This window comes from Nocardia lijiangensis NBRC 108240 (assembly GCF_001613045.1).
In the GTDB taxonomy this organism is placed as follows: Bacteria; Actinomycetota; Actinomycetes; order Mycobacteriales; family Mycobacteriaceae; genus Nocardia; species Nocardia lijiangensis.
Window position 1 is genome coordinate 1 of the sequence record NZ_BDBP01000033.1, and the last position, 95313, is coordinate 95313.

Sequence of the window (95313 nt, forward strand, 5' to 3'; positions counted from 1 at the left end):
GCGAGGTCCGCGGACGGCTTGCCGTCGGCCTCATCCCCACGGTCGCCGCGGTCGATGTGCCCGGCGCGCTGCGGGTTTTCCGCGCGCGCTACCCGCACGTGCGCATCGGCCTGCGGGTGGGCGCGAGCGAGGATCTCGTCGAGCAGGTCGAGCGGGGAGCCATCGACGTGGCGTTCCTCGGGCTGCCGACCACCGCGCGACCCCGCGGGGTCGCCGCCCACGAACTCGCCCGTGACCGGCTCGTCGCCGTGGTCGCGCCGGACCATCCGCTCGCCGGGGAATCGACGGTCGACCTGCGCAGGCTCGCGTCCGAGGTCTTCGTCGACCTGCCGGCCGGAACCGCAGGACGCGTCCAATCCGACCAAGCCTTCACGGCCGCCGGTCTCGACCGCGACGTCGCGTTCGAAGTGACCACCGCGGACTACATCACGCGACTCGTCGGCCAGAACCTCTGCGTGGCCATGCTCCCCGCCGCCTACGCCCCGCAGCTCACCGGCGTGGTCACCATCGAGGTCGACGACGCGCCCGCCCGTGTCGAGTACGTCGTCTGGAACCGCTGCGGCCGCACGCCGGCGGCGGCCGCGTTCCTCTCCATCCTCGATATCCCGATCCCGGGCACGCCCGCCGACGGTCCGGCGGGCGCGGCTCACTGACGCGCGATCACTTCCCCGGTCCGGCCGGACCGGCGGTTCTGCGGCGCCTCGGGCGCTCGGAGCGGTCGCCAAGGGCAGGAACGGCGATCACCCGATCCAGCGCGCGCAGGTCGGCGTCGAGCTTCCTGAACAGCCAGTACGCGGCGACGAAGGCGAGGCCCGCGCCCGCGCACAAGCCGAGCACCGAATCGCGTACGAGCGCAAGCTCGTCCGATTCGAGGGCGCTGAATCCCGCAAGCACCCCGATCACCGGCACCGACGCGGAGACCGCGAGATAGACCGTGGTTCTTCGACGCAGCCAGTGCAGATCGGCCGAGTCGCGCTCCGTGGCGCGGCCGTGGCGCAGATAGATGGGATAGACGCAGCGAACGACATAGAAGGTGGAGAGGAAGAACGTGTAGGCGACGGAGATGGTGCCCGCCACCAGCACGGTCATCGCCGCGTGGATCTGTAGCCGCAACGGCAGGTCGGTGAGCCAGCGCAGCAACAGCACGCCCGTCACGGTGGCGATGAGCGCGCCGAGAAGGGTGTTCAGCGCACACAGATCGCCCCACAGCAGTGTTCGCGATCGCATCCGCGCGAGCGTCGACTCGTCATAGCGCCTGCCCTCGCGCAAGCCGCGCAAGACCGCAAGCAAGTCACGCGATATGTACACGTAGATGACGACGGCCAACGGCAAGACAGCGAGGATGCACGCGATCACGCCCCTGTCGATCTGCGAGTTGATGGCGTCGGGCACGCGCTCTCTGATCAGGTTCTGGGCGTGTGTGGCCAGGTAGCCCGTAGCCAGGCCGATTCCGACCAGCGAGGACAACCACAGGATCGGGGTCGGCCACCGCGAGAGGCGCGCCCGCCAGCTGTCCGGCGGCGGATAGACGAGGTCGCGGGCCCGCGCCTCGAGGCACAGGTCGAGCTGCTGGGCCAATTCCGAACCGCACGAATAGCGGTCCGCGCGGTCGGGCGACAGGCACTTCAGCAGCACTTGACGCAGGGCCGCGGGGCAGTCCGGCGGTAGATCGGACAGGAACTTCGAGTCGATCGGCCTGCGCCGCAGTTCGAGCATGCGGGCCAGCGACGTCTCCGACTCGCCCGCGGATGTTTCGTCCTCGAAGGGACGCCGTCCGGTCAGCAGTTCCCACAGCATGACGGCCAGCGCGAAGATGTCGCTTCGGGTGTCGAGGTCAGCGGCGGTCGCGGGCAGCTCCGGGTGACAGGCCTCGAGCTGTTCGGGCGACATGTACGACAGCGATCCGCCGAAGTACGCCAGCGGACTCGCGCCCTTGACGCGTGTGCTGAAGCTGACGTTGAAATCGGCCAGCTTCGGGATGCCTTCGGCACTGAGCAGGACGTTCGCGGGTTTGATGTCGCGATGCAGCACCCCGCGCTCGGACGCGTGCTGCAACGCGTCCGCGAGCCGGCGGCCCAGCCAGGCGACGGTCTCCGGCCAGGTCAGCGCGGCGGTCCGTTCGCGAACAGCCGAATCGGCGGGCCGCACCTCGCCCTTGTCGGCAAGCACGTCGTCGACCGCGTCGAGCAGCAGCTGCCCGGTGTGCTGTCCCTCGGGCGTCGAGCGCCGCAAGCGCAGCACGTCGAGCAGCGTTCCGCCCGGTAGATACTGCATGTAGAGCAGCTTCAGCTCGCCGTCGGCGATGAGTCGCTGGTCGAAGATGCGCACGATGTATTCGTGGTCCAGTTGGGCGAGGGTCTGCGGCTCGATGCCGTGGTTGTGGGAGATCTTGACCGCGACAAGTCGCTGCATGGATTGTTGCCGGGCGAGGTACACCTGGGCGAAGGCGCCCGCGCCGATCCGCATCAGCAGGTCGAAATCATCGATACGGTCGCCGACATCGATGGCGTCGAGCAGCACTTGCGCACCTGGACGAGCGATCATCGTGCTGCGATAGTCGCTGCTGAGCTCGGGATCCTCGGCCGCGCCGGTGACCTCGGCGAGGGCGGCGGGAGCGTCGGCGGTGTGCACACCGCGGCGCACGGCGTGAAGTTCCTCGTAGACGAGTTCGGCCGGGAGCGGACCCTCGCGCAGCTCGGTGAATTCCGCGCGGTAGTCGATCAGTCGCTTGGGAAAGTGATGACGCAGCCAGCGGTATTCGAGGTCGATCTTGATCAGTTCGATCAGCACGGTGCGCCGCGCCCACGGTTCCCGCGGCAGGTACGCCGACAGGTCGGGCGGGGACCCGGATGCCCAGGCCTCGGAAAACCGCGCCACGGCGGTGGCCAGCGCGGTGCGGGTACGTTCGGCTGAATCGACCAGGTCGATCGGCTCGTACATCGCCTAGCTCGGGATCAGCCTCGGGCGATCACACGGCGGGCTGCGCGCGATGTGGCCGTACTTCTCGGTCGCCCCACAGTAGCTCCTTTCGCCATCCTCCCCGCTCAAGGGTATCGCTCCACAATCAGCGAATGTGTGGCAAATTCCGGCTCGCCCGTGGCGGACATGCGCGAGCGGCGCTATCGCACGGATGACGCCGCGGATTCGGTGCGGGGAGCGAGCCGATGTTCGAGTTCGGCGCCTTCGATGTCGAGGTCGGGAACGTAGCGGGCGAACCATCGCGGGTGGTACCACATGCGGTTGCCGACGAGCGCCATGATGGCGGGCACCAAGGTCAGCCGGACGACGAAGGCGTCGAGCAGAACGCCGACGGCAAGGGTGAACGCCAGCGGTTTGACGATCGGGTTGTCGACGGTGGTGAAGGCGACGAAGACGGCGAACATGATCAGCGCGGCGGCGGTCACGACGCGCGCGGAGTGGGCGACGCCGTTCTGCACCGAGGTGACCGCGTCCGCGGTGCGGGTGTGTTCCTCCTTGATCCGGGAGACGACGAAGATCTGGTAGTCGCTGGACAGACCGAAGATGATGGCGAGGGTGATGATCGGCAGGAAGCTCAGCGTCTGCGCCTTGGTGACGTCGAAAAGTTCGGCGCCCCAGCCCCATTGGAACACCGCGACCTGTGCGCCGAGGGCGGCGAAGACCGAAAGGATGAATCCGGCGATCGAGGACAGCGGGACCAGGATCGTGCGGAACGCGATCGTCAGCAACACCAGCGCCAGGCCGACGACGACCGCGAGGAAGATCGGCAGCGCCTCGGCGAGCCGGTCCGAGGTGTCGATATTGGCGGCCGTGGTGCCGCCGACCAGATACGTTGCCCCGGTGCCGCTTTCGAGGCGGTCGCGGTCGGCGCGCAGCCGGTTCACCAGGTCGGCCGTCGCGGGGTCGTCCGGCCCGGTCCGGGGGAAGACCTGGATCAGCAGCAGTCCGTCCCCGGTGCCCGCGGGCTGCACCGCGGCGACGCCGGGTTCCTGCTGGAGCCTGCCCATGAGGGTTTGCGCCGCGTCCGGGCCGGTGGCCCGCGACAGGTCGGTCACCACGAGCAGCGGTCCGTTGAAGCCGGGTCCGAACGACTTGTCGACCAGCTCGTAGGCCTTGTGGGCAGTGCTGGAGTCCGGCTGCGTTGCGCCACTGGGCAATCCGAGTTCCATGCGCGTGACCGGGAGCGCCAGCATCGCGAGCAGCGCGACGCCCAGGATCAGCAGCGGGATACGGAATCTCGTGACGAATCGTCCCCACGTGTGCCCGAACGTGCGCTCGGGCTCGTAGGCGGCGATGCGCGCCACCTCCTCCGGCCGCCCCGGGTGCAGCGGTGGCGAGATGAACCGGGCGACAGTGTCACCGGCGAAGGCCAGCAGGGCGGGCAGCAGCGTCAGCGCGACGAGCATGGCCACCAGCACCGCGCCCGCCGCGGTCAGGCCCATGACGGTGAGGAACGGGATGTTCGCCACCGCGAGTCCGCACAGCGCGATGATCACGGTGATCGCCGCGAACACCACCGAACTGCCCGCGGTGCCGACCGCGAGTGGAATGGATTCCGCCGCGGCCATTCCCAGCACGATGTGGTGCCGGTGCCGCGACAGGACGAACAGCGCGTAGTCGATGCCGCAGGACAGGCCGAGCATCAAAGCCAGCGACGTCGCCGCCGACGGCACGTCGACGTAGGCGGCGACCCCGAGGATTCCGGTGAGCCCGATACCGACGCCCACCAACGCGGTGACGATGGGCAGGCCCGCCGCGACCGCGGCACCGAAGGTGATCAGCAAGATGATCAATGCCGCGACAACGCCGAGAAGCTCCGGCGTATGCGGGATTTCGGCCGTGAAGCCGGGATAGACCGCGCCGGAGAACTCCACGTCGAGTCCCGCCTCCCGCGCGGGGTCCGCGACGTGGGTCACCCCGTCGAGGGTCTCCTCACCGACCTCCCCCGCGGACACCGAGAACTGCACTCTGCCCAGCGCGACGCGCTGATCCGGCGACACCGCCTTGGCCTGGAACGGGTCGACGACCGCCGCGACCTGCGGCAGCCCACGCAACCCGGCCATCACCTGCTCGATCTGACCGGCGACCTGCTGGTCGGTCACCTTGGCCATCCCGGGCGTCGCGAAGACCACCTGCATCTGCGCGCCACTGAAGGCGGGTATGCGCTGCTGCAGCAACGACACGGCTTCCTGCGATTCGGTACCCGGGACCGTGAAATTGTCGGTCGTCTTGCCACCGGTTCCGGCGGCGAAGCCGACCGCGCCGGCCAGCAGCACGATCCAGATCGCCAGCACCCACCAGCGGCGACGGACTACGACCTGCCCGAGCGCGAACAGATACCGAGACATGCGGATCCTCTCACCGAGTCACCAATCGACGGAGCGGCACGGCGCCATCCGCACGATAACACGGTAAGTGATGATTTCGTCAAAAACGTAGTAATGGTCAGCAATCATTCGTGCGGCGCGGTCGGCCCGCGCGCTCAGCCTCGATCGCCGGGCGCGAACCGCGGCACGGCCGCACACAGCGCGGACAGGTTCGTTCCGCAGCGCTGCACGGTTCCGTCGGGCCGGACCAGGGCCGCGGACGCGTGACCGCGGCGAAGCCAGCGGTGCAGGGCCGTCCCCGGCGCCGCGGGAAGCACGACTCCGCCGCGTTGCGCGATCCGCGTCCGCTCCGCCTCAGGCGGGTCGAGTGCGGTGATGATCGCGAACCGTCCCGCAACGATGTCGTCGACCGGCCGCCCGTCGGACAGTCGATCGTTCGGGGTCAGCCGACCGGCCAGACCGCGGCGCAGCAACGGTGCGATGACCAGGTCGGAGCGGCGCAGCGGCGGGGATTCACCGCTGGTGAGCATGCGGGCGAAGCCGGGCACCCGAGCCAACCGCGGTGCGATCAGACCGCGCAGGTGGTTGCCGAACTCGCCGCCCTGGGTCATGGTCGCGCCGGTGAGCTTGGCCAGCCGGATCATGGCCCGCGCGTGCGGTTTTCGCTCGGTCTCGTAGGTGTCGAGCACGCTGCCGGCGAGCTCGCCGCGCAGTACCCCGGCCAGCTTCCAGGTGAGATTCGCGGCGTCGCGCAGGCCCGCGCCCATGCCTTGGCCGATGAACGGCGGCGTCAGGTGGGCGGCATCGCCGAGCAGGAATACCGGCCCCTTGCGCCAGCGGTCGGCGAGCTGGGCGCGGAAGGTGTATTCGGCGACCCGCACCAGCTCGAGGCGCTCGAACGCGGCCGTGTCGAGCCACGGTGCGATCAGCGGTCGCAGCTGCGGCAGGTCGCGGAAGTCCGCGGCGGTTTCGCCGGGGAGAAGCCGGAATTCCCACCGGTAGCGGGTTTTTCCGATACGCATGTAGGTGGCGGCGCGCTTCGGGTCGCAGACCTGGTGGACGCCCTCCCAGTGCCCGAGGTCGGCGGTCGTGGCGATATCCACGACCAGCCAGCGCTGCGCGAATCGCAGATCCTGCATCCGCGCGCCGATCTCGTCGCGGACGAGACTGTTGGCTCCATCGCAGCCCAGCAGGTACCCGGCGCGCACGGACTCGTCTCGCCCGGTCGCCCGGTCGGCGAAATCCACCCGGACGCAATCACTCTCGATGGTCACGGCGGTGACTTCCGCGCCGCCACGCAGTGTCACCGACGGGTAGCGGCTCAGGTTGGCGCGCAGAATCGCTTCCAGTTCCGGCTGGTCGAACAGGTTCGCCTCAGGGTGCCCGTTGCGATCACCGTCCGGATCGCGATCGAATTGCGCAAGCACCCGCCGATCGGGATCGATCAGCCGCAAACCCAGTGCCGGGCGGGAGATCGCGTCGAACTCGTCGCCGACGCCGAGCCGCTCGACGATCCGGCGGATTTCGCCGTCGAGGTGGACCGCGCGCGGCTGCGGATAGACGCCCTCCCACCGTTCCAGAATCAGGGACTCGATCCCGTATTGCGCCAGCAAGGTGGCCGCGGTGAGTCCGGCCGGGCCCGCTCCGACGAGCACGACCGGAATCGTGCGCATGGTCACGGAAGAACTCCGGACAGGGTCACCACGTAGCCGGCGGCGGCGAGGGCGGTCACGGCCGCGGGCGCGATGTCGGGGATGCCGTCGCCGTTGCGGAGATGGGTGACCACGGCGCCGCACATCAGCAGCGTCAGCCCCGTTCCTGCCGCAATGCCGATCGGCGGGAGCACGAAACCGAGCAGCACGCCACCGGCCGCGACGATTTCGAGTGCACCGATACCCCGGTAGGCGGTGGTCGTATAGCCGAGATGCTCGGCGCGTTGACGCATCGGGGCGAGCGCCAGCAGCTTGGCCGCTCCGAAGGACAGGAACTCCGCCGCCAGCAGACCTGCCAGCACGTTCGACACGATTGTCATTGCAACTCCATAACTTTCCAGGCGATCGCGTAGCGACCGAGAATGGTTTCGACCTCCCGTTTGTCGGAGGAGGGGTCGAGTTCGACCGTCGCGACGATCGCGCCGTCCTCGACCGCGGCCGTGATGGCGCGTACTCCGGCGGTCTCGGCGAGCGCCTCGAGCAGTTCGCGGCGGGTGGCGTCGGCGCGCAGGCCGAGCTTGTAGGGCTTGCCGACGTCGGTGACCGGGAGCGCGTCGAGGACGGTGACCGTCTTGGGTGCGGCGGCGCGCTCGTGCACCCGGTCGGCGGCCCACTCCACCAGCTCCGATTCGGTGACGTCCGTGCCTGCCGTGAGCACGACATAGGCGACGGGCACCTCACCGGCGTGCACGTCCGGGCGCCCGACCGCACCGGCGGCGCCGACCCGCGGGTGCGTCAGCAGGGCGTCTTCGATGGTCGCTGGGTCGATGTTGTGGCCGCCGCGGATGATGAGATCCTTGGCGCGGCCGTGCAGGTGGAGGAAGCCGTCCTCGTCGATGTGGGCGAGATCGCCGGTGTCCAGCCAGCCCCCGACCAGTGTGCCCAGCCCGTCGAGTGTATGGCCGCGGTCGTCGCGACCGGTCACGTAACCGGCGAAAACCGTTGGGCCGCTGATGATCAGCACGCCGATCTGCCCGGCGGGCAGCTTCTCCCACTTCCCGTCCCCGTTACTGCGGACGACCTCGACATGCTGGTACGGCATGCGTTGCCCTACCGCGCCGGGTCGAGGCCGCTCCGGGAAGCTGCGAGCAGTCGCACAGGTCGCTTCGGTGAGGCCGTAGCCCTCCACCAGGGTCACGCCGGTGTGCGCCTGGAAGTTCTCGCACACCGCGCGCGGCAACGGCGACGCGCCGACCAGCGCGTAGCGCAGGCTGGAGATGTCGGCGTCGATCGGGCACTGCGCGAGCACGGCGTACACGGTCGGCACGGCGCTCATCGCGGCGATCTCGTAGTGCGCCACGATGTTCCAGAACTGCGCGTACAGGGCGAAGTCCCGATAGCCGAGCGGTCCCGCCCACACCACCGATTGACCGCGGAACATCGGCGCGAGCAGGGTGACGACGAGGGCGTTGACGTGGAACAGCGGTAGCGCGGCGAAGACGACCGCGTCCTGATCGAGCAGCGAGTTGGCGGCGATCATCCACGCGTTGGCGACCTCGCCGGAGTGCCGGTGCGCGGCCAGCTTCGGCACACCGGTGGTGCCTCCGGTGTGGAACAGCGCGGCCAGATCCGAGGCAGCGGGCGGCACTCCGCGGAATCGCGACGAATCCTGTTCGCGTGCAAGGGTATCGAGGTAGCCGATCCGAACCCCGTCGATCGCGGGCAGCGCCTGCGGCAGCTCCGTGGCGGCGGTCGGGCGCAGCGCCAGCACCGCGTCCACCAGTCCGGCAGCGGCCAGCTCACCCGTCGACGCCCAGGTGTCGGCGGCGAGTTCGGGACCGGCGGAGATCACCACCCTGGCACCGGAGCGGCGCAGCAGTTCGGCGATGTGCGCACGCGAGAGTCCGCCGTTGATCGGCGCGGCGATGCCCGCCAGCTGCGCGGCGAGGGTGGCGGGGATCAGCTCGGCGCAATTGGGCGCGATGAGCGCGACGGCGTCGCCGCGGCGCACGCCGAGTTCGCGCAGGAGGTTCGCGTACCGGTGGACATCGGCGAGTAATTCGGCGTAGGAGCGCTGCAACGGTTCTCGCCAGCGCGCAGCCTCGGGCAGCACCGTGAGCGCGTTGCGTTCCGGCCACCGCGTCGCGGCCCGGACGAGCAGGGCGTAGGTCGATTCGGGCAGGCCGCGCGCGTCCAGGGGCACGGATTCGATAGCCGCCAAGTCCTCGGGACCGGCGTAGCGGGGCCAGAGCAGGTCTTCGGCCTCGAGCGTCGTCTCGGTCACCGGGCGTACCTCACCACGGTGCGCTGGCGGCCCAAGTCGATGGCGCCGTCGTCGGTGCCGATCGCGGCCTCGACCACGTCGCTGTCCTTCAGGTACTTCGGATTCTTGGCCTGACCCTGGAAGAACATCTTCCACTTGACCGCGGGCGGCAGGAGGTTGGCGACGAACTGCACCGGCTTGGGCGGCGCGCTCAGCGCCGTGCCGATCGGCGTCCCGGTCAGCAGCAGATCCCCGGCGTCCATCCGCTGGAAACGCGTCAGCGTGCGCAGGGTCTCGACCGGACGATAGATCATGTCGGCGACCGTCATGTCCTGCCGCACTACGCCGTTGACCCACAGTCGCAGCCGCAGATCGGTGAACCGCTTCAGCTCGTCGGCGTCCAGCAGCACCAGCGCCGGTCCGACCGGGGTGAACGTCGGATACGACTTCGCCTCGTAGAACTGGGTTTTCGGCAACTGGACATCGCGGGCGGAGATGTCGTTCGTGACCACGAGTCCCGCGATGTAGCCGGAGAGGTTGTCCGCGGTGATCTCCGAGCCGACCGGCATTTCGCGGTCGAAGACGAGCCCGATCTCCACTTCGTAGTCGAGCAAGCGCACATGGGCGGGCCGGACGACATTGTCGTGGGGGCCGCTGATCGAACCGGAGCTCTTGCGGAAGAACGTCAGCGGCACGGTCTCCGGATCCATGCCCGAGTCCTTCACGTGCGAGGCGAAGTTGGTCATCTGCGCGACCACCCGGCACGGCGCGGTCACCGGCGAGATCAACGAAAGACTCTCCACCGCAACGACCTCCGTGCCGGTTGCGGCCGCGGCGATCGCGTCACGGTCGGCGAGCAGCTCCCCCGTGGTCGTCGCGGCGGTATCGATGCGGGCCGCGCCGGTGGGCGTCTGCACCCACCAGGCGTCGGCGGTGCGAAGAACGGAAAGGGTCATGAATTGGCTACTTTCAACAGGCCGCGCAGGCGGCGGAGATCGAATTCGTTGTCCTCGCGCAGCGAATCGACGATCGCGCGCACTTCCCGAAGCGATTCGGCTCCGGGAGTGATGCCGAGGAAGTCCTTGGTGGCGGGCGGACCCCACTGCGCAAGACCCGTGGCGCTCATCGGGGCCCAGCCCGGCTCGACCGAGCCGTCGAACATGTCGCCGTCGCTGAAATGCTCGACCATGAAACCGTCCGGATCGCGCCAGTAGTCGAAGATCTGACTGCCCTGGATATGGCGGCCGATCCCCCACGACCGCCGGTAGCCGCGCTCGCGCAGGTATTCGCCGCCCGCGGCGAGCGCGTCCAGATCGGCGACCTGATACGCCGAGTGCAGATACCGGTTGGACGGCCCCAGCGTCAGCGCGAGCGTGTGGTGATCGGCCGGAGTCACGCCACGGTCGCAGCGGATGAAGCTCATCACCGGCCCGCGCCCGCGCTGGCCCGGGTAATAGAGGAAGTCGCTGACGATCATGCCCAGGTTCCGCAGATACCAGTCCAGCGTTTCCCGGTACCTGGTGGTCTGCACGACGACGTGCCCGAGCCGCTGCACCCGCGCGGGCACCCGCGGCGGTCGCTGCGTGCCGTTCACGCGCACCACCTCGTGTCCGAGGTTGAGCACATGCGGTTGCTGCGGCTGTAGTGCAGGCAGTTCGTGGGTCTCGGCGACCACCCGCACCCGCAGCCCGCTCGGATCGATCAGATCGACGCCGAGCCCGCCGATCGACTCCGGCAGCGGCGCTACCCGCGCATCCGTGGCGGCCGCCAACCGCAGCAGGTCGGCGGAATCGGCGGCCAGGAAGGCCGGGCCGGCGAACCGTGACCGCGCACCGCGGCGGATGAGCACACACGGCGAGCCGGGATCGGATCCGCGCAAGTGCACCTCGTCGGCCGTGCGGTGCGCCGTGGTGAAACCGAAAGCGTGCGCGAAGGCTTCGGCACGCTCCAGATCGGGCTTGGCGAACTCCAGCCACGCCAGATCGAGCACCTTCACCACCGGATTGCGCGCCCGGCCCGGATGCTCGCCCGCCAACGCGCCGCGCTCGCTGTGCAGACCGCTGTGCACATCGTGATGGCCGCTCATCGACCACTCCTTCCAATTACTGACGATATCGTCACTCACGAACAAGTAGTCAGTCAAGAGGTTCTGACAAATTCGTCAATACTGACCGGGGCGCTACGATGGCGTGCGAAGAACTCAGGGAGAGGTGATCAGCGATGACCGCGCAGACCGGCTCGGAACCCAACCGCCTGGAGCGCCGCAAGGCACGAACCCGCGCGGCGCTCGTGTGCGCGGCGCAGTCATTGCTGGCGGAGGGACGGCTGAACGTGCCGATCCTCGAGATCACCCAGGCGGCCGACGTCGGCATGGGGTCGTTCTACAACCACTTCCAGAGCAGGGAAGAGCTGTACCGAGCCGCCGTCGAGGAAGCGCTCGACCAGCACGGCGCGCTGCTCGACGTGCTGTGCGAGGACGTGGACGACCCGGCCCAGGTGTTCGCGCAGAGCTTCCGCCTCACCGGCCGCCTGCACCGGCGCAATCCCACCCTCAGCAAGGTCCTGCTCAACGACGGACTCAACCTCGCGAGCTCCAGCAAGGGACTCGCACCGCGGGCTCGTCGCGACATCGAAGCGGCCGTCCACGCGGGCCGCTTCCACATCAGCGACCCGGAACTGGCCATGACCATCGTGACAGGCGCCGCCCTGTGCCTCGGCCAACTGCTCCACGATCGCCCCGAACGCGACGACGCCGAGGCCGCCGACCAGGTGACCGAGGACCTGCTCCGGATGTTCGGCCTGTCCGCCGAGGAAGCCCGCGAGATCTGCGCACGCCCGCTCCCGTTGCTCGACGCGCCACCCAGGGACGGCACCGCCGCCTGAGCCGTCGGCTACCGCGCGGCGTCGCGGCAGGCGACTCAGCAGCATCTCAGCCCACGGTGGCAGACTGTCAAGAGAGGGCAGATTCGAATCGGCAGAATGCGAATGGAATGGATTCACCGAACACCGTGCGTGACGACGACCTGGCTCACTTTCGCACCGAATTCGCCCGCTTCATGATGTCCTACCAGTTCGTCACCTCCGAGCTGATGACCAAGATCAACATCTTGAAGGACGAATTCACCTACATCCACAAGTACAGCCCGATCGAGCATGTTCGCTCGCGGCTGAAGTCCCCGGAAAGCATCCTGCACAAGCTGCAGCGCAAGAACATCCCGGTCACGCTGCACGACATCAGGAAGAACATCGTCGACATCGCCGGGGTGCGCATCACCTGCAGCTTCATCCAGGACACCTATCGGATCGCGGACATGCTCACCAGCCAGTCCGACGTCACCGTCACCGAGGTGCGCGACTACATCGCCAACCCGAAGCCCAACGGCTACAAGAGCCTGCACATTCTGCTCGAGCTGCCGGTGTTCATGAGCGACCGCGTCGAACACGTGCCCGCCGAACTGCAGATCCGCACCATCGCCATGGACTTCTGGGCCAGCCTCGAGCACAAGATCTACTACAAGTACGGCGGCGACATCCCGGCCGAATTGCTCGCCGAGCTGACCGACGCCGCGGACGCCGCGAACCGCCTCGACATGCGGATGGAACATCTCCACGAGCGGGTCGCAGAATCACGCCTCAGCGCCCCCGCCGAGGAAGGCGTGATCCCGCTGCCCACACCGCTCGAACTGATCGAGTCCCTCGCCAGGCAGCACCACATGAGCAGCTAGCGCGCTGCCCTGGTAACTGCCGTGGTGGAGCGCGAGGGTGGCCGCGGGCCGACTCACCGGATCGGAGCCGCTCAGCTCGACTTCTGCCCGTCGAGGGTCTCGCGCAGGATGTCCGCGCGCCCGGCGTGCTGCCGTCAGTCGCAGACCGCGCCGATCGACGCCGAGCCGACCAGCTTCGTGTACTTCGCCAGCACACCGCGGGTATAGCGGGGCGGCAGCGGCTTCCAGCCCTCGCGGCGGCGGGCGAGTTCGTCCGCGTCGACCTGCAGGTCGAGGGTGCCCGACGCCACGTCGAGGCGGATGGGATCGCCGTCGCGCACGAACGCGATCGGGCCGCCGTCGACGGCTTCCGGTGCGACATGTCCGACGCACAGACCCGTAGTGCCGCCCGAGAACCGTCCGTCGGTCAGCAGCAGCACATCCTTGCCGAGGCCCGCGCCCTTGATGGCGGCGGTGATGGCCAGCATCTCGCGCATCCCCGGACCGCCCTTCGGGCCCTCGTACCGGATGACCACCACGTCACCCGCCGTGATCGTGCCGTCCTCCAGGGCGTCCATCGCGGCTCGCTCGCGGTCGAAAACCCGTGCGGTGCCGGTGAATACGTCGGAATCGAAGCCCGCCGACTTGACCACGGCGCCCTCGGGCGCGAGGGTACCGGTGAGGATGGTGATGCCGCCGGTGGGATGGATCGGCGAGGCCATCGCCCTGATCACCTTGCCGTCGGGATCCGGCGGGATGATCTCGGCCAGGTTCTCCGCCACCGTCCGTCCGGTCACCGTCAGGCAGTCGCCGTTCAGCAGCCCGGCGTCGAGCAACGCCTTCATCATCACCGGCACGCCGCCGATCCGGTCCACGTCGGTCATCACGTGCTTGCCGAAGGGTTTGACGTCCGCCAGGTGCGGCACCCGGCGACCGATGCGGGCGAAATCGTCCAGCGTCAAGTCGACGTTCGCCTCGTGCGCGATGGCCAGCAGGTGCAGCACGGCATTGGTGGAGCCGCCGAAGGCCATGACGACCGCGATCGCGTTCTCGAAGGCGGGCTTGGTGAGGATGTCGGAGGCGGTGATCCCCCGCCGGATCAGCTCGACGACCGCCTCGCCGCTGCGCCGGGCGTAACCGTCGCGGCGGCGGTCGGTCGCGGGCGGCGCGGCGCTGCCGGGCAGCGACATCCCCAGCGCCTCGGCCGCACTGGCCATGGTGTTGGCCGTGTACATGCCGCCGCAGGCGCCCTCGCCTGGGCAGATGGCCCGCTCGATGGCGTCGACGTCGTCGCGGCTCATCAGCCCGCGCGCGCAGGCGCCGACCGCCTCGAACGCGTCGATGATCGTCACCTCGCGCTCGCTGCCGTCGGAGAGTTTCGCGATTCCCGGCAGGATCGAACCCGCGTACAGGAACACACTCGCCAGGTTCAGCCGGGCCGCCGCCATCAGCATCCCTGGCAGCGATTTGTCGCACCCGGCCAGCAGCACCGAGCCGTCGAGCCGCTCGGCCTGCATCACGGTCTCGACGCTGTCGGCGATCACCTCGCGCGACACCAGGGAGAAGTGCATTCCCTCGTGTCCCATCGAGATGCCGTCGGACACCGAGATGGTGCCGAACTGCATGGGGAAGCCGCCGCCTGAGAAGACGCCGTCCTTGCACCCCCTGGCGAGCCGGTCGAGCGACAGATTGCACGGCGTGATCTCGTTCCACGAGGAGGCCACCCCGATCTGGGGCTTCTCCCAGTCGTCATCACCCATGCCGACCGCACGCAGCATCCCGCGCGCGGCGGCCCTCTCCAGGCCGTCGGTGACGTCACGGCTGCGCGGCTTGAGATCGGAGACCTTCGGATTCTCGGGCACGGTTCCCCATCATTCCCGTTCCGGGCCGATTCCGGCGGTGACCACGCCGAATCGTCTTTCGACTCCATGGCTGCGGTAGGCAGGGTCGCAGACTCACAGAGACAGGTGCACAGGCGGCCGACAACGAACACCCCGCCTCCCTCGGCATGCCACGCCGCTTGCCCAGAGCCAGACGGAGAGTTCCCGCTCGGCAGCGGCTGCAGCCAAGGTTGCGCCTCGGATGCTCAGCCCGTCGAAGGCAGGGACCCGCAGCCGAGATCTCGTTGTGCGGTTAGCACCGGTAGCACTCCGCTCGAACTCGACCAAAGCACTCATCTCCGGGGGACTTCTGTGGTAAATATCTTCCAGTACAGGGGATTCGGGGCTCCCCTCTGGCAAATACACTGCCGTAAAGGGTTATCGATGATGATTCCTCTGCCGCCTGACGCAGCCTCGCCCACCGGTGTATCGCATGTCCACACCGCGGCGTGGTTACAGCGAATCCAGCAGATCATTCACAACGGTATTGCGAAACGGTCTTGTGTAGCTGTCGCGCTATGGGCGCCGCCGCTCCAAGCGCCGTACCCGCGCAGCCGATGGTGAGCCGAGGATCGGCGAGGAAGGTACGCAGGCCCCCGTTCGACGCCGCGGACGCAACCTGTTCGGACACGCTCGTACCGAGCGTATTTCGTGCGCACCAAGGAGAATCATGGTCGACATAGTCGCTGTTCACGGCATACAACAGCATCGCTCGTCCCGCACCGCCATGCACGACGCATGGCTGCCCGCGATCGTCGAAGGACTACGCGATGTCCGAAGTGTCCACGCCGATTCCCTGACCCTCGAATGCGCCTTCTACGGCCACGAGTACAACGACGGGAAATCCGTGGGTGAATCGAATTACGCCGCAATAGATCTGGAGCCCGGCTTCGAAGAAGAACTTGTCGTGGCGATCGCAGCCGGACTCCCCGAAGTGAGCACCGCGGGAAAGAAACTCTACCTTCCGGCCGCCCTTCAGAAGGCGCTGGTAGCGGTACAGGAAAGCAGATTGTTCGAGGGTGTCGATTCGGCGCTGATCTCATTCGTCAAGCAAGTCAATCGCTATCTTCACGATGCCGAGTTCCACGCTCGGGTGCAGGAGGAGTTCTCGCGGGCGATGGCCCGATCGCCCCGGCTGGTCATCGGGCATTCGCTGGGCAGCGTGGTCGCCTACGATTGGTTGCAACGCAATCGAATCGAGAATCCGCCCGCCTTGATCACCGTGGGGTCACCCCTGGGTTTCGAAGCGATTCGCCGGCGACGCCACCAGCCGCAGGACCGCTCGCGATGGCCGGGCGAAGTCCGCGCATGGACGAATATCGCCGCGGGCCATGATGCCGTCGCCATGGTCAAGAAACTTTCGCCGCTCTACCATCCCGATATCGTCGATCGACCCTGCACCAACGAACGGCGCACCGCCCACGCGGCGGTCAGCTACCTGAAGAATGTCAACACCGCCCGCGCGATCGACGAGATGCTGGGATGAGTACACGCCAGCTTTTCTGTCTCTCGGGCGTACGCACCTACGCCGAAGCGGAGGATCTCGACGGGGTCACCGACGAAATCCGCACCATGCGAAAGGCATTGACCAAGATCGGTCTGACGGAGGTGGCTCCGTTCACCGCGGAAGAACGCAGCCACAGCGACCTCAAACGTGAACTACGGGAGTGGGCGTCGCAGGGAGCCGCCGGTGCGGATCACGACGAATACCTGCTGATCTATTGCACCGGCCACGGTGTGATCGAGGACCGGACCCGTTTTCGTCTGGTCGAGTCCGATGACCTGTTCTCGCCGGAGGAACTGCTCATCGCGGTGGCCGGGCGACAAACCCTGCGCCAAGTCGTGCTCATTCTCGATACCTGCAATGCCGGACAAGGTGTCGACGATGCGCTGAGGAGTGCGCGTGAACCGCTGACCAACTCATCGGGAAAGGAATTCTGGGCGATAGCGTCGAGCCGACGTCTCGAGACCGCCGCTCAGCGAACCTTCGCCGTGGCTTTCGCGGCTGCCCTGCAACGAAACTCGCGGCCCACCTGGTCGGTCCAATATTTCGAACCGGCCGACCTGGTGAAGGAGATCGGCAGCGCCCTCGGACGTCAACGGGTATGGGTCGTTGCGGCTCATTCCTCGACCGGATGCCGCGTGCTGCCGAACCCCTGTCACCAATCCTCGTCATTGCCAGTCGAACTGCCCATTTCCGACGACTGGGCGGCCGCGGCGCGCGGGGTCTCGGCCGCGGACGAGCCCGGCTACTTCTTCACCGGACGTGCACGGGAACTGCGTATCTTGCGTGAGCACATCACCGGCGAGAACACCGAGGCATCGGTCGTCGTGACCGGTGCCGTCGGTTCGGGAAAGAGCGCGCTGCTCGGAAACCTCGTCCTGACCGCCGTGGGGTCGGCGGCACTCACCACCGAAGCGCGCTTGCGTTGGCCCGCGCTGCCCACCCGGCTCATCGTCGGCAGGGGAACCCGGAATTCTGTTGTCCGGCAACTGGCCAGACAGCTCGATCTGCCGGGCACTTCGTTTGCGGAAGTCGAATCGGCCCTGCGCGACCTCGCGGAACCGACAGCCGTCGTCCTCGATCACCTGGTCGAGGACGACGGCGAATCCTGGGACGACATCTTCGCACTCGCGACCTTGCCGGGCGTTCGCCTGGCAGCCGGCTTGCCGCCGCAGTCGACACTCCTCGGACATGCGCACCGGGTGATCGATCTCGACGAGTCGGAGGCCGACATCGATGCGGATGTTCGCGACTACCTTGCCCACCGGCTCCGTCTCGTACACCGAGACGAATCCGAATCGACGTTGCGCAGCCTGGTTGCGAACGCCGAGAGGCGGGGGCCCGGTTTCGCCGTCGCCGTCGCGGGTTGTGACGCCTATGCCGAGGCCATGGCGGGGCCATCTCGCCCGTCGGCCGAACGCATCGCGAAGCGGGCGGCTACGGACGCCGCGCGCAAGATCTGCCGGAAGATCTTGTATCCCGAGCTCGCGGAAAACGCGGGCGTGGTGGTCGATGCACTCGGCGCGCTGTGCTCTTTCGACGAGTCGATCGCCGTTCCGGCCCGCGAATGGGCGGCCGTGGCATCGAAGTCGTCCGGCTCGCCGATCACCGTCGACGCCGTGACCGTTGCCGCCACGCGGCTCGGTCGCTACGTGAAATGCGAGAAGGGGACCGACGGTACGGACCGCTGGCGTACCACATTCCATCCGTACCGCTCGACGGATCGGCAGCGCCGATCGGCGGATATGAAACCAGCCGAGCATTTCCTCGCGCTGCTCCCGCAGCTCACCGACCCGTCCCGAGTCGAATGGGACGCCGTCGACCCGTCCGTACTGCGGCTCGTCGCTTGGGGTCTGGCACTGCAAACCGGTAGCGGCCGGCTGCTCGACGATCCGAGCTTCTTGCTCGACGCGCCCGCCGGTTTGGTGTCGGCCGCTGTGCGTCAGCTGACCGACAGCGGGGATCGCACCCGCCGGTCGCTGCTGGCTCGCGCAGTTCCGGTGGAGGGCAGCCCCGCCGATCGCGCGTTGCTGCTCGAAATCGCGGCCCACCGCTTCGGTCTGGCCGCGGTCGCGACCGCAGTGCGAACCCGGCATCGGCCCGCACACGACCTGGGTTGGGTCCACCCCGCCCGGGCGCGCACCGGTCGATTCGCCCGGTTGACCACCGACGCCACCGGCGCGATCGCGATCACCCTCGATGACAACGACATCCTCGAATTCTGGAACTCGGCGAACGGCCGTTCCCTGCGCTCACAGGTCCGGGTGCCCGGTGTGCCGTGCGCTCTCAGCACATCGCGGCTCGCCGACAGCACGATCGCACTCGTCTCCACGTGGGAGGGCGACGTGTGGTCCGTTCCGTGCGACTCCGAGGAGGAGCCGGTGCGCAGGCCCGATCTCGTCCCGCGCACCTCGGCCGCACCGCAACCGGGTGAATTGCACGTTGCTCTGCACCAGAGCGGGCAGGTTCTCGTCGGATCGGGCAGCCAGGTGTGGAACAGCGACATCGCCGGGGGCCTGCACGTCCGGCGTGCTGCCACACTCGAGTCCGACCTGCACTCGATTCTGGTGGCCGGATCGGCGGACGATCCCTTCGCGTGGTTGGTGACGAGTACCGGCCGCGTCCGAAGGTTGCGGCTGGGCCCGCTGGCGGAGTTCCAAGTCGCCCATTTCCCGGTGTCTTCCCCACCGCTGTTCGCCGCGACCTCGCCGGCGGGCGACGTCGCATTGATCGTCGATGTCGGTGGCGAATTGCACCTGCGCGGAGTCGATGACGACAGCGAGCGCCTCCGTGGGCAACGCGCGCCGAATATCCGCGCCGCCGCGACCGATTCCCACGTGGCCGTGGTGGGAGGAGGGCCGACCGGGGGTCGCGGGTGGCTGCAGGTTCATCGCCTCTACGGATCTCAGCGGGTGCTCGACGTGCCGCTCGATGAACCTCCCATCGGGCTGGCGGTGCTGGCGTCGGGCGACATCCTGGTGGCTCGGCCGTCCGGATTGCTGACCTTGGCGTTGCACTGGGGGGACGTCGACCCACCTGCCGACAAGAACGTCGGCATCGAAGGATCCGCGAGGTGAAACCGTGACCGCATCCAAACCCGAACTCTCGACCGAGTTCCGGATCACGCGCGACAGGCTCGTGGCCGGTCTGGTCCTCGTTCGCGCGATTGTCGCCCGAGAGGTACCGGCCGACCTGGCGTGGCCCGCCGTCGCCGACTTCGCCACCGTCGTCCGGCGTGTGCTCGACGACGCCTGCGCCGACCCGGATTCCGCGGGCGAGCCACTGGCCTGGAGTCGCATGGCCGCGGACGCGGTGGAAGTCGAACGCATTTCGGATGTGCCCGGAGTCGACGCGTTGTCCGATGACGTGCTGCTCGATCTGTGGGACCTCGCCGATCGGATGCAGACGACGGCCACGGCGGGTGCGGTGCCGCTGCGCGGCGACGGCCCGGAAATCCTCGCCGAGCAGCCCGATGGCCGGTGCGTCCTGCTGGCAATGCACACCGAAGCCGATGAAGCCTGGGTGCAGCGGCTGCCGGAGTCCTCGGACCAAGCGGTGAAGGCCGCTCTGCGTGCCACATTGGGCGATTTTCCTTCGGTCTGGCCCGCCGCTTGGCCTGCCGAATCGGACCGGCCGCGAGCTGTGTGCTGGCCGCCGGATGTGCCCTTCGCCGCCCCGGCCATCACGCTCCCGGTCGCGCTGTGGCACCTCGGCACGATGACGGGGCTCGGCAGCCCGCAACTGCTCAGCGCGGGCGAGATCATCGCCGAATCGTGCCACCCCCTGGTCGGTCATGCGCTGGTCACTCGCAAGCGAGCCGCCAAGGCGTTGGGAAGGTCGCTGCTCGCTCCGACCGAAACCGGATGGCGCGTGTTCCATCCCGACGGCACGGAGGACGCACCGAACGGCCCCCTCACCCTCGCCTCCGCAGCGGCGGCGGTCTGGGGTGCGGACTGGGCGCGCTGGATTCGCGAACGCCACGCCCACGAGTTCGCCGCCGCCGGTTGGCGGGTGATCGACTGGCGCGTGACGCCCGGTCATCCGCCGATCGCCGATCTCGACACCACCCAGAGCCTCAGGCTCGCACGGCATTTCAACGAAAGCCAGGGACCGACCGTCGCAGTCCTCGGCGGCACACCGGGAAGCGGCAAGAGCACCGCGGTACGCAGGCTTGCGACGCTCTTGTCGACACGGAAGCGCCATCCTCGGGTGGTGCAGGTGATCGAGCACGTCGAAAACCACGAACTTCCCGACCAGTTCGAAGCCGCCACGATCGGCGCGCATGCACTCGGCATGCTCGAGAACCTGACCGACACCCCTGTGCTCGTCTTCGAAAACCTCCAACCGATCGGCGCGGACAACGCCGACGAGGTGTTCGAACACGTTGTCCGAGAGCTGAAAGTCTCCGTTCTCGCCGTCCTGCAGGACAGCGAGGATTCCCAGATCGACTGGCAGACAAAAGGATTGTTCACGGTCACGTCGGTCGTCGGCCAGGCGGCTCGCCGCCAGTTCGTGGACGACCTCGCGAGATCCGATGCCTCCCTCGACGCGGAGGCGGCTCGTGCGCTGCTCGGCCGTAGCGACGATCTACGCCGGATCACGCAGGTGATGTCGCGACAGCAACCCGACGCCCAAGTGGCGGCGCGCTTCGCCGAGCTCGCGAACAGTGAGCGCGAGCCACTCGTGCGTGCGGCCGCGATGAGCCTGATGCGCTGCGACACCCCTGCCGAGCAGCTCGGAGCACTGGGCGCCGACGATCGCGCCGACGATCGCGCCCTCTTCGGCATCGTCGTGGATCCAGAGAAGTCCACGATCCGCTTGGCGGGAACCGATGACAGTCTGCAACTGATCGATCTGTATCGCGAGAGCACACAACCGAATTCGGCATCACCGGCCGGTTCCCCGGTCAAGCGCCGCAATGAGACCATCACAGAACTGCTCGCACCGGTGCTCGCCACCGCGTTGCGCGACAACAGCGGCGAGGCGGCGAGCCTGCTCATCGGCTCCCGGCTGTATCACCGCGCGGTGTGCGAGGAACTGCTGCAGCGGGCCGAGGACGATGAGCTCGTCCCCGGATGGTGTTCCGCCGCGCCATTGATGAGCGTGGTGCGCACGCTCGGACTCGTCGACGTGCTACCCGAGCAGATGACGCGAACAATGGCGCAGAAGTTGGTGGATCGCCTCGATGCGAGGTCGGCGGTATGGCATCCGACGCGGCTGCTCGCGTTGGTACGCGCCGTACAGGACACCGCTTTCGTCATTTCCGACCAGGCCGCCGACGAGTTCGCCATATCGCTGGTCACTATTGTCGACCGAATCATCGCCGATCAGGTCGGCTACCCCGAGGAGCGGTTCGCGCTGCTGCTCGAGCTGGAACGCATCGATAGCGAAGCGGTGAAAACACTGCTCGCCGAACGGTTTCTGGACGTACTCGGCGGGCTCCGCGTCGACCAAGTCACCAGCTATCGTCTCGTGCGGAAAGTGCAGCACATGCAACGCCGCCTGATCTGGAAATCGCCGCAAGACATGCAGGACTTCCCGGTCAGCCAGGAATACGCGGTGCGGGAACTGCTGGATCACCATCCACACGAGCAGGACGGCGTCGGAGTGCTCATCGAATCGATGAGCTTGCACCACGAGTTCGAAGACACTGCATTGGAACTCCTCTTTCAGACGTATGAGGTGCCACTGACCGCGGCGATGCGGTTCGCTACCGCGGCGGGCCTGGCGGAGGTGCTCAACAGTGCCTATATGCCCAAACCGGCATTCTGCTCGTGGTTACTGAGCAATTGGCCGGATTTCCTCGGCCGGGCCCGCGCTCTGATGCGCCGGTCCGAACCGATGGAAGCCGCGACCCTGCTGCGGACGATAGCGAGATCACAATCCCTCACCGCCGCACGCATTTTGTGCGGATTCGGCGACGAGGTCGATGCCACGCTCGTGCGAACCTTCGCGACTCGGATCAAGAGCAACGGGGATGCTCTCAGCGCCGGCTTGCTGCTCTCCGCGACACACTCGGTCGGGGGCATGTTCCATTCCTGGCGAAGCTCTTTCGCCACCGATCTCGCCGAGGAGATCGGCGTGGACGCGGTCAAGAAAATGCTCGGCGATCCACGCATGTCGGCCTGTTATCAACTGGTCAAAGCACTCTGGGAAGTCGAGGCCAGCTATCGCGACAAAGTGCTGGATCTGGTACTCGAGCAAGTCGTTCTTGCGGTCCGGCGCGGTCGCAAGCATTGGGGCGCGGAGATCGCCCTGCTGCTGGCCGCCGACGCGGAACTCGGTGAGCGGGCATTCCGCAAGCTTCGCGAGGAGATTCCACCGGAACTCATCGTGCAGCACATGTTCCGCGCAAGCACGGCGCACGGCAGGGTGATGTTTCACCGGCTCGGACGTGCCCTGTACCCCGAAGCCGCGACGATGTACCGCGATCAGTGGGAGTTGCACGCCTTCGTGGAAGGGCTGAGCAAGTCGGCCCCTACTGCGGCGCTGGCGGTCTGCGCCGAGGTCGCGAAGACACTCGCGGACGCTGACGTACCGGACGCGGGCGCAACGATCTTCGACGCCAGCGGTGGTGCGGAGGTCTGGGCGCGACGTCTCGCACACGGACGGAAAGCCGATCGATTCGCTCAGGGATTGAGCAACCTGATCGCGCTCGACCTCGCGGGCGCGCGCCAAGTGGTCGAGGGGCTCCGCGCGACACCCAGTCGTCTTCGGATCGGTGACCGCCGGATCGATGCCCTCGCGGCCTTGGTGCGTACTGCGATATTGCACGACTCGGTCACCGCGTCCTACGTTGTCCGGTCGATCCACGAGACGAACCCGGAACTCAGCACCGCGGTGTTCGGCGAGCTCGCCGAGGACAGCCACTTGATGTACGTACTCGACGGCGATCTGGTGAATCTGCAGGACCCGGTCCACCAGGCCACCGCGGCATACAACTTCGCGCAGGCCGGCTTGTCTCGCGGCACGAGGCAGGCCAAGTGGATCACCGCAACCTACCGGTCGCGTGTGCAGACCATCAGGATGTTCGCCAGTCCACGACGAGCGGATGCGCTCGTGTGCATGCTGGAGATCTGGGACCCTCGCTGGGGTTCGGCAGGAATCGATCAAATGAATATCGGTCTGATCGGGCGTCGAGTGCGGCACGGGCGGGTCACCGATCTGGGACCGACCGTGGGCTTGATCCGCACACTGTGCGCGCTCGATCGCACGGCCGCGGCGAACCAGCTGCTCGACGACCTGCTCACCAGCGATGTCGCCGACATCGCGGAGACCGCCACGCTGACGACCATGTGTCAGCTGACCGACATCCTGCAACGTCTGAGGCCCGAAGCGGTCCCACGAACCTTGCGCATTCTGCGTGACACCGTCGACCGAACGGTCCAGCGGTCCGTGCTGCTCGATGAACGCCGGTTCTGGCAGCACGTCGGGCGGGCGTTGTGGACGCTACGGCACACCCCGGGCGGCCGAGTATCCCGCGACCCGATCAGCGAGCCGAGGATTCGCCCGAATATCGCGCACAGCACTGTTCTCGCCTGGGTAGCCACGGAGATCGACCAAACCGGTTGGGGCGATGGCGTACGCGAGCGGGCCGACGGCACTTTGCGGCATCGGGGTTTCTCCCACCCGGTCGATCAAGCCCACGTGCTGTTGGCGACAGCACATGGCTGGGCGCCCGAACTGCGGTCCGCTGTTTCCGGCGCTGGCTTGGAACGGCTGCCCTTCTGGCTTTTGCGGCTGCTCTACCTGCAGGCAAACGACGATCCGGGAGTCCGTCGGCTGCTCACCGCCTGCGAGCAGCCGATCCGCGCCGCGGTTTTCCGTGACACGGCACGACCGGACTGGGATGCCAGCAGAATTCGGCTGGCCCTCAGCGCTTCCCGGCATTGGGGTTCCGCGTCGTCCGACGACGCGACACCACCATGAGGACCTAGGCCCTGTCTCGAAGTCCCATCCGGCGCCTCCGCGGCCCAGATCGCCGCCTGGCCGCGTTGTCGTCGTCACCGATACAACCCCGGTATCGGCTCCTCCTCCGCCTTGCCAGGCGACGATCTGAGCCACGGATGCATCCGGCCGGACTTCGAGACAGGGCCTAGGTCCTTTCAGCGGTCGTAGGAGGCGACCCCGACCGGCCCCACGCCGACACACAGTGCGAGACCCGTTGTGTAGGAACTTATTCGGAGCGACGATCCGCCGCCGACGACGCGGACGTACACGGTGTGCGTTCCGGCTTCCACCGGGACGACGACCGGTCGGCCGCGTTCCAGTCCGACCGTGATGTGGCCGTCTCGGTCGCTGACGTAGTTCAGTTGCGCGGTCCAGTTGTTGTCGAGCGTGGGGCCGTCGAGCGGGAGTTCGACCGGGGTGAGGCCCGCGATCCGGTAGTCACAGCCGGGGTCGGGGCCGGGGCGGATGTGCCGGTTCCACCAGACGACGGCGTCCACGATCTCGCCGGCGTCGGTGATCATGCGCAGCCGGGGCGTCGAGTCGGCGAACGCGGCGGGCGGGGCGACCGGTGCGAGCACCCGATCGGCGAGATTCTGCGGATAGGCATAGGGGGCAAGGACTTCCCATGGCACTTCCTGCTCCAGCAGCGGTGCGTCCTGATCGCCGAGCGCGGAGGTGACGTTGCCGAGATAGGTCCGGGTCGGGCTCACCGCCCACGCCCGCGTGAAGGTCCACGACGACCACAGGCTGCTCGCGACGAAGGCCACGGTGAGCCCGGCCAGCACCGGCGCGACGAACCGTCGCCGCCCAACCGCCGCCGGGAAGCCGAGCGGGTCGGGTTCCCGCGGCCGCGCGCGAAGCACCAGCGCTCCCGCGGCGGCCATCACCACCGCGACGTCGGCCAGGTACCGCAGGGATTGCATGATCTCGGTGGCGGTGTGCGGGCCGCTGCGGATCAACGCCAGCGGCAGCTGGGCCACCACCACGTAGACCGCGACCGCCACCAAGACCGCCCCCACCCGGCGTCGCATCCACACGGCGAGCACCGCCAGCACGCCGAGCACGACCCACGCCGCGGCCACCGCCCAGCCCGGCGGCGCCGCCCACGGGGTGGCGGGCAACCACCGCTCCCACACCCACGGCCCGCCCGACAGCGCGGGCACCACACCCAACGACGTGGCGTGGTGCAGCAACTCCCCCACATCGCGTCCGCCGCCATGCACGGCCGCGACGTCCACGACACTGAGATAGACGCCGAGCCAGGCCACCAGAACCACGCCGGAACCGATCCACAGCGGCGCGCCGCGCCGGGCGACCACTCCCACGACGCCGCGGTGACCGTCCACGTGATGAGTCGCGGCGGCGGCCGCGAACGCCACGAACGGAACCACCACCGATTTCTCGAAGAACAGCAGCGCCACGATCAGGACGACGATCCCGGACACCGCGTACCGGCGACGCCCCGTGCGCACCAACAGCACCGCGTCACCGACCACCCAGGCCAGCGCGAACTGCAACGGCACCGCGTTCAGCGCCGCCGACCACCACGCGAACGCGGGCAGCGTCAACGGGCACACCAGGTACAGCACCAGGGGCACCAGGATCGCGCGGCGCCTGCCCGCCAGGATGATCAGCATCCGCAGCACCGCGAGGGAGGCCGCGAGCTGCAGGACGAGTAGCGAGAGCACCGGGCCCGCCCACTCCAGCGGCGCCGCCCTTGTCACGATCCACGCCGTACCGAACGCCAAGGGCATGAAATGCCCGTCGTGGTCGTAGAGCAGCAGATCGGCCGACAGCAGCGGGTAGCGGCCCGCGCGCCCGACCAGAACGAGGTCGTCCCAGTAGAAGTAGCCGCGAGCGGCGATCCAGCCGCGCAACACCAGCTGCGCCACGACGAGGCAACAGGCCGCGAGGATCACGGCGCGCGGCGTGGCGGCGGTCAGCACCGCACGCGCCCGGTGCATCCGCGCGTCGATCCCCCGCGGCGGGACACTCCGCTGCGGTGCCGATCCAGCCGCCCTCGCACGTTCGATCGTGCGGACGCCGTCGGTCATCGCCTGCGCTCCTGTCCGCGATCATGCTTGCACGGGCACGGTCCGGAATCGTCCATCGAGGTAGTCGATTCCCCCGCCCAGTCTGCCCGAAACCCGACCGCCCGCGCGGTGCTGCCACCGTCGGGCCGTCACACCGGAGGTGAAACCCGCCCGGTACCGGGCGCTCACTTCGACACGGTCCGGCAATCTTGGAGCGTCGGCGTGCACGATCGGAAGTTTCCGCCACATAATTGTTTGTCCGCCCGGACGTTTTTCCGACGAACTCGTGCCTACCTGAAAGACACCGACACCGGTGCTCACACCCGACACGGAGTACGCCATGTTTCCTCGATGGACGAACACTGCCGCTTGCGCGACGGCTACAGTCGCCGCCCTTCTGTCATCCGGCGCCGCCTCCACCACCGCGCAGGCGGCGCCGTCCCACTGCCCCGGTATCCACGTCGTAGCGATTCCGGGCACCTGGGAGACCTCGAAATCCGAACCCGGCAAGGGGATGTTGGCGGCCGTCGCCGACAACCTGCCCGGCAATGTCGTGACCGACTACGTCGCCTACACCGCGACCGCGTTCCCCTGGGAGGGCGAGGTGTACGGCCGATCCAAGCGCGAAGCCGTCGACGCCGCCCGCTGGCTCATCGCGGACACGGCCCAGCAGTGCGGATCGACGCGATTCGCACTGCTCGGGTACAGCCAAGGTGCGGATGCCGCGGGCGATCTCGCCGCGGAGATCGGCACCGGGCTCGGCGTGGTATCACCCGACCGGGTCGAACTCGTCGGGCTGATCGCCGACCCCCGCCGCTCCCCCACCGACACCCTCATCGGCCCCCCGGTGCCCGGCGCCGGAGCAGGCGGCCCGCGCCTGGGCGGATTCGGCTGGCTCAGCCCGCACACCTACACCTTCTGCGCCCCCGGCGACCTGTACTGCGCCACACCGGACGGTGACTTCGCCGCCCGGATCGCCGGATTCTTCGCCCAGATCTCCAACCCGGACCCTGCCCTGTTCGGCAACTACCAGCAGCAGGCGGGCGAACTCATCGATGACGCCCTCGCCGCGGGAGGCCTCGGGCTCATGCACGATCAGCTGAACAACTCGGCCTACGAAGAACGCAAACGGCAGATCGACGAGTTCCTCGCCTCCGGCGCCCACCAGAGCTATCCGTCCTACGCGATCGCCGCGGGCGGCGCCACCCCGCTCACCTGGCTGCGCCAGCGTCTGGTCGGACTCGCCCTGAGCCGCTAGACCTGTCGGCCTCCGGGACGCCGGGCGGAGCATCGGCTCCGCCCGGCGTTCGCGTTCCTAGGGGCGAGTGCGCCTGCCCGCGCTAGGCTCGAGTCGTCACGGGCACGATCATTCGATGCGACCGGCGCAGGGATGAGGCCATCATGTGTCGACTTTTCGGAATGACCGCCGCACCGCAGCGGGTCAGGGCGAGCTTCTGGCTTCTCGACGCGGCCGACAGCCTGGATCACCAGAGCGAGAAGAATCCGGACGGCACCGGGCTCGGCACCTTCGACACCGCGGGGCGAGCGCTGGTCGAGAAGCAGCCGCTGGCCGCGTACGAGGACCGGCAGTTCGCCGTGGAAGCCAAGCACCGCGAGTCGGTGACCTTCCTCGCGCACGTCCGGCACGCGTCCACCGGCGCACGCACCGCGAACAACACCCACCCGTTCACCGAGCAGGGGCGAATCTTCGCGCACAACGGCGTCATCGAGGACCTCACCCGGCTCGACGAGGAACTCGGCCGGTACCGCGAGCTGGTCGGCGGCGACACCGATTCGGAACGGTTCTTCGCGCTGATCACCAAACACATCGACGCCCACCGCGGGGATGTCACCGCCGGAATCACCGACGCCGCGCACTGGATCGCCGACCGGTTGCCGATCTTCGCGATCAACATGCTGCTGACCACCGCCACCGAATTGTGGGCGCTGCGCTACCCCGCCACGCACGACCTCTACGTGCTGGAACGCGAACCCGGCGAACACCTGGCGCATCGAGGCACCGCGGGAACCGTGCACGTCCGGTCGGCCGATCCGGCCCGCACACCGACCGTGGTCGTGGCCAGCGAGCCGATGGACGACGATCCCGGCTGGCAGCTCATGCCCTCCGGCGAACTCCTCCACATCGACAAGGACCTGCGCGTCCACCGCACGACGATCCTCGACAAGCCCCCGGCGCATCCGCTCTCGCTGTCCGACCTCAGCGCCGAGGCCGCCGCATCCCAGCTCCACCGCTGACCAGCTCGCGTTCGGCGGCAGCAGCGAGCGACTACACCGTCGCCATGAGGTCGGCGGGGTCGGTGTTGGCGCCGCAGAGGACGAAGGCGACGCGTTCGCCGGGGCGCGGGCGATAGCTGTCCGCGCGGACTGCCGCGAGGCCGGTGGCCGCGCCGTGTTCGACGGCGATGCGGTGGCGGTCCCAGAGCAAGCGGCGGGTGGCGATGATGGTGGGATCGTCGACGATGACGGCATGCACGTCGGCGGCGCGGGCCCACGCCAACGCCGCGGCGCAGACCCGGAGCGCGCCGAGGGAATCAGCTGCGACGGAATCGATCTCGACGTCGAGCACGGTACCCGCGGCGAGCGCGGCGTGCAGAGCTCTGCTGCCTTCGGGCTCGGCCCCGACCACGCGGACGCCGCGGCTGTCGGCGGCGGCGGTGATGCCGGAGAACATGCCGCCCGCGCCCACCGCGACCACCACGGTGTCCAGATCGGGGACGGCGGCGGCGAGTTCGAGCAGGATCGTGCCCGCGCCCGCGGAGGTGAGCAAGTCGTCGTGGGTATAGGCGTCGAGGGCGCCGGTCCACGCCATGAAGGTCCGTGCCGCCCGCTGCGCGTCGGCCTGGGTGGCGCCGCCCACCCGGACCTCCGCGCCGTAGCCGCGCAGCCTGGCCGCCTTCGCCGCGGGCGCAGTCACCGCCAGGAACGCGGTGATCGGAACGCGGCGCACGGCGGCCCGAGTCGCAGCGACCGCCACCGCAGCCCGCTGCGAATGGCCGACGCGGGTCGGCGATTTGGCGACCACCCTGCGGCCGTACCTGGACGGCAACTCCCGCCACTCCGATGCGGCCATCCTGCACGGCGCCGCGCTTCAGGCGGGCCGCCGCCTCGGCGATCGGACGTGCGAAGCCCGCGCTCTCACCGATCTCGGCTGGACCGCGTGGCGCCGCGGGGATTACGACGAGGCCGAAGCGCTGTCCCGGCGGGCCGTCGGGCTATGCCGGGCGACCGGCATCGCCTACGAGGAGGCCCGCGCCTACAACACCCTGGGCAACGTCGCCTCACGTCGCCGCGACTTCGAGTCGGCCAGAGAGCTTTTCGGCCGCGCTCTCGAACTCACCCACGCGGTGGGCAACCGGGTCGGCGAGGCGCACGTGCTCGGCAACCTCGGCGTCATCCTCGATCGGTGCGGCATGCCCGCGGCGGCCGCCGACCACCTGAGCCGAGCCCTCACCCTGCACCGCGAGCTGGGCAACCGGCGCGGTGAAGCCTTGGTGCTCGATCACATCGGGTTGGTCTACCGCCGCGACGGCCGGATCGGCCCGGCCTTCGACCATCACAGGCAGGCCGCGGAACTGTACGAAGAGCTCGGCGACCACCATGATCGCGCGGCCGCGATCAACGGCCTCGGCGAAACCGCCAGGGCGGCAGGCGATCCGCAGCGGGCGCTCGCCGACCACACCGCCGCGCTGCGGCTGGCCGAGAACCACGGCAACCGGTCCGAGCAAGCACGGGCCGAGGAGGGCCTGGCGCGGACCCACCACGATCTCGGCGACACCGATCTCGCCCGCCACCATGCTCGGCGGGCCTTGGCCGGGTGGCGGGCGCTACAGGTTCCCGACGCCGAGGACGTTCGCGAATTCCTCGACGGCTTGGGCTGATTGACGGACGGTTGACCGAACCTGCGGAGGTCAACGCGGGCGCCTGTTCCACTGGCTGACATACGTGGTCTGCCTGAGGGAGAGGACGAGGCGTCATGTCCATCGACGTCGGGAAAGCAGCGGCGGCGAGCCGGAGTGGCGGTGCGGTGGCGCTCGCAGCGCTGTCGGCGGGCGGGTTTCTCGCGGCCGCGATCTGGGTGTCGAGCCGCTTGGACGTGAGTCCGGAACTGCATCGCCTCGCGCTGTTCGTCCACCTGGCGGCGCTGGTCGTCGGGCTGGGCGCGGTGCTGGTCGGCGATTATTCGGCCCTGCTGTGGCTGACCCGGCGGGTGACGACCGCGCAGATGCTGCGCGACATCGGCCGATTGCATCTGCCGATCTGGGTCGGCCTCGCGGGTCTGGTGGGCAGCGGGATGCTGCTCGAACCCGAATTCGAGATACTCGCCACGCGCGTGAAGCTGGCTCTGGTCGCGATTCTGCTGGCCAACGGGATCCAAGCGATGGCGCTCGAACGGCGAATGGTCGCGGCGGGCCGCGAACTCGGCTTCGCACTCGTTCTGCGCGGTGTGCTGACCGCCCTGGTCTCCCAGGGATGTTGGTGGTCGGCGATGTGGATCGGCTTCACGGCGACCCAGTCCTGAACAATTGACCGGTTTTGATTGTCCTGGCGGACAGCGTATTACGGTCAACGCACGGCACTGCTGCACTGAACCCGGGCGCAACCGGCGACACGTGGTCGACATGGCCGGGCGGCCCCGCATGACGCAGGAAAGGCAGTACCCGATGCGAAAATCTCGACTCGTGCTCAGCGTTGTCACCGCCTGTCTCACGGCTCTCGGTGCGGTGGGTTGTGGCGCGGACACGAACTCCCCCGGCCGAGAAGCCAACCTTCTCAGCCTCAACACGACCGAGCCGGAGAACCCGCTGGTTCCCGGCGACACCACCGACGCCGGTGGATCGAAGATCCTTCGGACGATGTTCAAGGGTCTGGTCGACTACGATCCGCGCACCGCGGCGCCGCGCAATGCCGTCGCCGAATCCATCGAGACCACCGACTCCCGGGTCTTCACCGTCGAACTGAAGCACGGCTGGACCTTCCACGACGGAACACCGGTCACCGCGCACAGCTTCGTCGATGCATGGAACTACACGGCCTACGCGCCGAATCAGCAGCAGGGCGCCGGATTCCTCTCCGTGATCGAAGGTTTCGACGCGGTCGATGCGCCGGACCCGGCAGGCACACCCGCCGCGAATTCGGGCAGCCCCGCGACGCGCACGATGAGCGGTCTGCGCGTGGTCGACGATCACGCGTTCACCATCACGCTCGCCGCGCCGCTGCCGAGCTTCGTCAATCGCCTCGGCTACCTCGCCTTCGCGCCGCTGCCCAGGAAGTTCTTCACCGACCGTGCCGGATACCTGGCCCATCCGATCGGCAACGGCCCCTTCGAGTTCGTCGGCCACACACCGGGTTCGAGCCTGACCATCCAGCGCAACGACGAGTACTCCGGCCCGAACAAGCCGTCCATCGAGCGCGCGGAATTCCGTTTCAACGCCAAGCTCGAGACGGCCTACGCCGATGTGGTTGCCAATCGGCTGGATTTCCTCGAGGTGCTGCCCGGCGACGCGCTGGTGGGCGGTCGCTACAAGCAGGATCTGTCGGGCCGCCACTTCACCCGCACCGGAACGGGACTGCAAACGATCACGTTCCCGCTCTACGACCCGCGTTTCGCCGATCCTCGTGTCCGCCAGGCGATTTCGATGTCGATCGATCGGCAGCACGTCATCGACACGGTATTCACCGGCGACCGCACCCCGGCCGAAGGACTCGTGCCGCCCACTGTGCGCGGCGGCACCACCGGCCAGTGCGGCAACCTATGCCAGCACCGGCCCCAGCAGGCGCGAGAGTTGTTCGACAGCACGGGATTCCAGGGTCCGATCGAGATCACGTCCAATGTCGATTCGGCCAACGAGAAGTGGCTCACCGCGGTGTGCTCGTCGATCACCGCCGCCCTGGGACGCGAATGCCGGTTCCGGCCGGTGCCGACGCTCGGCGAGTTCCGGCGGCAGATCAACGCCCAGCAGATGCAGACGATCTACCGCACCGGCTGGGTCGCCGACTACCCCTCGATCGAGAACTTCCTGAATCCGCTCTACCGGACCGGCGGGTCGTCCAACACCGGTCGCTACAGCAACCAGCAGGTCGACGCGCTGCTCGCCCGCGCCGACGCCACCGCGAACGAGCAGGACTCCTGGAACCTCTACCAGGAGGCCGAACGCCTCGTGCTCCAGGACATGCCCGCCATCCCGCTCGTGATCCCCGGCGTGCAGACCGGCTGGTCGGAGCGCCTGCGGAACGTGACAGTCACGCCCTTCCGTGATCTGGACCTGGAAACCGTGACGATCGCCTAGCGGTTCGGCCCGCCACCACGTCGTGCCTCGATGGTCTCCCCATCGGGGCACGACGCGCGTGGCTACACCGCGATTTGACCCTGACGTTGCGTGAGGCTCGACGATGACGTCATGACCGACACTTACCCCGCCTTCGATATCAGTCCCGTCCCCGTCCCCACCCCGGACGCCGCGCCGCCGGAGCTCTTCCGCGGCATTTACGGTATGCCAATGTTCGTCACGGTGCCGACGACGGATCTGGCCGCGTCGGTGGACTTCTGGACCAGAGGACTCGGGTTCTTCGATCTGTTCTCGGTTCCCGGCCGTATCACCCACCTGCGGCGCTGGGTGTTCCAGGACGTCTTGCTCGTGCCGGGCGAGCACCCCGCCGAGGCTCCTGCACTGAGCGTGAGCTTCTCCTGTGTGCTGAGCCAGCTGGACGAGATCGCGGCCGCGTGTTCGGCGTTGCGGCCCGGCTGCACGACCGGACCGCGGTCGATGCCGTGGAACTCGGTGGAGCTGGAGATCCGCACCCCGGAGCACACCAGGGTGATCATGACGGCGGCCCGTCCGTACGATCCGGACAGCCCGGAGGCCGAGCACCTGCGGTCCATTGGAATCGAGGGGCCCGAAGCGTGACCGCACTGTGGTCGGCGCGGCCCGGCGCGGCGTGACTGCCAGACTGGTCGATGTGACGCACCGCCCCTCCGACGCCGCCGACGGACTCACCGTCGGCGCCGTCGCGTCGCTGGCGGGCGTCACGATCCGGGCGCTGCACCACTGGGATTCGATCGGGCTCGTCCGGCCGTCCGAGCGCACCGACGCCGGCTACCGGCGCTACACGGCCGCGGACCTGGCCCGTATCCATCGGGTGCTCGTCTACCGCGAGCTCGGGGTGCCGCTCGGCGATATCGCGGCGGTGCTGGACGCGCCGACCTCCGAGGCGACGGCCTCGCTGCGCACACAGCGCGACCAGTTGCGCGAGCGCATCGCCCAGCTGCGGCGGATGAGCGACGCGCTGGACCGCCTGATCGAAGCCAGGGAGTCCGGCATTCTGCTGTCGGATTCCGAACAGGTGGCGATCTTCGGCAGTGATTGGCAGCCGTCCTGGGTCGAACAAGCGCGCGACCGGTGGGGCGATACTCCGCAGTGGGCGCAGTACGCCGAACGCGCCGCGGGCCGGACCGCCGAGCACTGGCGACAGATCGCCGACAGCGTCGCGGTCCTCGACGCGGAACTCGCCGCGGCGCACCGCGCCGGGGTGACTCCCGGCAGCGACCGCGCCAACTCGCTGGCCGAACGGCACCGGGCCTCGATCGGCGCCTATTTCGACTGCTCCCACTCGATGCACGTCTGCGTGGGCCGCACCTACATCACCGATCCGGGATTCGCCGCCTTCTACGACGGCATCGCAACCGGCCTGAGCACCTGGCTGCGCGCGATCATCGACGCCAACGCGCGCGCCAACGGCGTCGATCCCGACTCGGCGCAGTGGGTGTGACACCGTCCTCTCGCGCCGTCGGGACGTGTCGGTGGGCGGCGCTACGGTGGCGGCGTGAACCGGACGGATCGGTTGTACGCGATAGTCGAGGAATTGCGGGCGATCTCGCCGCGGCTGCGCAGCGCGCGCGAGTTGGCCGAGCGGTACGAGGTGAGCGTCCGGACGATCGAACGCGATATCGGCGCGCTGCAGCAGGCCGGTATCCCGATCTACGCCGATGTCGGCAGGCGCGGTGGGTATGCGCTGGACAAGAGCATGTCCTTGCCGCCGCTGAATTTCACGCCCGCGGAGACCGTGGCACTGGCGGTCGCGCTGGCCCGCCATCGCGGTGGCCCGTTCGAGCGGGCGGGTCACAGCGCGCTGCGCAAGATCGTGGCGGTGCTTCCGGAACGCAACGCGGTCGCCGCCCGTGATCTCGCCGGACGCATCCGATTGCTGGATTCCCGTGAGGCCCAGCACGATCACGAGATCCCGGCGGTGATCGAACGGGCCATCGAGGTCGGCCGGGTGGTGCGGATCGGCTATCTCGACCGCTCCGGCGCGCGCACCGAACGCGACGTCGAGCCGTTCGCGCTCGTGAGCGGGACCAACGGCTGGTACTTGGCGGCCTGGTGCCGGCTGCGCGGCAATGCGCGCTGCTTCCGGCTGGACCGGATCGCGTCGGCGGCGGCGACCGAACAGCCCGCACCGCACCGCCCGTTCGACGGTTCGGCCTGGGACATCCCGGCCGCCGGACTCCGGGACGTCGCGCTCTGAACCGATTCGAAAACACCGACAGGGGGTTGTCGCCACGGCGGGAGATCGTGATCCGGCAAGACAACGACCCGAGATTCGGAGACGATCGAATGAGCACTCCCCCGTACAACACGGTGACCTGGTTCCAGGTCGGCAGCGACAAGCCCGAGCAGATCAAGAAGTTCTACGGCGAGTTGTTCGGCTGGTCCTTCAACCCCTACCCGAGCGACGACAGCTACGAGCTGATCCACTACCCCGGCAGCGACGCGCCGAGCGGCGGGGTCGCGCACACCCCCGACAGCACGGCCAACCACGCCACCTTCGTGGTGATGGTCCAGGACGTCGCCGCCACCGTGGCGGCGGCCGAGGCCTTGGGCGCCAAGGTGCTGACCGCGCCCGTCAGCAGTCCGGACGGCCTGGTGTCGGCCGATCTGCTCGACACCTCCGGCCAGCATTTCGGCGTCTTCAGCCCGGCGCCCGCGGCGTGATCGGACGGTGAACCCGGCTCCCGGCGCATCGGCGACGATGTGCCGGGAGACGCAGTGTACTAGCCGAGTTCGGCCAGCTTGGGGACGACCGGCGCGAAACCATCGATCCATGTGGCCGGGGACCCGGTGGTGGGTATGACGATGACGGACTGCACGCCGAGCTTCGCGTAATCGGCCATCGCGCGGACGAATTCGTCGCGGGTGTCCGGGGCCGGTCGCGGGTTGCTGGCGATGATCGTCTTGCGGATCGCGTCGTAGTCGCGGCCGAGATCGTCGCAGTGCCTGCGCAGGACGTCGAGTTTGTGTTCGACATCCTGGGGTGAGGAACCGAACAGGTTGCACGCGTCGCCGTATTGCGCGACCAACCGCAGCGTCTTGCGTTCTCCGCCACCGCCGATGAGCACCTTGGGCCGGTTGATCGGCTGCGGCGAACACAGCGTCTCGGCCAGCTGGTAGTACTTGCCCTCGAACGGTCCGTTGTTCTGCGGATCCCACATCTGTCCGCAGATGCGCAGGGCCTCTTCGAGTCGTTCGAATCGTTCGGCGACCGAAGGGAATTCCACGCCGAGCCCGCGGTGCTCGCGGTCGAACCATGCGGCGCCGATCCCGAGCACGGCCCGCCCGCCCGACAGGACGTCGAGCGTGGTGACGATCTTCGCGAGCAGACCCGGATGCCGGTACGTCACGCCCGTGACGAGCAAGCCGAGGTCGATCGTCGAAGTGTGCGCGGCCAGGAAGCCGAGCGTGGTGTAGCCCTCCAGCATGTTCGCTTCCGCGGGAAGGCCGGTCGGCTCGATCTGGAAGTAGTGATCCATGAAGGACAACCAGGTCGCGCCCGACGCTTCGGCCGCGGCGCCCACCCTGGCCAATTCACCGGCGATGGCGGTGGTTCCACCGTCGATGTCGAAGATCGGGATGTGAAAGCCGAGCTCCATAGTGTGCTCTCCTCGTGTGTCGGCAAGCCTGAGTTCACGCTACGACTTGGAGTGCACTCCAAGGCAAGTCGAGTGCCACGCCTCGGCAACCTCGTCGGCGACCCGTTCACCGGAGAGCACCGCGCCTTCGAGGTAGCCGGTCCACCGCGGCGCGGTCTCCGTGCCCGCCCAGTGGATCGGGCCGGTCGGCCGCGCCGCGCCGGTGAGCGCGCCGAGCGTGCCGGGCCGCGGAATCGCGGAATATCCGCCGCCGACATGGGGATCCAGGTGCCAGGACTTCTCGTGCCAGCTGAGCGGATGCATCGCCGCTCGCCCGAGCTGTCCCGCCACCGCGGCCAGCACGGTGTCGCGCCGCTCGGCGACGCCGAGCCGATCCAGCGCTTCGGCGGCCCGGCCGGGGATCAGCACGCCCAGATGGCCGGGGCCGCCGGGCGGCGAGATGTCGAAGGCCGCGGGCACCGGTCCATCCAGGGCGATGATCTCGCCACTGAGCCCGCGCTCGCGCCAGAACGGTGTGTCGTAGACGGCGATCGCCTTGTAGATCGTGCCCATCCGGAGGTTGTCCTGGACGAACCGATGCTCGGGCGGCAGCGGCGGATAGTGCCGTATCGCGGCCGCGACGGGCGGAGGCACGGCGACGATCACGCGTGCCGCGCGCACCGGACCGGCCGGCGTGGCGACGGTGACGCCGTCGGCCGACCGGAGGATCGCGGTGGCGGGACGGGCCAGGTGCACAGCGGAACCCAGCTCGGCGGCCAGCTTTTCGGCCAGCGCGCCCGCGCCGCCGGAGAGCAGCGATTCCTGCGCACCGCCCGACGTGCCGAGCATGACCCGCAGTCCGCCCGCCGAGCGAATCCCCTCGGCGAGCGCGGCGACGGAGACTCGGTCGAGGTCGCAGGCCAATGCTTCGGGCAGGATCGCCTCGACCAGACGACGGGCGCGGCCCCTGAGGATCCGCGCCAGCCAGTCCGCCACCGTCACCTCGTCCCATCGGCGGCTCGCGCCCGTGCGCGCCAGCAGTTCCAGCCGCAGCAGCGCCGCGCCTGCCGCCACGGCGGTGAGCGGGCCGATCCGCAGCCGTCGCCCGCCTTCGAGGACGAGGGCTTTGCCCGCGCTGGGGGTCGGGAACAAGGTCATGCCGAATTCTCTTGCGAGAGCGGTCATCCGGGCATGGTCGTGGCCGACCCACTGGCCGCCGAGATCCACCGGCGTGCCCGCGGCCGAACGCTCGGTCTGCGCCCGGCCGCCGACCCGGTCGGCCGCTTCCAGGACGAGCACGTCGATGCCGCGTGCTCGCAGGGCGCGCGCCGCGGTCAGTCCCGCGAATCCGGCGCCGATGACCGCGACGGTCGTCTGTTCCATCGCCAACTCCTTTATGAAACACCTGTTGTAAAACAAGTGTTGCATAAATGCTAGGCTGTGGCCATGCCGCGCACCGTCGATCGCACCGCCCGACTGACAGCCATCGGCGACGCCGTCGTCACCCTCGCCATCGACGCCGGATTCGCGGCGGTGACCATCCGCTCGGTAGCCGAACGCATCGGCGCCTCGACCTCGGTGGTGACCCACTACGTCGGCGGCCGGGACGAGATGCTGCGCGTCGCGGTGCGGCGCGAGGTCGAAGCGCGCCGCAGGCACGCCGAGGACGCCATGGCGGGCCACCGCGGCGCCGCTTCCCTGCGCGCCCTGGTCGAATGGGCGGTGCTCACCGCGGACGAAGCGGCCCATCGGTTCTGGCTCGCACTGGTCGTCGGCGCCCCGGTCGAGCCGGTGCTGCGCGCGGAGCTGAACGCGTTCAACGACTGGTGGGACGCCCAGCTCCGAAAGAGGTTGAAGGAGGCCGGAATCACGGAGATCGAGCACGCGGCGGATCTGCTCGACGTCGTCGTCGACGGCCTCGTCGTCGGCGCCTTCGACGCGGGCGCGCCGTGGCCGCCCGCCCGCCGTCGGCAGGTTCTCGACACGACGTGGCGCGCTCTCGGCCTCACCGCGTAGCGGGTACCCACCCCGGGCGCGCGACGTCGAAACAGATTGTGAACAAAGGAATTTCAGATAGTCGCGTGCGCCGACGACGGTAACGAACGCCCCGTCGCCGACGACGTGCTGGTACAGGGCTCCGTCGGTGGGACAAAGGGGTATGGCGATGCCGGATCCGCGTTACGAGCATGCGAAGACATTGCGGCGAGAGGGGCGCACCGCGGAGGCGAGTTCGGTGCTGACGGCACTGCTGGCGGAACGCCCCGGCGATATCGGCGCGCTGTATGCCTTGGCGGTCTGTCAGATCGACACGGGGCAGCGGGGTCACGCGCGCGAGAATCTGCTGCGCATCGCGGGCGCGCACCCGGATCACTATGGCGCGCACTACCAACTGGGCCGCCTGCTACAGGACGAAGGAGACCTGCGCGCCGCGGCCGTCCACTACCGGCAGGTGCTCGCGGTGACCGAATACGCGGACGCGGCGGCGCGATTGGCGCAGTGCGAGCGGGCCGCCGCGGTGCCGCCGGTGAAGAAGATGATCGAGCAGACCTATGTCGCCGATCGCGGCGCTCTCGTGCAGAGCCTGCGACTCAGAGCACGGCACGTCCTTCCACTCGGCTCGATCGCCACCGTGCTGCTGGCGTTCGTCGCGGCCCGGCTCCTCAACACCTCGGGCGTGGGACTCCAGCTGGCCTATCCGTTGGTGCTGATCGTTCTGGCGTTGCTCCTGAACGTGGCGCTGTCGCCGATCACGATCTACATCCGGACCCGCATGTACACCGCCCAGTTGTACGACTACGGGATGGACGTGAGCGAGGGCGTGTTCCGGCGGTCCAAGCAGTTCGTGTGGTACTACCAGATCACCGAGCCGCCGACGTATGTGCGCAAACCGGCCGACTACCTCACCCACACCGCGTCGCTGATCGTCAACTACAACAACACCGCTGCCACCACGGCGCGAGTTCGGTTGCGCGGCTTCGGATCTCCTCGGCAGGTCGACCAGGTCCGGTCCTATCTGCAGTCCCGCATCCCGTCCGAGCGGCTGCCGATCCGCGGGCCCTGGACCTGACCGGCGTCAGACACCCGGCATCGGGCCGAGTTCGGCAGGACCGCCCGCGCCGCCGTCGGCCCACCCCGTGGTCCCGCCCTCGTGGTTCGCGGACGCCACGGCTCCGGGATCGTGGTGGCCCACGGCGGAGGTCAGCGGGCTTCCGAAGTCCATGCCCAGCGGCTGGCCGTGCCCGACAACGGAATTCGTGGACGAACCGGCGTGCTGGTCCTGCGTGGACGTGCCGGAGGAGGTGGACGGATCGCGGCCGTCGGATGGGTGGGGAGTTTCCTTGAAGTTGAACGTCTTCACCGGATTGCCCTGGGTATCAACCGGCTGCCCACCCGTGTGCAGATCCAACGGTTTCACCCTGGCGTCCGCGGCGCCCGCGTCGTGATCCGGCGCTGCGGACGCGTCGTTGGCCACCGCCTGCCGGTGCGGCGAGATCACCCGGAAATCGGCCGCGGTGACCGGTGTGCCGCCGTCGGCCGGGTAGACGGCGGTGTGCCCGGACTGAGTCGGCGCCGCGGGGCCGACATTCGGGGCGTGGTGAGGCACCGGTTGCGGAGCAGGCGCGGGCGCAGGCGGCGGAACGGTCTCGTGGTGGCCCGGGTGGTCGGCTTTCTGAAAATTCCAGAGGCTGAGGTGATCCTGACCGGGCAGCGGATAGTCGTGCCGCAACTCCGTGACCGGATGCTTTCCCCCGTCGTGGTGATCGGCCCCGAAATCCATCCCCGGCGGCGGCGGCCCGGCGGGAGCGTCGTGGAAGTCCATCCCCGGCGGGATGTGCGAGGGCGGCTGCGGCTGGGGATTCACGAGAACTCCTTCGATCGCGTCGTGCGGCATGCCGTGCCCACCGGGGTGGGCGGGAAGGGACGGGGCGGAGGCGTGGTCGTCGGCCGCGCCATGCGGAAGCGCGGTCGCGTAGTAATGCAGCGGACGCGCGTCGTCGCGCAGATCCGAATGGCCACCGCGTCGCTGCCCGCCCCCTGCGGTGGCAAGGTGTCGACCCGCCACGACGGCCGGACAGCGTCCGACAGTGTCGGGTCGCCGTGGGCGGAGAAATCTCCGCGCTCGCCGTGCACACGGACCTCGTGTGCGGCGAATTGCAGAAAGTGCACCTGAAAGTCTGGCGCCATGCGGGAACTCGACGCGAACTCGAACTCGATCGCATCGTCGAACACTCCCCCCGGCGCGTCGACCGAACTGGCCTCCACACTGTCGCGAACGGTCAACCGGCCGTGTCCGGGGATTTCGAGACTCTGCCACACGCCCATGGGAATCCTCTGTCCAGCAGGGGGTTTCACAGTGAATCGGCTTGGGCGCAGGCGCCGTTACCGTGCTGGACAGCGATATGGGCGCGCCACGAGGACCCCTCGACGAGAGGGGTCCTCGCGCGTTCCTGAGGAACTGTTCGATCGCGCTGCTGGTTCCAGTCAGAGCGGCGCGCGAGCGGCGGTCAGGAATTCCTGCCTGCTGATCCTGCCGTCGCCGTCGATGTCGACTTCGTCGAACCGGGACATGAGGATGTCGATGTCCTGGCCGCGGCTCTCGTAATGCTGGATGAATTCCTCGCGGTCGATGTAGCCGTCGCCGTCGATGTCCATCGCGTCGAACTTCCGGTGAATGTCCTGAATATCCATTCGGTTCTCTCCCAGCTTCTAGGCGGGGCGGCGACTGCCACCCCGAGAGGACAGGTATCGAGCCGTGTTGGAGAAACTGACGCGTCAAGGATAGTTGGGTGCGACACCGAGTGTGCGGAATTCGCATGAGCGCGAAAATCTACTCGCTCTCGTCTTTGTTTGCGGACCCAGCAATCGCGGACAACCGCCACAGCTCGACGGCGAGCAGGAACGCCTGCACGCTCCCCTCGACTTCATCGAGGACGACGCCGTCGGGCCAGGACACCCGGCAGTGGTACCAGCAGCACCAGGTGCGGTCGCCGCGCCGCGGCTCGGGAGAGAGCAGATCGTGGCAGACGCGCCTGGCGAGCTCGGCCAAGGCCGCCGACGTCTGGGCGGGCGTGCCCACGTTGCCGACACGCCACCACAGCTCCTGCGTCCGGCCGGGTCGCGAGATCTCTACGAGGTAGATCAGTTCTGTGTCCTGATCACTCATACACAGGCACTCTGCCAGAAACCAACCGGTCTACCCGTAAATCGCGGCGAAACGCGGGCCGTGTTGATCTCCGGCTCGCTCGGAGAATCCGGCTACTTTTCAGTGCGGCGCCGGACACCGAGGTTCGGCACGAGTGATCGGACCCTGAACGGAAGCGATGAGCACACCTACTGTTCCCGGTACCCCCGGTTCACCACCTGGGTACTCATGGCGTTGGGTTTGGCCCGAATCCCGGGCCGTCGCATGGTTGTCGGCGTCCTTGGCCGCGCTCGTCGGCGCGGCGGCGTTCTTGGTCGCGGCCGTGCTGGTCGACAGCGAATTCGCGATGCGCAGCGGCGGGCTTCTCGTGCTGCTGGCCGGAGCCACCGGAGCCACCTACTTCCTCACCACGATCGAGGACCGCCCCGCGATCGTCCAGGGCGACGGGGCGTCCACCTTCGTGCTGCGCTACCTCCCGACGCGCCTGGCGCCGGTGCTCGCCGCGCTCACGGCGCTGGGGGTCGCGGCGCTGTGGCTCGGCATCCTCGAACGAGCGCTGGAACCGATGGTCTTCGGGGCCGTGTTCCTCGTCTCGGCCCTCGTCCTGGTGGCCCTGACACTCCGGTACCGGCGGACCGCGCGGCTCTGCCTCTCCCCGCACACCATCCGCGTCGCCACCCGCAACTTCGATTGGGAATTCCCCTGGGACGCAGTGAATTTCGCGGCCGGTTTCGACGCGAAGGGCACCGAGACCATCGCGATCCGCTGCCCGCGCGCGGCGGTGACCACCCGGCCGACACCGGGAAAGACCCCGAGGCACCTACGGCCTCCGGAAGACAGCCCGGACGGCCCGTGGAAGATCGCGCCGATCATGTGGGGCGTCAGCCCGAACTCACTGTTCTCCGCCCTGAACCATCTCCGGACCTACCCCGAACACCGCGCGGAACTGACGCACGCCGAACTCACCGCCATGCTCACCCCGCCACCGTGGCGAGCCCGGCGGGCGTTCGACCTCGATCCGCTGTGAGGTAAGACCGCCCGCCCCGGCCACGTACGGGAACGAGCGCTGTGCTGGCATGGACGAATGCCAGCGTCGCAACGAGAACCGCTTTCTTCGGACGATCGAACCGCCGCGCCGAGCCTGACCACCGAGTGGTCGCGAGCGCTGGGCCTGCGGGTGCCAGTAGTCAACGCCCCGATGGGTGGCGTGGCGGGCGGACGCCTGGCCGCGGCGGTCACCGTGGCGGGCGGGCTGGGGATGATCGGCATGGGCAGCGCCGGATCGGCGGCGGCCCTGCGCGGGGAACTCCGGCACACGACGCCGCAAGCGGGGAGGTTCGGCATCGGCCTCGTCGACTGGGTCGTCGCCGCCGAACCGGAACTGCTCGACGTGGCGATCGCGGCGGCTCCCACCCTGATCTCGGTGAGTTTCGGGACCGATGCGTCCTGGGTCGGTCGCGTGCGCGACAGCGGAATCCGCACGGCCACCCAGGTATACAACGCGACCGACGCGCGCCGCGCCGAAGACGCAGGCATCGACGTGCTGGTCGCGCGGGGCGCCGAGGGCGGCGGGCACGGCGCGGTGGAGATGGCGACGCTGCCGCTGCTGGACGCGGTGCTCGACGCCGTCTCGGTGCCGGTGCTGGCCGCGGGCGGCATCGGATCTCCCGCGAGTCTGGCCGCCGTTCTCGCCGCGGGCGCGAGCGGCGTGTGGCTGGGCACGCACCTGGCCGCCTGCTCGGAGTCGTCGCTGTCGGAGGCGGGCCGCCGCGCGCTGATCGCGGCCGACGGCACGGACACGATCGTCACGACGGCGTTCGACGTGGCGATGGGACTCCCCTGGCCCGCCCGGTTCCCAGCGCGGGTGTTGCGCAACGACTTCACCGCGCGGTGGGCGGGTCGGGAAGACGCGCTGCGCACGGACGAGCAGGCGCGCGCCGCCCTGACGGCCGCGGTCGACGCCGACGATCCGCGGACCGCGCCGATCGACGCGGGTCAAGGCGTGGGCATGCTCACCGCGGTCCGCTCGGCGGCCCAGGTGATCGATGACCTCTGCTCCGGCGCGGCGCACCTGCTCGCCCGCACACCGTGAGGCCGCGCCGCCCGCACGCCGCGGAATCAAGCGCTTGATTCAATCATGTGATTGAGGCAGACTCCAGCCGAGAAAGGAGCTGCCGATGTCCGCCGATGCCGACGAAGGCCTGCGCGCCCCCTACGAGATCGAGTTCCCGTTCGAGCGAACGGTGGGACCGGTCGTCGGAACGTTCCTTGCCGGTCTGCGCGAGCGGCGGCTGTTCGGCGCGCGCACCGAGCGCGGCACGGTGGTGTGCCCGCCGCCCGAGTTCGATCCGGTGACCGGCCGGGAGCTGAGCGAGCTCGTCGAGCTGGCGCCGGTGGGCGCCGTCGAATCCTGGACCTGGGTGCGGCACCGCCACGGCGATCCGGTCGACGGCGACTTCGCCTGGGCGTTGATCGCCATCGATGGCACGGAAGGCACGTTCTTCCATGCCCTCGACGCAGGCGGCGATCCGGCGCGGATCCGGCGGGGCCTGCGGGTGCGGGCGCGGTGGGCGGACGAACGCCGCGGCGTGCTGTCCGACCTGCGCTGTTTCGAGCCGGAGGACGACGATGAATAGCCCACTGCCGGAACCGGTTTCGCTGATGCCGACCCCGCTGCGGATGGAGTACACCTTCGTCGCCGGTGTCGGCCGTTCGCGATTCCTGCGTGGCCTGGCCGAACGCAAGCTGCTGGCCGCCACCTGCCCGTCGTGCCGTCACGTGTACCTGCCCGCGCCGGAATTCTGCGCGCGCTGCCTCGTCGAGCTCGACGAACCCACCGAACTCGACGGGCGCGGTGTCGTCTCCACCTTCTGCGTCGTCAGCTTCCCCTTCCCCGGCCAGGAGATCGACCCGCCGTACGTGGTGGCCTACATCCAGCCGCACGGCGCCGACACCCGGCTGATGCACCTGATCCGCGAGGTCGAGATCGGTGATGTGCACATCGGCATGGAAGTCGAACCGGTCTGGCGGGCCGGCGCTGATCTGGAGCCGTCCTGGATGAGCATCCGCCATTACCGCCCCGTCGCGCCCGGCCAGGAGGTCCCCCATGCGTGAGGTCGCCGTCGTCGGCTCCGCCCAATCCGCGTGCCTCGCCGCGAACCGGCGCGACGACATGGCGGGCATCCTGCTTCCGGTGATCCGCGAAGCGCTCGCCGCAATCCCGCTCGACCGCGACCGTGTCGATTTCGTGTGCTCCGGCAGTCACGACTTCCACGAGGGACGCACTTTCGCCTACATCGACTCCCTCGACGCCGTCGGCGCCTGGCCGCCGATCGCGGAGTCCCACGTGGAGATGGACGCGGCGTGGGCGTTCTACGAGGCGTGGGCGTGGCTCCAGCTCGGGCACGGCGACATCGCCCTGGTGTACGGGATCGGCCGCGGCTCTTTGCCGCGCGACCTCGACCAGGTCGTACCCACCCAGCTGGACCCGTACTACCTCACGCCCCTGCGACCGCACCGCGACGCGATCGCGGGCGTCCAGGCGTGTGCGCTGCTCCAGTCCGAGCTGACGACGGAACGTGAGATGGCGGGGATCGTCGCGCGCAGCCTGGCGGATGCCGCGGCCAACCCGCACGCCCAGGTCTCCGGCGACTACGAGATCGACGAACTGCTCGCCGCGCCGTATGTGGCCGCGCCCTTGCGAGCTCACGACGTGTCACCGGTCGGCGACGCGGCGGCCGTCGTCGTGCTCGCCGCCGGTGACGTGGCCAGGTCGCTGTGCGAACGTCCGGCCTGGGTGCGCGGCATCGACCACCGGATGGACGGGCACTATCCGGGGTCGCGCGATCTGACCAGGGCACCGTCGGCGGGCCTCGCGGCCGTCCGCGCGGCCGCGACCGCGGGCTTCGACGCGAGCGCGGTCGAGATCGCCGAGTTGCACGTCGAATACTCCGCGCAGGAACCCCTGCTGGTCCGCGAGCTCGGCCTCGGCGCGGGGACGGCGATCAATCCGTCGGGCGGACCGCTGGCGGGCAGGCCGACCACCGCGACCGGCCTCATCCGAATCGCCGAGGCGGCCGCGGGCATTCGCTCGGGACGGGCCACGCGCGCCCTCGCGCACGCTACGAACGGCCAAGCGCTGCAACAGAATTTGGTCTGCCTGCTGGAAGGAGACCCGGTATGAGTGAACCCGTCGCCGTCGTCGGCATCGGTCAGGGCAAGCAGGCCAAGCGCCGTGAGGTGACCATCGGCGCGTTGGTGCGCGAAGCGGTCGCGGCCGCGATGGCCGACGCCGAGCTCGAACTGGGCGACGTCGACGCCGTCGTGCTGTCCAAGACGCCGGACCTGTTCGACGGGGTGATGAACCCCGAGCTGTATCTCGCCGACGCGCTCAGCGCGCGCGGGCTTCCGGTGACCCGGGTCTTCACCGGCGGCAGCGTCGGCGGGCACGCGGCGATCTACGGCGCGCACCTGATCGAGGCAGGGTTGGCCCGGCGTGTGCTGGTCGCCGCGTATTCCAAAGAGTCCGAAGGCAATTTCACCTGGGCGCTGTCGCGCGGACTGCCCTTCAGCGCGAAGCTCGGCGCGGGCGCGGGCGGCCATTTCGCGCCCGTCATCCGCGAGTACATCCGCCGGTCCGGCGCGCCGGAGCACATCGGCTGGCAGGTGGCGGTCAATCACCGGCTCAACGCGATCCGCAACCCGTACGCGCACGTCCACATGCCCGACATCACCGTCGAGAAGGTCAAAGAATCCCGCATGCTGTGGGACCCGATCCGCTACCTGGAGTCGTGCCCGTCCTCCGACGGCGCCGCCGCGATCGTGCTGACCGCGGGATCGCAGGTGGGGAATCCGGCGCGCCCGCCCGCGTGGATCCACGGCATGTCGTTCCGCACCGAGACCGGGCACTTCGCCGGACGCGACGAGGTCAACCCGCGCGCGGGTGCCGAGTGCGCCGCGGACGCCTACCGGCAGGCCGGAATCGTCGATCCCGCAAGGGAAGTCGATGTCGCCGAGCTGTACATCCCGTACAGCTGGTACGAACCGATGTGGCTGGAGAACATCGGGCTCGCCCCGCTGCACCAGGGCTGGAAGCTCGTCGACGACGGCACCACCCGGTTCGGCGGGTCCCTTCCGATCAACCCGTCCGGCGGCGTACTGTCCGGCAACCCCACCGGAGCGACCGGCCTGATCCGCTTCCTCGAGGCCGCCCTTCAGGTCCGCGGCATGGCGGGCGAGCACCAGGTTCCCGGCGCCCGGCGAGCCATCGGCCACGCCATGGGCGGCGCGTCCCAATTCCACGCGCTGTGGGTCGTCGGCAGCGAACGGCCGACGACATGAGCCCCACTCCCCGCAGACCTTCCGCACGCCCAGCACGGGCCACGCGGCATCGAAATCCGCTGTGCGATGGGCGATATCGGCAGGTGCAGAAATGACACGAGACAGGAGTACGGGAATGCGACGGGTCTTCGTCGTCGGCGTCGGCATGACGCCGTTCGTCAAGATCGGGTCCCGAGGGTGGACCTATCCGGAGATGGTCGGCGCGGCGGTGCGCGACGCGCTCGGCGATGCGGGCCTCGGCTACGACCGGGTCCAGCGCGCCGCGGTCGGCTATGTGTTCCAGCCCTCCGCGGCTGGGCAACGCGCCCTCTACGACGTCGGGATGACCGGTATTCCGGTGGTCAACGTCAACAACAACTGCGCCACCGGCTCCACCGCGCTCGTGCTGGCGCGCGAGTGGGTCGGCGCGGGCCTCGCGGACGTGGCGCTGGCCGTCGGGTTCGAGCAGATGACCAAGGAGGCCATGGCCGCGCCCGCGACGCCGCCGAAGACCACCACGGTCGACGCCCACCTGCGGCTCATGTCCGAACTGTACGACTTCGGCTCCGCGCCGATGACGACGCAGTTCTTCGGCAACGCCGCGCTCGAGCACATGAAGCGGTACGGCACAACGGCCGAACAGCTGGCCGCCGTGGCGGTGAAGAACCACGCGCATTCGACGCGGAATCCGTTGGCGCAGTTCCAGAATTCCTACACGCTGGAGCAGGTGCTCGGCGACGTTCCTGTGCACGGCCCGCTGACCCGCTCGCAGTGCTCGCCCATGTCGGACGGCGCAACGGCGGCCGTGCTGGTGAGCGAGGACGTCGTGCGCGAGCACGGACTCGAGGCGCAGGCCGTGGAGATCCTCGCGCAGGAACTGGTCACCGACGACGACACCGCGTTCTCCACCGCGTCGATGATCGATGTCGTCGGAGCGCCGATGACCCGCGCCGCGTCCCGGCGGGCCTTCGACACCGCGGGGATCACCGTCGGCGAGGTCGATGTGATCGAATTGCACGACTGCTTCTCGATCAACGAACTCCTCACCTACGAGGCGTTAGGTTTGTGCGGCGCAGGCGAATCGGGCGCGTTGATCGAGTCCGGGGCCACCACCTACGGCGGCGCCTGGGTGGTCAATCCGTCCGGCGGGCTCATCTCCAAAGGGCACCCGCTCGGCGCGACCGGACTGGCGCAGACGGCCGAACTCTCCTGGCAGCTGCGCGGACTCGCCGCCGACCGGCAAGTCCCGGACGCGCGGATCGCTCTGGCGCACAACCTCGGTCTCGGCGGGGCCTGTGTCGTCACCCTCTATGCCGGGCCGGGATGAACGAACTCTGCTGGACAATGATCGACGACAAGCCCTCGGAGCTGAAACACCCATGACGACAATCGATCACGACACCCACCTGCGGCTGCCGGTGCACAACGGCCACAGCCTGGTCGCCGGACTCCGCAGGCACCGGCACGATCCGGTGCTGACCCTCGGCGACACGATCCTCACCGGCGCCGACGTGCTCGACGCGATCAGCCGCTACGCGGCCGCGTTCGCGGCCAACGGCGTCGAGACCGGCACGCCCGTCGGGGTTTTGGCCCTCAACCGGCCCGAGGTGCTGTTCACCATCGCCGCCGGGCAGGTCCGCGGTTACCGGCGCACCGCACTGCATCCGATGGGCGGGCTGGACGATCACGCCTATGTGCTGTCCGATGCGGGCATCACCACCCTGGTGCTCGATCCGGTACCCGCCTTCGTCCAGCGCGCTCGCGAACTGGTCGACCTGGTGCCCCAGCTGAACCGGGTCCTGGTGCTCGGCGCGGTGCCGCCGGAGCTCGCCGACGTCGGCGTCGATCTGACGGCCGCCGCCGCGGCGTTCGATCCGGAGCCGATCGAGGCCACCGACCTGCCGCCGGACGCCGTCATCTCGATCAGCTACACCGGTGGCACCACGGGAAAGCCCAAGGGCGTCATCGGATCCGCGCTCACCATGGCGACGATGACCCAGATCCAGCTCTCGGAATGGGAGTGGCCGCAACGGCCGAAGTTCCTGATCTGCACGCCGCTCTCGCACGCGGGCGCCGCCTTCTTCCTCCCGGTGGTGTTGCTCGGCGGGCAGTGCGTGGTACTCCCCCGCTTCGAACCGGGCGAGGTGCTGCGCGCCATCGAAGAGCACCGGATCACCGCGACCATGCTGGTGCCGTCGATGCTCTACGCGCTGCTCGACCACCCGGATCTGGCGACCCGCGATCTGTCGTCGCTGGAGACGGTGTACTACGGCGCCTCGGCCATCGACCCGACCCGGTTGACGCAGGCGATCGAGCGCTTCGGGCCGATCTTCGCGCAATACTTCGGGCAGTCCGAGGCGCCGATGACCATCAGCTACCTCGGCAAGCGCGAACACGACACCGAACGCCTCACCTCCTGCGGCCGTCCCTCGGCCGCTCTGCGTGTCGCGCTGCTCGACGGCGACGACAAGGTCGTGGCTCCCGGCGAGGTCGGCGAAATCTGCGTCTCCGGACCGCTGGTCGCCGCCGGTTACCTGAACAAGCCCGAGGCGACCGCGGAGACCTTCCGCGACGGCTGGCTGCGCACCGGCGATCTCGCCCGCCAGGATGCGGACGGCTTCCTGCACATCGTCGGGCGCAGCAAGGACATGGTGGTCACCGGCGGTTTCAACGTCTTCCCTCGCGAAGTCGAAGACGTTGTCGCCGAACACCCCTCGGTCTCGCACGTCGCGGTGGTCGGCGTGCCGGACCCGCGCTGGGGCGAGGCGGTCACCGCCGTCGTCGTGCTCGATCCGGCCGCGCCGGGCGATCCGGCCGCCGTCGAGACGATGATCGCCGAGATCCAGGAGACCGTACGGCAGCGCAAGGGCTCGGTGCAGGTGCCCAAGCACGTCCTCGTCATCGACGAACTGCCGCTCACCGGCCTCGGCAAGCCCGACAAGAAGGCCGTGCGCGCCCTGGCGGCCGACCGGCTCGGCCACTGACGATGAACTGACGAAACCGGCTGACAATCAGCCGGTTTCGCCCTTGATCCCGACGAGCGCGACCGCGGCGTCGACCGGTAGGTGGGTCGCGGGCGCGTGCAGTCGAGTCCGTACCTCCCAGCGGCGGCGCAGTCCAGCGACGCAGGCCAACGCCGGGCCGAGTTGCCGCCCGCCGCAGCAGCGACGCTGCGGCGCAACCCGATTCGCCCGTCAGCGAATGCGGAAGCGGCGCAGCAGCGACAGCGTCGTGAGGGTGCGCTCGAGGTACTCGTCGTACGGCTGCCCCGGCTTGGGGCCGAGCACCTGTCGTTTCAAGGTGGCCACATTGGTCGATTCGGTGAACTTCAGCAGTCCCGCGTCACCGTTGCGGACCCCCATCCCCGAGGCCTTGAATCCGCCCGAGGGCGTGCTCTTTCCGGCGTAGGCGAGCGCGGAGCAGTCGTTGACGTTCACGTGTCCGGCGGCGATGCGCGCACCGACCGCGCGCGCCGCCGACAGGTCGCGCCCCCACACGCTCGCGCTGAGCCCGTAGCGCGTGTCGTTCGCGAGCTCGACCGCCTCGTCGACCGTCGAGAAGGGGTACAACGCGACGACGGGGCCGAACGTCTCCGCACCGAAGACGTCCATCTCCGCGGTGACGCCCTCGAGCACCGTGGGCGCGTAGAAAGTCGGCCCCAGATCCGGCAGCATCCGGCCGCCGGTGAGCACGCGCGCCCCGGCGGCCCTGGCCTGCTCGACCTGCGCCGCCACGCGCGCGCACTGATCCGCCGAGACCACCGCGCCCATATCGATGTCGAAGTCGTAGCCCGGCCCGACCCGCAGCGCCGCGACGCGCGCGACGAACTCGTCACGGAACGCGGAGTACACCGATTCTTGGACGTAGATCCGCTCGATGTGCAAACACAGCTGACCGGTGTTGGCGAAAACCCCGGTGATCGCGCTGTGCACGGCCGCGGGCAGATCGGCGTCGGCGAGCACGATCATCGGATTCTTGCCGCCCAGTTCCATGCACGATTCGGTGAGGCGCTCGCCCGCCTGTTTCGCCACCAGCCGCCCGGTCGCCTCCGAGCCGGTGAACATGACGAAATCGGCCTCGTCCACCACCGCGGGCCCCACCACCGGCCCGTCACCGCACACGATCTGGACCAGCCCCTCGGGCAGCCCGGCCTCGCGCAGCAGCTTCAGGCCGAACGCCGGGCTGAGCGGTGTGCGATTGTCGGGTTTGAGCACGATCCCGTTCCCGGCCATCAGCGCGGGGATCGCGTCGCAGTAGCCGATGGCGAACGGGAAGTTCCACGGCGCGATGACGCCGACGATGCCGCGCGGCTTACGAATCTCGGTCGACGTACTGACCAGCGGGATGGCGCCGGGACGCCGCGCGGGTCGCAGCAGGCGCGGCGCGTGCTTCAGGTAATGACCGATGACCATCGGGATATCGCACAGCTCCTCGAAGGCCATCCGGCGCGCCTTGCCCGTCTCGATCTGGATCAAGTCGGTGAGGGTCCGGTGATTCTCCAGGACCAAGCGGTGGAAGCGTTCGAAGACCGCGAGCCGACGACGGACCGGTAGGCGCGCCCATTCGGCCTGCGCGGCGCGGGCGCGAGCGAACGCCTCCGCGACGTGGGCGGGCGAGGACTGCGGCAGCTGTGCCACGACGGTTCCGGTGAAGACCTCCGCCACCGCGACGGTGTCGGCCGGATCGCCCGTCACCAGGCCGGTCAGCGCTGCGAAGTCGTGGGCGGGGAGAGTCGGCGTGCTCACCCACCGCACTCTATCAAGTGATTGCATCAGTTGATAGAGATCGCGTCTACGCTGGGCGAACGGTGATTACAATGCAGCAGGTGACCAGCGCAGCGGACCGTGCCGAGCTTCGGATCAGCGAAGAAGAACTAGCCATGCCGACCGATCAGCGCTTGGTGCTGGCCGCCGAGCGACTGTTCGCCGAACGCGGCATCGATGCGGTCTCGCTGCGCGCGGTGATGTCCGCCGCCGGAGCCAACGTCGCCGCGGTGCACTACCACTTCGGCTCCAAGGAAGCCCTCGTCGAGGCGTTGATCCGGCAGCGAAGCGATGCGGTCGCGGCGCGGCGCGCGGCGCTGCTCGACGACGTGGAGAACGCGGGCGCCGTCACCGCCCGCGGTGTGGCCATGGCGTTCGTGCTGCCCGTCTGGGAGATGGCGACCGGCGAGGGCGGCTCCTGGGTCAAGTTCATCGCGAGCATCCTCGGCAGCGGCCACCCCGCGCTGTCGACCGTCGCCGAAGGATTCGCCGACCAGGCCGTCCGCTTCATGACCCTGCTCGGCAGCGCCTTCCCCGACCTGCCCCGCCCCACCCTCCGGTTCCGCCTCGCCCAGGCCATGACATTGACCTTCCAGGTCCTCGGAGACGTGCACCAGACCCAGGATCTGCTCGCGATCTCGGGCATCCAGCTCAGCCCCGAGCAGGTGATGACCGAACTCGTGGACGTCGTCACGGCGATCCTCGCCGGACCGCCCGCGGACTGAGCCAGACCCTCAGTGAACCCGATTTACTAAATGGTGTTCACAAAACGGGTGTGGTGTGGTTCACTCCTGTGGAACGTGTTCCAAAGGAGGTACCCGTGTCCGCGCCATCCGTCTCGCACGATTTCGACTTCACCGATCCCGACCTGCTCGCCAGCCGTCTGCCCGTCGAGGAATGGGCCGAGCTCCGCCGGACCGCGCCGGTCTGGTGGGTCGACCAGCCCCACGGCGTGAGCGGCTTCGACGACGGCGGGTACTGGGTGGTCAGCAAGCTCGACCACATCAAGGAGATCTCCAAGAACTCCGAGGTCTTCTCCACCCATGCCAACACCGCGGTGATCCGCTTCAACGGCGACATCGCCCGCGAGGAGATCGACATCCAGCGCGCCATGCTGATCAATACCGATCCGCCCATCCACGACAAACTGCGCAGGATCATCTCCCGCGGCTTCACGCCCCGCGCCGTGCAGAGCCTGCGCGACGCGCTGCACGAGCGCGCCGAGCGAATCGTGCACGAGGCCAAGAAGACCGGCGGCGGCGACTTCGTCCAGCAGGTGGCGTGCGAGCTGCCGCTACAAGCCATCGCCGAACTGCTCGGCGTGCCGCAGTCCGACCGGGGCAAGCTGTTCGACTGGTCCAATCAGATGATGGGCTACGACGATCCCGATTTCGACGGCAACCACAAGCTGGCCACCGCGGAGATCATGGGCTACTCGTGGAATCTCGCCGAGGAGCGCCGCAAGTGCCCGGCCGACGACATCGTCAGCCAGCTCGTCTCCGCCGACATCGACGGCGAGGCGCTCGGATCGGACGAATTCGCCTGGTTCGTCATCCTTTTGGCGGTCGCGGGCAACGAGACCACCCGCAACGCCACCACCCACGGCATGAAGGCGTTCGTCGACTTCCCCGAGCAGTGGGAGCTGTACAAGGCCGAGCGCCCGCGCACCGCGCCCGACGAGATCGTCCGGTGGGCGACGCCGGTGGTCGCCTTCCAGCGCACGGCGTTGCAGGACACCGAGATCGGCGGCCAGGCCGTGCGGCAGGGTCAGCGCGTCGGACTGTTCTACGCCTCGGCCAACTTCGACGAGGAGCGCTTCACCAAGCCGTTCGAATTCGACGTCACCCGAAACCCCAACCCGCACGTGGGTTTCGGCGGCACCGGCACGCACTTCTGCGTCGGCGCGAACCTGGCGCGGCTGCAACTCGACCTGATCTTCAACGCCATCGCCGACGTGATGCCCGATCTGCGGCAGGTTTCCGAACCGGTGCGGCTACGCTCGGGCTGGTTGAACGGCATCAAGAGCTGGCAGGTCGCATACGAATGACACAACCCGCACGACGGGGCCGGATGCCCGCGGTGAACGACGCGGACATCCGGCGAGTGGCCAGGGCCGTGCTGGCCGAACACGGCCCCGAGGCGCTGACCCTGCGCGCCATCGCGCGCGATCTCGGCATCACCGCGCCCGCGCTCTATCGCTACTACGCCTCCCGCGAGGATCTGGTCGCGGCGCTGCGCCGCGATATCTGCGTGGACCTGGCGGACGAACTCGCCGGGCAGGTCGCCGAACTCCCCGACGACGGCGTCGTGCAGTTGTTCGCCATCTGCAAGGGCTTTCGGCGCTGGGCCCTCACCCATCCGCACGAATTCACCCTGGTCTTCGCCTCGCCGACCGGTGAAAGCCCCGGCGGGATACGGCAATTCGACGAACCCTTCGGCCGCGTCTTCCTCGGCGCGGCGGGCCGGTTGCTCACCACCTACGACCTGGTGACCCCGTCGACCGACACGATCCCCGCCGCGTTGCGCGAGGATCTGATCGGGTTCCAGACCGACCTGCTCGCCATGCTCGCCGAATCGGGCCAGAAGTTCCCCGCCGAGAAACTCGACCTGGGGGTGGCGTATCTGATGATGACGCTGTGGGCACGGTTGTACGGGCACGTCACCCTCGAGGTGTTCGGCAACTATCCGATGCCGGTCAGCGATCCGGACGTGCTCTTCGACGCCACCCTCGCCGACCTCGCGGCCGGCATCGGGCTGGCCGGGCCCCAGCTCCTCTAGGCCCGGTACGCGGCCGTGTCGCTCGATCGCCCGGGAAGAGAGGTAGCGCACTACTCAGGACCCGAGCGGCCGCCGGGTGGATAACTGAGGGGTACGTTTTCCCTGCGATTGCGGCGGTGCCGTCATGAGCGACGACGCGCTCTGGACCGATCGCGTGCTCTGCGCGCTCGGCGAGCTCTCCTCGCTGTACGTGAAGATCGATGAGCAGGCGGTGCTGACGATGGTCGCCGCCCGGTTCGCGTCGCGGTTCGACGCGCGGGCGCGGCTGTACGAGGAGGACAAACCTGCCTGGCACCACCGGGTCGCCGAGTCGCTGGACCGGCTCACCACCCGCGGATGGGTCGACGCACTGCACCTGACCGCCGCGGGCCGGGACGCGTTTCCGGCCGCCTGCACCCGATCCAGGGATGTTCCCGAACGCGACCTCGTCGCGGCCGAGCCGAGCTCCGAACTACTCCTCGCCGGGGTGCTGACGCCGCCGTTGCGGGAACGGTTCATCGCGCGGGACGACCACCGGACACGCTCGCCGGAGCCGATCCCCATCATGCTCGAGCTCAACCTGCATTTCGTCGGCGGGCCGCGGGCGGCGATGGCTCGCGTCGACCAGCTGTGGCGGTACCTGGACACCGACGGAGCCCCGCGTCCGCTCGCCGACGAGTACGCGGTCGGCGAGCTCACCACCACCCAGATCGAGGGCTTGGTGACGGCCGACGCCGTCGGCATCGAGTGGCACGACCGCGCGATCTACCGGGTCTGGCCCGACTTCGACGTCCGCGCACAGATCGACACCTCGGCACGGACGATCAAGGCCACCGCCGCGCAGCGGTCGTTCAACAGCTTCGGCGACGGAATCGTCTGGGCCGTCATCGATTCCGGCATCCAGGGCGACCATCCGCACTTTCAGGGCTATCACACGCTCGACGACCCGGAGGTGCGGGGTCTGCACCGTGACTTCACCGATCCCGGGGGCGATCCGCTGAAAGACGAGAGCGGGCACGGCACCCATGTCGCCGGGATCATCGCGGGCGGACTCGAGCTCTGGGACGGCAAACCCGAGCACATCCTCGTCACGGAGCGCAGGCACAACGTCGCGGAACCTGGCATGCCGGTAGTGAAGCCGAGGCCGTTCGGCAGCCCGGCATCCCTCGCGGGCATCGCACCGCGCGCGAAGCTGTTGAGCCTCAAGGTACTCAGCGGCGGCGGGAACCTCATCGCCCGCACCACGCGGGTGATCGAGGCGCTCGCCTACGTGCGGGAGCTCAACGCCGTCGGCGGGAAACTGTCGCGCATCCACGGCGTCAACCTCAGCCTCGGCTACGAGTTCGACCCCGAATGGTTCGGATGCGGTCACAGCCCGCTCTGTATCGAGGTGGACAAGCTCGTGCGCTCCGGCGTCGTCGTGGTGGTCGCCTCGGGAAACTCCGGCTACATCACGCTCGATCCGCGGATGTCGGACGTCAAGAAATTCAGCGCGGCAATGACCATCAACGACCCCGGCAACGCCGAGCGCGCCATCACGGTGGGCTCCACACACAAGGACGCGCCGCATTCCTTCGGCATCTCGTACTTCTCGTCGCGAGGACCGACCGCGGACGGGCGGTGCAAACCCGATCTCGTCGCCCCCGGCGAGCGGATCGCCTCGGCCGCCGCGGGCGAAATGCTGTTGCCGGTCAAGCGCACGCTCGAGCACGGCGTCGACGGCATGGCGATCTATGTCGAGCACACCGGCACCAGCATGGCCGCCCCGCACGTCTCCGGTGCGGTCGCGGCGTTCCTCTCGGTACAGCGCGAGTTCATCGGCGATCCCGAGGCCATCAAGCGCATCTTCGTCGACTCGGCGACCTCGCTGGGCCGCGATCGCGCGTTCCAGGGCGGCGGGCTCGTGGACCTCATGCGCGCCCTGCAATCAGTGTGAAATTCCCGGAAGGACCACGACATGACCGAGACCATCGCGGGCCGCCCGTTCTGGCGGCTCGTTTTCGACAAGGACGGCGACGCCGACCAGCAGCTGGTCGCCGCGCTGACCGAGGAGCGCGCCGCGCTCGGCGTCACCGACCTGGTGATGTTCTCGCACGGCTGGAACAACGGTCAGGACACCGCGATTCGGCTCTACCAGCGCTGGTTCGACCTGCTCGCCGCCCACCTGGGCGCCGAACGCAAGGTGGGATTCGTCGGCATCCTCTGGCCCTCGCAGCTGTGGCGCGACGAGCCGATTCCCGACCTCGAGCCGACGCCGCGACCGGCCGAAGGCGGTGGCGCGGCCGCGACCGGTACGACACCGACCGTGCACGCCGGTTCGCCCACCCTCGAGCCCGAGGTCCTCGCCGACCTGAAGAGCTTGTTCCCCGACGGCGCAACGGAACTCGACACGATCGCCGAGCTGCTCGCGTCGCCGCCGACGCGGGAGACGGCCGAGCTGCTCTTCGCGCAGTTGCGCGCGTTGCACGCGGCCACGTCGGAGGGATTCGCCGACGGCGAGGTCACCGCGTCCGAGCCGGGCATGCTCGACACCGATCGCGATCCGGTGGACCTGTTCACCGAGTTCGCCGCCAAGCTCGCCGACACCGGCGTCGAATTCGAGTCCGAGGGCGGGGCGGCAGGCGGGATCGGCGACTTCGTATCCCGCGGCCTCAACGGCGCCAAGGAGGCGCTGCGGCAGCTGAGCTACTGGACGATGAAGAACCGTGCGGGCGTGGTCGGCCGCACCGGCCTCGGCCCGGTCATCGCGAAACTCGCGGCGGGCGACGGCGGGGTGCGGGTGCACCTCGTCGGCCACAGCTTCGGCGGCCGCGTCGTCGCCTACGCGCTCGACGGACTCGGCGACACCGACGGGTCACCGGTCAGGTCGATCACCCTGTTGCAGGGCGCGTTCTCCCGGTTCGCCTTCACCGGCGCCTTGCCGTTCCGCGACGGCAGCGGCGCGCTCGCAGGCCGCCTCGACAGGGTGAACGGGCCGCTGTCGGTGTGCTTTTCGAGTCACGACTCGGCGCTCGGGGTCATGTACCCGCTGGCCTCGCTCGCCGCGCGCGACGACGCGGCCGAAGCCGAGGACAAGCTCTTCCGCTACCGAGCCATGGGTTCCCACGGCGCCTTCGACGCCGACCGGCAGCCTCTCGGCGGCGTCGGCACCGCCTACCCGTTCCAGCCGCACCGCATCCTGAACCTCGATGCCTCGGAGGTCGTCACCGCGGGCGGACCGCCTTCCGGAGCGCACAGCGACATCTTCAAGACCGAACTCGCCTGGGTCGTCGCCACCGCGGGCGGGCTGACGTAGCGGAGCGCGGCTTACGGCCAGGCCTCCGACGGGCGCACGATGTCGAAGGCCAGGCCGCTCGAGCTCTCGCCGCGGCCCGGGTTCTTCTCGCGCCGGACCCACGTGTGCCACGAGCCGTCGAACCAGCGGGCGAGCACCGGCCTCCGGGTGATGAGCGCACCCTCGCGCGGGACCTCCTCCTCGTGCACCCAGGTGTCCGAGTTCAGCAGCCGCCCCGCCGGTTTCGACGTCACGTCCGGCTGCGACAGCTCGACGAGCGCGAACCGGATCGACGCGGGCGAGAGCGCGTGCGGCACGAGCGGCAGCCAGTAGTCCGGCACGATGGTCTGCACCGCGTAGGAGCCCGCCGGATTCGGTGGCGGCGGAGTGGGTTTGCTCCGCTCCCAGAGCTCGGCGCGGTCGATCTCCTCGCCGCGAGGGCCGGTGCAGGATCGCTCGATCGCCCACGCCAGGTTGGCCAGCTCGTCGCGGGCCAGCGACACCACCTCGGCGGGGTCGCCGACGGCCCCGCGTTCGGACGGCATCACCAGCAGTCCGTCGTCGGTTCCGGTGACGGTGAACAGATTCCACTGCTCGTCCGCGGAACCGGCGCGCTCGATCACATGCCTGCCGCCGAAGGTGTCCGTGACGACGAACTCGCCGATCGTGGTGAACGACCCGGCGGGCACCTCGACCGGCACCATGAACCAGTCGTTGCCGTAGACGGTGCCGAACCCGATCAACAGCAGCCGGCCGGTGTCGAGGGTGTCGACGGCGGCCGAGCCGAAGTCGATCTGCGCGTCCTCCATCTCCCAGAAGCGGTCCGCCGGAATACCGCCGAACCGGACGGTCGCGGCGAGCGCCTCGTGCCGGAAGAAGTACGGCGTTGTGGTAGCGGCAGGTTCGGCCTCCGGGTCGCGGTCGACGGTGAACCAGTCCAGTCCGTCGCCCAGGTATTCGTCGGCGTGGAAGACGTTGTCGCCGATCGAGAAGTCCGCCCGGTGCTCGAACCGGTGCGGGTCGAACGTGTCGGGCGCCTCGACGGGCAGCATGCCGAGCCACCACTCCAGCCACGTGGCGCCGACCCCGGACAGCCCGGCGACCCGCAGGCCGCCGCCCGCCAGGTCCTGCGCGAGCCGGGCGGCGTCCGGGACCTTCCGCTCGAGCAAGGTCACCACATCGAGCGGCTCACCCTGCGCCTGCGGAAATCCGTACTCGGCGAGCACGTCGGGTAGCCGCGCCGAGAGCCCCGCCTCGTCCAGCAGGCGCACGAAATGCACACCGCCCTCGACCCGTAACCGCTCGTCCGGCGCTGCGGCGTCCTCCGATTCGATCAACGCGTCGAGCGGGCCCGACGCCGGGGTGTAGGGCACCCACTGCCCGTCGACGTCCAGCTCGTCGGCCGGACCTCCGGGCCGCCACGCGCTGATCGGGACGCTCCGCCCGGCGAGTTCGACGAGCACGGGCGAGGCCGCGTCCTGCGCCGCGAATTCGCCGAGCTGCCACTGCCGGGTCAACGCCCACGCGGGATCGTGAATCCGGGCCGAGAGCCCGGTCTGCACCTCGTTGGTCCGCGGGAGCGGTTCCACCCGGAAGGTGTCGTCGGCGCGGAAGAGGAAATTACCGAGGATGTCGTGGGTTCGTCGCATGGTCTCACTCCGCCAACTCGAGCCAGAAGTCGTGCAATATCGAATGCGGTCTGCCGAACACCGGAGGCCGGACGACAGGCAGGATGTCGTCGAGGAGCGGAAGATCTCCCAGGTCGACGGCGCGCAGTTTGGCCGATTCCAAGGTGTCGCGTACCACGAGGGCGAGCACGTCGGCCGTCCAGCCGCGCTTCGGGTCCGGCGGCACCGCGAGCAGGATCGCCTGCGGCGCTTTGGCATCCGGCCGATCGAAATGGAACGACACCCCGGTCATCTCGGACTCCGCCGGGACGGGTTCGGGGCCGACCTTCGTGGGGGACAGGCTGTACGAGCCCGGCAGCACCTCGACCCACTCGTCGAACACGATCCCGGCGACCGGCCCGTTCGACGGAACAGGGAAGGGCCGATGGGTCACGAGATGTTCGCGCGCGGCGGGTCGCTCGGTGGGCGTGAAAGGCGCACCGATCCACGGCCCGCCGCCGGGAAGCTGCGAGACGGCCAGCGGGCACGGTCGTCCGGATCGGGCCCCCGCCAGCATGAGCGTCTCGTGCCAGGTGCGGGTGGCCGGACGGATGGTGGCGAAGCGGCGGACCCACTCCGCGATCGACGAGCCAAGGAGGGCGGGCTGGGCGGACGGGATCGCGGCGCCGGCGAGCAGCGGAGCGATCGGCAGGCCGGTCCCGAGGAAATCGCTCAGCGCCAAGGTCACTGCGCCGATCCAGCCCGCGTCGTCGGTCTGCGAGACGGCCGTGGCCAGCCGTCCGGGATCGGAGTCGATGCCGAGTTCCGCCCGGTTCTGGGCGGGGGTGACGGTGTCGACGAACGCGCGCAGCCGCCCGCGCACTTCCGCCATGTCCGGTGTGAGCCTGGTCGGCCCCTCCCCCACCAGGTGCGCGGGCGTCAGCGCCTGCGCGCTGGCGAGCAGCCGTTGCACCCGCCGGGCGATCTCACGGAGTTCGAGCCAGTCGCCGCCGTATTCGATGGCGCCCGAATCGAATCCGGCGAGCTCGGCGACCCGCCGATCCAGTCGCCGGTGGGCGTCGCTCGCCGCGTCCAGCGCGAACCCCAGCGCGCCGACCTCGAGCTCCTCGGCGGAGAAGGAGAAGGTCATGGCGCTGCCGACGCGGTGCGCGGACAGTCGCCATCCGCTCGCGGGCCCGAGCACCGCGGCGACCCAGGCTTCGACGCGCGGATCGAGTTTCGCGAACGCGTCGCGCGCCCAACCCGCGGGCAGCGCCGGATCGGCGGGCAGCAGCGTCGCGGCCCGGTGGGTGACCGGGCTGCCGCGGTGCGGGGTGCGCAGCACATCGAATCGGTCCGGCACGTCGGTTCCCTGGCCGAGAGTGTCCGCGGCGATCCCGGCGCGCATCGGGTTGCCGCCGACGAGCTGGTGCACGCTTTCGGCGAGCAGCAGATCACCGACGGCGTCGAGCGCGTCGACGAGATCATCGAGCATCGGACGCGCCCGATCGTCCGGAATCACCAGCGTCCCCCCGGCATGCGCGCGGGCGAGCGCCATTCCGTCGACCACGTTGACCGGTGCGATCGCCTCCGCGCTACGCCGCCACAGCTCGGCCTGCGCCGCTTGTGCGTCGGCGGGCTCCGGCACGACCGGCGTGGGAAAGTTCTTGCGGTAGAACTCCTTCAGCTGGTCCAGGCGCGCGTCGTGCAGCGCGCGCTCGAAGCGATAGCCGAGCAGGGCGCCCAGATTCTGTCCGCGCCGCACACCGCCCAACAGCCAGCGCGCCGTGCGCGCCCGGCGCGACGTCAGGTCCACCGCCAGGGAGCCGCTGCGGTCGTGCGCGAGGAATCCCGAGCGCAGCACCGCGGCGGTCGCGGCATGGTGCTGCGACGGGGCGTGAATGTAGCCGTCGCTCACCCGGCCCGGGTTACGGTGCAGGTTCTCCACCCATCCATAGCCGCCGAGCCGGATGCCGGTCGCGCCGGCAGCGCGCGTGTCGGCGAGCCGTTTGGTCGCGAGTGAGGTCGCCCACGCGTCCCACCGATGCGAATAGATGTCGAGGACCTCCATCAGCAGCGGCAGGAACCGATCGGCGGGAACCTGCTCCAGCGCAGCCAATCCGGCGAGCACGGCCGCCGCCCCCGCCCGTTTGCCGCGGGCGTGGTCGCGCTTGGCGTCGAGGTCGTCCCTCGGCGTATCGGGGAACGACACCTTCTGGATGATGAGATCGTCGATCAGCCCGGGGATGTCGAGCGCGTCGCGCAAGGGCTCGCTCGCCTCGTCGAAAAGATGCGTCCGGAGATTGTCCTTGAATGTCAGCGCCGGGATGAAGTCTTCCTCGCCGGGAAAGCCGAACAGGTCCGGCTTGCGCTGTTCGTCCTCGCCGTGCAGCACGGGGATCGGCCACGACTCGTCGTAGGCCGCGAGGCGCCGCTCGTATTCGGCCTCGGTGAGGCCTTCTTCGAGGATCGCGAGCGCGTCGGCCAGGTGTTTTCTGCTGCGCGCGAAGAACTCCGGATATCCCGCGGCGTTCGGGGTGAGTCGTTCTGCGACCTTCGCGAAGTCCGCGGGCGTCCGGTCCGACGTCCACGCGAGGTGACTGATCAACGGTGTCGTGGTCGCCCAGCGCAGGCCGGACCGGAAATCGATGCCGCCGACCGAGAGCACCGGTCCCGGCGCGCGGCGACCGATCTCGAGCCCGTCCAATGTCTCGGTCATCTTGTCGAACTTGTCGAGCCCGCCCGCGGGCGAGAGCACCCGGCGGATGACGAGGTTGTTCGAGACCGGCAGCCGCGTCATCGCCTCGGCGGCGAGCCGGTCGGCGGGCTGCCCGTCGGTCACCCGCGGTATCCACCCCGAGATGAGCGCGGCGCGCCAATGATGGCGCAGCCGAAGCAACCACGGCGCCAGCAGGGCGTCCGGCGCGTCCGAGCGCTGTGATCGCCATTCGTCCACGGTCGACACCGGGAGAATGCCGTAGGGCTGGCGGCCGACGCGGATCGTCGGCAGCGGACCTCGGCTGCGCACGTAGTCGACCAGGTGGTCGCGAAACCCTATCCACGCCCGGCCGCTCAACTGCTCGAACTCGGTGTCGGCGACGCCGAGGAAATTGCTGGCGGCGTCGACGAAGCCGAACGCCAGCGCATCCCAGCTGAGCAGCGACAGCCCCGACACCGCGCCGTCGGAATCGAGCCCGCCGCCGTCGCATTCGCTCAGGAATTCACCCTCGGCGATGCCGAGCGCCTCCGCAACGCGGGCCGCATCGGTGCCGTCGACGAGCGACGGCGCGGCAGCGCCGGGCGCACGCGAGGACGGGCGCGCCGACCAGGCGGTCCGGCTCTCGGGCGTGTTGTTGGTGGGTGTGCCTGCCGCCAGGAAACCGAGCCCGCCGCCGAAAGCGTGCCCCAGCAAGGTGTTTCGCAGTCGCGCCGCCGACTCCGCCGCCGACCGTTCGCTGACGCCGACAACGAACAACTCGTCGAGGTGTTCGATGCCCTCCGGCAGTGTCAGGGTGATACCCATGCCCGCCGCGACGGCGGCCGGGAAATCGACGGCCCACGCGGCGTGTTCGTGGTCCGCCGCGGCTTCGTCGGCGGCGAGCAGGCCGAGCGGCAGCGGATCCGGAATGTCCGCGCCGGTGCTGTCGACCACGAGGGCGCCGTCGACGAATCCGAGGAACCGCCACCGGGACGGCATGGTCGTCACCTGCGGGGCCCGGCGCTGCCGTGCGTCGCGCAGGCGCGGCTCCGGCACGCCGGACCGGGTCAGGCGCGTCGCCCAGGCGGCCCGCTGCGGGCTCAGTTTCGTGAGCAGCTCCTGCCACGAGGTCTCGCCGGGCTCGGCCCAGTAGGTGCGCGCGAGGTCACGTTCCTCGGCGGTGAGTTCGGGTGCGAACGCGTCGACGTGGATGTCGTCGGGATAGACGCGCACCCGGATGGTCCGCTCGGCGATGCCGTTGGCGGCCGCGATCAGATCCGCCGCGGCGGCGTCACCGTAGACGGCCTGAGCGATGCTCGCGAGCGTGTCGCCCTCGACCACCGGGTGCGTGCGCGTCACCGGCCGCGGATGCGGGTCTCGAGCCGGGATCACCAGCACGTCGCCGACCCGGATCCGATGCGGGTTCACGAGGCCGTTCGCCTGCGCGATCAGCGGGAACAGGGACGCGTCACCGTAGAACCGCAAGGCCAACGCGGACAAGGTATCCCCGTCGACCACCGTGTGATGCCGCACGGGGCGCTCGCGCTCCGGGATCACCAGCACCTGGCCGACTCGAATGTCGTCGGGCAGGAATTTCGTTTCGATCCGGACCGGCAGCAAGGCAATCGGCTCGACGGCGGTCGGCACCAAGTCGGGGATGACCAGCACCGTCCCGGTGGGGATCCGAGTCGGATCTTCGATGTCGTTGGCCTGCGCGATCAGCGGCCACAACTCACCGTTCCCGTAGAACCGCTGCGCGAGACCGAACAATGTCTCGTCTCTGCGGAGGGTATGCGTACGCGTCGGCGCACCCGGCCGCTCGGGGATGACCAGGACATCCCCCACCTGGAGAGTGGTGGGGTCGATGACTCCGTTCGCTTGCGCGATCAGCGGCCACAACTCGGGGTCGCCGTAGAACAGCCGTGCGAGATCGAACAACCTGTCGTTCGCGCGGACGGTGTGGGTACGCGTCGGCTCGTGCCCGGCCTCCGGAATGACCAGCACCGTCCCGGTGGGGATCGTTGTCGGATCATCGATGCTGTTGGCCCGCGCGATCAGCGGCCACAACTCAGCGTTCCCGTAGAACCGCTGCGCGAGACCGAACAACGTCTCGCCCCTGCGGAGGGTGTGCCTGCGCTGCGGGAAGAGCGGAGTTCCCGCGTCGAGCGAGGCGGCGAGCTCCGCCGACGTCGCCTCGAGCTGGGTTCGGAGTTCCTCGACCTGCGCGCGCCGTGCGGCCTGCGCGGTTTCGGCCTGCCGCAGGATGTCCTGCGCGGAGTTGCCGTGTGGGACGTTCGCCGGATTGGTTGCCGCCCATTGCCGGGTGCGGTGCAGGGACGCTTCCTTGTCGTCCGCGTCGGCCAGCAGGGTGTCGTAGTGCAGCCGAATACGATCCGCGCCGCGCCGCAACGCGAACACCCGCGCCGGATCCGCGGTGGGCGGATGTGGCGGCGGCACGAGGTCGGGGATCGTCAGCATCTGGCCCGCCAGGATGAAGTGCGGGTTGGGCAGGCCGTTGGCTCGCGCGATCACCGGGAACAGGGTCGCGTCGCCGTAGAATCGCAAGGCCAACGCGGACAGTGTGTCTCCCTCGGCGACCCGGTAGTGAATGGGCATCATCGGCTCCTTGGTCGGGGGTCACGGGGGTGGGTCGCCGATCATGCGCGACGGCGAGAACGCCAACTGGAACGGCCGTTGGAAGGCGATGCGCGCCATATCGGCGGCATCGAAACCCCATTTCGCGAAATGCGCGTCGTGCAGCGGCAGTGGACGCGGCGGTTCCGGATTCGGCGACGGCGTCGGCGGCAGAACGCCTTGCTGCTCCGGCACGACGAATCCGCGGCCGTCCTTGGGCACGTCGGCCCACGTGAGATCCGCCCACTCGTCGAACCGCGGCGAGTCCGCCGTCTTCAGGTCGAAACCGAACTGGGTGCCGCGCATCGGTTCCCGCAGCACGAACAGCCAGCGTTGGCCGATCGCATCCTGCGCGTCGAGGTCGAAGCAATACAGGCTGGTCCGTTCGTCGACCGCCAGAACGAAGTTGGGTTCCTTCCATTCGCCGCCGACATCCGGAACCCGCCCGTCGAGGGTCGCCTTCGCGGCGAGCACGCTGGTGCCCGGATACCGCTGCAGCACCTCGCCGCGGATCAGCAACACCAACCGGTCCTTGCCGCGGCTCGCGTCGTGGTCGCCGAGTTTCACGTCGTTGTCCCACAGCGCGATCTCGCCGTACTCGGGCTCGGACAGATCACGGCCGGGCCAGAAACGCGCGAACGGTGTGCCCGCTTCGTCGGTCGGATATTCGCGCCAGCGCAGTTCGCGATTGAATTCCTGGTTCAGCCCGACGAGCAGCGCCTCCACGAACGCCGAATTCGTTTCCAGCAGTGTCGTTTTGTTCTCCGGGAAGCCGGAGATGCCTGGCACGGTCCACTCCGGCCACCGTTGCAGCAGCTCGGCGCCGATCGGGAAGAGGAAACGCGGGTGTTCCATGATCGGCCGGAACGGGCGGCGATCCGCCACGCTCCGGACGGACACGGCGGGCGAGTTGATCGCCTGTCGCATCGACTCGACCAGCTGACCGACGGGTTCGAGGCGCGCGCGCACGGACCGCGCGAGCTCGCCGAGCACGCGACTGTCCCCGAACGGAATCGCGGCGACGGCGCCGATGTTCTCACCGTTGATCGCGCGACGCAGCCCGCGCAGCGCGACCGGCGCCGGGGCGAGCACCAGCGTGCGCCCGCCCGCCATCTCGCCGGACATGGTCGTCGTCAGGGACGCGAGCTGCTCGGCGGCGGTCGCGCCGACGAAACCGCTGCGGTCCGCGAAGAGCGTGTGCTGGCCGGCGAGCAGTCCGGCCATCGTCTCCACCGCGAACCGCGCGGCGGGATCGTTCACCACTCGTGCGGTCCGTTCGCCCGGCTCCGCGCCCGCCAGGGTGGCTGTCGGCGGCCTGACCTCGGTCCGCTCGAAATACTCGCGCAGGGCGGGCGTCGAGGGCATGCCGGACGCCATCTCTCCCGCCGCGCGGGCGGTCCGCCTGGCGAGGGCGCCACCCCCGCGGGCGAGCCGGACGAACGCGGTCGAGGCGACCCCGTCCGGCGCCGCGGACTGCGCGAGCACGCCGGCGAGCGAGGTGTTCGCGAACATCTGCGAGTTGTCGCGCAGCGGGTCGGCCAGCTGGGTCAGCGCGGCATCGGTCATCGCGCCGAGATGCTTGCCCTGCGCCTTGGCGCCCACCACCGCCGCCAGCTCGGTCGCCGCGAGGAGTCTGTTCGCCTCGTCGATCGCGCCGACCTGCTCCCACGCCCTCGCCATCAGGAATTCCTGCTCGAGCTGCACGTATCGGGCGCCGAGCGCGGCCGGAATACGGAACTGCACCTGCTGGTTCAGCGCGTTCATCCAGCCCTCGGCGGGCACCGTCTGGACGCCGGTGTGGTGACTGCCGTACAGCGGGGGTGCGACGGCCTTCTCGTCGCGGTCCAGCTCCAGCTTCCCGCGGCGGGCGGCGGGCGCGTCGAGTTGCTTCTTCAGCTCGGTGCGGAAGGTCTCCATCGCGTCCTGGTCGGTCCACCGCTCCTTGTCGATCTGCGTTTTCGGCAGTCGCAGGGCGCCCTGGATGTCGACGGTCACGACTTCGTCGGCGCCTTCGAGGACGTCCGCGTGCGGCCACGGGTTGCGGACGTCGATGGTGCGAGAACCGAAGCCGGGCAGCGTGTTTCCCTGCACGGGCCGGATCTTGCGCGCGAGTTCCTCGAAGGAGCCCTCGGCGCCGGTGCGGAACCGCCAGGCGTAGTAGACCGGAAGGCGAGCGCCCGCACCCACGGTCCAGGCATCACTCGCGGCGTCGGCCGTGTGCCCGTCGCCGCCGAGTCCGGCCTCGCGACCGCCCTTCGTCGCGGGCACCACGCACGCCAGCCAGCCCGTGTGGGGCGCGAGTTCGCGGGGACAGATCAGCCGGGAGATCACCGCGTCGACACCGGTCCGCAGATCCGCGGCGACGGCCGGTTCCGGCGGCTGGCCGTCGTCGACCCGGGCCTCGACATGCGCCCACGCCCAGGAGTGCCGCAGATCCGGCAGTGCCGCGGCGGGCGCGTCGATCACGGGCAGCGGTCGTTCGTCGGGAAGGAGCCGGGCCTCGTCTTCGCGCAGCACGATCAGCACCAGCCACGGGCGGCGCTGTTTGCCTGCGGGCGTGGTGATTTCGGTTCCGGGCAGACTGAACATCCAGGGCAGCGCGCCGTCGGCGAATTCGATCGTCGCCAGATTGCTCGAGATGCCGTTGGGGCAGCCCGCGGGCGGTTCGACGCGAGTCACCATCGCCGGGTCGAATCCCAAGGTGTCGCCGGGACCGAGCAGCTGCAGGGCGGGGCCGTCGAGCTTGCCGAGGTCCTCGGTGTCCTGGCCGGTGAGGGTGCGGGTGACTCGGACCTTCGGCTGGAACTTGGGCCTGCCGAACTCGGCCCGGTCGGCTGTGGCGGCCGCGCCGATCGCGACCGACGAGACGAAGAAGCGGCGACTCATCGGTTCACCACCATCGGCCGGGCGGCGCTCGCCTGCGCGGCGCGCCAGCGGTCGACGCGTTCGGCGGCGGTGACCGGACGCGACCAGGTCTCGAGCAGGAACCGGGCCTTGCCCACCCGCCGGATGCGCTTGGGACGGTCGTTCTGCGGGAACCAGTTCCCGTCGACCTCGTAGTCGGTCTCGTAGGTGTCCTCGGCGAGGCGAGCCGGACCGATGTCGAGATCCTTTTCGGTGAGCGCGAATCCGCTCGGATGTTTCTCGAAGGCCGGGGCGCCGAGTTGCCGGTCCTCGGTCATGGCGAAGAACTCGCCGGGGACGAACAGGTTGTCCTTCGGCCTGCCCAGGTCCGCCGGATTGTTCGGCTCGAGCTCCACCTCGGCGAACTTCCATTCCTGCTCCGGAACGGAGACCCGGTGGAACCGCGCGATCTTCCGCTGCAGCGGAACGACGGTCTGATCGACCACGAGGGTCGAATCCGGTTGCGCCACTGCGCCATCGGCGAGTGCCTTGGCCGCGTCGTCGGTGAATTTCACCCCTGCCCGCTGCGCCGTGCGCTCGATCGCCCACGTCTCGCGCCGGGCGATGACGGTGCGCAATTCGGCGAGGATGTCGGCGGGCCGCGGCGTGACCGCGGGCTTGTCGCCCCAGCGGACATCGAAGTCCAGCGACACGTCCCAGAAGAGCACGGAAATGCTTCCGGTGCCGAAGGCATGCCATTCGCCGGGGCCTTCCAGCGTGAAATCGAGCCCGATACTGGCCAAGCGGCGGCCGAACGCCAGCACCGCCACTCCGGCGTACACGTGCACGGAGAAGAACAGCACCGGATCCCACACCAGCAGCGCATCCAACCCCAGATTGCCCTCGACCCCGCAGCCCGCGATGGTGGCATCGAGTTGCAGTTTGGCCCCGAACTGCAGGGAATTCGAGGTCAACGCCAGGTACGCCTCGGCACGCAACCGCAGGATCCCGCCGCCCAGATTCATCCCGAGCCGCTGGAGTTCCGGCACACCCGCCGGGCGCGGGTAGCGCGGATGGAAACCGCCCGCGGACAGCACGAGCAGCGGATCGCCGCCGCCGCGGAACAGCACGTAGATCTGGCCGGTGAGCGGAAGGCCCACGATCCAGGAGCCGTTCAAGGAGACCAGGAACTCCACCAGCGGGACGCCGGGATCGATCCGTCCGAACACGCTGGCCTGCAACAGGATCAACGGCACAGCCGGATCCGGCACGGCGACCACGACGCGCCCGAGCAGGACGACTCGTGCGGGCTCGGGGAGATCGAGCACGACCGCGACGGCGAGCGTGACGATCCGTCCGCCCCAGTTGATCCGGACCATCGGGCCGACGACGAACCTGCCGCGCGCCACCGGGAAGCACGAGTCCAGCGATCGGGTGATCTCGTCGGCTCGCGCGACGACATCGTTGCCGGGGAACAGGATTCGATCGGCGTTGCCCTCGCCGACCAGACCGCGCAGCCGTTCGACGTCGACGCGCCGGTTGACGCCGACGATGCCGCCGACCGCGTCGAGCGCGAAACCGAACCCGAGCTGGACGCCGGGATACGGCAGCTGCACGCCGAGGAGCACCAGGAAGGACAGCGGCTCGAGGTTCAGCACCCCGACGGCCTGCACACCGACGACGCCGAGATCGATGTCGAGCACGCCGCGGTAGCCGCTGCCGTCCCTGAGGAGCGCACCGCCGCCGGAAACCGGTGCGAGCGCGAGAGATACGCCGATGTCCGAGGGCATCTCGGCGTCGAGTTGCGGGCGCACGCCGATACCGCCGACGCCGATGTCGATCGGAATCGACAGTCCCATGCCGCCGAGCAGCAGGGCCAGCGGCAAGCCCGGCGGTTGGGCGAACGCGGTGAGTCCGGGCTGGAGGGCGAGCTTGCCGTCCACCATCCCGAGCCCGACCGTGCAGCCGCGCGTCGACACTCCGGGCAGGTTCAGCCGCAGCGGAAGGTTCACCTGAATGCCGCTGTCCGCGAACCGGATTCCGTTCGACCGATCGGCGTGCACGGTCAGCGGCGCGCTCGTCGGCCCCACCGACGCACCCTTCGGCGCGCCGAGCAGTGCGGCGATCGCCTGCGGCAACACGGCGGCGCGGAACTCGTGCAGGGCGACCTCGACGGCGAACGGGCTGCCGGGGCTCACCCGAAGCCGGGTCTCGAGGCGCGAGGTCGAAGCGCCGGGGCCGTCGGCGGCTCCCAGCGTCAGTCGCTGTTTACGGAACACGCTGAGCGAGGCCGTGCCCGCCGCCGCGGGCGGTGCCGGGTCACCTTTGGTGAGCGTGGCGCTCCAGACGGACTGCGCGGCGACGGTGACGGTCGCGTCCCATTCCGGGGTGGAGGTCAGCGACACGGTGGCATTCGTCCCGGCCGTCACGACCACGTCGACGGCCGGGCCCGGCGAGAACGCGAGCACCGCGCGCCCGCCCGCGGCGGTCAGCACCAGCGCGAGCCCGTGCGGCGCGCCCGGCGCCCGCCGCCACCCGTGCACGCGAAGTTCCGGCGGGAGGACAGGGACGATCGTGTGCAGGAGGTCCAACAGCGCGCCACCCTGCGGAAGACCGGGCAGGGGATCGAGCAGCCTGCCCTGTAGGACGGGCTCGGTCTCGCCCGCGAGCGGCTGAAGGGGGTTCAGCGTCGGAGCCAAAGGGGCAAGTTCGTCTTCGACGAGCCGCCACAGCATCGGCGAGACGGCATCGAGCAGTTCGCGAGGGTTCATGGCCCCTCCTCCCGTTCATCGGCGACACCGACGTTAGGGAGGGCCGCGAGTGCGGTCACGAGTAGTGAACTACTCAGCCCGCCGCCATCCGGCCGAGCTGCTCCCATTCCCGGGGCGGCTCGCTACGTGCCCGGTCGAGCGCACCCGTCAGAGCTGCGGCAGCGTGGGCAGTTCGGTGGAGGCGAGCTTCTGCGCCGCGCGCTTGTTCATGCCGAACATGCGCAGCATGCGGAAGGCCATCTCGTCCGAGAGAGCGTCGGCGTCGGCGTCCGGCTGGGCGTCCAGCAGTTGCAGCAGGCCGAGCATCGACCCACCCGCGGCCATCACGGCCAGGTCGGGGTCCATCGGCTCGAAGCGGCCCGCCTCCTGAGCCGCGACGATGTCGCGGCGGGCGCGCGGCGCGAGACCCTCGTCTCGCAGCATGATCGACATGCCGGAGTTCAGCACGACCCGGATGATCTCGGGGACCTGCCGCTGCAACCGTCCGGTCATGCGGAAGCTGACGGTGAACACCTCGGCCGGATCGTCGTACAGCGCCACGATCGCGTCGCGCATCTCGCTGTAGACCTGCAGCGCCGAGCGGACCGCCTCGTCGAACAGCTGCTCCTTGGACTCGAAATGGTTGTAAAAGGAGCCGAATCCGACATCGGCGGCGTCGGTGATCTCCTGGATGCTGACCGCGGAACGACCCTCCGAGAGGAACTTGCGCGCCGCGCCGAGCAGTGCGTTGCGGGTGCGCTCACGGCGCCGGTCGACGCGGTTGCGCACTACGGGTTCGGTGGTCATCGGCCCTTCTCCCACTCGGAATCGACATGAGAATCGTATCTGAGGAAACGATCAGCGACGATTCCGCATCGCGCCGCCTCATCCCGCGTCGCACCCCACCTGGCTCCCAATCTCCGACATTGAGGCCGCCATCTTTTCTGATGTTCTCATCATTTTCTCTTGACAAACAGTTTCCTCGTAACTGATGATTTCATCATCTAACTGTGGAGGTAGCTGTGACAAGCATCGACAAGGGGGTCGGCGCCGAGCGGACGGTTCGGGTCGGCGACCGCGAAATCTTCCTCGCCGAGTTCGGTGCGGGCCCGGCCGTGGTGCTGCTGCACGGCGGCGGCCCCGGTGCGTCCGGGCTCTCGAACTACTCGCGCAATATCGAGGCACTGGCGCGTCGCTTCCGGGTCATCGTCCCGGACATGCCCGGATACGGACGGTCGACCAAGCGGGTCGACCAGTCCGATCCGTTCGGCGATCTCGCGTCCTCGGTCGGCGGCTTGCTCGACGCGCTGGACCTGCCGAGCGCGCACCTGGTCGGCAACTCCTACGGCGGCGCCGCCGCGCTGCGATTGGCCATGGACCGGCCCGAGAAGGTCGGCAGGCTGATCCTGATGGGCCCCGGCGGCGTCGGCACCACCCGGGCACTGCCGACGAAGGGCTTGCAGTCCCTGTTTGCCTACTACGGCGGCGACGGCCCGAGCCGGGAGAAGCTGGCCACCTTCGTGCGCGAGCACCTGGTCTACGACGCCAGCGCGATCACCGAGGAGCTGATCGACGAGCGGTACCGGGACAGCCTGGATCCCGAGGTCATCGCGAATCCCCCGTTGCGCAGGCCGTCGGGGCTGCGCACGGTGTGGCGGATGGACTTCACCCGGGATGCCCGGCTCAACACCGTGCACCACCCGACGCTGGTGATCTGGGGCGCCGAAGACCAGGTCAACCGGCCCGAGGGCGGGCGCATGCTCGCCGACCGCATGCCCAACTGCGACCTGTTCCTGGCCGCACGGACCGGCCACTGGGTGCAGTGGGAGCGCGCTGACCTGTTCAACGGACTGGCGACCACGTTCCTGGAGGCGAGGCCATGACCGACTTCCTGCGCCCGAACACCGACGGCTCGGTGTTCGGCGCGGTGCACCTGGGCTACGTCGTGGTCCAGTCACGGCGGCTGACCGACTGGGATCGCTTCGGCGCCTTGGCGATCGGCATGCACGTCGACCGGCTCGACGCCGACACCATGCGCTTCCGGCTCGACGACCGGTCCTGCCGCTTCCTGATCGAGCGCGGCCCTGCCGAAGACGTGCTGGCCTTGGGCTGGCAGGTCGACGATCACGAGACGTTCGACCGGATCGTCGCCCGGATCGCCGACCGCGGGGTCCCCCTCGCGGAAGGCACGCCCGAACAGGCGGCCCTGCGCGGCGTGGAGCGGCTCTGGCGCTTCCCGGGCCCGAAAGGCATTGCCACCGAGATCTTCACGACGGCGGTGACCACGGCGGAGCCGCTGCGGATGCTGAGCTCCGGTTGGGTCACCGGCGAGGCGGGCATGGGTCATGTCGCGATCGTGTCCAGGGAGCCGGAGGCGATGTGCGGCTACTACCGCACGGTCTTCGATTCGCGCCTGTCGGATTTCATCGACGAGAACGTCTCGGGACTGAGGATGAAGATCCGCTTCCTGCGGGTCAACGAGCGTCACCATTCGATCGCGATCGCCAACATTCGCGGCGTGAAGATCGACCCGATCCGAACGCGGGTGCAGCACATCAACATTCAGTCCGCGACCTTGGACGACATGCTCGCCTCCTTCCAGCGCGTCACCGACCTCGGGTTCCGTATGGCGTGGTCGGTGGGCCAGCACACCAACGACCGGGAGCTGTCCTACTACTGCGTGACGCCGTCCGGCTTCGAACTCGAAGTGGGCTGGAATCCGATCGTCATCAAGCCCGAATGCGAGTCGACCTGGGAACCGAGCACCTATCAGGGCATCAGCATCTGGGGCCACGGCACCGTCGGGCAGACGGTGCTGGACAAGTTCGCCCAGTTCCGCTGCGCCGTCGAGACCGTACGCACACCGGAGATCACCGTGCCGCAACTGTCGGGAGGACTTGCGCGATGAGTGCATTCGACTACGACGTCGTAGTCGTCGGACTCGGGCCGACCGGCCTGACCCTGGCCAACCTGCTCGGCCGCCGCGGCGTGCACGTGCTGGTGCTGGAGCGGGAACCGGAGTACTACGGCCTGGCCCGCGCGGTCTACACCGACGACGAGGGCATGCGGATCTTCCAAACCGCTGGTACGGCAGACGAACTGGCCGCCGATATGAACCTCGATTCCACGGTCCAGTGGGTGCGCGCCGACGGGTCGCTGCTCGCGCAGTTCAACCAGGTCGAGCGCACCCTCGGCTGGCCGGTGGTGAACTTCCTCTATCAGCCGTATCTGGAGACCAGCCTGGAACGCGCGCTCGAGCGCTACCCGCACGTCACCGTGCGACGCGGCCGCGAGGTCGTCGACTTCGACCAGGACGCCACGGGTGTCGGCGTCGAGCACGCCGAGAGCGCGGGCACCGGCTACGGCAAGAACCAGACCGAGCCCGACCGCAGGACCTCCGAGCGGGTGCGGGCGCGGTACCTCGTCGGCTGCGACGGCGGCCGCAGCGTGGTGCGCACGCGGCTCGGCATCGACATGACCGGCACCAGCTTCCCGGAGCGGTGGCTGGTGGTGGATCTGAAGGCCAAGGAGGGCGTGGACGCGTTCCGGCACCTGCCGTATTTCAACTTCGTCTGCGAGCCCGAGCTGCCGATCGTGTCCTGCCCGCAGCCGGGCGGGCACCACCGTTTCGAGTTCATGCTCCGGGAGACCCAGACCAAGGAGGAGATGGAGGACCCCGGCAACGTCCGGGCGCACATCTCGCGGTTCGTGAACCCCGACGAGGTCGAGGTCTTGCGCAAACTCGTGTACACGTTCAATGCGGTCGTCGCGGACGACTGGCGCGACGGGCGCATCCTGCTGGCGGGCGACGCCGCGCACATGACACCCCAATTCATCGGGCAGGGCATGAATTCCGGTGTGCGCGACGCGGACAACCTGTCCTGGAAGCTGACCGCGATCCTGCGCTACGGCGCCGACCCGGCGATCCTGGACAGCTACGAAGCCGAGCGCCGCCCGCACGCCAAGGCGATGATCACCATGTCGGTGTGGATGAAAAACCTCGTCTCCGTGAACAATCCCGTGGCGGCCCGGATCCGCGACATCACGCTCACCACCGCGCTGCGCACGCCGGGGCTGGGCGGCTGGATGCGCGGGGCGAAGATGAAGCCGGAAGCCCGCTTCCGCCGCGGCGCCTATCTGGGTCTGCCTCGGCGCGGGTTGCGCGGGGTCGAGGGCACCCTCGCGCCGCAACCGCAGGTGCGCACCTACGACGGCAGGCACCGCCGCCTCGATGACGTCCTCGGCCTGGGATTCGCGGTGCTCGGCTACGGCGTCGACCCCCGTGCGGCGTGCAGCGCCGAGGACCTTGCGGTGCTGGACGGTCTCGACTGCCACTTCGTCACGGTCTATCCGCTCGGCGGCCGTCCCCAGGGCAGGCCGGGCGACGGACGCGGCGGCAGCGACCAAGTGGCCGACATCGAAGACCACACCGGCGAACTGGCGTGCTGGTTCCGCAAGGCCGGAGTCCGCCGCGGCGACGTGATGGTGCTGCGGCCCGATCGATTCGTCTTCGGAACCGCCCGGCGCGGCGACAGCGCGGCACTGGTCGCGGAATTGGTTCGCCAGCTGCACCTGCGCACCGGAGCGGACCGGACGCCCGAACCCGAGCTCACCGTGGAGCACGTGACCACCCCCGACTACGAGGAGTCCCGATGACCTCGACCGTGACCGAAAGCCCCGCGGTCCTGGCCGCCGCCGAACGGCTCGCCGCGGCCGCGCGCACCGGCGAGCCCGCCGCGCCCGTGCGCGATCTCATCGGCAGCGACGACATGGAGGCGGCGTACGCGGTTCAGCGGCTCGGCGTCCGGCGGCGCGTCGAATCCGGGGCGCGCGTGGTCGGCCGCAAGATCGGCCTCACCGCGCCCGCCGTGCAGCGACAGCTGGGCGTCGACCAGCCGGACTTCGGAGTGTTGTTCGCCGACATGGACGTTCGCACTCCGGCGGCCGATCGGCCGCGCCTGCTGCAACCCAAGATCGAGGCGGAACTGGCCTTCGTGCTGGCCGCCGATCTCGACGCCGACGAGTTCGACGCCGTCAGCGTGCGCGACGCGGTGGACTACGCGGTCGCCGCGCTGGAGATCGTCGACAGCCGCATCGCGCGGTGGGACATCACCTTCGGCGACACCGTCGCCGACAACGCGTCCAGCGGATGGTTCGCGCTCGGCGAGCGGCGGCTGTCTCTTGCCGATTTCGAGCCGCGCGACATCGACATGAGCATGCGCGTCGACGGCGAGATCGTCTCCACCGGAACCGGTTCCGCGTGTCTGGGCGACCCGTTGAACGCGTTGGCGTGGCTGGCCCGCACCGCGCGCGCCCTGGGCGATCCGCTGCGCGCGGGCGAGATCGTGCTCTCCGGCGCGCTCGGCCCGATGGCGCCCTTGCGTCCCGGCGCGCACGTCCACTCCGAAATCCACTTCGGCGCACAGTCTCTCGGCACCGTCGGCTTCACCATGGAGGAAACCGCATGACCCGCACCAAGGTCGCCGTGATCGGCTCGGGCAATATCGGCACCGATCTGATGATCAAGGTGCTCCGCCTCTCGGATACCCTCGAGATAGCCGCGATGGTCGGCATCGATCCCGCCTCCGACGGTCTGGCGCGGGCGACGCGCCTCGGCGTGCCCACCACCGCCGACGGCGTGCAGGGCCTCATCGCCATGCCCGATTTCGCCGAGATCGACATCGTGTTCGACGCGACCTCGGCGCGCGCGCATCTCGCCAACACCGAAGCCCTTGCCCCGCATGGAAAACGGCTGATCGACCTCACTCCGGCCGCGATCGGGCCGTTCGTCGTCCCGGCTGTCAACCTCGACGCGCACCTCGACGCGGGCAACGTCAACATGGTCACCTGCGGTGGGCAGGCGACCATTCCGATCGTCGCCGCCATCTCCCGCGTCGCGCCGATCCCCTATGCCGAGATCGTCGCGTCGATCGCCTCGAAGTCGGCGGGGCCGGGAACCCGCGCGAACATCGACGAATTCACCGAGACCACCAGCGCGGCGATCGCCGCGGTCGGCGGCGCCGAACGGGGAAGGGCCATCATCGTGCTCAACCCCGCCGAACCGCCGCTGATCATGCGCGACACGGTGCTCGCGCTCATCGACGATCCGGAGCGGCGCGCCGAAGACGCGGTGCGGCAATCGATCCGAGCCATGGTCGAGTCCGTCGCGGCCTATGTCCCTGGGTACCGGCTCAAGCAGGACATCCAGATCACGCCGGTGCCGCAGGACGCCCCGATGCGCACCCTCGTCGGCGACCGGCCGGTGACGCACCAGGTGTCGGTGTTCCTCGAGGTCGAGGGCGCCGCCCACTATCTCCCCGCTTACGCCGGGAACCTCGACATCATGACCTCCGCGGCGCTGCGCGTCGCCGAACAGATCGCCCGAGCCAGGGAGACAGTGCGATGACCAAGGTTTTCCTCCAGGACGTCACGTTGCGCGACGGTATGCACGCGCTGCGCCACCGCATCACCCCGCAGACCGTCGCGGGCATCGCCGCCGCGCTCGACGCGGCGGGCGTCGACGCGATCGAGGTCGCGCACGGCGACGGCCTGTCCGGCGGCAGTCTCACCTACGGGCCGGGCAGCAACACCGACTGGGAATGGCTCGCCGCCGCGGCCGAAGCGCTCACCACTGCCCGACTGACCACGCTGCTGCTGCCGGGCATCGGCACCATCGAGGATCTGCGCCGCGCCTACGAACTCGGCGTGCGCTCGGTGCGAGTGGCGACCCACTGCACCGAGGCCGACATCGCCGCGCAGCACATCGCCTACGCCCGCGAGCTCGGCATGGACGTCTCCGGATTCCTGATGATGAGCCACCTGAACAGCCCGGCCGGGCTGGCTCAGCAGGCGCACCTGATGGAGTCCTACGGCGCGCACTGCGTGTATGTCACCGATTCCGGCGGGCGGCTCACCATGAGCGGCGTGCGCCAGCGGGTGCGCGCCTATCGCGCCGTGCTCGATCCGGACACCGAGATCGGCATTCACGCGCACCAGAATCTGTCGCTGGCCGTCGCCAACAGCGTCATCGCGGTCGAGGAGGGCGTGACCCGGGTCGACGCCTCGCTGGCCGGGCTCGGCGCGGGCGCGGGCAACACCCCGCTGGAGGCCTTCGTCGCGGTCGCCGACCTCACCGGATGGAAGCACGGCGCGGATCTCGACACGCTCACCGACGCCGCCGACGACCTCGTCCGCCCACTCATGGACCGGCCCGTGCAGGTCGACAGGGAAACCCTGGCCCTCGGCTACGCCGGGGTCTACTCCAGCTTCCTACGGCACGCCGAAAACGCCTCCGCCACTTACGGTGTCGACGTCCGCACTCTGCTCACCGAAGCGGGACGCCGAGGCCTGGTCGGCGGCCAGGAAGACATGATCGTCGACATCGCCCTCGAACTCACCAGGAAGTGAGCCCCTGTGGCAGAGTCCGCCTTCTCTCGTCGGCGCATCGTCGGTGTGGGATCTGTTGCCGCGCAACATGAGCCGCTGATTCACAGGAAAGCCCGCCGCTCACAGCCGACTACCAGACTCATCGCACCCCGGTCACAGCACCGCAGCCTTCGATAGGAGAGGTGAGTCACCGCGACTCACGCTCCGAGAGAAGGGAATTCCGAGTGCTTTCCAAGACGAACATCCGCCGAGGAGCGGTCCGGGTCGCCGTCGCGGGCGCCCTGGTGACGATTCCGTCGGCCGCCGTGGCCGCCACCGCCAGTGCCGAAGCGCAGATCACGCAGGTGTCGGAAGGCATCGCGCTCGACAATGCCAGCCATCCGCATCCGGGGCCCCAAGGGTTCCCCGGCCACCCTGGCCCGGGCGGACCGCGCGTGGAGTTCCGCGGGCCGGACCGCGACTTCCCCGGCCCGGGCCCGCGCATCTTCCGGCAGGAGCTCCCGCCCACCGGATCGTTCGGCAGCAGCTAGCCCGCAGCCATAGCCGCCGTTCATTCCGCCTCGATATGCCGAAGGCCACCTCCCGGTGCGTTGGGAGGTGGCCTTCGCTTCGGCTGCGGACCGACTCCACAGTGGCGACCCCGCGGCAATTGTCGCGGATGTGAATCACGCTCGCCAGCGAAATGGCCTGCGGTGGTGCGGGCGTGGGCGTGCTGCCCAGCGCGGGTTGTCCTCGTCGCGGCGGTAGGCCGCGACCTGGCCCGCCACCGAGAAGCGCAGACTGCGTGCCTCGCCGAGGACCTCACCGTCGGCCGCCACCGCTTCCGGGTCGCGCACCTGCACGATCAGCTCGGGCACTTGCAGTTCGTTGTAGACCTTGCTGCGGCCGATGGCGGCCAGCAGCAGGGCGAGCACCGCTCTGGTCCGGGAGAACCGCAGATCGGCGCGCAGCCAGCGCACGTCGAGCAGGCCGTCGTCGAGACGAGCGCGGAACGCGGGCACAGCGCCGTGCGGATGGTAGGCGCCGTTGCCGATGAACAGGAACCACACGTCGTGCCAGCGCCCGTTCAGGCGAATGCGGACCGGCTGCGCGCGACGCAGGACGACCACGAGGGCGGCGGCGAACGCGGGCCATTTACCCCACCGCGGTTGCCATTTGTCGCGCAGCCGCACCAGATCCGGGTAGGCGCCGAGGCTGGCGGTATTGATCAGGTAGTGGGTGCGCGCGCCGTCCTCGGTGTCGAGTTCCACGCTCGCGATGTCGACCGCGACCGCCTCGCCCGCGCCGGTGGCGTCGACCACCTCGCGAAGGTCGTAGACCCCGAGGTCGCGGGCGAAATGGTTCAGGGTGCCGGTGGGGACGACGACCAGCGGCAGTTGGTGGCGCAGTGCCACCGCCGCCGCCGCGGCGATCGTTCCGTCCCCGCCCGCCGCGCCCACCGCGAACGCCCGCTCGGTGCGCGCCGCCAGGGCTTCCTCGAACTGCTCGATGCAGTCGCGACCGGGTTCGGTGCGCAACACGGTCGCCGCGGGCAGCGCCTCGGCGATGTCGTCGGTCGGGTCGTAGCCGGGGTCGCCCGACGCCGGATTCACCAGCACGACAAGCCCTTTGCCCTCGACGAGCATCGGCACCTCGCGCACCGCGTGGGCTGCGGCCTCGTCCGACTCGCGCACCGGCCACCAGCGCCGCGAGGCCATCGCCACCCCGGCGCCGACGGCCGCGCCGACAACCACATCCGAGCTCCAGTGCACACCGGTGTGGATACGGGAGTAGGCGACGGTGGCGGCCAGCGGCGCCACCACCACCGCGGTGCGCGGACTCTCCAGCGCGACGGCGGTCGCGAACGCGATGGCGCTCGCGCTGTGCCCGGACGGGAACGACGAGGAGGTCGGCACCCGGACGAGCCGCCGATGCGGCGGCAACAGCTGGGCGGCGGGCCTGCGGCGGGCGATCAGCGACTTGAGCACCACGTTGACGGTCACGCTGGCGACTGCCACGGACACCACGCCGCGCAACGCGGCCCGGCGCGTCGCGCCCTGCCGGGTGGCGAGCGCCGCCGCGACGACCGTCCACAACACACCGCGATCCGCCGCCCGAGTCAGCCGCACCATGCCCCGGTCCACCGCCGACATCGGAATCCGTGCCACCGCACCGGTCACCGCGTGATCCACATGCTGCACCCGGCGAAACGTCCGGCCCAACAACGCACTCATTCCGTCGAAAGTACAGCGCCCGCAACACCCGCGCGCGAGACAGTGGACCGAGGCGGGCGGCGCACGCGGGAGGCGCTGCGCCGGGAATCCGCGGAAAAGAATTCGCGGAAGGTGTCGATCCGGCGGCTTCTCGTTCGACGTCATCAGTGGCAGGGTCGAAGGACGGCCCCGACGGAAGGAGTTACTTGTGAAGTACATGCTGATCATGCGCTCGACGGACGAGGCGTTGGAGGCGGCGAAGAACATGCCGTTCGAGGAGATCATCGAGTCCATGGGCAAGTACAACGAGGCCCTGATGAAGGCGGGCGTCGTGGTGGGCGGCGAGGGGCTCGCCGAGCCCGACCAGGGATTCGTCGTCGACTACGACGAGGATCCGCCGATGGTCACCGACGGCCCGTACGGCGAGACGAAGGAGCTGTTCGGCGGCTTCTGGATCCTCGACGTGTCCTCCAAGGAGGAAGCGATCGAATGGGCCAAGCGGGCGCCGCTCGGCCGCGGCTCGAAGATGGAGGTGCGGCGGGTCCACGAGATGGAGGACTTCCCCGCGGACAACGAGTGGATCCGCAAAGAGGCCGCCTGGCGCGACGAGCTGGAACAGCGCAAGAGCTGACCGATGACCGACACCGAGCCGGAGCGCCGCCCGCATCCACCGGATCGGGAATCGGTACGGCGCTCCGTCGCGGCGGTCTGGCGGATCGAGGCCGGTCGGATCATCGCCACGCTGACACGCACGGTCGGGGATTTCGGCGCGGCCGAGGACCTCGCCCAGGAGGCGCTCGCCGACGCGCTCGCCCAGTGGCCGCACAGCGGGGTGCCGAGGAATCCCGCGGCGTGGCTCACCACGGTCGCCAAACGCCGTGCCGTAGATGGCTGGCGGCGGCAACAGCGGTACGACGAGCGGCTGGCGGCGCTCGCGCGGGAACTCGCGACCGAGCGCACCGAGGGACACGAGCCCGAATTGCCGTGGGACCCGGACGCCATCGATGACGACCTGCTGCGACTGGTGTTCATCTCGTGCCATCCGGTGCTGTCCAGGCCCGCGCAGGTCGCGCTGACGCTGCGGGTGATCGGCGGGCTGTCGAGCGCGGAGATCGCGCGGGCCTGCCTGCTCCCGGTGGCCACGGTGCAGCAGCGCATCGTGCGCGCCAAGAAGACACTCGCCGCGGCCAAGGCGCCCTTCGAGTTGCCGCCGCGGGCGCAGTTCGAACAGCGGTTGAGCGCCGTGCTCGCGGTGCTGTATCTGATGTTCAACGAAGGGCACACCGCCGCAACGGGATCGGAGTGGATGCGCCCGGAGCTGAGCCGGGAAGCGTTGCGGCTGGGCCGGATTCTCGCCGGGCTCGTGCCACGCGAGCCGGAGGTCCACGGACTGGTCGCGCTGATGGAGCTGACCGCGGCCCGCTTCCCCGCGCGGGTGGACGCGCACGGCGATCCGGTGCTGCTGGCCGATCAGGACCGGCGGCGCTGGGATCGCGGCGCTATCGCCCGCGGGCGAGCCGCGCTGGCGCGCTGCGACGGGCTCGGCCGGGGCCGCGGCCCCTACGCGCTGCAAGCCGGGATCGCCGAATGCCACGCGGTGGCCGCCTCGGTCACCGACACCGATTGGGAGCTCATCGTCCTGCTCTACGACGCACTCGGCCGGCTCCACCCCTCCCCCGTAGTCGAACTCAACCGCGCCGTCGCACTCTCCATGGCCCGCGGTCCCGCCGCCGCACTATCCATCATCGACGACCTGATCGCCGACGGACGCCTCGCCGACTATCACCTGCTACACGCCACCCACGGCGAACTACTCGCCCGAGTCGGCCGCCGCGACCAGGCGCGCACCGCATTCCAGACCGCCGCCCAGCTCACCGAGAACCAGCGCGAACGAACCCTCTTGCTGCGCAAGGCCTCCGCACAGAACTGAACGAGGGTGAAGCACAGTGTGCTCGCACCATGACCGACGGTGCGAGCGTGTCCGGTCAGCCGAGAGCCGGATGCACCTCCGTGGTGGCCGCTGGGCCCGCGTCGACGGCATCTGTCACCGGCGTCGCAATCCGCCTGCGGTCCAGCGGCATTCGCACGCATGACAGGCCTTCGCAAGACCCCAATCCTGGTGGCGATGAAACTGGTTGCGGTAGATGTGATCTCGGGGCGGGTATCCCGGTGCAGTGACGGTTGGCAAGTACGTGCTCGTATTTCTCGGTGTCGTCGCGGTGGGCGTTGGTCTGTCGTTCGTGTCGGTCCGGCCGGTGTCCGCGGCGCCGGCGGCGCATGTGGTCGGTGAGGCGCCGCTCGGTGCGGCGGCGGTGCGGATGGATGTGTATTCGCCGTCCATGGATGCCGTGGTGACCAATCGCGTGATTCCCGCGGCGGGCGATGGGCCCGCGCCGACGTTGTATCTGCTCACCGGCATCGGCGGCGGCGAGGACGGGATCTCCTGGTGGGACGACACCGACGTGGCGCGGTTCTTCGCCGACAAGCACGTCAACGTGGTGATGCCGGTCGGCGGCGCGTTCAGCATGTACACCGATTGGCAGGCCGACGACCCGGCGCTCGGCCGCAATCGCTGGCAGACCTACCTCACCGAAGAACTCCCCGCGGTCGTCGACGAGCGGCTCGGCGCCACCGGACGCAATGCCGTCGCCGGTGTCTCGATGAGCGCGGCCTCCGCGGTCGACCTCGCCATCCAGGCCCCCGGCCGCTACCGCGCGGTCGCCGCCTACAGCGGCTGCCCTTGGGCGGCGGACCCGCTCGGGATCGCCTTCGTCACCGCGCAGGTGGGTCGCGGCGGCGCCGATCCCGCCAACATGTGGGGCCCGCCGGGCGGCGACGGGTGGCGCGCACACGACGCCTTCGCCCGCGCCGGCGCGTTGGCCGGGAAGACCGTCTACCTGTCCGCGGGCTCCGGCCTGCCCGGCACGATCGACCGCGGCCTGCCGTTCCCGCCCATCGAGGCCATCGCGAACGCGTGCACCGCGGCGTTCGCCGGTCGGCTCGCCCAGCTCGGCATCCCCGCCGTGCACGTGGAACGTCCGACCGGCTCGCACACCTGGGGATTGTTCGAAAGGGATCTGCACGAATCCTGGCCGCACCTGGCCAGCGCGATCGGCGCGTGAAACGAACGTCGGAGGCATCGCCTCGGAGCCACGCCAGTTGCCCACGTGGGCAATGCCTTTGGGGGTTCCGGTAGTAATCGCCGAAAAAACAACGGATATACGTAATCCGTTGGTATCGAGCTAGTTTCGTGCTGGGGATGCGTGTTTGGGCTGGTAGTGCTTGGCTTGGCGCTGATGTGGCTTGTCGGCGTGGTGGAGGTCGGGGTTCGTGGCGACGCGGGTGTTCGCGGACGAGGAGTTGGCGCGTCTGCGGGGGTTCCCGGAGATCAGCCGTGAGGAGCTGTATCGGTTTTTCAAGCTGACCCCATCGGACTTGGCGTTCATCGCGCCGGGCCGGGGCCGTGGCCCGGCGGATCGACTTGGTCTGTCTGTGGCGCTGTGCACGCTGCCGTGGTTGGGGTTCGTGCCGGCCAAGGTGTCGACGGCGCCGCCGGTGGCGGTGGCCCGGTTGGCTTCCCAGCTGGATGTCGATGCGGGCGAGATCGGTTCCTACGGCCGTCGAGCGCAGACACGGACCGATCATCTGCGCCTGGTGGCGCAGTATCTGGGCTGGCGGGGCGCGGGGACGATGGAGCTGAAAGAGCTGGATGAGTTCTTGCTGGCGCGGGCGATGGAGCACGATTCCCCGACGCTGCTGTTCCGGCTGGTGTGTGAGTACTGATCTCGGCGAAGGTGATCCGGCCGGGCCCGGTGGTGCTAGTGGAGCACGTTGCTCACGCCCGCGAGCAAGCGCAGCGGGAAACCTATGACCGGCTGGCGCACGAACTCACGCCGCAGCGGTGCGCGGAGCTGGACGGGCTGCTGGTCACCGATGTCTCGCTGAAGATGTCGCGGTTGCGGTGGCTTGCGACCGGGCCGGTGGAAGCGTCCGCAGCGGCGGTGAAGGCCGAGGTCGACAAGCTCGGGTTCCTGCGCACCCTGGGCGCCGACCGCCTCGATATGTCGGTGCTGCCCGCCGAGCGACGCCGGTTCCTGGCGACGATGGGCCGCCGCCTGACCAGCCAGGCACTGGAACGGCGGGAGCCGCAGCGGCGTCATCCGATCCTGCTCACGGTGCTGGCGCAGTCGGCCGCCGATGTGCTCGATGAAGTGGTCGCGTTGTTCGACCAGGCGATCTCGGCGAAATTCAGTGCCGCCGAAAGGCGGATGAAAGACGAGCTGGCCGAACGCGGCAAGTCTGGTGAGGACCGGCAAGCCCTGCTGGACGAGCTGCTGGCGATCGTCACCGACGCGGCGATCGCCGATGAACAGATCGGCGGCCTGATCCGCGGGGACCGGATCGGGTGGGAGCGGTTGCGGGCGGCGATAGCGCAGGCCAAACCCCGGCTGCCGCGTGATCACGGGCATCTGGCCGGCCCTGAACACCTCGTACTCCTATCTTCGCCAGTTCACCCCGGCTGTGCTGTCGAGCGTCGGGTTCGCCGGCGGCATCGCGGCGACCGAGCTGCTGATCGCGGTGGCCATGCTGCGTGAGCTGATCGCCACCGGCCGCCGCAAGGTGTTCGACGAGGCTCCGACCGGGTTCGTACCCGCCAAGTGGCGCGGCTACCTCGAGGAGGCCCGCCGCTCCGGCAATCCCACCGCCTACCGGCACTATTGGGAGCTGTGCGTACTGCTCGGCTTGCGTGACGGGCTGCGCGCCGGGGACGTGTTCGTGCCTGGTTCGCGCCGGTATGCCGATCCGGCGGCGTATCTGCTCACCCCGGCCCAGTGGGAGCCTCAGCGCGCCGAATTCTGCCGTCTGGTCGGCAAATCCGCTGATCCGGCCCGAGCGCTGGCGGACGCGGTCGATGAACTACACGAGTCTGTCGGTGAGCTGGAGAAGATACTCGCCGACGGTGATGGCCCGGTCCGTCTCGATGATGAGGGTGATCTGGTGATCTCACCGCTGACCGCCGAAGACGTGCCGGCGGAGGCGAAGGTGCTGAAGGCGGAGCTGACCGAGATGCTGCCGTTCGCGCCGATCGTGTCGCTGCTGATCGAGCTGGACAACCGCACCGTTTACCTGGACTGTTTCACTCACGCCACCGGCAAGCACGCCCGCAGCTCCGACCTGAAACGCAACCTCATCGCGGTCCTGCTGGCCAACGCGACCAACCTCGGGCTGCGCAGCATGGCCGACGCCTGCGGCATCTCCTACGACATTCTGCGGTGGACCGAGGAATGGTATGTGCGGGAGGAGACGCTGCGTGCGGCGAATCTGGCGATCATCGACTACCACCAAAGATTGCCGCTCACCGCGATTTTCGGTGGCGGCACCCTGTCGTCCAGCGACGGGCAGCGGTTCCCGACCCGCGGCAAGTCGACCACCGCCCGCACGGTCCCGCACTTCTTCGCCGACCAGGGCCTGTCTACCTACACGTGGCTCACCGATCAGCACACCACCTACGGCACCAAGGTGATCGTCACGACGCGGCGCGAGGCGCACTATGTGCTGGACGAGATCCTGGGCAACGCCAAGGATCTGCCGATCACCGAGCACGCGACAGATACTCATGGCGTGACCCTGGTGAACTTTGCGTTGTTCGACCTGCTCGGCATGCAGCTCTCGCCCCGCATCCGGGATCTGGGCAAGATCACCCTGTACCGGCCAGGGTCGCGCTCGCAGATCGAGTCGCAGTTCCCGCACGCTGGGCCGCTGTTGACCCGCAAACTGAATCTCGACCTGATCGGCGAGCACTACGATGATTTGCTTCGTCTGACCGGGTCGCTGAAGTTCGGGCACGCGACCGCGTCGCTGCTGGTCGGGAAGCTGTCGGCGTCGGGGCGGCAGAACGCGCTGGCTGCGGCGCTGAAAGAGTATGGGGCCCTTCGTCGTACGATCTACGCCGCACGCTATTTGTCCGATCCGGATTACCGGCGCAAGATCGCTCGCCAGCTCAACAGGGGCGAGTCGGTCCACGCGCTCAAACGCGACCTGCTCTATGCCCACGAGGGCATGATCCGGGCACGGCATCTCGAGGACCAGGCCGAACAAATGTGGTGCCTGACCCTGGCGACGAATGCGGTCATCGCCTGGACGACAGAATATTTCGGTCTCGCAGTGGAGCAGATGCGGCGTGAGGGCCGCCGGGTCGATGACGAGGTGCTGGCTCACGTGTCCCCGGCCCACAGCGAGAACATCAACTTCTTCGGCGCCATCGAGGTAGACATCGACGCCGAGCTGGCCCAGCTCGGGCCGACCGGCTATCGGCCCCTACGAATGCGCGACACACTGTTCCGATGTCTATGACCGCCACGGTCCTGCTTGACATCCAGCCGTGGCCGTTTCGAACGCGCGCTATGCGGCTGCAGGGCGTCGCGAACAAGGTAGATCACCTCGTCACGATCATCGGTCACGCTGTGGTCGGGATGGAATCCGATGTCTCGCGGCCCCGCAGCGAGGGTCGTCGATCACCGCACACACCCAGTGGCAGAGCGTCCGCCTGGGTGAAGGGCGCGGCCCGCACTGACCTACATAACGAGCGGGCCGGAGGACCGTCACGACATGACGTCGACCAGGACCTTGCCGACCGCGCCGCCCTCGACTGCCCGGTGGGCATCCGCGGTGCGGTGGAGCGGAAAGCGGACCAGCGGCAGGCCGTGCTCCTCGCCAACCGGTAGGGCTCCATCACCGACGGCGGCGGCGACGTCTTCGACGGCCGCGGCGCGAACGTCAGGACCGGCGGTGTAGAGCACCAGGAACTGCAGGCGGGTGTTGCGCACCATGTTCTGCAGCACGTTCAATTCGACCGGATGACCACCGTCGTTGGCGTAGGTCGAGATCGTGCCGCGCGGCCGCAGCACGGCCAGGTCCAGGGCCAGATTCACGCCCAGCGCCACCTCGGCGACGATGTCCACGCCATCAGCCGCGATCGCACGGATCTCGGCGACTGGATCACCCTCGCGGTAGTTGACCACGTGGTGAGCGCCGGCGGCGGTGGCCAGCCGGGCCTTCTCCGGGCTGCTGACCGTGCTGATCACAGTGGCACCGGCCCAGCGGGCGAGCTGGATCACCGCGTGCCCGACCGCCCCGGCCCCGCCCGCGGCGAGTACCACCTTGCCCGCCAGCGCGCCGGGCCGCAGCCGGCGCGGCCCGTCCTCGGCGACGGTGAGTGCACGGTGCGCGGTGAGCGCGGGAACACCGAGGGCGGCGCCGACATCGAAACCGGCCTCGTCCGGCAGCGGCACGGCCTGCCCGGCCGGCACAACGGTGAACTCCGCGGCGGTGCCGGTGGCCCGTCCCGCGGCGGCCATGAACAGCCATACCCGCTGGCCGACCCGGCTCTGATCGACCCCCTCACCGACGGCGTCGATCACACCGGCACCGTCCAGGTGCGGCGTGATCTCCGGGAACGCCATGGCCTGGGCGGCGCGAGCCTGCCAGTCGGTGGGGTTGACCCCGGACACGGCCACCCGGACGCGGACCTCACCGGGAGCGGGCACGGGCGGTTCGCAGTCGACGAGCTGGAGAACGTCGGGACCGCCGTTGTCGCGGTAGACGACGGCCTTCACGACGCCGCGCCGATCGCGACGTTGTTGGAGCGGGACTCGACGGCGTCGAGAGTGGCCAACGTGTCCGCATCGAAGGCGATCTCGCCGACCGCCATATTGACCTCCAGGTGGGAGGCGTCGCCGGTGCCGGGGATGAGCAGGATATTCGGCGCGTGGCGCAGCAGCCAAGCCAGACCGACCTGGGACGGAGTCACGTCCAGGGACTCGGCCACGGCGTGCACGGCCGACTCGTCGGTGACCTTGGGCAAGCTCGGGAATCCTCCGCCGAGCGGGAAGAACGGCACCCACGCGATGCCCTCGGCCGTGCACAGCCGCAGCGTGTCCTCGTCGTCACGGGAGACGAGGCTGTAGGCGTTCTGCACGCAGACGATGCCGGCAGGCAGTGCGCGGCGCAGGACATCGAGGGTGACGCTACTCAGGCCGATGGCGCCGATCTTGCCCTCGTCACGCAGGGCGGTCATGGTCGCCAGCTGGTCGTCGAGGTCGACCACCTGGTCGCCCTCGGGACGCAATCCGGGGCCGGTGTCCAGGCGTCGGAGGTTGACCACGGGGAGCTGTTCGACGCCAAGGCTGCGCAGGTTGTCCTCGACGCCGGCCCGCAGCTGTTCGGGCCGCTGCGCGATCCGCAGCGGCAGTCGCCCGCCCGGGTTGGGCTCGGCGCCGACCTTGGTGACGACCAGCACGCCGTCCTCGGGACGCAGGGCTTCACGGATCACGGCGTTGGCGAAGCCGAAGCCATAGAACTCGGCGGTATCGACGTGGTCGACGCCCAGCTCGACGGCACGCCGGAGCAGGGCGACAGCCTCGTCGTGACGGTCGTGTAGCCGCGGAAGTTGGGCCGCGCCGTAGCCGATCCGGGACACGGAGCGACCGGCAAGGGAAGCGGTGGAGGTGTTGATGACGAGTCTCCTTGGTCGCTGGTGCTGTGATGCCGCTACCTTATAGAATTGTGATGACAGATTGCAATATTTGTCAGTCAGATGGCAAAGTTTGACCGCCGACTCGGTGGCGACATAGGTTCACGAGGCCGATGACGTGACCAGCCGACAAGGAGGCCCGATGCGCGGAGAGCCGCTCGACGCGGAGACGATCGTGTCGGCCACCGAGGAGATCCTGCGCCGTCACGGTCCAGACAAGACGACGGTGCTCGACGTCGCACGGCAACTGGGCGTGAGCCACGGCAGCGTGTACCGGCACTTCGCGTCCAAGGCCGCGCTCCGCGAGGCCGTGATCCGGCGCTGGCTCGACCAGGTACGGAACGAGCTCGCTACCGTGGCGCACAACTCCGAACTGCCCCCGGCTGAGCGGTTACGAGCACTGCTCACCACCATGTTCGCCACCAAGTGGGCGAAAGCCAGGGAGGACCCGGAGCTGTTCGCCACCTTCCGAGTGCTGGCGGCCGAGCACAGCACCGTGTCCGCCGGCCATGTCGGCTTCCTGCTCGCCCAGCTGCGGGACATCATCATCGACGGTGTCGCCACGGGCGACCTCGCCACCGGCGAGCCTGAGGTGATCGCACGGGCCGTCCTGAACGCGACGAGCCGCTTCCACGACCCGACACACGCCGCGGAATGGCATTCCCCCGAGACCGAAGCGGACTCCGCAGCGGTCGTCTCGCTCATCCTCGACGGTCTCCGGGCCCGGTGACGTCCTCGGGGTGACGTTGGTCCGCAGTGACCGGGCGGCCGCTGCCCTGAACCAAAGATGTCTGACGCACAGACCATCCGGTAATCGGTAATCGAGTGCGTTCGCCGGACGCACCCAGGCGCGCCGGACCCACTCGCCGATGGCGTCAGCCTTCACCGATGGCCAACGTCAGGATCCGACCAGCGTAGCCAGGGCGACGACACGCATTCTCACAAATGATCAGATACGAGAGTTCCGCGACAGCCCCGGATCGACCACCGAACCCGCAGGCCACCATTCGCAAAACTCCTCTCGAAACCCACCATGAGCAGGGCATAGCAGTTGTCGCATCCGGCGCTGATGCGGTCGCATCCGGTGACCGGGTTCCAGGTGGTGTCGGTCCATTCGATGCCGGTCATGCGGCGGTCCTTTCGATGTCCTCGCCGGTGATGGCCTCGACGAGTGCGCATCCGATGACCTCGGATGCGGCGGGGTGACGGCGTTGCCGTAGCCGCGGGCCTGGGTCCGCTTGTCGCCCAACGCCTTGAACGTCGCCGGGAACGCCATCCCGGCCCGGATCTCCGGCGGTTCGAGCATCCGGAAGGTGCAGTCTGCGAGCAGCTGTTCGCGGTCGATGCCCAACAGCCCGAACCGGTCGCGGGTGGTCAGGGTGCCCATCGGCTCCTCGACCGGGTGCGCGCAGCCGGTGCGGTAGTAGGGCACCAGCAGATGCCGCAGCTCCTGCGGCGGCTGGACCAGGCCGTGATGAAACCCGCTCGCTGCGAAAGATCCGCCGCGACCAGCTCAGCGACACCGACCGCTGAAGTGCGTTAGCGTCGTCGGGTGGAGTTGCGACAGTTGCGGTATTTCCTCGCGGTGGCCGAGGAGCGCAATCTCACCCGGGCCGCCGACCTGGTCGGGATCCGGCCGACCTCGCTGAGTCAGCAGATCATCGCGCTGGAACGCGAGCTCGGTGCGGCACTGTTCGTGCGCACGGCGGCGGGAATGTCGGTGACACCAGCCGGTCTGCGACTGGTGCCGCACGCGCGGGCAGCGGTGGACGCGACGCGCTGGGCACAGCGTTCGGTGCGGGAGAGCCACGTTCTTCGTGTCGCTGTGACGCCCGGAGCGCCGCCTCAGTTCGCGGCGGCGATCTGGCAGGCCGCGGGTGATCCGGTCGCCGAGATCACCGATATGCAGACCGCGGAACAGCTTTCGGCGCTGCGGGCGGGAACCCTCGACGCCGGGGTGCTCCTGCTGCCCGCCGACCTGGCTGGACTCGAGCATGCGGTCGTCGCCGATGTCGAGCTCGGTGTAGTGGTAGCGGACGGGCATCGGCTGGCACAGCAGCAGGCACTGCGATGGACCGACCTCGAGGGCAGCGCACTGCTGTGGTTCGCGCGTTCGGCGGCGCCGGGCTATTACGACGCCGTCCGCGAATCCTGGACGCGCGCGGGCTGGCAGCCCGCGGCGATTCGCGAGAGTTCGCCGCGCCGAGCGTTGTTCACCGCCGAACTCGGTTTCGGAGGCGATGTCCTCGCTCTCCGCCCGGCCTGGGATGTCCGCCCCGGCGACGGGTTGTCGTGGATTCCGTTTGCCGCCGAGGCAGCCCGCATCCGCTACGCCCTCGTCTGGAACACAGCGGATTCCGCCGCTGCCCGTTACCGCGAGATAGCGGCTGACCTGGCGTGTGCGGTTCCGCCACAGGCTCATCCGGTGCCGCCTCGTGGACAGGACGCCCGGCGATCGGCTCAGCTGGAGAGCGATCGGGTCGCGCCATAGCGCGGCCGAACCGCACTTCGAGAGGTACTGAGATGGCGCTCACCGCATGGGGATTCATCTACACCGCGTCCGGCAGTGATCCGGCTCGGGAAACGGTCGTCGAAACTCCCGGCTGCCGCTCGGTATTCGTCGGAGTGAACGATCCGAGCCAGGTGGTCGACGTGGCGCGGCGACTGGTCGACGGCGGCGCGCAGTTGATCGAACTGTGCGGTGGTTTCGGCCCCGTCTGGACCGCCCGGGTGATCGAGGCGGTCCAGGGAGCGGTTCCGGTGGGCGCCGTGGCCTACGGCACCGAAGCCGTCGACCAGGTGCACGCGCTGTTCGCCGACCACTGACCGGTCAGCATTTGTCCCGGCCGGAAGCGGTGCCTTGCACGCGGCGCATCGGCGACGCATACGCCCACCTTGCACCACGCCAATCAGGCCATCAACCCACTCACATGGACGACCGTTCGGACCCGCGTCACCGTGACGGTTTCGCGAATGCTCACCAGATCACGTTCGTCCCGCATTTAGCGCCTTCTACCTGCGAAAACAAAGGGTTCAAAAACACCCTCTCAGCGTGACTTTTCTCGCGGATGTTCCAAGCGCCGCCAATTGCATCGGATGCGAATTCGCAGCGCAACAGAATCTGGAATTCGGGTCGCGAAACCTCCCGTCCACTGTTTCATAGGTGATCACCCATGAAACAGCCCGAGATCGGTTGGCCGTCCAGGACATTCGATGTTTCATAGGACGGTGCAGGGGCCGGGAGTCCACGCCGCCGCTCGTGCCGGAGCGTGAAGAGCCAGCGGCACAGGAACTTTCGGTGCGGCGGCTGGTGCGCCAGGTCATCGCCCCGGCGAGGTCTTCAAGGTCGGCGATCTGCTCGCGCGGCTCGCGCGCCTGGGCATCACGATGACGCCGGGCAAGGTCACCGGCATCCTCGACTACTGGGCAGCGCGCTCCCAGCTCGCCCTCATCGCGCCCGGCGTCTATCGCCGCCCGCTCGAACCCGACGACGCTGCCTGAACTGCACCTTCGCCATATCCGCCCGATTTTCGGCGATTACTACCGAAACCCCCTTTGACGGTCTCCGGCTATTGCCGCACGCTCAGCCACCCGTCCATCAGCGCGTGGTATTCGCAGAAGAACGGGTGGGAACCGATTTCGACCGGCGCGGAGAAGGTGACGTTCCGGCCGGGAGCGATGTCGTGATCGAACAGCCCGGGTCGTTTGCTGGTGATGCTGTGGACCACCAGATCGTGGTTGGCCACCGTGATCTTCGCGCCGGGGGTGATCGGCGGCGTGCCCGTGTACTGGAGGTTCTCGATCGTGATGGTGACCGCCGGGATCGGTGGCGGGCCGGGTGGCGGGACGACCGCGGGCTCCTCCTCGGCCTCACCGCCGCACCCGGCTGCCACCACGAGCAGCGTCAGCACCACGGCCATTCGTAGCGATCCACCGGCCGGGCGCGACGCGTTCATGGCTGTTCGCCACGCCCGCTGCGGCTGCCCACGTACGCGAGTTCGCGCAACCGGCCGATCACCTCGGGAAGAATCCTGACCTCGTCGGGATGGTTCGTCATCGGGTCGAAGAAGTCGGTCCGGTAGTCGCCGGGGTCGACCGGATGCAGCGTCACCTCGGCGAGCTTGCGCTCCGGTGTGCCGATCGCGCTCGCCCAGAGCACGAAGGTGGCGGGTTCGTCGCGCAGGTGGTCGGCGAGCGCGTCGAGGGACGGCGTCTCGGGTTGGTGGCCGTCCGGCTCGGCGAAGATCCAGGTCGGCGCGGAGTCGCCGAGGCGATAGGGCATCAGGCAGCCGTACCAGGCCGTGCGCCAGCTGCGCGCGGGGGTGATCACGAAGCGGCCGAGCGCACCGCGGCCGGTGGTCGTCAGCGCGAAGTCCCACGGATGGTCGTCGCGGTCGAGCACCCGTAGCGCGAGGCCGAGCACATCGGGCAGCCCGGCCGGAGTGCCGATGCCCTTGGACGCCCTCCCCAGCACGGCGCGCTCCCCCGCCCCGAACAGCCACTCGTACTCGGGTTCGGCGTGCAACCGCCCGGACAGGCGCAACCCGTTGGGATACAAGACCCGGGCGTGGCGCAATCTCGCCACCCCGGAGAAAACACCGCGCACGGCATCCGCTGCGAGATCGGTCATCGCGACTCCTTCGATCGGGACGGTCGACACTCACCGTCTGCCCCGCCGCGCGGGCACTAAACGGGCCGACCGGGGGTCGCGTCGGCGAGGCGGAGCAGCCGGGGGGCACGCGGCGTGTGGCAGGAGCCTTCGCGTGGGTACTCCGTCATCGATGACAAACACATCCCAGTTTCCCGAGGCGGTGAGCACGATGACATCGACGCAGGCGCTTCGACCGACCACAGAGACGGTCACGGTGCGAGTACCAGCGCGGCGCATCGGAGTGACGATGCTGCGCACGACCGTGGAATCGACCGCCCTGGTCGCCGACGCCGACGCCGACGACGCGGCCGAGCTCGGACTGATCGTCGAGGAGGTCGCGCGCGGACTCGTCGACGCCGCGACCGACGGCTCGATGCTCGACTGCACCCTGTCGTGCACCGGCCACGCGGCGCAAGTGCGGCTGTCCGCGATCATCCGCTCCGAACTGCACAAGGATCGCCACGCGGTCGGCTGGCAGATCGTGGACGCGCTCACCAGAGACACCAGGGTGATCCGATCGAATTTCGACCACGCCAGGCACGGCTATCCGACCGAAGTCGATTTCGATTGGCAGCGTGGGGTTTCCGCCGCCTGAACGGACCGGCGACCGACGACAGCGCCGCGTCGACACCGGATCACGGTGTGACGGAACCTGATTCGTAAGCGACGATCATCGCTCGAGTGCGGTCGCGCCTCTGGGATGGTGGAGTATGTCGGTGTGAGTGCTGTAGGCAACCCGATGAGCGCCCGCCCCCTGCTGTATATCGACGTCGACGGCCCGCTGAACCCGTTCGCGGCGAAACCACATCGGCGACCGGAAGGCTACGAGACGCATCGGATGCTGCCGGATACGTGGATCGCGCAGCACGGCGGCAAGCCGTATTGGCGGGTCAAGCCGTTGCGTGTGTGGTTGAACCCCGCGCACGGTCCGGCGTTGTCGGCGTTGGCCGACCGGTTCGAGCTGGTGTGGGCGACAACGTGGCAGCACGACGCGAACACGCATATCGGCCCGAAGCTCGGGTTACCGGAGCTGCCGGTCGTCGAGTGGCAGAACACGAACCGGGCCGGGCCGGACGGGACGTTCTTCAAGACCGCGGAGCTGGTGCAACACGCCGCCGGGCGCCCGTTCGCATGGATCGATGACGACCTGAGCACCCCCGACCGTCTGTACGTGGAACGCGAACATGCCGGCGCCGCACTGCTGCATTGGGTGGATCCGGCCAAGGGTCTGCTGGACGAGGATTTCGATGCCCTCGCGGCGTGGGCGGACAGTCAGGGTGACACGACGCCCACGGCGGCCTGAGTGGTGCGCCCGCGTCCCACCCGATCGGCACGGGGTGGGACGCGGGCGGAGATCACTTCGCGGGGGCGGGCGGCATCGGGGTGTTGATGGTGGTGAAGTACTGCGCGGCGGCCAGGATGGCTACCGGCGCGGTCACCAGGAGCTGGCCGGTGACGGTGCCCAGGGCGCGTCGGCTCGAGGCCCATCGGAAAGCCAGGGCGGACGGCGTCTCGCCGGCCCGCACCTCACCCGGCCATTGCGCGATCGAGGAACCATTGCCCCAGCCAGTCGACGGCGGTCCGGCCGTCGGCGTCGATCACGTAGTGGCCGTAACTCTGGTGTGCACCCGAGGTGACGAAGGCCGTCGCGCTCAACGCTTCCGAAATCAATCGCAGCAAGGCGTCGGGCCCCTGCCCGCCGACCGCGCCGAGCACATCGCGGGTGAGCCGGTGCAGCTCCGCGCCCGCGGCCCCGGTGAGATCGTCCACGGCCAGCGCCACGAAGCCGAACAATGTCGGAACCACGGCGTTCATCCGCGCCGCGATGTCCAGCGGCGCCGCGCCTGCGCTCACGGCCTGGACGACGCCCCACAGGTCGTCCTGCAGCAGGCTCACCTGCTCGACCAGCGCGGGCGCGTCGATCTCCGCGAGCGCCCGCACCACTTGCGCAGCGAGGTGGACCGCGCCGCTGTCGTCCGGGATCAGCCCCAGCAGCCGCGACACCTCGCGCAGATCGTCCCGTACCGTCCGCAGCAGCGGCGCGAACGCCGAATTGAGCTGCACGACAATCTCGTACAGTTCGCGTACGACGGCCGTGAAGTCCACACCCGCGCCGATCATGGTGGCCAAGCGCACGAGCGCTTCACCCATCGCGGGCAGGCGCGCGGCGAACTGGACGCTGTCGGCGGCCACCGCCGCGATCCGCCCGATCAGCACCGAGGGCCACCGCTCGGCGAGCACCAGCCACGCCTCGCGCAGCGCCGCATCGGATTCGGTGCGGACCAGATCCAGCAGCGGCGCCGTCGCGTCCACCACACGAGCCACGGCATCGCCTTGCACGGCGGCAGATTCGCGGCCGGGCTCGGCGATGGTGTCCAGCGCGTCCAGCGCGGCGCCGATATCGGATCGGGCCACGCCGTCCAGCACGGCCGACGCCAGCCGCTCCGGCGGCGCGCCCTCGGCGAGATCACCTCGTGCCGTGGGATGTTCGTCCATCCAGCGAGCCAGCTCGCGCAACGGACGCAGCGTCGCGACCAGCCCGCCC

Annotated in this window: 72 protein-coding genes and 3 pseudogenes; 46 read left to right on the plus strand and 29 right to left on the minus strand. The window is 69.1% G+C overall.

What is annotated here, in order from left to right; translation table 11 throughout:
• Window positions 1-653: LysR substrate-binding domain-containing protein (locus tag NL1_RS13205; protein ID WP_067838692.1), on the plus strand; the 653-nt coding region annotated here is incomplete at its 5' end.
• Between the two features lie 7 nt (window positions 654-660).
• Here the strand turns inward: NL1_RS13205 and NL1_RS13210 are convergent.
• From NL1_RS13210 to NL1_RS13240, 7 genes are all read right to left on the minus strand, one after another.
• On the minus strand, window positions 661-2940 hold the full coding sequence (locus NL1_RS13210; protein ID WP_084510553.1) for a serine/threonine-protein kinase: 2280 nt from the start codon (window positions 2938-2940) through the stop codon (window positions 661-663).
• Between the two features lie 179 nt (window positions 2941-3119).
• Complete coding sequence (locus tag NL1_RS13215) at window positions 3120-5327, minus strand: MMPL family transporter (RefSeq protein ID WP_067838694.1); 2208 nt, start codon at window positions 5325-5327, stop codon at window positions 3120-3122.
• 134 nt (window positions 5328-5461) lie between these two features.
• Window positions 5462-6985 carry a bifunctional 3-(3-hydroxy-phenyl)propionate/3-hydroxycinnamic acid hydroxylase MhpA gene (gene mhpA, locus NL1_RS13220; protein WP_067838697.1) on the minus strand — a complete coding sequence of 508 codons (1524 nt, stop codon included), beginning with the start codon at window positions 6983-6985 and terminating at the stop codon, window positions 5462-5464.
• Entirely contained in the window at window positions 6982-7338 is a 357-nt protein-coding gene (locus NL1_RS13225) for a DoxX family protein (RefSeq protein WP_067838700.1), read from the minus strand. Before NL1_RS13225 ends, mhpA (NL1_RS13220) begins: the two co-directional genes overlap by 4 nt.
• Complete coding sequence (locus NL1_RS13230) at window positions 7335-9242, minus strand: acyl-CoA synthetase (RefSeq protein ID WP_067838703.1); 1908 nt, start codon at window positions 9240-9242, stop codon at window positions 7335-7337. The genes NL1_RS13225 and NL1_RS13230 overlap by 4 nt, the downstream gene beginning before the upstream one ends.
• On the minus strand, window positions 9239-10177 hold the full coding sequence (locus NL1_RS13235) for a fumarylacetoacetate hydrolase family protein (RefSeq protein ID WP_067838706.1): 939 nt from the start codon (window positions 10175-10177) through the stop codon (window positions 9239-9241). The genes NL1_RS13230 and NL1_RS13235 overlap by 4 nt, the downstream gene beginning before the upstream one ends.
• Window positions 10174-11307, minus strand: coding sequence for a VOC family protein (locus tag NL1_RS13240; RefSeq protein WP_067838709.1), 1134 nt, complete (start codon window positions 11305-11307; stop codon window positions 10174-10176). The genes NL1_RS13235 and NL1_RS13240 overlap by 4 nt, the downstream gene beginning before the upstream one ends.
• 134 nt (window positions 11308-11441) lie before the next feature.
• Here NL1_RS13240 and NL1_RS13245 point away from each other — a divergent pair, with 134 nt between their 5' ends.
• Window positions 11442-12104, plus strand: a complete 663-nt coding sequence (locus tag NL1_RS13245) for a TetR/AcrR family transcriptional regulator (protein ID WP_067838712.1) — start codon at window positions 11442-11444, stop codon at window positions 12102-12104.
• Between the two features lie 107 nt (window positions 12105-12211).
• A complete protein-coding gene (locus NL1_RS13250; protein ID WP_067838714.1) occupies window positions 12212-12946 on the plus strand; it encodes a GTP pyrophosphokinase in 735 nt (244 codons plus the stop codon).
• A gap of 134 nt (window positions 12947-13080) precedes the next feature.
• Here NL1_RS13250 and ilvD read toward each other — a convergent pair whose 3' ends face one another.
• The gene (gene ilvD, locus NL1_RS13255; protein ID WP_067838716.1) at window positions 13081-14787 is read right to left on the minus strand and encodes a dihydroxy-acid dehydratase; all 1707 of its coding nucleotides are present in this window, start codon (window positions 14785-14787) and stop codon (window positions 13081-13083) included.
• 688 nt (window positions 14788-15475) lie between these two features.
• Here ilvD and NL1_RS13260 point away from each other — a divergent pair.
• From NL1_RS13260 to NL1_RS13270, 3 genes are read left to right on the plus strand one after another with little or no spacing between them, the layout of a single operon-like run.
• Complete coding sequence (locus NL1_RS13260) at window positions 15476-16291, plus strand: alpha/beta hydrolase family protein (protein WP_156094827.1); 816 nt, start codon at window positions 15476-15478, stop codon at window positions 16289-16291.
• Window positions 16288-19386 carry an ATP-binding protein gene (locus tag NL1_RS13265; protein WP_067838720.1) on the plus strand — a complete coding sequence of 1033 codons (3099 nt, stop codon included), beginning with the start codon at window positions 16288-16290 and terminating at the stop codon, window positions 19384-19386. The genes NL1_RS13260 and NL1_RS13265 overlap by 4 nt, the downstream gene beginning before the upstream one ends.
• Window positions 19387-19390: 4 nt before the next feature.
• On the plus strand, window positions 19391-24238 hold the full coding sequence (locus NL1_RS13270) for a hypothetical protein (RefSeq protein WP_067838722.1): 4848 nt from the start codon (window positions 19391-19393) through the stop codon (window positions 24236-24238).
• Between the two features lie 176 nt (window positions 24239-24414).
• On the opposite strand, the gene NL1_RS13275 is transcribed toward NL1_RS13270, so the two are convergent.
• Complete coding sequence (locus tag NL1_RS13275) at window positions 24415-26313, minus strand: hypothetical protein (protein WP_156094828.1); 1899 nt, start codon at window positions 26311-26313, stop codon at window positions 24415-24417.
• Window positions 26314-26632: 319 nt separating this feature from the next.
• On the opposite strand from NL1_RS13275, the gene NL1_RS13280 reads away from it, so the two are divergent.
• Window positions 26633-27550 (plus strand): cutinase family protein, encoded by a 918-nt coding sequence (locus NL1_RS13280; protein ID WP_084510557.1) that lies wholly within the window; start codon window positions 26633-26635, stop codon window positions 27548-27550.
• Between the two features lie 143 nt (window positions 27551-27693).
• The gene (locus NL1_RS13285; RefSeq protein WP_067838727.1) at window positions 27694-28548 is read left to right on the plus strand and encodes a class II glutamine amidotransferase; all 855 of its coding nucleotides are present in this window, start codon (window positions 27694-27696) and stop codon (window positions 28546-28548) included.
• Window positions 28549-28579: 31 nt separating this feature from the next.
• Here NL1_RS13285 and NL1_RS13290 read toward each other — a convergent pair whose 3' ends face one another.
• On the minus strand, window positions 28580-29335 hold the full coding sequence (locus NL1_RS13290; protein ID WP_067838729.1) for a pyridoxal-phosphate dependent enzyme: 756 nt from the start codon (window positions 29333-29335) through the stop codon (window positions 28580-28582).
• Here NL1_RS13290 and NL1_RS37495 point away from each other — a divergent pair.
• The 7 genes from NL1_RS37495 (at window position 29325) to NL1_RS13325 (ending at window position 35303) form a co-directional block, all read left to right on the plus strand.
• Window positions 29325-30191, plus strand: coding sequence for a tetratricopeptide repeat protein (locus NL1_RS37495; protein ID WP_067838731.1), 867 nt, complete (start codon window positions 29325-29327; stop codon window positions 30189-30191). The two genes, NL1_RS13290 and NL1_RS37495, sit on opposite strands and share 11 nt — an antisense overlap.
• A 95-nt stretch (window positions 30192-30286) precedes the next feature.
• Complete coding sequence (locus NL1_RS13300) at window positions 30287-30832, plus strand: hypothetical protein (protein ID WP_245673220.1); 546 nt, start codon at window positions 30287-30289, stop codon at window positions 30830-30832.
• A 142-nt stretch (window positions 30833-30974) separates the two neighbouring features.
• Window positions 30975-32600, plus strand: coding sequence for a peptide ABC transporter substrate-binding protein (locus NL1_RS13305; protein ID WP_084510559.1), 1626 nt, complete (start codon window positions 30975-30977; stop codon window positions 32598-32600).
• A 111-nt stretch (window positions 32601-32711) separates the two neighbouring features.
• Window positions 32712-33218: a VOC family protein gene (locus tag NL1_RS13310; RefSeq protein ID WP_067838871.1), complete on the plus strand. Its 507-nt coding sequence runs from the start codon at window positions 32712-32714 to the stop codon at window positions 33216-33218.
• A gap of 52 nt (window positions 33219-33270) precedes the next feature.
• The gene (locus NL1_RS13315) at window positions 33271-34080 is read left to right on the plus strand and encodes a MerR family transcriptional regulator (RefSeq protein WP_067838874.1); all 810 of its coding nucleotides are present in this window, start codon (window positions 33271-33273) and stop codon (window positions 34078-34080) included.
• 54 nt (window positions 34081-34134) lie between these two features.
• The gene (locus NL1_RS13320; RefSeq protein WP_067838734.1) at window positions 34135-34836 is read left to right on the plus strand and encodes a helix-turn-helix transcriptional regulator; all 702 of its coding nucleotides are present in this window, start codon (window positions 34135-34137) and stop codon (window positions 34834-34836) included.
• A gap of 89 nt (window positions 34837-34925) precedes the next feature.
• Window positions 34926-35303: a VOC family protein gene (locus tag NL1_RS13325; protein ID WP_067838876.1), complete on the plus strand. Its 378-nt coding sequence runs from the start codon at window positions 34926-34928 to the stop codon at window positions 35301-35303.
• A gap of 59 nt (window positions 35304-35362) precedes the next feature.
• On the opposite strand, the gene NL1_RS13330 is transcribed toward NL1_RS13325, so the two are convergent.
• Both NL1_RS13330 and NL1_RS13335 read right to left on the minus strand, forming a co-directional pair.
• Window positions 35363-36238, minus strand: a complete 876-nt coding sequence (locus NL1_RS13330; RefSeq protein WP_067838737.1) for an LLM class F420-dependent oxidoreductase — start codon at window positions 36236-36238, stop codon at window positions 35363-35365.
• Between the two features lie 39 nt (window positions 36239-36277).
• Window positions 36278-37600 (minus strand): flavin monoamine oxidase family protein, encoded by a 1323-nt coding sequence (locus NL1_RS13335; protein WP_067838881.1) that lies wholly within the window; start codon window positions 37598-37600, stop codon window positions 36278-36280.
• Between the two features lie 63 nt (window positions 37601-37663).
• Between NL1_RS13335 and NL1_RS13340 the strand changes: the two genes are divergently transcribed.
• On the plus strand, window positions 37664-38233 hold the full coding sequence (locus NL1_RS13340) for a TetR family transcriptional regulator C-terminal domain-containing protein (protein ID WP_067838742.1): 570 nt from the start codon (window positions 37664-37666) through the stop codon (window positions 38231-38233).
• A 148-nt stretch (window positions 38234-38381) separates the two neighbouring features.
• On the plus strand, window positions 38382-39284 hold the full coding sequence (locus tag NL1_RS13345; protein WP_162272727.1) for a tetratricopeptide repeat protein: 903 nt from the start codon (window positions 38382-38384) through the stop codon (window positions 39282-39284).
• Window positions 39285-39290: 6 nt separating this feature from the next.
• On the opposite strand, the gene NL1_RS13350 is transcribed toward NL1_RS13345, so the two are convergent.
• The 3 genes from NL1_RS13350 to NL1_RS13365 all read right to left on the minus strand — a co-directional run bounded on the left by NL1_RS13350 (window position 39291) and on the right by NL1_RS13365 (window position 41381).
• Entirely contained in the window at window positions 39291-40280 is a 990-nt protein-coding gene (locus NL1_RS13350; RefSeq protein ID WP_156094829.1) for a hypothetical protein, read from the minus strand.
• Between the two features lie 419 nt (window positions 40281-40699).
• On the minus strand, window positions 40700-40906 hold the full coding sequence (locus tag NL1_RS13360; protein WP_067838753.1) for an EF-hand domain-containing protein: 207 nt from the start codon (window positions 40904-40906) through the stop codon (window positions 40700-40702).
• A gap of 139 nt (window positions 40907-41045) precedes the next feature.
• A complete protein-coding gene (locus tag NL1_RS13365) occupies window positions 41046-41381 on the minus strand; it encodes a hypothetical protein (RefSeq protein ID WP_067838755.1) in 336 nt (111 codons plus the stop codon).
• A 247-nt stretch (window positions 41382-41628) separates the two neighbouring features.
• On the opposite strand from NL1_RS13365, the gene NL1_RS13370 reads away from it, so the two are divergent.
• The 8 genes from NL1_RS13370 (at window position 41629) to fadD8 (ending at window position 49663) form a co-directional block, all read left to right on the plus strand.
• Entirely contained in the window at window positions 41629-42387 is a 759-nt protein-coding gene (locus NL1_RS13370; protein WP_156094830.1) for a hypothetical protein, read from the plus strand.
• A gap of 57 nt (window positions 42388-42444) precedes the next feature.
• The gene (locus NL1_RS13375; RefSeq protein WP_067838761.1) at window positions 42445-43452 is read left to right on the plus strand and encodes an NAD(P)H-dependent flavin oxidoreductase; all 1008 of its coding nucleotides are present in this window, start codon (window positions 42445-42447) and stop codon (window positions 43450-43452) included.
• Window positions 43453-43537: 85 nt separating this feature from the next.
• The gene (locus NL1_RS13380; protein WP_067838763.1) at window positions 43538-43996 is read left to right on the plus strand and encodes a Zn-ribbon domain-containing OB-fold protein; all 459 of its coding nucleotides are present in this window, start codon (window positions 43538-43540) and stop codon (window positions 43994-43996) included.
• Window positions 43989-44474, plus strand: coding sequence for a Zn-ribbon domain-containing OB-fold protein (locus NL1_RS13385; RefSeq protein ID WP_067838767.1), 486 nt, complete (start codon window positions 43989-43991; stop codon window positions 44472-44474). Before NL1_RS13380 ends, NL1_RS13385 begins: the two co-directional genes overlap by 8 nt.
• The gene (locus NL1_RS13390) at window positions 44467-45543 is read left to right on the plus strand and encodes a thiolase family protein (RefSeq protein WP_067838769.1); all 1077 of its coding nucleotides are present in this window, start codon (window positions 44467-44469) and stop codon (window positions 45541-45543) included. Before NL1_RS13385 ends, NL1_RS13390 begins: the two co-directional genes overlap by 8 nt.
• Entirely contained in the window at window positions 45540-46700 is a 1161-nt protein-coding gene (locus NL1_RS13395; RefSeq protein ID WP_067838772.1) for a thiolase family protein, read from the plus strand. The genes NL1_RS13390 and NL1_RS13395 overlap by 4 nt, the downstream gene beginning before the upstream one ends.
• A 115-nt stretch (window positions 46701-46815) precedes the next feature.
• Window positions 46816-48006 (plus strand): thiolase C-terminal domain-containing protein, encoded by a 1191-nt coding sequence (locus NL1_RS13400; RefSeq protein WP_067838775.1) that lies wholly within the window; start codon window positions 46816-46818, stop codon window positions 48004-48006.
• A 52-nt stretch (window positions 48007-48058) separates the two neighbouring features.
• Window positions 48059-49663 carry a fatty-acid--CoA ligase FadD8 gene (gene fadD8, locus NL1_RS13405; RefSeq protein ID WP_067838778.1) on the plus strand — a complete coding sequence of 535 codons (1605 nt, stop codon included), beginning with the start codon at window positions 48059-48061 and terminating at the stop codon, window positions 49661-49663.
• Between the two features lie 210 nt (window positions 49664-49873).
• On the opposite strand, the gene NL1_RS13410 is transcribed toward fadD8, so the two are convergent.
• Window positions 49874-51424: a succinic semialdehyde dehydrogenase gene (locus NL1_RS13410; protein ID WP_245673224.1), complete on the minus strand. Its 1551-nt coding sequence runs from the start codon at window positions 51422-51424 to the stop codon at window positions 49874-49876.
• A gap of 80 nt (window positions 51425-51504) precedes the next feature.
• Between NL1_RS13410 and NL1_RS13415 the strand changes: the two genes are divergently transcribed.
• The 5 genes from NL1_RS13415 (at window position 51505) to NL1_RS13435 (ending at window position 57494) form a co-directional block, all read left to right on the plus strand.
• Window positions 51505-52167 (plus strand): TetR/AcrR family transcriptional regulator, encoded by a 663-nt coding sequence (locus tag NL1_RS13415; protein ID WP_373862555.1) that lies wholly within the window; start codon window positions 51505-51507, stop codon window positions 52165-52167.
• Window positions 52168-52262: 95 nt separating this feature from the next.
• Window positions 52263-53489 (plus strand): cytochrome P450, encoded by a 1227-nt coding sequence (locus NL1_RS13420; RefSeq protein WP_067838784.1) that lies wholly within the window; start codon window positions 52263-52265, stop codon window positions 53487-53489.
• A complete protein-coding gene (locus NL1_RS13425; protein WP_067838787.1) occupies window positions 53486-54220 on the plus strand; it encodes a TetR/AcrR family transcriptional regulator in 735 nt (244 codons plus the stop codon). The genes NL1_RS13420 and NL1_RS13425 overlap by 4 nt, the downstream gene beginning before the upstream one ends.
• A 124-nt stretch (window positions 54221-54344) precedes the next feature.
• Complete coding sequence (locus NL1_RS13430; protein WP_067838790.1) at window positions 54345-56135, plus strand: S8 family peptidase; 1791 nt, start codon at window positions 54345-54347, stop codon at window positions 56133-56135.
• Between the two features lie 21 nt (window positions 56136-56156).
• Window positions 56157-57494, plus strand: a complete 1338-nt coding sequence (locus NL1_RS13435; RefSeq protein ID WP_067838793.1) for a lipase family protein — start codon at window positions 56157-56159, stop codon at window positions 57492-57494.
• Window positions 57495-57505: 11 nt separating this feature from the next.
• Here NL1_RS13435 and NL1_RS13440 read toward each other — a convergent pair whose 3' ends face one another.
• From NL1_RS13440 to NL1_RS13460, 5 genes and pseudogenes are all read right to left on the minus strand, one after another.
• Complete coding sequence (locus tag NL1_RS13440) at window positions 57506-59122, minus strand: hypothetical protein (RefSeq protein WP_067838795.1); 1617 nt, start codon at window positions 59120-59122, stop codon at window positions 57506-57508.
• A 4042-nt stretch (window positions 59123-63164) separates the two neighbouring features.
• Window positions 63165-63365 (minus strand): annotated as a pseudogene (locus NL1_RS40180) (LysM peptidoglycan-binding domain-containing protein); the annotation flags it as partial.
• A gap of 1050 nt (window positions 63366-64415) precedes the next feature.
• On the minus strand, window positions 64416-67298 hold the full coding sequence (locus NL1_RS13450) for a hypothetical protein (RefSeq protein ID WP_067838801.1): 2883 nt from the start codon (window positions 67296-67298) through the stop codon (window positions 64416-64418).
• Window positions 67295-70027: a DUF6603 domain-containing protein gene (locus NL1_RS13455; RefSeq protein ID WP_067838804.1), complete on the minus strand. Its 2733-nt coding sequence runs from the start codon at window positions 70025-70027 to the stop codon at window positions 67295-67297. The genes NL1_RS13450 and NL1_RS13455 overlap by 4 nt, the downstream gene beginning before the upstream one ends.
• Before the next feature lie 147 nt (window positions 70028-70174).
• A complete protein-coding gene (locus NL1_RS13460; RefSeq protein WP_067838807.1) occupies window positions 70175-70813 on the minus strand; it encodes a TetR/AcrR family transcriptional regulator in 639 nt (212 codons plus the stop codon).
• A 224-nt stretch (window positions 70814-71037) separates the two neighbouring features.
• Between NL1_RS13460 and NL1_RS13465 the strand changes: the two genes are divergently transcribed.
• From NL1_RS13465 to NL1_RS13495, 7 genes are all read left to right on the plus strand, one after another.
• Complete coding sequence (locus NL1_RS13465; RefSeq protein WP_067838887.1) at window positions 71038-71889, plus strand: alpha/beta fold hydrolase; 852 nt, start codon at window positions 71038-71040, stop codon at window positions 71887-71889.
• Complete coding sequence (locus NL1_RS13470) at window positions 71886-72914, plus strand: VOC family protein (protein WP_067838809.1); 1029 nt, start codon at window positions 71886-71888, stop codon at window positions 72912-72914. The genes NL1_RS13465 and NL1_RS13470 overlap by 4 nt, the downstream gene beginning before the upstream one ends.
• Window positions 72911-74662 (plus strand): bifunctional 3-(3-hydroxy-phenyl)propionate/3-hydroxycinnamic acid hydroxylase MhpA, encoded by a 1752-nt coding sequence (mhpA, locus tag NL1_RS13475; protein WP_067838812.1) that lies wholly within the window; start codon window positions 72911-72913, stop codon window positions 74660-74662. The genes NL1_RS13470 and mhpA (NL1_RS13475) overlap by 4 nt, the downstream gene beginning before the upstream one ends.
• Window positions 74659-75474, plus strand: coding sequence for a 2-keto-4-pentenoate hydratase (locus NL1_RS13480; protein WP_067838815.1), 816 nt, complete (start codon window positions 74659-74661; stop codon window positions 75472-75474). Before mhpA (NL1_RS13475) ends, NL1_RS13480 begins: the two co-directional genes overlap by 4 nt.
• Window positions 75471-76412, plus strand: a complete 942-nt coding sequence (locus tag NL1_RS13485) for an acetaldehyde dehydrogenase (acetylating) (RefSeq protein ID WP_067838817.1) — start codon at window positions 75471-75473, stop codon at window positions 76410-76412. Before NL1_RS13480 ends, NL1_RS13485 begins: the two co-directional genes overlap by 4 nt.
• On the plus strand, window positions 76409-77413 hold the full coding sequence (gene dmpG, locus NL1_RS13490; protein ID WP_067838819.1) for a 4-hydroxy-2-oxovalerate aldolase: 1005 nt from the start codon (window positions 76409-76411) through the stop codon (window positions 77411-77413). The genes NL1_RS13485 and dmpG overlap by 4 nt, the downstream gene beginning before the upstream one ends.
• A 203-nt stretch (window positions 77414-77616) precedes the next feature.
• Entirely contained in the window at window positions 77617-77922 is a 306-nt protein-coding gene (locus NL1_RS13495; protein ID WP_067838822.1) for a hypothetical protein, read from the plus strand.
• Window positions 77923-78057: 135 nt separating this feature from the next.
• Here the strand turns inward: NL1_RS13495 and NL1_RS13500 are convergent, their stop codons facing one another.
• Entirely contained in the window at window positions 78058-79605 is a 1548-nt protein-coding gene (locus NL1_RS13500; RefSeq protein ID WP_067838825.1) for a bifunctional phosphatase PAP2/diacylglycerol kinase family protein, read from the minus strand.
• Window positions 79606-79792: 187 nt separating this feature from the next.
• On the opposite strand from NL1_RS13500, the gene NL1_RS13505 reads away from it, so the two are divergent.
• From NL1_RS13505 to NL1_RS40020, 4 genes and pseudogenes are all read left to right on the plus strand, one after another.
• Window positions 79793-80215, plus strand: coding sequence for a YciI family protein (locus tag NL1_RS13505; RefSeq protein ID WP_067838827.1), 423 nt, complete (start codon window positions 79793-79795; stop codon window positions 80213-80215).
• Between the two features lie 3 nt (window positions 80216-80218).
• On the plus strand, window positions 80219-81514 hold the full coding sequence (locus NL1_RS13510) for an RNA polymerase sigma factor (protein ID WP_067838830.1): 1296 nt from the start codon (window positions 80219-80221) through the stop codon (window positions 81512-81514).
• 244 nt (window positions 81515-81758) lie between these two features.
• On the plus strand, window positions 81759-82706 hold the full coding sequence (locus NL1_RS13515) for an alpha/beta hydrolase (RefSeq protein ID WP_444980019.1): 948 nt from the start codon (window positions 81759-81761) through the stop codon (window positions 82704-82706).
• 208 nt (window positions 82707-82914) lie between these two features.
• Window positions 82915-85938 (plus strand): annotated as a pseudogene (locus tag NL1_RS40020) (Tn3 family transposase).
• A 248-nt stretch (window positions 85939-86186) separates the two neighbouring features.
• On the opposite strand, the gene NL1_RS13525 reads toward NL1_RS40020, so the two are convergent.
• The gene (locus NL1_RS13525; protein WP_067838833.1) at window positions 86187-87200 is read right to left on the minus strand and encodes an NADPH:quinone reductase; all 1014 of its coding nucleotides are present in this window, start codon (window positions 87198-87200) and stop codon (window positions 86187-86189) included.
• Window positions 87197-88063 carry an aldo/keto reductase gene (locus NL1_RS13530; protein WP_307622639.1) on the minus strand — a complete coding sequence of 289 codons (867 nt, stop codon included), beginning with the start codon at window positions 88061-88063 and terminating at the stop codon, window positions 87197-87199. Before NL1_RS13530 ends, NL1_RS13525 begins: the two co-directional genes overlap by 4 nt.
• Before the next feature lie 196 nt (window positions 88064-88259).
• Between NL1_RS13530 and NL1_RS13535 the strand changes: the two genes are divergently transcribed.
• Window positions 88260-88847 carry a TetR/AcrR family transcriptional regulator gene (locus NL1_RS13535; RefSeq protein ID WP_067838839.1) on the plus strand — a complete coding sequence of 196 codons (588 nt, stop codon included), beginning with the start codon at window positions 88260-88262 and terminating at the stop codon, window positions 88845-88847.
• 302 nt (window positions 88848-89149) lie between these two features.
• Here the strand turns inward: NL1_RS13535 and NL1_RS37515 are convergent.
• Window positions 89150-89245 (minus strand): annotated as a pseudogene (locus tag NL1_RS37515) (DUF5131 family protein); the annotation flags it as partial.
• Between the two features lie 424 nt (window positions 89246-89669).
• On the opposite strand from NL1_RS37515, the gene NL1_RS13545 reads away from it, so the two are divergent.
• Window positions 89670-90608 (plus strand): LysR family transcriptional regulator, encoded by a 939-nt coding sequence (locus tag NL1_RS13545; protein WP_067838845.1) that lies wholly within the window; start codon window positions 89670-89672, stop codon window positions 90606-90608.
• Window positions 90609-90640: 32 nt separating this feature from the next.
• A complete protein-coding gene (locus NL1_RS13550) occupies window positions 90641-90943 on the plus strand; it encodes a DUF6506 family protein (protein ID WP_067838848.1) in 303 nt (100 codons plus the stop codon).
• Window positions 90944-91686: 743 nt separating this feature from the next.
• Here the strand turns inward: NL1_RS13550 and NL1_RS13555 are convergent.
• Both NL1_RS13555 and NL1_RS13560 read right to left on the minus strand, forming a co-directional pair.
• Complete coding sequence (locus NL1_RS13555) at window positions 91687-92037, minus strand: cupredoxin domain-containing protein (RefSeq protein WP_067838851.1); 351 nt, start codon at window positions 92035-92037, stop codon at window positions 91687-91689.
• 32 nt (window positions 92038-92069) lie between these two features.
• Complete coding sequence (locus NL1_RS13560; RefSeq protein WP_067838854.1) at window positions 92070-92747, minus strand: phosphodiesterase; 678 nt, start codon at window positions 92745-92747, stop codon at window positions 92070-92072.
• A gap of 268 nt (window positions 92748-93015) precedes the next feature.
• On the opposite strand from NL1_RS13560, the gene NL1_RS13565 reads away from it, so the two are divergent.
• Together NL1_RS13565 and NL1_RS13570 are read left to right on the plus strand one after the other, a co-directional pair.
• On the plus strand, window positions 93016-93363 hold the full coding sequence (locus NL1_RS13565; RefSeq protein ID WP_156094831.1) for a hypothetical protein: 348 nt from the start codon (window positions 93016-93018) through the stop codon (window positions 93361-93363).
• Between the two features lie 123 nt (window positions 93364-93486).
• A complete protein-coding gene (locus tag NL1_RS13570) occupies window positions 93487-94071 on the plus strand; it encodes an HAD domain-containing protein (RefSeq protein ID WP_245673235.1) in 585 nt (194 codons plus the stop codon).
• Window positions 94072-94123: 52 nt separating this feature from the next.
• Here the strand turns inward: NL1_RS13570 and NL1_RS39000 are convergent, their stop codons facing one another.
• Both NL1_RS39000 and NL1_RS38155 read right to left on the minus strand, forming a co-directional pair.
• Window positions 94124-94294 (minus strand): hypothetical protein, encoded by a 171-nt coding sequence (locus tag NL1_RS39000; RefSeq protein WP_218024405.1) that lies wholly within the window; start codon window positions 94292-94294, stop codon window positions 94124-94126.
• Between the two features lies 1 nt (window position 94295).
• Window positions 94296-95313: hypothetical protein (locus NL1_RS38155; protein WP_162272728.1), on the minus strand; the 1018-nt coding region annotated here is incomplete at its 5' end.

Bases quoted from the DNA above. Each gene is read 5' to 3' on its own strand.
- NL1_RS13455 (WP_067838804.1), bottom strand. From the start codon at position 70,027: ATGAACCCTCGCGAACTGCTCGATGCCGTCTCGCCGATGCTGTGGCGG.
- NL1_RS13560 (WP_067838854.1), bottom strand. From the start codon at position 92,747: ATGACCGATCTCGCAGCGGATGCCGTGCGCGGTGTTTTCTCCGGGGTG.
- NL1_RS13245 (WP_067838712.1), top strand. From the start codon at position 11,442: ATGACCGCGCAGACCGGCTCGGAACCCAACCGCCTGGAGCGCCGCAAG.
- NL1_RS13380 (WP_067838763.1), top strand. From the start codon at position 43,538: ATGTCCGCCGATGCCGACGAAGGCCTGCGCGCCCCCTACGAGATCGAG.
- NL1_RS13435 (WP_067838793.1), top strand. From the start codon at position 56,157: ATGACCGAGACCATCGCGGGCCGCCCGTTCTGGCGGCTCGTTTTCGAC.
- fadD8 (WP_067838778.1), top strand. From the start codon at position 48,059: ATGACGACAATCGATCACGACACCCACCTGCGGCTGCCGGTGCACAAC.
- NL1_RS13235 (WP_067838706.1), bottom strand. From the start codon at position 10,177: ATGACCCTTTCCGTTCTTCGCACCGCCGACGCCTGGTGGGTGCAGACG.
- NL1_RS13430 (WP_067838790.1), top strand. From the start codon at position 54,345: ATGAGCGACGACGCGCTCTGGACCGATCGCGTGCTCTGCGCGCTCGGC.
- NL1_RS13260 (WP_156094827.1), top strand. From the start codon at position 15,476: ATGGTCGACATAGTCGCTGTTCACGGCATACAACAGCATCGCTCGTCC.
- NL1_RS13325 (WP_067838876.1), top strand. From the start codon at position 34,926: ATGAGCACTCCCCCGTACAACACGGTGACCTGGTTCCAGGTCGGCAGC.
- NL1_RS13365 (WP_067838755.1), bottom strand. From the start codon at position 41,381: ATGAGTGATCAGGACACAGAACTGATCTACCTCGTAGAGATCTCGCGA.
- NL1_RS13450 (WP_067838801.1), bottom strand. From the start codon at position 67,298: ATGAGTCGCCGCTTCTTCGTCTCGTCGGTCGCGATCGGCGCGGCCGCC.
- dmpG (WP_067838819.1), top strand. From the start codon at position 76,409: ATGACCAAGGTTTTCCTCCAGGACGTCACGTTGCGCGACGGTATGCAC.
- mhpA (WP_067838812.1), top strand. From the start codon at position 72,911: ATGAGTGCATTCGACTACGACGTCGTAGTCGTCGGACTCGGGCCGACC.
- NL1_RS13500 (WP_067838825.1), bottom strand. From the start codon at position 79,605: ATGAGTGCGTTGTTGGGCCGGACGTTTCGCCGGGTGCAGCATGTGGAT.
- NL1_RS13510 (WP_067838830.1), top strand. From the start codon at position 80,219: ATGACCGACACCGAGCCGGAGCGCCGCCCGCATCCACCGGATCGGGAA.
- NL1_RS13440 (WP_067838795.1), bottom strand. From the start codon at position 59,122: ATGCGACGAACCCACGACATCCTCGGTAATTTCCTCTTCCGCGCCGAC.
- NL1_RS13225 (WP_067838700.1), bottom strand. From the start codon at position 7,338: ATGACAATCGTGTCGAACGTGCTGGCAGGTCTGCTGGCGGCGGAGTTC.
- NL1_RS13330 (WP_067838737.1), bottom strand. From the start codon at position 36,238: ATGGAGCTCGGCTTTCACATCCCGATCTTCGACATCGACGGTGGAACC.
- NL1_RS13480 (WP_067838815.1), top strand. From the start codon at position 74,659: ATGACCTCGACCGTGACCGAAAGCCCCGCGGTCCTGGCCGCCGCCGAA.
- NL1_RS13485 (WP_067838817.1), top strand. From the start codon at position 75,471: ATGACCCGCACCAAGGTCGCCGTGATCGGCTCGGGCAATATCGGCACC.
- NL1_RS13550 (WP_067838848.1), top strand. From the start codon at position 90,641: ATGGCGCTCACCGCATGGGGATTCATCTACACCGCGTCCGGCAGTGAT.
- NL1_RS13385 (WP_067838767.1), top strand. From the start codon at position 43,989: ATGAATAGCCCACTGCCGGAACCGGTTTCGCTGATGCCGACCCCGCTG.
- NL1_RS13390 (WP_067838769.1), top strand. From the start codon at position 44,467: ATGCGTGAGGTCGCCGTCGTCGGCTCCGCCCAATCCGCGTGCCTCGCC.
- NL1_RS13215 (WP_067838694.1), bottom strand. From the start codon at position 5,327: ATGTCTCGGTATCTGTTCGCGCTCGGGCAGGTCGTAGTCCGTCGCCGC.
- NL1_RS13265 (WP_067838720.1), top strand. From the start codon at position 16,288: ATGAGTACACGCCAGCTTTTCTGTCTCTCGGGCGTACGCACCTACGCC.
- NL1_RS13300 (WP_245673220.1), top strand. From the start codon at position 30,287: ATGTCCATCGACGTCGGGAAAGCAGCGGCGGCGAGCCGGAGTGGCGGT.
- NL1_RS13250 (WP_067838714.1), top strand. From the start codon at position 12,212: ATGGATTCACCGAACACCGTGCGTGACGACGACCTGGCTCACTTTCGC.
- NL1_RS13555 (WP_067838851.1), bottom strand. From the start codon at position 92,037: ATGGCCGTGGTGCTGACGCTGCTCGTGGTGGCAGCCGGGTGCGGCGGT.
- NL1_RS13470 (WP_067838809.1), top strand. From the start codon at position 71,886: ATGACCGACTTCCTGCGCCCGAACACCGACGGCTCGGTGTTCGGCGCG.
- NL1_RS13210 (WP_084510553.1), bottom strand. From the start codon at position 2,940: ATGTACGAGCCGATCGACCTGGTCGATTCAGCCGAACGTACCCGCACC.
- NL1_RS13425 (WP_067838787.1), top strand. From the start codon at position 53,486: ATGACACAACCCGCACGACGGGGCCGGATGCCCGCGGTGAACGACGCG.
- NL1_RS13240 (WP_067838709.1), bottom strand. From the start codon at position 11,307: ATGAGCGGCCATCACGATGTGCACAGCGGTCTGCACAGCGAGCGCGGC.
- NL1_RS13340 (WP_067838742.1), top strand. From the start codon at position 37,664: ATGCCGCGCACCGTCGATCGCACCGCCCGACTGACAGCCATCGGCGAC.
- NL1_RS13395 (WP_067838772.1), top strand. From the start codon at position 45,540: ATGAGTGAACCCGTCGCCGTCGTCGGCATCGGTCAGGGCAAGCAGGCC.
- NL1_RS13285 (WP_067838727.1), top strand. From the start codon at position 27,694: ATGTGTCGACTTTTCGGAATGACCGCCGCACCGCAGCGGGTCAGGGCG.
- NL1_RS13535 (WP_067838839.1), top strand. From the start codon at position 88,260: ATGCGCGGAGAGCCGCTCGACGCGGAGACGATCGTGTCGGCCACCGAG.
- NL1_RS13305 (WP_084510559.1), top strand. From the start codon at position 30,975: ATGCGAAAATCTCGACTCGTGCTCAGCGTTGTCACCGCCTGTCTCACG.
- NL1_RS13400 (WP_067838775.1), top strand. From the start codon at position 46,816: ATGCGACGGGTCTTCGTCGTCGGCGTCGGCATGACGCCGTTCGTCAAG.
- NL1_RS13275 (WP_156094828.1), bottom strand. From the start codon at position 26,313: ATGACCGACGGCGTCCGCACGATCGAACGTGCGAGGGCGGCTGGATCG.
- NL1_RS13565 (WP_156094831.1), top strand. From the start codon at position 93,016: ATGCTGCGCACGACCGTGGAATCGACCGCCCTGGTCGCCGACGCCGAC.
- NL1_RS13310 (WP_067838871.1), top strand. From the start codon at position 32,712: ATGACCGACACTTACCCCGCCTTCGATATCAGTCCCGTCCCCGTCCCC.
- NL1_RS13375 (WP_067838761.1), top strand. From the start codon at position 42,445: ATGCCAGCGTCGCAACGAGAACCGCTTTCTTCGGACGATCGAACCGCC.
- NL1_RS13280 (WP_084510557.1), top strand. From the start codon at position 26,633: ATGTTTCCTCGATGGACGAACACTGCCGCTTGCGCGACGGCTACAGTC.
- NL1_RS13460 (WP_067838807.1), bottom strand. From the start codon at position 70,813: ATGACCACCGAACCCGTAGTGCGCAACCGCGTCGACCGGCGCCGTGAG.
- NL1_RS13345 (WP_162272727.1), top strand. From the start codon at position 38,382: ATGCCGGATCCGCGTTACGAGCATGCGAAGACATTGCGGCGAGAGGGG.
- NL1_RS13335 (WP_067838881.1), bottom strand. From the start codon at position 37,600: ATGGAACAGACGACCGTCGCGGTCATCGGCGCCGGATTCGCGGGACTG.
- NL1_RS13360 (WP_067838753.1), bottom strand. From the start codon at position 40,906: ATGGATATTCAGGACATTCACCGGAAGTTCGACGCGATGGACATCGAC.